This window comes from Silicimonas lutimaris (assembly GCF_047314965.1).
Classification (GTDB): Bacteria; Pseudomonadota; Alphaproteobacteria; order Rhodobacterales; family Rhodobacteraceae; genus JAVJUV01.
This window is the reverse complement of record NZ_JBLBVK010000048.1, coordinates 1-111,983: the sequence shown is the minus strand read 5'-3', so window position 1 is coordinate 111,983 and position 111,983 is coordinate 1. Positions and strand designations below refer to the sequence as shown.

The 111,983-nt window shown below is 59.2% G+C and carries 114 protein-coding genes, 3 tRNA genes and 3 pseudogenes (1 of these 120 running past the window's edge); 41 read left to right on the top strand and 79 right to left on the bottom strand.

The window, feature by feature from the left end; genetic code table 11:
* The 5 genes in view from ACKLNI_RS10755 to ACKLNI_RS10735 are tightly spaced (at most 51 nt apart) and all read left to right on the top strand, a layout consistent with a single transcriptional unit that may run on beyond the window.
* On the top strand, positions 1–636 hold the end of the coding sequence (locus ACKLNI_RS10755; RefSeq protein WP_413719065.1) for a glycosyltransferase. It extends 1,314 nt beyond the left edge of the window; only the last 636 of its 1,950 coding nucleotides appear in the window; its start codon lies off the left edge, out of view; the stop codon is at positions 634–636.
* Entirely contained in the window at positions 633–1,649 is a 1,017-nt protein-coding gene (locus ACKLNI_RS10750) for an SDR family NAD(P)-dependent oxidoreductase (protein ID WP_413719064.1), read from the top strand. The genes ACKLNI_RS10755 and ACKLNI_RS10750 overlap by 4 nt, the downstream gene beginning before the upstream one ends.
* A gap of 51 nt (positions 1,650–1,700) precedes the next feature.
* Complete coding sequence (locus ACKLNI_RS10745) at positions 1,701–2,447, top strand: ABC transporter permease (protein WP_413719063.1); 747 nt, start codon at positions 1,701–1,703, stop codon at positions 2,445–2,447.
* The gene (locus ACKLNI_RS10740; RefSeq protein ID WP_413719062.1) at positions 2,444–3,133 is read left to right on the top strand and encodes an ATP-binding cassette domain-containing protein; all 690 of its coding nucleotides are present in this window, start codon (positions 2,444–2,446) and stop codon (positions 3,131–3,133) included. The genes ACKLNI_RS10745 and ACKLNI_RS10740 overlap by 4 nt, the downstream gene beginning before the upstream one ends.
* A complete protein-coding gene (locus tag ACKLNI_RS10735; RefSeq protein ID WP_413719061.1) occupies positions 3,130–4,506 on the top strand; it encodes a KpsE/RkpR family capsule polysaccharide export protein in 1,377 nt (458 codons plus the stop codon). The genes ACKLNI_RS10740 and ACKLNI_RS10735 overlap by 4 nt, the downstream gene beginning before the upstream one ends.
* 41 nt (positions 4,507–4,547) lie before the next feature.
* Here the strand turns inward: ACKLNI_RS10735 and ACKLNI_RS10730 are convergent, their stop codons facing one another.
* From ACKLNI_RS10730 to ACKLNI_RS10715, 4 genes are all read right to left on the bottom strand, one after another.
* Positions 4,548–5,624, bottom strand: a complete 1,077-nt coding sequence (locus ACKLNI_RS10730) for a 4-oxalomesaconate tautomerase (protein ID WP_413719060.1) — start codon at positions 5,622–5,624, stop codon at positions 4,548–4,550.
* Positions 5,617–6,288, bottom strand: coding sequence for a 4-carboxy-4-hydroxy-2-oxoadipate aldolase/oxaloacetate decarboxylase (locus ACKLNI_RS10725; RefSeq protein WP_413719059.1), 672 nt, complete (start codon positions 6,286–6,288; stop codon positions 5,617–5,619). Before ACKLNI_RS10725 ends, ACKLNI_RS10730 begins: the two co-directional genes overlap by 8 nt.
* A 3-nt stretch (positions 6,289–6,291) precedes the next feature.
* On the bottom strand, positions 6,292–7,254 hold the full coding sequence (locus ACKLNI_RS10720; RefSeq protein ID WP_413719058.1) for a VOC family protein: 963 nt from the start codon (positions 7,252–7,254) through the stop codon (positions 6,292–6,294).
* 117 nt (positions 7,255–7,371) lie between these two features.
* Complete coding sequence (locus ACKLNI_RS10715; RefSeq protein WP_413719057.1) at positions 7,372–8,409, bottom strand: L-idonate 5-dehydrogenase; 1,038 nt, start codon at positions 8,407–8,409, stop codon at positions 7,372–7,374.
* Between the two features lie 85 nt (positions 8,410–8,494).
* Between ACKLNI_RS10715 and ACKLNI_RS10710 the strand changes: the two genes are divergently transcribed.
* Entirely contained in the window at positions 8,495–9,262 is a 768-nt protein-coding gene (locus tag ACKLNI_RS10710; protein WP_413719056.1) for an SDR family oxidoreductase, read from the top strand.
* A 52-nt stretch (positions 9,263–9,314) separates the two neighbouring features.
* On the opposite strand, the gene ACKLNI_RS10705 is transcribed toward ACKLNI_RS10710, so the two are convergent.
* The 5 genes from ACKLNI_RS10705 to ACKLNI_RS10685 form a co-directional block, all read right to left on the bottom strand.
* A complete protein-coding gene (locus ACKLNI_RS10705; RefSeq protein WP_413719055.1) occupies positions 9,315–9,623 on the bottom strand; it encodes a hypothetical protein in 309 nt (102 codons plus the stop codon).
* A 41-nt stretch (positions 9,624–9,664) separates the two neighbouring features.
* A complete protein-coding gene (locus ACKLNI_RS10700) occupies positions 9,665–10,051 on the bottom strand; it encodes a hypothetical protein (protein ID WP_413719054.1) in 387 nt (128 codons plus the stop codon).
* Between the two features lie 18 nt (positions 10,052–10,069).
* Positions 10,070–10,498, bottom strand: coding sequence for a GlsB/YeaQ/YmgE family stress response membrane protein (locus tag ACKLNI_RS10695; protein WP_413719053.1), 429 nt, complete (start codon positions 10,496–10,498; stop codon positions 10,070–10,072).
* 44 nt (positions 10,499–10,542) lie between these two features.
* Positions 10,543–11,865 (bottom strand): SH3 domain-containing protein, encoded by a 1,323-nt coding sequence (locus tag ACKLNI_RS10690; RefSeq protein WP_413719052.1) that lies wholly within the window; start codon positions 11,863–11,865, stop codon positions 10,543–10,545.
* 182 nt (positions 11,866–12,047) lie between these two features.
* On the bottom strand, positions 12,048–12,788 hold the full coding sequence (locus ACKLNI_RS10685) for a precorrin-2 dehydrogenase/sirohydrochlorin ferrochelatase family protein (protein ID WP_413719051.1): 741 nt from the start codon (positions 12,786–12,788) through the stop codon (positions 12,048–12,050).
* A 7-nt stretch (positions 12,789–12,795) separates the two neighbouring features.
* Between ACKLNI_RS10685 and ACKLNI_RS10680 the strand changes: the two are divergent.
* From ACKLNI_RS10680 to ACKLNI_RS10665, 4 genes and pseudogenes are all read left to right on the top strand, one after another.
* Positions 12,796–12,945, top strand: a pseudogene (locus ACKLNI_RS10680) (M28 family peptidase); the annotation flags it as partial.
* 16 nt (positions 12,946–12,961) lie between these two features.
* A complete protein-coding gene (locus ACKLNI_RS10675) occupies positions 12,962–13,507 on the top strand; it encodes a hypothetical protein (RefSeq protein WP_413719050.1) in 546 nt (181 codons plus the stop codon).
* A 159-nt stretch (positions 13,508–13,666) separates the two neighbouring features.
* Positions 13,667–14,692: an alpha/beta hydrolase gene (locus tag ACKLNI_RS10670; protein ID WP_413719049.1), complete on the top strand. Its 1,026-nt coding sequence runs from the start codon at positions 13,667–13,669 to the stop codon at positions 14,690–14,692.
* A gap of 252 nt (positions 14,693–14,944) precedes the next feature.
* Positions 14,945–15,238, top strand: coding sequence for a hypothetical protein (locus ACKLNI_RS10665; protein ID WP_413719048.1), 294 nt, complete (start codon positions 14,945–14,947; stop codon positions 15,236–15,238).
* A 265-nt stretch (positions 15,239–15,503) separates the two neighbouring features.
* Here ACKLNI_RS10665 and ACKLNI_RS10660 read toward each other — a convergent pair whose 3' ends face one another.
* The 7 genes and pseudogenes from ACKLNI_RS10660 to ACKLNI_RS10630 all read right to left on the bottom strand — a co-directional run bounded on the left by ACKLNI_RS10660 (position 15,504) and on the right by ACKLNI_RS10630 (position 21,118).
* Positions 15,504–16,922 carry a pyridoxal phosphate-dependent decarboxylase family protein gene (locus ACKLNI_RS10660; protein WP_413719047.1) on the bottom strand — a complete coding sequence of 473 codons (1,419 nt, stop codon included), beginning with the start codon at positions 16,920–16,922 and terminating at the stop codon, positions 15,504–15,506.
* A gap of 13 nt (positions 16,923–16,935) precedes the next feature.
* A complete protein-coding gene (locus ACKLNI_RS10655) occupies positions 16,936–17,307 on the bottom strand; it encodes a glutaredoxin domain-containing protein (protein WP_413719113.1) in 372 nt (123 codons plus the stop codon).
* A 75-nt stretch (positions 17,308–17,382) separates the two neighbouring features.
* A pseudogene (locus tag ACKLNI_RS10650) lies at positions 17,383–18,444 on the bottom strand (PLP-dependent cysteine synthase family protein); the annotation flags it as partial.
* A 33-nt stretch (positions 18,445–18,477) separates the two neighbouring features.
* Complete coding sequence (locus ACKLNI_RS10645) at positions 18,478–19,023, bottom strand: OsmC family protein (RefSeq protein WP_413719046.1); 546 nt, start codon at positions 19,021–19,023, stop codon at positions 18,478–18,480.
* A gap of 11 nt (positions 19,024–19,034) precedes the next feature.
* Positions 19,035–20,270, bottom strand: coding sequence for an NAD(P)-binding domain-containing protein (locus ACKLNI_RS10640; RefSeq protein WP_413719045.1), 1,236 nt, complete (start codon positions 20,268–20,270; stop codon positions 19,035–19,037).
* A gap of 28 nt (positions 20,271–20,298) precedes the next feature.
* A complete protein-coding gene (locus tag ACKLNI_RS10635; protein WP_413719044.1) occupies positions 20,299–20,865 on the bottom strand; it encodes an OsmC family protein in 567 nt (188 codons plus the stop codon).
* A gap of 97 nt (positions 20,866–20,962) precedes the next feature.
* Positions 20,963–21,118 (bottom strand): hypothetical protein, encoded by a 156-nt coding sequence (locus tag ACKLNI_RS10630; RefSeq protein WP_413719043.1) that lies wholly within the window; start codon positions 21,116–21,118, stop codon positions 20,963–20,965.
* 120 nt (positions 21,119–21,238) lie between these two features.
* Here ACKLNI_RS10630 and ACKLNI_RS10625 point away from each other — a divergent pair, with 120 nt between their 5' ends.
* Positions 21,239–22,816 (top strand): winged helix-turn-helix domain-containing protein, encoded by a 1,578-nt coding sequence (locus ACKLNI_RS10625; protein WP_413719042.1) that lies wholly within the window; start codon positions 21,239–21,241, stop codon positions 22,814–22,816.
* A gap of 481 nt (positions 22,817–23,297) precedes the next feature.
* Here ACKLNI_RS10625 and ACKLNI_RS10620 read toward each other — a convergent pair whose 3' ends face one another.
* The 12 genes from ACKLNI_RS10620 to ACKLNI_RS10565 form a co-directional block, all read right to left on the bottom strand.
* The gene (locus ACKLNI_RS10620) at positions 23,298–24,722 is read right to left on the bottom strand and encodes a gamma-aminobutyraldehyde dehydrogenase (RefSeq protein ID WP_413719041.1); all 1,425 of its coding nucleotides are present in this window, start codon (positions 24,720–24,722) and stop codon (positions 23,298–23,300) included.
* A gap of 13 nt (positions 24,723–24,735) precedes the next feature.
* Positions 24,736–25,539: an ABC transporter permease gene (locus ACKLNI_RS10615; protein WP_413719040.1), complete on the bottom strand. Its 804-nt coding sequence runs from the start codon at positions 25,537–25,539 to the stop codon at positions 24,736–24,738.
* A complete protein-coding gene (locus ACKLNI_RS10610) occupies positions 25,529–26,446 on the bottom strand; it encodes an ABC transporter permease (protein ID WP_413719039.1) in 918 nt (305 codons plus the stop codon). The genes ACKLNI_RS10615 and ACKLNI_RS10610 overlap by 11 nt, the downstream gene beginning before the upstream one ends.
* A complete protein-coding gene (locus tag ACKLNI_RS10605) occupies positions 26,439–27,428 on the bottom strand; it encodes an ABC transporter ATP-binding protein (protein WP_413719038.1) in 990 nt (329 codons plus the stop codon). The genes ACKLNI_RS10610 and ACKLNI_RS10605 overlap by 8 nt, the downstream gene beginning before the upstream one ends.
* A 52-nt stretch (positions 27,429–27,480) precedes the next feature.
* Positions 27,481–28,644 carry an ABC transporter substrate-binding protein gene (locus ACKLNI_RS10600; RefSeq protein ID WP_413719037.1) on the bottom strand — a complete coding sequence of 388 codons (1,164 nt, stop codon included), beginning with the start codon at positions 28,642–28,644 and terminating at the stop codon, positions 27,481–27,483.
* A 103-nt stretch (positions 28,645–28,747) separates the two neighbouring features.
* Entirely contained in the window at positions 28,748–29,656 is a 909-nt protein-coding gene (locus tag ACKLNI_RS10595) for a LysR family transcriptional regulator (RefSeq protein ID WP_413719036.1), read from the bottom strand.
* Positions 29,657–30,205: 549 nt separating this feature from the next.
* Positions 30,206–30,282, bottom strand: a tRNA-Met gene (locus ACKLNI_RS10590).
* A 91-nt stretch (positions 30,283–30,373) separates the two neighbouring features.
* Positions 30,374–31,060 (bottom strand): ABC transporter ATP-binding protein, encoded by a 687-nt coding sequence (locus tag ACKLNI_RS10585; protein ID WP_413719035.1) that lies wholly within the window; start codon positions 31,058–31,060, stop codon positions 30,374–30,376.
* Entirely contained in the window at positions 31,057–31,806 is a 750-nt protein-coding gene (locus ACKLNI_RS10580) for an ABC transporter ATP-binding protein (protein WP_413719034.1), read from the bottom strand. Before ACKLNI_RS10580 ends, ACKLNI_RS10585 begins: the two co-directional genes overlap by 4 nt.
* Complete coding sequence (locus ACKLNI_RS10575) at positions 31,799–32,782, bottom strand: branched-chain amino acid ABC transporter permease (protein WP_413719033.1); 984 nt, start codon at positions 32,780–32,782, stop codon at positions 31,799–31,801. The genes ACKLNI_RS10580 and ACKLNI_RS10575 overlap by 8 nt, the downstream gene beginning before the upstream one ends.
* Positions 32,779–33,699 (bottom strand): branched-chain amino acid ABC transporter permease, encoded by a 921-nt coding sequence (locus ACKLNI_RS10570; RefSeq protein WP_413719032.1) that lies wholly within the window; start codon positions 33,697–33,699, stop codon positions 32,779–32,781. Before ACKLNI_RS10570 ends, ACKLNI_RS10575 begins: the two co-directional genes overlap by 4 nt.
* Positions 33,700–33,750: 51 nt before the next feature.
* Positions 33,751–34,884 carry an ABC transporter substrate-binding protein gene (locus tag ACKLNI_RS10565; protein WP_413719031.1) on the bottom strand — a complete coding sequence of 378 codons (1,134 nt, stop codon included), beginning with the start codon at positions 34,882–34,884 and terminating at the stop codon, positions 33,751–33,753.
* Between the two features lie 162 nt (positions 34,885–35,046).
* On the opposite strand from ACKLNI_RS10565, the gene ACKLNI_RS10560 reads away from it, so the two are divergent.
* Positions 35,047–35,781 (top strand): 5-oxoprolinase subunit B family protein, encoded by a 735-nt coding sequence (locus ACKLNI_RS10560; RefSeq protein WP_413719030.1) that lies wholly within the window; start codon positions 35,047–35,049, stop codon positions 35,779–35,781.
* Positions 35,778–36,788: a 5-oxoprolinase subunit C family protein gene (locus tag ACKLNI_RS10555; protein ID WP_413719029.1), complete on the top strand. Its 1,011-nt coding sequence runs from the start codon at positions 35,778–35,780 to the stop codon at positions 36,786–36,788. Before ACKLNI_RS10560 ends, ACKLNI_RS10555 begins: the two co-directional genes overlap by 4 nt.
* A 4-nt stretch (positions 36,789–36,792) precedes the next feature.
* On the opposite strand, the gene ACKLNI_RS10550 is transcribed toward ACKLNI_RS10555, so the two are convergent.
* Positions 36,793–38,349 carry a phospholipase D family protein gene (locus ACKLNI_RS10550; protein WP_413719028.1) on the bottom strand — a complete coding sequence of 519 codons (1,557 nt, stop codon included), beginning with the start codon at positions 38,347–38,349 and terminating at the stop codon, positions 36,793–36,795.
* 163 nt (positions 38,350–38,512) lie between these two features.
* On the opposite strand from ACKLNI_RS10550, the gene ACKLNI_RS10545 reads away from it, so the two are divergent.
* Positions 38,513–39,238 carry a hypothetical protein gene (locus tag ACKLNI_RS10545; RefSeq protein ID WP_413719027.1) on the top strand — a complete coding sequence of 242 codons (726 nt, stop codon included), beginning with the start codon at positions 38,513–38,515 and terminating at the stop codon, positions 39,236–39,238.
* 231 nt (positions 39,239–39,469) lie between these two features.
* On the opposite strand, the gene ACKLNI_RS10540 is transcribed toward ACKLNI_RS10545, so the two are convergent.
* From ACKLNI_RS10540 to ACKLNI_RS10520, 5 genes are all read right to left on the bottom strand, one after another.
* Positions 39,470–40,198 (bottom strand): amino acid ABC transporter ATP-binding protein, encoded by a 729-nt coding sequence (locus ACKLNI_RS10540; RefSeq protein ID WP_413719026.1) that lies wholly within the window; start codon positions 40,196–40,198, stop codon positions 39,470–39,472.
* On the bottom strand, positions 40,198–41,010 hold the full coding sequence (locus tag ACKLNI_RS10535) for an amino acid ABC transporter permease (protein WP_413719025.1): 813 nt from the start codon (positions 41,008–41,010) through the stop codon (positions 40,198–40,200). Before ACKLNI_RS10535 ends, ACKLNI_RS10540 begins: the two co-directional genes overlap by 1 nt.
* Before the next feature lie 3 nt (positions 41,011–41,013).
* Entirely contained in the window at positions 41,014–41,832 is an 819-nt protein-coding gene (locus ACKLNI_RS10530; RefSeq protein WP_413719112.1) for an ABC transporter substrate-binding protein, read from the bottom strand.
* A 98-nt stretch (positions 41,833–41,930) separates the two neighbouring features.
* Positions 41,931–44,459: an ABC transporter permease gene (locus ACKLNI_RS10525; protein WP_413719024.1), complete on the bottom strand. Its 2,529-nt coding sequence runs from the start codon at positions 44,457–44,459 to the stop codon at positions 41,931–41,933.
* Entirely contained in the window at positions 44,456–45,157 is a 702-nt protein-coding gene (locus ACKLNI_RS10520; RefSeq protein ID WP_413719023.1) for an ABC transporter ATP-binding protein, read from the bottom strand. The genes ACKLNI_RS10525 and ACKLNI_RS10520 overlap by 4 nt, the downstream gene beginning before the upstream one ends.
* Between ACKLNI_RS10520 and ACKLNI_RS10515 the strand changes: the two genes are divergently transcribed.
* A complete protein-coding gene (locus tag ACKLNI_RS10515; protein ID WP_413719022.1) occupies positions 45,156–45,845 on the top strand; it encodes an arylesterase in 690 nt (229 codons plus the stop codon). The genes ACKLNI_RS10520 and ACKLNI_RS10515 overlap by 2 nt on opposite strands.
* 2 nt (positions 45,846–45,847) lie before the next feature.
* Here the strand turns inward: ACKLNI_RS10515 and ACKLNI_RS10510 are convergent, their stop codons facing one another.
* The gene (locus ACKLNI_RS10510) at positions 45,848–46,177 is read right to left on the bottom strand and encodes a DUF1491 family protein (protein WP_413719021.1); all 330 of its coding nucleotides are present in this window, start codon (positions 46,175–46,177) and stop codon (positions 45,848–45,850) included.
* Positions 46,174–47,082, bottom strand: coding sequence for a GTPase Era (gene era / locus ACKLNI_RS10505; protein ID WP_413719020.1), 909 nt, complete (start codon positions 47,080–47,082; stop codon positions 46,174–46,176). The genes ACKLNI_RS10510 and era overlap by 4 nt, the downstream gene beginning before the upstream one ends.
* 120 nt (positions 47,083–47,202) lie before the next feature.
* Between era and ACKLNI_RS10500 the strand changes: the two genes are divergently transcribed.
* The gene (locus ACKLNI_RS10500) at positions 47,203–48,357 is read left to right on the top strand and encodes an MFS transporter (RefSeq protein ID WP_413719019.1); all 1,155 of its coding nucleotides are present in this window, start codon (positions 47,203–47,205) and stop codon (positions 48,355–48,357) included.
* On the opposite strand, the gene rnc is transcribed toward ACKLNI_RS10500, so the two are convergent.
* From rnc to acpS, 3 genes are read right to left on the bottom strand one after another with little or no spacing between them, the layout of a single operon-like run.
* Positions 48,354–49,034: a ribonuclease III gene (gene rnc / locus ACKLNI_RS10495; protein WP_413719018.1), complete on the bottom strand. Its 681-nt coding sequence runs from the start codon at positions 49,032–49,034 to the stop codon at positions 48,354–48,356. The two genes, ACKLNI_RS10500 and rnc, sit on opposite strands and share 4 nt — an antisense overlap.
* A complete protein-coding gene (gene lepB / locus ACKLNI_RS10490) occupies positions 49,034–49,822 on the bottom strand; it encodes a signal peptidase I (protein WP_413719017.1) in 789 nt (262 codons plus the stop codon). Before lepB ends, rnc begins: the two co-directional genes overlap by 1 nt.
* Positions 49,823–49,875: 53 nt before the next feature.
* The gene (gene acpS, locus ACKLNI_RS10485) at positions 49,876–50,322 is read right to left on the bottom strand and encodes a holo-ACP synthase (protein ID WP_413719016.1); all 447 of its coding nucleotides are present in this window, start codon (positions 50,320–50,322) and stop codon (positions 49,876–49,878) included.
* Between the two features lie 110 nt (positions 50,323–50,432).
* On the opposite strand from acpS, the gene ACKLNI_RS10480 reads away from it, so the two are divergent.
* Both ACKLNI_RS10480 and pncB read left to right on the top strand, forming a co-directional pair.
* A complete protein-coding gene (locus ACKLNI_RS10480) occupies positions 50,433–50,996 on the top strand; it encodes a hypothetical protein (RefSeq protein WP_413719015.1) in 564 nt (187 codons plus the stop codon).
* Between the two features lie 79 nt (positions 50,997–51,075).
* Positions 51,076–52,368, top strand: a complete 1,293-nt coding sequence (pncB, locus tag ACKLNI_RS10475) for a nicotinate phosphoribosyltransferase (protein WP_413719014.1) — start codon at positions 51,076–51,078, stop codon at positions 52,366–52,368.
* Here pncB and ACKLNI_RS10470 read toward each other — a convergent pair.
* Positions 52,365–53,069, bottom strand: a complete 705-nt coding sequence (locus ACKLNI_RS10470; RefSeq protein ID WP_413719013.1) for an endonuclease/exonuclease/phosphatase family protein — start codon at positions 53,067–53,069, stop codon at positions 52,365–52,367. The two genes, pncB and ACKLNI_RS10470, sit on opposite strands and share 4 nt — an antisense overlap.
* A gap of 124 nt (positions 53,070–53,193) precedes the next feature.
* Here ACKLNI_RS10470 and ACKLNI_RS10465 point away from each other — a divergent pair, with 124 nt between their 5' ends.
* Positions 53,194–53,460, top strand: coding sequence for a hypothetical protein (locus tag ACKLNI_RS10465; protein WP_413719012.1), 267 nt, complete (start codon positions 53,194–53,196; stop codon positions 53,458–53,460).
* A gap of 439 nt (positions 53,461–53,899) precedes the next feature.
* The gene (locus ACKLNI_RS10460; protein ID WP_413719111.1) at positions 53,900–54,355 is read left to right on the top strand and encodes an MmcB family DNA repair protein; all 456 of its coding nucleotides are present in this window, start codon (positions 53,900–53,902) and stop codon (positions 54,353–54,355) included.
* On the opposite strand, the gene ACKLNI_RS10455 is transcribed toward ACKLNI_RS10460, so the two are convergent.
* Positions 54,333–54,551 carry a DUF6324 family protein gene (locus tag ACKLNI_RS10455; RefSeq protein WP_413719011.1) on the bottom strand — a complete coding sequence of 73 codons (219 nt, stop codon included), beginning with the start codon at positions 54,549–54,551 and terminating at the stop codon, positions 54,333–54,335. The genes ACKLNI_RS10460 and ACKLNI_RS10455 overlap by 23 nt on opposite strands.
* A 101-nt stretch (positions 54,552–54,652) precedes the next feature.
* Here ACKLNI_RS10455 and ACKLNI_RS10450 point away from each other — a divergent pair, with 101 nt between their 5' ends.
* The 3 genes from ACKLNI_RS10450 (at position 54,653) to ACKLNI_RS10440 (ending at position 56,047) form a co-directional block, all read left to right on the top strand.
* A complete protein-coding gene (locus tag ACKLNI_RS10450) occupies positions 54,653–55,153 on the top strand; it encodes a GNAT family N-acetyltransferase (protein ID WP_413719010.1) in 501 nt (166 codons plus the stop codon).
* 47 nt (positions 55,154–55,200) lie between these two features.
* Positions 55,201–55,277, top strand: a tRNA-His gene (locus ACKLNI_RS10445).
* Positions 55,278–55,306: 29 nt separating this feature from the next.
* Complete coding sequence (locus ACKLNI_RS10440; protein ID WP_413719009.1) at positions 55,307–56,047, top strand: metallophosphoesterase family protein; 741 nt, start codon at positions 55,307–55,309, stop codon at positions 56,045–56,047.
* Positions 56,048–56,108: 61 nt separating this feature from the next.
* Here ACKLNI_RS10440 and ACKLNI_RS10435 read toward each other — a convergent pair whose 3' ends face one another.
* The gene (locus ACKLNI_RS10435; RefSeq protein WP_413719008.1) at positions 56,109–56,420 is read right to left on the bottom strand and encodes a DUF6476 family protein; all 312 of its coding nucleotides are present in this window, start codon (positions 56,418–56,420) and stop codon (positions 56,109–56,111) included.
* On the opposite strand from ACKLNI_RS10435, the gene ACKLNI_RS10430 reads away from it, so the two are divergent.
* Together ACKLNI_RS10430 and rpoH are read left to right on the top strand one after the other, a co-directional pair.
* Positions 56,419–57,429 carry an RluA family pseudouridine synthase gene (locus ACKLNI_RS10430; RefSeq protein WP_413719007.1) on the top strand — a complete coding sequence of 337 codons (1,011 nt, stop codon included), beginning with the start codon at positions 56,419–56,421 and terminating at the stop codon, positions 57,427–57,429. The genes ACKLNI_RS10435 and ACKLNI_RS10430 overlap by 2 nt on opposite strands.
* Before the next feature lie 212 nt (positions 57,430–57,641).
* Positions 57,642–58,538, top strand: coding sequence for an RNA polymerase sigma factor RpoH (gene rpoH / locus ACKLNI_RS10425; protein ID WP_413719006.1), 897 nt, complete (start codon positions 57,642–57,644; stop codon positions 58,536–58,538).
* Positions 58,539–58,611: 73 nt separating this feature from the next.
* Here rpoH and ACKLNI_RS10420 read toward each other — a convergent pair whose 3' ends face one another.
* From ACKLNI_RS10420 to ACKLNI_RS10390, 7 genes are all read right to left on the bottom strand, one after another.
* Positions 58,612–59,412, bottom strand: a complete 801-nt coding sequence (locus ACKLNI_RS10420; protein WP_413719005.1) for a cytochrome c1 — start codon at positions 59,410–59,412, stop codon at positions 58,612–58,614.
* Between the two features lie 14 nt (positions 59,413–59,426).
* Entirely contained in the window at positions 59,427–60,770 is a 1,344-nt protein-coding gene (gene petB / locus ACKLNI_RS10415) for a cytochrome b (protein ID WP_413719004.1), read from the bottom strand.
* Between the two features lie 11 nt (positions 60,771–60,781).
* On the bottom strand, positions 60,782–61,342 hold the full coding sequence (petA, locus tag ACKLNI_RS10410; protein WP_413719003.1) for a ubiquinol-cytochrome c reductase iron-sulfur subunit: 561 nt from the start codon (positions 61,340–61,342) through the stop codon (positions 60,782–60,784).
* A gap of 296 nt (positions 61,343–61,638) precedes the next feature.
* Positions 61,639–62,049 carry a c-type cytochrome gene (locus ACKLNI_RS10405; protein ID WP_413719002.1) on the bottom strand — a complete coding sequence of 137 codons (411 nt, stop codon included), beginning with the start codon at positions 62,047–62,049 and terminating at the stop codon, positions 61,639–61,641.
* A 95-nt stretch (positions 62,050–62,144) separates the two neighbouring features.
* Positions 62,145–63,404, bottom strand: a complete 1,260-nt coding sequence (gene mtaB / locus ACKLNI_RS10400; protein WP_413719001.1) for a tRNA (N(6)-L-threonylcarbamoyladenosine(37)-C(2))-methylthiotransferase MtaB — start codon at positions 63,402–63,404, stop codon at positions 62,145–62,147.
* Complete coding sequence (gene dapF / locus ACKLNI_RS10395; protein WP_413719000.1) at positions 63,404–64,219, bottom strand: diaminopimelate epimerase; 816 nt, start codon at positions 64,217–64,219, stop codon at positions 63,404–63,406. Before dapF ends, mtaB begins: the two co-directional genes overlap by 1 nt.
* A gap of 39 nt (positions 64,220–64,258) precedes the next feature.
* Complete coding sequence (locus ACKLNI_RS10390) at positions 64,259–64,834, bottom strand: COG3904 family protein (RefSeq protein ID WP_413718999.1); 576 nt, start codon at positions 64,832–64,834, stop codon at positions 64,259–64,261.
* A 142-nt stretch (positions 64,835–64,976) separates the two neighbouring features.
* On the opposite strand from ACKLNI_RS10390, the gene ACKLNI_RS10385 reads away from it, so the two are divergent.
* Positions 64,977–65,052 (top strand) — tRNA-Lys (locus ACKLNI_RS10385).
* 508 nt (positions 65,053–65,560) lie between these two features.
* On the opposite strand, the gene ACKLNI_RS10380 is transcribed toward ACKLNI_RS10385, so the two are convergent.
* The 8 genes from ACKLNI_RS10380 to ACKLNI_RS10345 form a co-directional block, all read right to left on the bottom strand.
* Positions 65,561–66,250 (bottom strand): GntR family transcriptional regulator, encoded by a 690-nt coding sequence (locus tag ACKLNI_RS10380; protein ID WP_413718998.1) that lies wholly within the window; start codon positions 66,248–66,250, stop codon positions 65,561–65,563.
* Positions 66,251–66,553: 303 nt separating this feature from the next.
* The gene (aroQ, locus tag ACKLNI_RS10375; protein ID WP_413718997.1) at positions 66,554–66,997 is read right to left on the bottom strand and encodes a type II 3-dehydroquinate dehydratase; all 444 of its coding nucleotides are present in this window, start codon (positions 66,995–66,997) and stop codon (positions 66,554–66,556) included.
* Between the two features lie 100 nt (positions 66,998–67,097).
* A complete protein-coding gene (gene urtE, locus ACKLNI_RS10370; protein ID WP_413718996.1) occupies positions 67,098–67,793 on the bottom strand; it encodes an urea ABC transporter ATP-binding subunit UrtE in 696 nt (231 codons plus the stop codon).
* A gap of 2 nt (positions 67,794–67,795) precedes the next feature.
* A complete protein-coding gene (urtD, locus tag ACKLNI_RS10365; RefSeq protein ID WP_413718995.1) occupies positions 67,796–68,536 on the bottom strand; it encodes an urea ABC transporter ATP-binding protein UrtD in 741 nt (246 codons plus the stop codon).
* Positions 68,533–69,798 carry an urea ABC transporter permease subunit UrtC gene (urtC, locus tag ACKLNI_RS10360; RefSeq protein WP_413718994.1) on the bottom strand — a complete coding sequence of 422 codons (1,266 nt, stop codon included), beginning with the start codon at positions 69,796–69,798 and terminating at the stop codon, positions 68,533–68,535. Before urtC ends, urtD begins: the two co-directional genes overlap by 4 nt.
* Positions 69,799–69,801: 3 nt before the next feature.
* A complete protein-coding gene (gene urtB / locus ACKLNI_RS10355; protein WP_413718993.1) occupies positions 69,802–71,781 on the bottom strand; it encodes an urea ABC transporter permease subunit UrtB in 1,980 nt (659 codons plus the stop codon).
* Positions 71,782–71,853: 72 nt separating this feature from the next.
* Positions 71,854–73,134 carry an urea ABC transporter substrate-binding protein gene (gene urtA, locus ACKLNI_RS10350; protein WP_413718992.1) on the bottom strand — a complete coding sequence of 427 codons (1,281 nt, stop codon included), beginning with the start codon at positions 73,132–73,134 and terminating at the stop codon, positions 71,854–71,856.
* A gap of 322 nt (positions 73,135–73,456) precedes the next feature.
* Positions 73,457–73,828, bottom strand: a complete 372-nt coding sequence (locus ACKLNI_RS10345) for a hypothetical protein (protein WP_413718991.1) — start codon at positions 73,826–73,828, stop codon at positions 73,457–73,459.
* Positions 73,829–73,996: 168 nt separating this feature from the next.
* Between ACKLNI_RS10345 and ACKLNI_RS10340 the strand changes: the two genes are divergently transcribed.
* The 6 genes from ACKLNI_RS10340 to ACKLNI_RS10315 all read left to right on the top strand — a co-directional run bounded on the left by ACKLNI_RS10340 (position 73,997) and on the right by ACKLNI_RS10315 (position 80,248).
* Positions 73,997–75,445 (top strand): FAD-linked oxidase C-terminal domain-containing protein, encoded by a 1,449-nt coding sequence (locus ACKLNI_RS10340; RefSeq protein ID WP_413718990.1) that lies wholly within the window; start codon positions 73,997–73,999, stop codon positions 75,443–75,445.
* A gap of 52 nt (positions 75,446–75,497) precedes the next feature.
* Positions 75,498–76,724 carry an FAD-binding protein gene (locus tag ACKLNI_RS10335; RefSeq protein ID WP_413719110.1) on the top strand — a complete coding sequence of 409 codons (1,227 nt, stop codon included), beginning with the start codon at positions 75,498–75,500 and terminating at the stop codon, positions 76,722–76,724.
* Positions 76,724–78,022, top strand: coding sequence for a glycolate oxidase subunit GlcF (gene glcF / locus ACKLNI_RS10330; protein WP_413718989.1), 1,299 nt, complete (start codon positions 76,724–76,726; stop codon positions 78,020–78,022). Before ACKLNI_RS10335 ends, glcF begins: the two co-directional genes overlap by 1 nt.
* An 89-nt stretch (positions 78,023–78,111) precedes the next feature.
* Positions 78,112–78,957, top strand: a complete 846-nt coding sequence (locus tag ACKLNI_RS10325) for a trypsin-like serine peptidase (protein WP_413719109.1) — start codon at positions 78,112–78,114, stop codon at positions 78,955–78,957.
* Between the two features lie 32 nt (positions 78,958–78,989).
* On the top strand, positions 78,990–79,664 hold the full coding sequence (locus ACKLNI_RS10320; protein WP_413718988.1) for a trypsin-like serine peptidase: 675 nt from the start codon (positions 78,990–78,992) through the stop codon (positions 79,662–79,664).
* A 116-nt stretch (positions 79,665–79,780) separates the two neighbouring features.
* Positions 79,781–80,248, top strand: coding sequence for an Hsp20 family protein (locus ACKLNI_RS10315; RefSeq protein WP_413718987.1), 468 nt, complete (start codon positions 79,781–79,783; stop codon positions 80,246–80,248).
* Positions 80,249–80,581: 333 nt separating this feature from the next.
* Here ACKLNI_RS10315 and ACKLNI_RS10310 read toward each other — a convergent pair whose 3' ends face one another.
* The 5 genes from ACKLNI_RS10310 to ACKLNI_RS10290 all read right to left on the bottom strand — a co-directional run bounded on the left by ACKLNI_RS10310 (position 80,582) and on the right by ACKLNI_RS10290 (position 87,262).
* Positions 80,582–82,918 carry an aldehyde dehydrogenase family protein gene (locus ACKLNI_RS10310; protein WP_413718986.1) on the bottom strand — a complete coding sequence of 779 codons (2,337 nt, stop codon included), beginning with the start codon at positions 82,916–82,918 and terminating at the stop codon, positions 80,582–80,584.
* Between the two features lie 7 nt (positions 82,919–82,925).
* Positions 82,926–83,225, bottom strand: a complete 300-nt coding sequence (locus tag ACKLNI_RS10305) for a hypothetical protein (protein WP_413718985.1) — start codon at positions 83,223–83,225, stop codon at positions 82,926–82,928.
* A 4-nt stretch (positions 83,226–83,229) separates the two neighbouring features.
* Positions 83,230–84,237: a deoxyribose-phosphate aldolase gene (gene deoC, locus ACKLNI_RS10300; RefSeq protein ID WP_413718984.1), complete on the bottom strand. Its 1,008-nt coding sequence runs from the start codon at positions 84,235–84,237 to the stop codon at positions 83,230–83,232.
* An 84-nt stretch (positions 84,238–84,321) separates the two neighbouring features.
* Complete coding sequence (locus tag ACKLNI_RS10295) at positions 84,322–85,539, bottom strand: bifunctional alpha/beta hydrolase/OsmC family protein (RefSeq protein ID WP_413718983.1); 1,218 nt, start codon at positions 85,537–85,539, stop codon at positions 84,322–84,324.
* A gap of 511 nt (positions 85,540–86,050) precedes the next feature.
* A complete protein-coding gene (locus ACKLNI_RS10290; protein ID WP_413718982.1) occupies positions 86,051–87,262 on the bottom strand; it encodes an NADP-dependent isocitrate dehydrogenase in 1,212 nt (403 codons plus the stop codon).
* 171 nt (positions 87,263–87,433) lie between these two features.
* Here ACKLNI_RS10290 and ACKLNI_RS10285 point away from each other — a divergent pair, with 171 nt between their 5' ends.
* Positions 87,434–88,288, top strand: coding sequence for a hypothetical protein (locus tag ACKLNI_RS10285; protein ID WP_413718981.1), 855 nt, complete (start codon positions 87,434–87,436; stop codon positions 88,286–88,288).
* A gap of 17 nt (positions 88,289–88,305) precedes the next feature.
* On the opposite strand, the gene pncA is transcribed toward ACKLNI_RS10285, so the two are convergent.
* Entirely contained in the window at positions 88,306–88,911 is a 606-nt protein-coding gene (gene pncA, locus ACKLNI_RS10280; RefSeq protein ID WP_413718980.1) for a bifunctional nicotinamidase/pyrazinamidase, read from the bottom strand.
* Between the two features lie 75 nt (positions 88,912–88,986).
* Here pncA and trhO point away from each other — a divergent pair, with 75 nt between their 5' ends.
* Positions 88,987–89,892: an oxygen-dependent tRNA uridine(34) hydroxylase TrhO gene (gene trhO, locus ACKLNI_RS10275; RefSeq protein ID WP_413718979.1), complete on the top strand. Its 906-nt coding sequence runs from the start codon at positions 88,987–88,989 to the stop codon at positions 89,890–89,892.
* Here the strand turns inward: trhO and ACKLNI_RS10270 are convergent.
* Positions 89,883–91,181, bottom strand: a complete 1,299-nt coding sequence (locus ACKLNI_RS10270) for an MFS transporter (RefSeq protein WP_413718978.1) — start codon at positions 91,179–91,181, stop codon at positions 89,883–89,885. The genes trhO and ACKLNI_RS10270 overlap by 10 nt on opposite strands.
* Before the next feature lie 382 nt (positions 91,182–91,563).
* A complete protein-coding gene (locus ACKLNI_RS10265) occupies positions 91,564–92,133 on the bottom strand; it encodes a DUF3228 family protein (protein WP_413718977.1) in 570 nt (189 codons plus the stop codon).
* A gap of 120 nt (positions 92,134–92,253) precedes the next feature.
* On the opposite strand from ACKLNI_RS10265, the gene ACKLNI_RS10260 reads away from it, so the two are divergent.
* From ACKLNI_RS10260 to ACKLNI_RS10240, 5 genes are read left to right on the top strand one after another with little or no spacing between them, the layout of a single operon-like run.
* Positions 92,254–92,862, top strand: coding sequence for a DUF4178 domain-containing protein (locus ACKLNI_RS10260; RefSeq protein WP_413718976.1), 609 nt, complete (start codon positions 92,254–92,256; stop codon positions 92,860–92,862).
* Positions 92,829–94,142 (top strand): DUF4178 domain-containing protein, encoded by a 1,314-nt coding sequence (locus ACKLNI_RS10255; protein ID WP_413718975.1) that lies wholly within the window; start codon positions 92,829–92,831, stop codon positions 94,140–94,142. Before ACKLNI_RS10260 ends, ACKLNI_RS10255 begins: the two co-directional genes overlap by 34 nt.
* Positions 94,142–94,300, top strand: coding sequence for a hypothetical protein (locus ACKLNI_RS10250; protein ID WP_413718974.1), 159 nt, complete (start codon positions 94,142–94,144; stop codon positions 94,298–94,300). The genes ACKLNI_RS10255 and ACKLNI_RS10250 overlap by 1 nt, the downstream gene beginning before the upstream one ends.
* A gap of 10 nt (positions 94,301–94,310) precedes the next feature.
* Positions 94,311–94,529 carry a DUF350 domain-containing protein gene (locus ACKLNI_RS10245; protein WP_413718973.1) on the top strand — a complete coding sequence of 73 codons (219 nt, stop codon included), beginning with the start codon at positions 94,311–94,313 and terminating at the stop codon, positions 94,527–94,529.
* Positions 94,529–96,064 carry a polyamine aminopropyltransferase gene (locus ACKLNI_RS10240; RefSeq protein WP_413718972.1) on the top strand — a complete coding sequence of 512 codons (1,536 nt, stop codon included), beginning with the start codon at positions 94,529–94,531 and terminating at the stop codon, positions 96,062–96,064. Before ACKLNI_RS10245 ends, ACKLNI_RS10240 begins: the two co-directional genes overlap by 1 nt.
* A gap of 19 nt (positions 96,065–96,083) precedes the next feature.
* Here the strand turns inward: ACKLNI_RS10240 and ACKLNI_RS10235 are convergent, their stop codons facing one another.
* The 12 genes from ACKLNI_RS10235 to mutM form a co-directional block, all read right to left on the bottom strand.
* A complete protein-coding gene (locus ACKLNI_RS10235; protein WP_413718971.1) occupies positions 96,084–96,995 on the bottom strand; it encodes a sugar kinase in 912 nt (303 codons plus the stop codon).
* A gap of 164 nt (positions 96,996–97,159) precedes the next feature.
* Positions 97,160–99,577 carry a DNA topoisomerase (ATP-hydrolyzing) subunit B gene (gene gyrB, locus ACKLNI_RS10230; RefSeq protein WP_413718970.1) on the bottom strand — a complete coding sequence of 806 codons (2,418 nt, stop codon included), beginning with the start codon at positions 99,575–99,577 and terminating at the stop codon, positions 97,160–97,162.
* 160 nt (positions 99,578–99,737) lie between these two features.
* A complete protein-coding gene (locus tag ACKLNI_RS10225; protein ID WP_413719108.1) occupies positions 99,738–100,358 on the bottom strand; it encodes a LysE family translocator in 621 nt (206 codons plus the stop codon).
* Between the two features lie 61 nt (positions 100,359–100,419).
* Complete coding sequence (locus tag ACKLNI_RS10220; RefSeq protein WP_413718969.1) at positions 100,420–100,851, bottom strand: VOC family protein; 432 nt, start codon at positions 100,849–100,851, stop codon at positions 100,420–100,422.
* A gap of 46 nt (positions 100,852–100,897) precedes the next feature.
* Positions 100,898–101,704, bottom strand: a complete 807-nt coding sequence (locus tag ACKLNI_RS10215; protein WP_413718968.1) for a cobalamin B12-binding domain-containing protein — start codon at positions 101,702–101,704, stop codon at positions 100,898–100,900.
* 143 nt (positions 101,705–101,847) lie between these two features.
* Complete coding sequence (gene recF, locus ACKLNI_RS10210; RefSeq protein ID WP_413718967.1) at positions 101,848–102,945, bottom strand: DNA replication/repair protein RecF; 1,098 nt, start codon at positions 102,943–102,945, stop codon at positions 101,848–101,850.
* On the bottom strand, positions 102,942–104,060 hold the full coding sequence (dnaN, locus tag ACKLNI_RS10205; protein WP_413718966.1) for a DNA polymerase III subunit beta: 1,119 nt from the start codon (positions 104,058–104,060) through the stop codon (positions 102,942–102,944). Before dnaN ends, recF begins: the two co-directional genes overlap by 4 nt.
* Positions 104,061–104,176: 116 nt before the next feature.
* Positions 104,177–104,926, bottom strand: coding sequence for a sulfite exporter TauE/SafE family protein (locus ACKLNI_RS10200; protein ID WP_413718965.1), 750 nt, complete (start codon positions 104,924–104,926; stop codon positions 104,177–104,179).
* Positions 104,927–104,976: 50 nt separating this feature from the next.
* Positions 104,977–106,344 carry a chromosomal replication initiator protein DnaA gene (dnaA, locus tag ACKLNI_RS10195; RefSeq protein ID WP_413718964.1) on the bottom strand — a complete coding sequence of 456 codons (1,368 nt, stop codon included), beginning with the start codon at positions 106,342–106,344 and terminating at the stop codon, positions 104,977–104,979.
* A 626-nt stretch (positions 106,345–106,970) separates the two neighbouring features.
* Positions 106,971–107,234 carry a 30S ribosomal protein S20 gene (gene rpsT, locus ACKLNI_RS10190; protein WP_413718963.1) on the bottom strand — a complete coding sequence of 88 codons (264 nt, stop codon included), beginning with the start codon at positions 107,232–107,234 and terminating at the stop codon, positions 106,971–106,973.
* A 163-nt stretch (positions 107,235–107,397) separates the two neighbouring features.
* Positions 107,398–108,174: an enoyl-CoA hydratase gene (locus ACKLNI_RS10185; RefSeq protein WP_413718962.1), complete on the bottom strand. Its 777-nt coding sequence runs from the start codon at positions 108,172–108,174 to the stop codon at positions 107,398–107,400.
* 64 nt (positions 108,175–108,238) lie between these two features.
* Positions 108,239–109,090, bottom strand: a complete 852-nt coding sequence (mutM, locus tag ACKLNI_RS10180) for a bifunctional DNA-formamidopyrimidine glycosylase/DNA-(apurinic or apyrimidinic site) lyase (RefSeq protein ID WP_413718961.1) — start codon at positions 109,088–109,090, stop codon at positions 108,239–108,241.
* 88 nt (positions 109,091–109,178) lie between these two features.
* On the opposite strand from mutM, the gene ubiE reads away from it, so the two are divergent.
* Both ubiE and ubiB read left to right on the top strand, forming a co-directional pair.
* On the top strand, positions 109,179–109,931 hold the full coding sequence (gene ubiE / locus ACKLNI_RS10175) for a bifunctional demethylmenaquinone methyltransferase/2-methoxy-6-polyprenyl-1,4-benzoquinol methylase UbiE (protein WP_413718960.1): 753 nt from the start codon (positions 109,179–109,181) through the stop codon (positions 109,929–109,931).
* Positions 109,932–111,461 (top strand): 2-polyprenylphenol 6-hydroxylase, encoded by a 1,530-nt coding sequence (gene ubiB, locus ACKLNI_RS10170; protein WP_413718959.1) that lies wholly within the window; start codon positions 109,932–109,934, stop codon positions 111,459–111,461.
* Here ubiB and ACKLNI_RS10165 read toward each other — a convergent pair.
* A pseudogene (locus ACKLNI_RS10165) lies at positions 111,458–111,805 on the bottom strand (FlgD immunoglobulin-like domain containing protein); the annotation flags it as partial. The gene ubiB and the pseudogene ACKLNI_RS10165 sit on opposite strands and share 4 nt — an antisense overlap.
* Positions 111,806–111,847: 42 nt before the next feature.
* Complete coding sequence (locus tag ACKLNI_RS10160; protein ID WP_413716966.1) at positions 111,848–111,970, bottom strand: integrase core domain-containing protein; 123 nt, start codon at positions 111,968–111,970, stop codon at positions 111,848–111,850.
* Positions 111,971–111,983 lie beyond the last annotated feature (13 nt).

Below are 111,983 nucleotides of genomic sequence, written 5' to 3'. Positions count from 1 at the left end.
AACGCGATCCCGGACCTGACGGCCGAGGGAGACGATACGGACCGGGAATACTGGTCAGAGGTGATCGCGCGATCAGAGACCTGCACGAAGACGGTCATTGGCGTTTTCAGGATGGACGCGAACAAGCGACCGCTTCAGTGGATCGAGGCAGCCGCCCGCGCGCTGAAAAGCAAGCCCGACACGCGTTTCGTCATCCTGGGAACCGGTGTCCTCAATTCGGCCTGCGAGCGGTTGATACACGACCTTTCCCTCACGGATCGCGTCTTCCTGGCCGGTGTCCGCAGCAATGTCGGCTTCTACATGCATCGCGCCGATATCCTGATGCACCTGGCCGAAATGGAAGGTCTGCCGAACGTTCTGATCGAATCTCAGATCGCCGGCACTCCGGTTCTTGCGACCCCGGCCGGCGGGACAGACGAAGTCGTGACCAACGGTGAAACCGGTATCCTGCTTTCGACAGCGACCGAGTTGCCCGAAGCCGAACTCGACGCGCGCCTTCTCGAATTGCTTTCGGACGACGGTAAACTTGCGCGGCTTGGTGCCGCCGCAAGATCTCAGTCCCGCGAACGCTTTTCGGTCGGAACGATCCTCGACAGAACAATAAAACTTTTCAACAACTTCGAGCAGCCCATATGACCCGGAAAGTCTTTGTCACGGGAACCGCCGGTTTCATCGGCTTCCACCTCGCCCGCCACCTTCTCGACGAAGGGTTCTCGGTCGTGGGGTTCGACGGGTTGACCGATTACTATGACGTGACGCTCAAGAAGAAACGCCATGCCATCCTCGGCCAGAACCCCCGGTTTCAGGCGCATATCGGCATGCTGGAAGACTTCGGGTTCCTTTCGGAATGCGTTCAGGAGGCAACCCCGGACGTGATCGTTCATCTGGCGGCACAAGCAGGCGTCCGCTACAGCCTCGAGAACCCGCGGGCATATATCGACACCAACCTGACCGGCACCTTCAACCTGATGGAGACGGCTCGGGAAGCAGGCATCGACCATCTATTGATCGCTTCGACATCATCGGTCTATGGCGGCAACAAGCAGATGCCTTTCGACGAAACGCAGGCCACCGACCTGCCCCTGACACTCTATGCCGCGACAAAGAAAGCCAACGAGGCGATGGCGCATTCCTATGCGCATCTCTGGAACATCCCGACGACGATGTTCCGCTTCTTCACGGTCTTCGGTACATACGGCAGGCCCGATCTGGCTCTCTTCAAGTTTGTCCGTGCAGCGCTCGCCGGTGAAGCCATCGACGTCTACAACCATGGAGAAATGGCGCGCGACTTCACCTATGTGGACGATCTCGTGCATTCGATCAGGCTGCTGATCGACAAGGCTCCTCCAGGTACAAACGCGCGGGACACACAGATACCAGGTGACAGCCTCAGCCCGGTTGCGCCCTTCCGCGTGGTGAATATCGGAAACGGGCAGTCGGTCCCGCTCATGACCTTCATCCGCGAAATCGAGAAGGCTCTCGGCCAGCCCATCGAAAAGAACATGATGGAAATGCAGAAGGGCGATGTGCCGGCCACATGGGCCAACACCGACCTACTCGAAGCGCTTACCGGGTATCGCCCGAACACGCCTGTAGAAGCGGGAATCCGGAAATTCGTCGACTGGTATCGCGAGTATTATCAGGTCTGACCGATGAGCACCCAAACCCTCATATCACCACCCGGCGCATTCGACAGAATCATGATCCTGCTCGATCGCGAGCGCAAAACGCGCTTCGCGGGGGGGCTGTTCGGCTATCTTTGGGCCTACATCACGCCAAGTGTCTGGATCGCCTTCATCGTAGGCCTTTTCTGGGCACTCGACAGGACAGCCCCGATCCATGTCGGCCTGGAAATCTTCGTGGCGACCGGTGTTTTGCCGTACGTCTTCTTCCGCCAGACAGTGACCTCGATGAGCAGAACGCTCAGTGCGCAGCGCTACATGCTCTATTTCCGCACGGTAACGCAGGACGACATCCTCTGGGCGACGATGCTGCTCGAAGGGTTCAACCTGATGCTCTCCGCCGTCCTGATCTTCGGGGCCGTCACCGTAATCTTCGGAAGCGGACTTCCCTCATCCGTGCCGGGCGTCATGTTCGGCCTCGGCCTGGCGTGGATGCTGGGATGCGGGTTCGGACGGTTCGTCGCCTATGGCGGACAACTGAGCGATACATTCGCGCGCATGGTGCCGCTTATCCTGCGGCCCTTCTTCTGGCTTTCCGGCATATTCTATGTTGCAGCCGAACTCCCGGGCCGCATCCAGGATGTCCTGTGGTTCAGCCCGTTTCTTCACGTCACCGAAATCATCCGCGAAGCGTATTTCCTCGGCTTCACGTCCAACTTCGCCGACGTCTGGTACCCGTTTGTGATTGCGGCTGGGTTCTACCTGGCCTCCATTCCCCTTGAACGCTTCGCAAAACGTCACCGGATCATGCGGGGTAAACTATGATCGCGCTCGATAATGTGACAATCCTGAAACCCGGCTTCGCACGACGCGATCCCATTCTCGAGGACGCGACCGCAACCTTCCGCCTGGGGGAACGCACCGGCATTCTGGCTGCACCGGGAACGGGCAAGTCGACCATCGCGCGGATGCTTTGCGGCATCGAGCAGCCCGACTTCGGCACGGTACATGCCGGCTGCCCGGTCAGCTGGCCAATCGGTTTCGCCGGCTTCCTTCATCCAAGTCTCAGCGTCCGGGACAACCTTGCCATCTTTTCGAGGATGCTGGGCATTTCGTCTGTTGCTGTAGAGGAGTTCTGTATCGAGTTCTGCGGGATTGAAAATCTTCGCAACAAGAGAATGTCTGAACTGACGCCGACGCAGCGCGCAATGCTCGCCTATGCCTGCGCGTTGGCGAACCCGGAACCGTCGATGTGGATAGCGGATGAGGTGATCACAATCGGCGAGCCTCGGGATCGCGCAAAATGCGACGAGGTGCTTTCCGAGCGTCTTGCAAGTGGCGGCCTGATATTCCTGTCCAGAAACCTTCGCGTATTGAAGGCATATTGCGATCGCTTCTTTGTTCTCATCAACAAACGCCTGATGCCCTGCGAGGACCCGGATGTCGCGCAGGAAATGCTTGAAATGGCCGCTCAGGAACGTGGCACCGCCACGAATGAGGTGCTGACATGACAGACGCAATCTCACCTGAAGAGGCGAGGATCGCCGCCTGGCGATCGGAGCGAGGGCGCTTTGCCGGGACCGTCAAGGCGGCGCGGATCGCGCGTCAAAGCACCATGCACAGCCCGGTCGAAAGCGTGGCTGAACCTGAAGTCGTGGAACAAAAGCCAGCACCCATGTTCCTGAGAACCGCAAAGCCAACCGACACGATTGAACCGATCAAGCCAATCGAAGAACCGGTCACACAACCCGACGCTTCGCCATCGGACTACGTTGGGCTTATTCGGAGTGCATATGAACGCGTCATGCGCGTTCCTCCATTCGTCAGAATGGTCATCGCCCCGACCGTGGCTGCGGCCATCTATCTTTTTGGCTTTGCAACCCCTCTCTACGAGGCTCAGTCGGTCATCGCGATCACGAAATCCTCGGACGCCGGATCGAACGGCAGCACCGGCCTCCTGGGCGGCATGGAACGGCCGTCCAATCTGACTGAAGTCTTCCGGGCGGATGAATACATCAAAAGCCAGGCGCTGATGGACTCGCTGGAGATCGAGCTTGGCCTCGTTTCCGAATTCAGCGGCAGCGCCATTGATCCGATCCGTCGCCTGCGTACGATCCCGATCTTGTCGCAAAGCAAGCTCATGCAGTTCGACCGTTTTGTCGAATCCTCCATCGACGTCCAGAGTGGCCTTCTGAAGCTGAATGTCAGGGCGCCCGACAAGGAACAGGCGATCGCCATCTCGCAAGCGGTTCTCCGCAATGCCGAGATTCAGGTCTCGCAGCTTGGCGAGCAACTGTTCGACAATCGCGAAACGCTGGCGGCCAGAATGCGCGAAAATGCCGAGCAGCAGGTCGCAGAGGCGCAGGCAGCGCTTGTTGCGCTGCAATTGAAGTACCAGGAAGTCGATCCCCGGTTCCGGATTGAAGGCATCTACGCCCGCATCAAGGATCTCGAAAACCAGGCCCAGGAGCTTCAGAACGAGATCCAGATGGCCGAAGTCTCGGGAGTCCGGAACAAAGCCCGGACCGACAGCCTTATCGAAATGGAGTCCAACCTGCGAGCACAGATCGCCGAAGAGCGGTCCCAGCTTGTTGCCACAAGCGGCTCGTCCGGCATTCCGCTCAACAACATTCTCATCGAATACGAGTTGGCGAGCCTGAATGTCGAAATGGCGCGGGAGGCCGTGAAAACCGCGATCGAAGCACAAGCGGCAACCGTTCAGGAAGCGGCGCTCAACCGAAGCCTGTTCCAGGTCGTCGTGCCTCCGCGCACAGCAGAAACAGCAGTCTACCCAAAGATCCCCGGCGTGTTGGCCCTGGTTTTCGTCATCTGCCTTGCCATCTTCGCGGTCTTTTCAGCCGTGCGCGAGAACAGGGCAAGGTAGGGGCGGTCACGGACCTCTGATCCCGGCCCATCAGAACTCAGTCAGGAGGCCACAGGCCGGGGATAAACCCGCCCGTCAAACAGCTTCCTCGCTGTCCTCAGTGTGCCGGCGCGTCGGACACTCCCGTCGTGATCGCGTTCCAACAGCACTTCCGCCGCGCCGCCGGGATGCTCGACGGCAAGGGTCTGTCCTTCGGGAAGCACGGCAACCGACGCGGCAGGTGACCCGGAAAGCGTGCAGGCCGTCGCAACCGAGACCGCTGCAAAGATACCGATCGTGGCGTGGCAGCGGTGCGGAATGAAAGACCGCGTCGAGACCGTACCGCCAGTCTTCGGCGACGAAACAAGCGTCATCTTCGGCACCGTCTTTTCGGCCACATCGCCCAGGTTCATCATCGGACCGGCCTGAAGCCGGATCGCCTCCAGCCTTGCTTTCAGCTCGGAATCGGAATCCATGGCCTCGCGGCTTTCCATCCCTGTTCGCCCGACATCCGAAGCCCGCAGGATCACGCAGGGCATCCCGTTGTCGATCAGAGTGCAGGGGACGCCGTCGATCACGTCCACGGCATTCCCTGTCGGCAGCAGGGCGCCGGTCATGGACCCGGCAATGTTCTCGAACATCAGCGGTACGGCGGCATGGGTTCCGGGTACTCCGTCTATCCGCGCATCGCCAGCATAGCTGACCCGCGCGCCGGGAGTGGAAACCCGCGCCGTGGCAATCTCGCCGGTATTGATCATGTGGATGCGCACATGGGTCTCATCCCCGGCGGCGGACACAAGCCCGAGCTCGATGGCCGCAGGGCCAACACCGGCCAGGATATTGCCGCAGCCCTGCGCGTCTGAAACCAGCGCCCGATCGACGAAGACCTGAAGGAAAAGGTAGTCGACATCCGCATCGGGCCGCGATGACGGAGACAGGATGGCGACCTTGGACGTCAGCGGATCGGCTCCGCCTATGCCGTCGATCTGGTGAACATCAGGCGAGCCCATGATGCGCAACAACATGTCATCGATGGCCGAACGATCAGTCGGAAGATCCGATGCGAGAAAATAGGCGCCCTTGGAAGTGCCGCCCCGCATCCAGAGGCAGGGGATCCCATCGACCGAGGGATCAGACATATTTCAGGCCCTTTTCAACCAGCCGCGTTCGCATATCGTAAAGGTCCAGTCCAAGTTCCCCCGAAGCCAGCCGGGCACGCTTGTCCTCTTCCGCCGCAAGGCGTTTTTCTGCGCTTTTCAGGACTTGTGCGGCCTCGTCGCGTCTCACGACAACCACACCGTCATCATCGGCCACGATCACATCGCCCGCGTCGATCGCCTGACCCGCGCAGACGATCGGCACGTTGACCGAACCCAGCGTTTCCTTGACCGTACCTTCCGCGCTGATCGCTTTTGACCAGACCGGAAAGCCCATGGCCGTAAGGTCCCGGACATCGCGTACGCCTCCATCGATCACCAATCCCCGGCAACCGCGCGCCATGGCCGAGGTGGCAAGAAGATCGCCGAAATAACCGTTGTCGCAAGGTGAGGTTGGCGCAAGGACCAGGATGTCCCCTTCCCGAAGCTGCTCGATGGCGACATGCAGCATCCAGTTATCGCCCGGAGGCGCCGAGATGGTCACCGCCGAGCCGGCAATCTGTGCACCCCGATAGATCGGCCGCATGTAGGAGGCGAGACAGCCCCGTCGCCCCTGCGCCTCGTGAACGGTTGCGACACCCGCCTGTCCCAGTTTGGCGATCACCTCCGCATCGGCCCGAGCGATGTTCTGGACGACCTTGTGCATGGCTTACTCCTTTACCGGCGGCGTGCCGTGCGTGTGGAAGCTCTCGATGGTCTTGAGCCCCCAGGCCTGACCTTTCTTCCGTTCCGTCTCGGTCCAGACGACCGGCTCCCAGTCCGGAGCCATGATCAGCCGCGCGCCCGCGTTGGCAAGCTCCACCCGGTTCCCCGCCGGCTCCCAGACGTAAAGAAAGAACGTGCCCTGGATCGCATGCTTGTGAGGGCCGGTCTCGATATGGACACCATTCTCCAGGAAAATGTCTGCCGCGCGCAGAATGTCCTCGCGCTGGTCGGTGGCATAGGTCACGTGATGAAGCCTGCCATTGCCACGTCCGTGCTCTTCGGTGCACGCGAGATCGTAGGTCTTGTTGTTGACCGTGAACCAGCAACCTCCGATCCGCCCGTTGTCCAGCCGGATCATCTCGGTCACGCGCGAGCCAAGGCAAGTTTCCATGAATCGGCGGAACTCTGTGACATCCTCGGACAAAAGGTTCAGGTGGTCCAGCCGACGCGGACAGGCACCCTGCGCATGAAAGCGCGACGACATGTTCTTCAGCGCGGGTTCATCGCCGGTGATGTCCGGCCGGTTCGTGTCGTAATAGATCTCGAACACATGCCCGAACGGGTCTTCGAAGCGGAACGCACGACCATGAGACTGGTCTCCGTCGACCCAGCCATGCGTCTTGAACCCCGACGCCTCGATGGCGGCCACGCGCCGGTCCAGCGCTTCAGGAGACGCCGCACGATAGCCGATATGCCCGACGCCGGTACTGGACGCGCGCGTCAGTTTCAGCGTCGCGTATTCATAGTCATCCCATGCCCGCAGATACGCCGAGTTCTCATCCTGTCCCGACAGTTTGAGCCCGTAAACGCGGGTGAAGAAATCGAGCGACTCTTCGAACTTGTCGGTCAGCATCTCGACGTGGCCAAGATGAGCGATGTCGAAAGACGGGTTGGTGGGTGTGGTCATAAGCGGCCTCTCGTGGGTTCCGAGTTGTGCGACTTGTCCCACGGCCATGGCTAAGGGCGCAATTCGAATGCGGGACAGAAGATATAAGTTTTGTCTATTCCGATCGCTCCCCGAAGGTCAGGAGAACGCTATCTGCGCCTTGACCGCGCGGCTTCGGTCACCCGCTGTTTCGAATGCCTGCACCGCCTCTGACAAAGGGAAGGTCTGGGTGATGTAGGGTTTCACGTCGATCAAGCCTTTCCGCATCAGGCTGACCCCCGTGAAGAACTCTTCATGAAAGCGGAACGAACCCGAGAGCGAAAGCTCTTTCGCAGTCATCGCCTGAACCGGCAACTCCATGTCTCCGCCCAGCCCGAGTTGAACGATCTGACCACCCGGCCGCATCGCGGGGATCGCACCTCGCAGGGCATGAACGGAACCCGAGCACTCGAAGAGAACGTCAAAATGGCCCTTCTCGGCCTCGTAGGTCTTCAGCGCCTCGGGCCCGGCAGTTATGGCGATATCGGCGCCTGCAGTTTTCGCCATGCCCAGTGTGAACTCGGCAAGGTCGGTCGCAACGATCTGATCCACTCCCGCCCGGCGCGCCGCGAGGATGCAGAGAATACCGATTGGCCCGCATCCCGTCACCAACACCGACTTGCCCAAAAGCGGTCCGGCGCGTCGGATGGCATGCAGGCAGACGGCCAACGGTTCGGCCATGGCCGCCTCCCCCGGAGTCAATCCGTCGGCCAGTGCGCACTGCCATGCCTCGGCCACCAGAACCTCGCGGAAAGCGCCCTGGATATGAGGGAACGGCATGGCCGAGCCATAAAACCGCATGTTCAGGCAATGGTTGAACTGGGCCGAGCGGCAGAACCTGCACTGACCGCAGGGCCGAGACGGCGACACGGCAACCAGTTGCCCCGCGCGCAGCCCATCGACACCCTCGCCAAGCATCTCGATCACCCCCGAGACTTCGTGGCCAAGGATCATCGGCTCTTTCAGCCGGACCGTGCCGAAACCGCCATGATTGTAGTAATGCAGATCCGATCCGCATATCCCCCCGGCAGCGAGGCGGATTCGTACCTGTCCCGGGCCTGGCCGATCGACGGCGCAGTCTTCGATGCGCAAGTCCTTCGGTTCGTGGATGACTATGGCTTTCGCTGTATCGGACACGTCGGACACTCTCGGCTTGACGGGGTGGGTCAAGCAGAACACAACGAAAGACAATCTCCAAGCCAACAATGAAAGGCCGTCCGCGATGGGACTGAAACTTTTTGACCTGACCGGGAAGACCGCCCTTGTGACCGGTTCCTCTCAGGGGATCGGGATGGCATTGGCGCGCGGACTGTCCGAGGCCGGAGCCTCGCTGGTGCTGAACGGGCGGGACAGCGGCAAGCTTGCGGCGGCGGCGGCGGCGCTGCGCAAAACAGGGGCCGAGGTTCGGGAACTGGCGTTCGACGTGACCGACCACGATGCCGTCCGGCAAAGCATCGACGACTACGAGTCCGAGCAGGGCGCGATCGACATCCTCGTGAACAACGCCGGAATGCAGCACCGAACACCTCTCGAGGACTTTCCCGCCGACAAATTCGAAGCCCTTCTGCAAACGAATGTCGCCAGCGTCTTTCATGTCGGACAGGCCGTGGCGCGTCACATGATTGCGCGTGGTCGTGGCAAGATCATCAACATCGCTTCGGTTCAGACCGCGCTGGCGCGTCCAGGCATCGCGCCCTACACGGCCACCAAAGGTGCCGTGGCAAATCTGACGAAGGGTATGGCGACCGACTGGGCCAAGCACGGGCTTCAGTGCAATGCGCTGGCTCCTGGATATTTCGACACACCGCTGAACGCGGCTTTGGTGGCCGATCCCGAATTCAGCGCATGGCTGGAAAAACGCACACCCGCAGGCCGCTGGGGAAAAGTGGAAGAACTGGTCGGAACCTGCATCTTTCTTGCGTCCGACGCGTCATCCTTCGTCAACGGCACCACCATCTTCGTCGATGGTGGCATAACCGCCTCACTCTAGAAAAGGCTGCGGCCTCGCGCTGGAATAGCGCGAGGCCGGCACTCCTTCTCGATCAGTTCGCGAACTCGCTGAACACGGTGACGCTTCCATCATTTTCCAGACGGCAGCTATAGCCTGTGCCGCCAACATCGAGTGTCAGCAGAGGCCCACCTCCGGTCTGGATGCGGTCCGACACGTAAATCGCGCTTTGCGACACACCTGTCAGTCGCGCCGCCTGCGAAATGCACGGCCCCGTCATCTGCGAGAACTGGTCTGGTGTCCCGCTCAGACCACCTCCGGCGCTTCCCCCCGTGTCCTCCACACAGGCGGAAAGCGCGACAAAGGCCGAAACCCCCAGTGTAAGTTTGAGCATTTTGTGCATGTGATTTCCTCCCATTGGTTTTGAGCGAGCGGGTTCCTCATTTATCCGCCGTAGATAACCGCATCGAAAATGCGATAGCGTTCGATCGTGCCGATGTAGACATATGTTTCGTCGCCAACCCGCTGGTGGCGCAAAGGCGCGGGGACGTCTGCGCTTACTGGCACTCCTCGTACGAACTCGATCCGTCTTTCGTTGCCGGTTGGCAGCGTAACCACCACGGTGGCATCTCCGCCGCCGCGTCGAATGACGCCAAATTCGCAATCGAACATGGTTTGTCCGATCTGGTTCGTGCAGGGAATCCGCCCGGTGGCGTTATAGCCCGTGCCCGGCACCAGCGCATCTCCCGGTAGCTGCCTCGCCGTTTCCACGCATCCGGAAACGATGAGAACCGATGCTCCTGCACAAATCGCCCTAATTGCACTCTTCATCGAGGTGCCTCCCGAAATTCAATTACCGCCACGCCGGATCGCTCCCACGATCAAGATCAGAATGACCGCACCAATAATGGCGGCAAGGAACGAACCCACAACGCTTTGGAAACTGATACCAATGACCGGAAGAAGCACATTCGCCAGAATCGAGCCCCCGATCCCGATCAGAACATTGCCCCAGAACCCTGATCCTCCACCTTTGACGATCAGGCCCGCAAGCCAGCCAACGATGGCACCGACCACGATGGCGATCAACAATCCGATCACCAGTCCGACCCCGGCGCCAACGACCTCTGCCGCTTCCTGCTGGGCCTGCGCCGGCAAGGCTGAAGCAAGCAAAACGGCGGATGCTGCAAGCCTGCGCGGCAGCGATGCTTTAAATCCGCCGCAGCTTGCTTCCTTTTTTTCACGGGCAAATGTGTCCGCCTTTGTCATTGTGTCCATTAGTCGTGCTCCCCTGATTACTTTCGGTTTGAGGACTTCGGCTCTCACCGAACCCCGAAGATGACGTTGAAAGACTGAACGCGGCCGCTCCGGTTCGTGACTTCGATCCTATGGTCGCCAGTCTGCCAGAGCTGGCCGCGATACTCGCGATCGGAAGTCGCCTGGTCGAGAATCGATCCGTCCGGATTGAAAAGCCGCCAGGACAGATCGGGGCCGTTTGCGGCAAGCCGGAAATAGAGGTTCTGACTGTTTCGTGCCGAAAGCAGATAGGTCACCGTCGTTCCCGGTCCGAGTTGATCAGTGAACTCGGTGCCCGTTGCGCCGGGCGTGAAGCGGATGCGCTCCACACGGTTGGCGCTGGGCAACTGGGTTGCCTGCCCTGCTCCGCCGGTCAGGAAACGCGCATTAACCCAGCCGCGCTCGCGCATGTCGGTCATTATCTCGATCTCGCACCACGTCGCACCTCCGACTTTCTGACAACCAAGCCTCCGAACCCTGTCACCGTTTCCAAGGGCTCCGATGACGCGGTTGCCGGTACCCGGTCCGCTACGAACGTTGAGGACATCGTTGCTTGCCACGCCTGTGACCTGAACGATGTCGGACCCTGATGCCGGAGGCCTCGGCACGCTGGCCGAACCGCCTCCGCCCGGCCCCGGCAAGACCAGGAACCGTGCCGCGACCCAGCCGACCACCCCGCCGGTCGTGGCCTGAACATTGCACCACTGCTGACCGTCCGACATGGTGCAGCCCCCAACATTTCTCAGAAGAGTTCCATTCCGGAACTCACCCAGCTTCAATCCGCTGGGGCGCGGAGCATTTCGGACGTTTAGAGAACCACCGCCGGACAGACGAACGACGAAGAAGTCTTCTTCGGGAAGCACGCCGCCGCCGGACGCGGAAGAACCGCCGGACGAGCCGATGGAGACGTCGATTGAATAGCCGACCGTCTTGCCGGTGTCGCGATCGTTGCCCATGAGATAGACGCGGATCGCCCAGTTGCCGGTATAGGGCACCCGCACTTCAGCCCTGCTGTCATTGTCCATGCTACCCGTGTAAAGACCGCCGAAATCCTGTCCTGCAGGAAGAATGTTGAAATACGCAGTTCCATTGCCGTTCGTCCCTGTGACCCGCAGGGAAACATTCATGGTCTGACCGCCACGCGCGTTCAAAACGTAGTCTACATACTCGCGACCCCGGATCGTCCCATTGACGGTCGTGCTCGTCGCGCCTGGATTGAAACGGATGTCGATCCTTTGCTGTGCGAATGCTGGCGAAGAAATCCCGGTAAGCGCAAATGCGCAAGACAGAAGGGCGCAGGTGGCAAAAGCCGTAATCCGGCCTTTCTGCCGCCGGATCCTACGTTCCATTTCGGTGACGTCATGCTTGCGAAGTGCATTCTGCCCAGAAATCCCAAACGTGAACCCAAATATGGAAAAGTACCCAAGCCAAAGATTTCTTCGCACGTCGCCCACCACTGATTGTGCGCTGCAGACCAGATAACCGATCGTAGCGCCTTGCCTCCTCTACCGACGAGATGAACACATCGACCCTATGGCGGGGAGGGCGAAAAAATGCGTTCTGTTGCAATCAAAAGATGTGCGAGTTGCTTCCCGATATCCGGAGCCGGCTCCCAAACCTGCTGTGACGCGTTCTGCAAGCGTTGCACCGTACGCAATGTCATGAGATCGCCTGTGCATGGACCGGCGCCAACCAGCGAGATTTGATCTCGTCCGCGGGCGCGGGGGACATTGACGTCGACGGAAGGGCGAAGGCGTCCGACCAATGCGGCAAGCCCGCCCAGATTTTGCGGAAGCATCTGTTCAAGCCGGGCCTCGATGTCCCGGGTGAGGACCGGTGCCGTTCCCTCGCTTCCGATCGCCACGATGATCGGATCGCGATCGACGATTTCGGGGAGCGTCGCTGCAAACAAGTCCATTCGCCCTTGCATGACCTCCATTTTGGACCGTTCTTCCAAAGCACCCAGTTCCAGAAGCGGGTTTCGTGAGCCTGGCGTTTCTTCGACAAGCGCCTGTCCGGCGGACTGCCCGGAAAGAAATGATCCGGTTTGCTGTTGGAGCTGGTCGGCGAGGTATCCCGCCTGAAGCCTCATGTGATCGGATTTGGGCAGGGTCTCCTTCGCAAGGGGATGAATCCGATCGATAATGGATTTTGCACGGCCAATGTCTCCCGCTTCCAGCATGGAGCGACTGTCGCTGCGCGCAATACCCTTCACAAGCGAAACGAACTCCTCGGCGTGAGGCACAGCTTCGGCCAGCGGGACCCAAGACACGCGCGTCCTGCTTACCGCCCATTACGACCATCTCGTTACTCTCGACGGAATGCTTTTCCCGGGTGCTGACGACAACGCCTCCGGCGTCGCTGTGGTTCTCGATGTTGTAAAACGGCTTGCAGCCGATCCTCTTCCTATGCCGGTCGATGTCGTATTCTTCACGGGAGAAGAACATGGGTTGCTCGGCTCGCGGGCTTTCGTCGACGCGCCCCCACTTTCCGTTGTCCAGATACAGAGCTGTGATCAACGTCGATGCGGTTGGGCGACCGTTTGGCGATCAAGCCCAGTACGCGTCCACGATATTCGCAATCGGACAAGAGTGCTTCCCTGCGGTTCGCGAGGCGCTACGACTTGGTGCAAATGAAACGGGCCTGAGTCTCAAGGGCTTCGAAGAAGTCACCGCGCTGTCGCCGCTCGCTGCATCCTGCGAGGCGCAGCCAACGATTTCAAGCCAGGCGTCATCCTCGCCTTGCACGGAGTTCGGCCTTCCCGAAGATGCGAAAGGGGTCGAGTGCTACAAGGTTGATGTGCACCTGCGCCACGATGTGCCGGATGGCGATACGATTTCACTTGCCGTGGCCCGGATCGCGGCGGTGGAAGCAGATGGTCCGGCAGACCCGCTCTTCATGGCTCAGGGTGGCCCCGGCGGGGCGACCATCGCAACCTATGCCGCCTATCTGCTATCCAACCCCGAGGCCCGCCCGACAGCCAACCGGTAAATCTTTCTCTGGGATTAGCGCGGCACGGGATACTCCACGCCTCTCCTGGCCTGCCCCGAGTATCGCGTATCCGTACTCACGGAAGCCTCAGCAGAGGAGTCGAGCGGCAAAGCCTCGTTGGTGGCCTGTGGTGAACGGTTCAAATCGGCCGGTGTTGACTTGTCAGCCTTCAATTCGGTCGAAAATGCTCGCGATGTGGAAAGCCTGCGGCATGTGTTCGGCTATGGCGAAATCAACTTCTACGGGGTCTCCTACGGATCGGAACTGGCACAGGTCGTGATCCGCGAGGTGCCCGCTGTTCGATCGGCCATCCTCGATGCCGTGGTTCCCATTTCTTATGATCTGCTTCACGAACCGGCGCGCGCCCAGCAGATGATCGGCGAGCGATACCTTCTCGGTTGCCGGGAAGACCCGCGCTGCAACGCGGCCTTTCCGAACCTGGCCGAACGCTATCTCGCCATGATCGACCGTCTGAACGCGGAGTCGGTAAACCTGACGATCTACCCAATCGAAGGCGAGCGGCGGGAGATCCCGGTGCAACTCAATGGCGACCTGCTCGAGGACGTGCTGTTCTCGGCGCTCTACGGCAACGTCTCCTCGATCGTCCCGTTGATTGTCCATCAGGCAGACCAAGGCGACTTCGCCCTCGTCGCCTCCGTGTTGCTGCCCTCGCAGCTCGGGTCGTCGGGAACGGCAGAGGCAATGCATCTCTCGGTTGTGTGTTCCGAGCGGTCGAAATCGTCCAGTCAACCCGATCTCAGCGGTGTTCTCCCCAGGCTTGCGGAGGCAACGCGCGACGACGCTGCCATGCAGATCGCGATCTGCGAGGCATGGGGCATCGAGCAACTGCCTTTCGACCAGGTAGCGCCTGTTCGAAGCGAAAAGCCACTTCTGCTCATCTCCGGCGCATATGATCCTTTCACCCCGCCCGTTTACGGCGAAAGCCTGCTTGCGCAGTTTCCGGCAGCTCATCACGTGGTGTTTCCGAGAGGCACGCACGGCCAGGTGGTGACGAACATGTGTGCCAATGCGCTGGTTGCGAGCTTTCTGGATGAACCCACCTCGCAGGTGGAAACCTCCTGCATCCCGGCGTCCGCGCCCGAAGTCGTCACGCAGGACGACGTCGTGTTTCTTGGCGTGCTGAACCGGTCGATCGCGCAATCGGGGATCATGGGTCTGGCATAGGCGGGCATGGCACAGATCCCGGCGATTATCCTGGGCTTGTTGCTGGTGGTGGCCAGCCTCGTGTACCCGGTTGTCTGGATCATTAGACTTGCCGCAGGGTAGAGGCTTCCCGCCGGAAGCGCCGGGCATCGCCTTGCCTTGCACGCGCCGCCATGCCTAACCTTTGCCTCCGGTATTTCGATCTTGGGTTCAGTCGGCGCGCTTTCAACGGCGGTCGGCGCCTCGCTCATGAAGAACGAATACCTTGGGCTCATGGGCGCGGTTCCCAAGGAGCTTTCACCACTGCTCGCAGCTCCCTGGGCCGTCGTGGCAATTGCATTCGCAATGCTTGTGACCGCGATTCAGCTGTGGCGACATCGTCTGCGCTCAGTGCCGGGGCGTCTTGGATTCTCGGTGTTTTTCCTGGTTGCTGCGGCCGCCGCCGTGAATCTCGTTCTGCTGGTGCAACAGCAAAATCCGTTCGACCCATGGTCGGATCGAAATTCTGCTTGCCGACACGAACTGATCTTCCGGTTCGAAGGTCAATGCTGTCGGTTGACTGAATGAAAGATGTCTTGGCGGCGAGGATGGAAATCAGGAACTCAACCAATGGTGTCCGACTGCGCCGCGCAGCTGAGCGGACCTAAGTTTCCCTTAGGCAAACGGCCGCTTCGTCCGGGTAACGGCCATTGGTCAAAAAAACAATCGATGGCAGCTCCGAGCTCGAAACGGACGAGATGGAATAAGTTGCCTTCGCTGTAACGGCCGGAAGACCGGCCTTTGGTCGGACCACAGGAGCTACGACTCGTTTCTTGGAGCGGCATCCAATCACCTAGTTTCGGCTGTCCGCGTCAATCGCCCTCCAGGATGACGAAATCGCCGCAGCAAGCGCATCAATTTGCGGGCGCCCCGTGTCCATCGAAATAACAGACAACCTCAGAATAGTGCGGGATTTCCAACGCGCAGAGTGAACGAAAACGCCCTGACTTCCATTCAAAAGTCCCACAAGATTCCGTATCTTCCACGCCTCATTTTCGCGATCGTCGCATGCCACGACGATTTGGTTCAGTTCGACGTGATTCAGGACTGATAGCCCGTCAATTTGACTGATGCGTTCGGCCAGGCGGGATGCCGCTGCGCAATGACGATGGACCAGTTCGGTTATGCCACGGCGTCCGAGATGCCGTAAGACAGCCCATGCCACGAAACCCTGCGCTCGGCGGGAGAGTTCAGGCACATAGCCCGAAGGATTGCGCCCGTCATCCTCTGCCGCGTTCAAATAGCCCGCCGTCATCTGCATCGCCCGGCGATGGGCATTCCGATCCCTTACAATGGCGAAGCCGCATGCATAGGGTATTTGCAGCCATTTGTGTCCATCGACCGACCAGCTATCGGCCAGTTCAGCACCTTCCGTCAGGTATTTCCGGCTGGGCGAGACCCGCGCCCAAAGGCCGAAGGCGCCGTCGACGTGTATCCAAGCGCTATGCGTCCTAGCGATCTCTGCGATCTCTGCCAGTGGCTCGAAACCGCCTGAATTGATGTGCCCGGCCTGCGCGATGACTATTTTCGGACCATCCTCCCGGCCGATGGCATCGGCCAAGTCACGAGGCCGCATCAGACCCGCTGAGTCGGACGGCAGAACGTGGAAATTAAGATCGCCAAACCCAAGTTGGCGCAAAGCGGCATAGTTCGCCACATGTGCGTCGTCGCTCAGATAGATGCGGACGAGTGGCGCACCCTGAAGCCCGACCGCGTCGTAGTCGTGCCCGAAACGGCTTAGAACTTCGCCACGCGCGGCAGCCAGTCCCACGAATGTCGCCATAGTTGCCCCGCTGACGAAACCGACCGATGACTCTTTCGGTAGATCAAGCAGGTCCAGCAGCCAGGCTTCCACGGCTTCTTCGGCGACCGCCGCCGCGGGTGAAGACTGGTAGATCGCCGCGTTTTGCCCCCAGGCGCTGGTCAGCCAGTCGGCCGCGACGCCAACCGGGTTCGAAGCCCCCATGACCCAAGCGTAAAAGTTCGGATCGGTATTCCCGATCAGCCCTGGCTCTGCCGCGGCAATCAGTTCGTCGATCACAACAGCCCCTGGCAAGCCCATGTCGTTCATTGGCAGGCAAAACCGGTTCCTGAGCATTTGGGCGGATGCCTTGGCGGCGATAGGACGCCGTCCTGCCCGATAGTGCTGGGCGTAGCTTGCCGATTGAGCAAGGACATCGACGTTCGGCCTGCTGAGCGGTGTCTGGTCCATGGCCATCTCCGATCTACCTGGGATGCATCCAGCCGGGAAGAAAGTCGTACGGGTTCGCGGTCTTCGACGCGTCGAGGGGCAGGCCCAGCCGGGCAAGCCTTTCTCCCATGGAACCGTCCCGGAAGGCGTCGAAAGTGTCGGTCGCGCCGCCGACATGTTCAGCGCCAATGAAGATCTGCGGGATCGTGGGCACACCGGTTCTGACCGCCAGCGCTGCTCTCAGATCGCCGCCGAGGTTGTCCTTCTGCAGCGCTGCCGCGTCCAGTTCCACAGCATGATACGGCACGCCCGCCGCTGCAAAGAGTTTGCGCACCGACCAGCTGAATTCGCACCATTCGAGAACGAACACCACGACCGGGTGCTCTGAGACGATGTCATCGATCATCTTTGCCGCCTCGGGTTTGCAGGCAGGCGCCGCGGTGCTGACGGCCGGTATCGGCGCCGGTGCGGGCGTGTCGAAACGGAAGCCAGGGGTCGATCGCGAGATACGCAACTCTTCTTCGCTCATCGATTCCTCGATGCCGTCGAACAGGACGGTGGACATGTATCTCTCTCCCGTATCGGGCAGCATCGCCAGAATGCGCGCTCCCGCCGGCGCGCTTTCGGCCACCTTGAGAGCAGCCGCAAACGTCGCCCCGCCACTGATGCCGCAGAAGATGCCTTCCTTCACGGCCAGATCGCGCGCGGCGCCAAGCGCATCGTTGCCGGATACCGGCTGGAAATCGTCGATGGCACCGGCCTTGGCAGCGTCATCCGCCAGCTTGGCAATGAAATCCGGAGACCAGCCCTGCATCAGGTGCGGCCGGAACATGGGATGGCTTGCGGGGCGACCCTCGGCGTCGCGCGTTTGGGGAATTCCGCTCTGCATCATCGGCACGTTGTCGGGTTCGGCAAGCACGATGCGCGTCTTTGGGCACTCGGCGCGCAGCACGCGGCTCACACCCTTGAGCGTACCGCCCGTGCCGAATCCGGTCACCCACACGTCCGGACCTTCGCCGCAGAACGCGTCGACGATTTCGCGTGCCGTCGTGCGCGAATGCATGTCGGCGTTCGCCTCGTTCTCGAACTGCCGGGCCAGGAACCAGCCGTGTTCGCGAGCCAGTTCCTCGGCCTTTGCGAGCATCCCGGTTCCCTTCTGCGCAGCAGGTGTCAGGACGACCTTTGCACCGAGAAAGCGCATCAGGCGGCGCCGTTCGACGCTGAAGCTCTCGGCCATCGTCACCACAAGTGGATAGCCTTTCGCAGCGCACACCAGCGCCAGCCCAATGCCCGTATTGCCGGATGTGGCTTCGACCACGGTCTGACCCGGTTTCAACGCCCCCGAGGCTTCGGCAGCCTCGATGGCGGCCAGAGCGAAGCGGTCCTTGATCGAGCCACCCGGGTTGAAGGCTTCGACCTTGACGTAGAGATCGACGTGCTTCGGCGCGAGCCTGTTGATCCGGACGATCGGAGTATCGCCGATCGTGTCGAGGATCGACGGGAAGAGGTTGGGGGCAACGGGTGTGATGGTGTCGTGTCTCATGGCTCTCTCTTTCATTGAATCGGCAGAATGGGATCAGGCCGGTCGGTTCTGTACGATGGTGTGGCGGACGACCTGGGCGTCGCGGAGGGCGAGGAACCAGGGGTCCGTCGAAAGCGCGCGCTCGGTCAGGTCGTGGACGACCTCCGGACTGGCGTCGGAATCGATGATGATCCGGATCCGCGTTTCGACTGGTGCCGCCGTACGCGGGCTCAGTCCCATGAGCGCGGCATCATCGAAATCCGTTTCGACGATGACTTCGACCGAGCGGAAGATCAGCCCTTCGCGCGCCGCCAACATCTTCACCCCGATTGCCACGCAACCGACGATCCCGGCACGGGCATAAAAACCCGGACTGGGACCGGCAGCATCCCCGCCCATGCCGGGTCCCATGTCAGCTATGACCGAGAACTTGTCCTGCCTGATGTGGCAGGTCAGGCCGTCGTCTATGCGCCCCGTTGCCACGATAGTGCTCTGGGCCGCCGAAAGGTCGGCGCGCATGCGCTCGATAACGGCCGTCTGCTTCGTGCGGACGTTCTGGTCACGCGGTGTCATGGCCTGTTTTGCGACTTCAGTGATCATCTGGTTTCCTTTCAGGCCGCGGCGCGGCCGTCCTTTCGTTGAATGTGGTCAGCAAGGGCCTCGGCATCGCGGCCGACTCCGTCGAGAAGTGCCGAGTTGCGGCGGCGCATGAAGGGAAGGCCCAGAACGAAAAGCCCCGCAGCCACGTGGCCGTTGTCGTGGATCAACGTACCCTTCCGGTCGAAGACCGGCAGGTCAATCCAGCTGAAGTCGGGTCTGAACCCGGTCGCCCAGATGATCGTTCGAATCCGCCCTCGGCTCAGGTCCAGGGACAGGCGAGGCGCAGTCGAAAGAACAGTAGGCGCAAAGCGCTCAGGTGCTCCGATATCGCGCGACACATTGGTTTCCCCCCATGCGTCGAGTGTGTCGAGCAAACGATTCATCTTGAGATCGGACAGGGCGCAATGGTTCGATAAGCCGCCGGAAAACAACGCTATCCCGTCACGGACGGCGCTCAGGCGCCCTACGATCTCGACGCCGCGCGAGGCCAGCATGTTCAGGTCGCAAAACCGCTGCGCGGTCGAACCAACAAGCTGAAGCGACGGCACGCGACGTGCGCGGCCTATGTCGTCTACCTCTTCGGTTCGGGTCGCATGAATTCCGGCGCGGTCCATCCACCATTGGATGTCCTTGCCGCGATACGTGCGGGGCACACGTATATGTTCGCCCGCCGAAAGAAAGACTTCGTGGCCGGCAGCGCGGATCTCGGCCGCCAGTTGCACCCCGGTTGCCGAAGCGCCAACGACCAGCACTCCTCCGGGGACGAGCTGATCAGGGCTGCGATAATCGAGGCCCGTCAGTTGAGAGATCCCGACGGGCATCTCTGTCGCCAGGCCAGGAATGTTGGCTGCCGAACACGCGCCGGTAGCGATCACGAGCGAGGAACAGGTCCAGTCGCCGCCGCTGGTCGCGACGCGGTATCCACTTGCGTCAGCAGTCACCGCGCGAACTTCGGTACGCTCCTCGACCGGAGACTTGCTGGCAGTCGCATAGCTGTGCAGGTAGTCCCGAAGATCGTCTTTCGACATGAACCCGTCCGGGTCCGGTCCCGCGTAGGCAAAGCCGGGAAGCCGGCTTTGCCAGTTGGGTGTCAACAGTTTCAAGCTGTCCCAGCGCTCATGGCGCCAGGCGTTTGCGATCTCCCCACGTTCGAAGACGATATGTGCGATGCCACGGTCCGACAGGCAACGGCTCATCGCAAGGCCGGCCTGACCTGCGCCGATGACGATTGTATCGATGCGTTTCATGAGCTTGCCTCCTGTCGGACCGGGCGGATCAGGCCACCGTCACGTGGACGTTGGTCGGGTTGGTCAGGATGTCGAAGACCGCCGAACGCTTCTGCGACTGGGCGACCAGCGCCGCGATTTCATCTTCGGTAGCGTCGGCGTCGATCTCGAAACGGACGCGGATTGCCGAAAAGCCGTTCCGAACATCGGGGTCCATGCCCAGGATACCGCGCACGTCCATGTCTCCTTCGACCATTGCGCGCATCTGATTGAGCTGGATGCCGCGATGCTGCGCGACTGCTGCGACACCGCCCGAGAGACAGCTGGCCAGCGCCGCCAGGACGATTTCCGGCGGAGTTGGCGCGCGGTCGGCCGCTGCAAAGACTTCGGGGTGGTCGCTTTCGATGCGGTAGGTCTGTTTGCGCTCGTGATCCTGACCAAGGCCGAAATAGCCGTTGATCGCGTTGCTGCTGTGGGTGCCTTCCATCCATTCACAGGTGCTGCGGAAGGTGAATGCCGCCGCTTCAGGCATCTGTTCGAACGCGCCGCGCGCTCCGATCAGGGCTTCGGTGTTTACGCCGTTCGAAACGGTTTTGGTCATCGTGGTGGTTTGCATGGTCTTTCCTCTCATGTTTGGGTTTTCAGAAGATTGGTCTGCATTTCTGTGCCGGATTTCCCGGACGGGAGGATGGCGGGTCCTACGTCCCGCGTATTCAAGGATGCTGGCGTGCGTAGAGCGACACTGCGAGTAGCTGGCTGTTCGCCTTGTACCAGCGGCGTGAGGTGCCGTCGGAAACGAGCCCCGAGATCCCTTTGAAACCGCGCCCCCAGGTAGGCGTCGGGCTTATCTTGCGTTTCGACTTCATCATGCTGTCCTTTGTGTTTCGGCCCTGTCGGGTTGCGATGAAATGTGTCTAACCCCTGCTTTTGCTTGCGGTCTTGGGCAACCAGTGAGAACTTCTTGGGGAAAGTCTGAGTTTTTCAGGGGGATGGGTTTGCGCTTTGCGTTTGACGGCTTCGTCCTTGATCTCGAGCGTGGCGACCTGCGCCGCGGAGACGAGGCCGTACCTCTTGAACCCATGGCCTACGCCGTGCTTGGACATCTCGTGCAGAACGCCGAGCGGCTGGTAGCGAAGGACGAACTCATTGATACGGTCTGGGACGGCCGGTTCATCTCTGACGCCGCAGTCTCGACAGTCATCAAATCGCTGCGCCGGGCGCTTGGAGATGACGGAAAGCAGCAGCGCTATATCCGCACGGTTCACGGCAGGGGATTCCGCTTCGGCGCAAGCGTTGAGGTGTCCACGTCAGCCACCGTGGCCCGCCAGCCGACCACTGACGAGCCGATGCCAGGAACCGATACGCAAGTCGGCCAGCAACCCTCGATCGCCGTCCTGCCATTCACCCTGATCGGTCACTCTGAGGCCTTCTCCGCAATTGCCGATGCGATCCCGGGCGAGATGATATCCACGCTGTCTCGGCTACGTTGGCTGACGGTCGTAGCACGAGGGTCCAGCTTTCGCTTCCGGCCGCCGCTGCAAAGCCTCGATACCGTCCGAAGCGCATTGGGCGTCACCTATGTGCTGTGCGGAGAGGTCGAGTTGCTTGGGTCGTCGCTGGGTGTTTCCGTCGAATTGGTGGATTCACGCACCTCAGGAGTCGTGTGGGGCGACCGGCTGACGGGAAGGATCGACGATGTCCATGAAATGCGCGAACGCATTGTGGCCCTTGTCGTTTCGGCAATGGAAATGCACATTCCGCAGCACGAGGCGCGGCAGGCACAGCTGAGGTCACCTTCCGACCTGGACGCATGGTCGCTCTATCACATCGGTCTTCAGCACGCCTATCGATTCAACAAGGCGGACAATGCGCGGGCCAGTGACTACTTCAGGCGAGCGACAGAACTTGATCCCCACTTCGCCCGGGCCCAAGCAGCCCGGTCATTTGTGAGCTTCCAGGACGCATTCCTGCGCTATTCCGCAGACCGTACAAAGGCCATCGACGATGCGCGGCGCTACGCGGAACGCAGCGTGGAACTGGATCCCATGGACCCGTTCGCGAACTTCAATGTCGGCCGGGCAAACTGGCTGAAGGGCGATCCTGCTGCGGGACAGGCGTGGCTGGACCGCGCAGTAAGCCTGAGCCCGAGTTTCGCGCAGGGCTTCTACGCCCATGCCTGGGCAGACATCATGAGCGGTAAAAACAGTACGGCACTCGAGAATCTTGAAAAATCGATCAGTCTTAGCCCACTCGACCCATTCCGCTACGCAATGCTAAGCGCGAAAGGCATCGCGCATTTCCACAATGACAACATGGAAGAAGGAGCACTCTGGGCGGAACAGGGTGCCCGGACCCCCGGCGCGCATTATCTGATCAGCGCATTTGCAGCGGCGATAAACCAAGCCGCTGGAAATCGTGAGCGTGCCAGATACTGGACAGAGGAAACGAAGGCACGCAGAAGCGACGCATCTATCGATGCATTCTTCAACGCCTTCCCGGTCAAGAACGCCAAGAAACGCAAAGAGCTATATGATGCCCTAGTTGATTTGGGATTTCCTGAAAAATAGGCACCAGCTGAATGCACAAGTTCCTTGGAGATGCCCCGGCTGTCCCGGACCGGAAACGATGCAGCATCGTGGTGTATTCCCGCATCGCTGAAAAAGCCAAGAAACGACCAATCAATTTGCCAAAAGGACTTGCCCGAATTGTCGACTTTTCTTGATCGTGCTCAAGAGAACGACGCCCCATCGACCGCGTCCAAACACATTTTCGCAAATGCGGCGCGAAATGTGCGGTCGTTGGTGATTGACTCCCGAGTTTGCAGCTCCGCCGGTGAGTTTGATGTCAAATGTGACCTGGTCCGCGGAGCTCTCATTGGCCGGTCGCAGTTGCGCTTGAGCGGAGTTTACGTCCCCAAATTCTGCGGGCGACACGTCTTTCGTTTTCTCCGTGCCGGCCTGAGACTACGTTTGAGCGATGTTCAATCGATGAATCACAGCTGTGACCGGTTTGGCGAGCCTAAGGCGTCGGGGGGAGATATCGCTTGCTCTAATGTGCAATCATGACATGGCGGACCGCCGTGTAATCCTCGAGAGCGTACATCGACATGTCCTTCCCGTAGCCGGATTGCTTCAAACCGCCATGGGGCATCTCGTTGACCAGCATGAAATGGGTGTTGACCCAGGTGCAGCCGTACTGGAGCGCAGCCGAGGCGGCCATGGCTTTGCCGATGTCCCGGGTCCACACCGACGAGGCGAGGCCATAGGGGCTGTCATTGGCCCAGTCGATGACTGCGTCGTCGTCGGTGAAACGGGTAACCGATACGACCGGGCCGAAGACCTCTCGCTGCACGATTTCATCGGACGGCAAGGCGCCCGCGATGACGGTTGGCCGGTAGTAGAACCCGGCCCCATCCTCGACGCTTCCGCCCGTGGTGATCTCGATATGCTTCTGCTCGGAGGCCCGTTGGACGAAGCTTGCCACCCGGTCCCGCTGGCGTGGTGAAATGAGGGGCGGGATCTCGTTCCGAGCGTCGTCGGCATCGTTGTAGACGATACTCGCGGCCGCAGCAGTCAGGTCGGCGACGAACTTATCGTAAATATCGGCATGGGCGTAGACCCGGCATGCCGCAGTGCAATCCTGACCAGCGTTGTAATAGCCAAAGGCCTTGAGCCCTTCGATTGTCCGGCCGATGTCGGCATCGCCATATACGATGACCGGCGCCTTGCCGCCGAGTTCGAGGTGGGTGCGTTTCACCCCTTTCGAGGCGGCCATGAGGATCTTCTTGCCTGTCGCAACGTCCCCGGTGATCGAAATCATGTCGACGCCCGGATGGTTGACCAGCGTGTTCCCGACGGACCCACCCTGCCCGACAACCACGTTCACCACGCCCTCAGGCAGGATGTCGATGAGGATCTTTGCGAAGGCCAACGCGGTCAGAGGGGTCTGCTCAGACGGCTTGATCACGACCGTATTGCCCCCTGCCAGCGCCGGGGCCAATTTCCAGGCCATCATCATCAGCGGATAGTTCCAGGGCGCGATCGAGGCCACGACGCCGATTGGATCACGCCGGATCATGCTCGTGTGCCCTTCAAGGTACTCGCCCGCGACGGGGCCGTGCATGTTCCGCACAGCCGCCGCAAAATAGCGGAAGCAATCGGCGATCGCTGGCATCTCGTCATTGGTGGCGCATCCGATCGGCTTGCCGCAGTTGAGAGCCTCGAGGCGGGCAAGGGATGCGGCGTTCGCATCGACCGCGTCGGCGATAGCAAGAAGCTTGGCCGAGCGCTCGCCGGGCGTCGTCCTTGCCCATCCCGGAAACGCCGCTCGGGCGGCTGCAACGGCGCGGTCGATCTGATCGGGGCTTGCCTCGGGCAGCTTGAGAATGGTCTCACCGGTGCGCGGATTGAGGATCATCTCCTCGGTCTCGGTTCCCGCCTCGAAGGCGCCGCCGATCAGCATCTTGGTGTCCATCATGGTCTCCCTTTCATTTGCCCTGTCCGGCGACCGTCTCGGTCCCGCGGGTGAGGTAATAGGCGCCGAGGATCGGCAGGAACGTGACGATCACAACGACCATCGCCACCACGTTGGTCACGGGACGCTGACGTGGCCTAACCAGCTCTTCCAGCATCCAGATCGGCAGCGTCTGCTGCTGACCGGCGGTAAAGGTGGTCACGATGACCTCGTCGAACGAGAGCGCGAAGGCGAGCATCCCGCCAGCGAGGAGCGCGGTCGCGATATTCGGCAGGATCACATAGCGGAGCGTCTGGAAATAGGTTGCACCAAGATCCATGGACGCCTCTACGAGCGAGCCGGATGTGCGGCGGAAGCGAGCGACGGCGTTGTTGTAGACGACCACGATGCAGAAGGTCGCGTGGCCCAGCACGATGGTCCAGAAGCTGAACGGGATATCGGCGATGTTGAACGCCGAGCGCAGCGAAATGCCGGTGATTATTCCGGGTAGCGCGATGGGCAGGATCACGAGAAGCGAGATCGTCTCGCGCCCGAAGAACTTCGACCGCGCCACCGCCGCCGCGCAGAGTGTGCCCAGCACCATCGCGATCACGGTCGAAATCGCCGCGACCTTGAGTGAGAGCCACAGCGCCTCCCAGACGTCTGGCCGGTTCCAGGTCACGCCGAACCATTGCACGGTGAACCCCGGAGGGGGCCATTGATACGACTTGTCCTCGGTCGTGAAGGCGTAGACGAAGATCAGCAGGATCGGCAGGTGCAGGAACAACAGCCCGCCTATAGCCGCGATCTTGAGCCCGAGGGATGCCTTAGAGTGCATCGAAGGCCCCCATGCGCTTGGCCACGGTCAGGTAGACGCCCATGACGACGATGGGCACCACCGCGAAGGCGGCGGCAAGCGGGATGTTCCCCGCCGTGCCTTGGAACTGGTAGACTGCCTGGCCGATCATTCGGGCGGAGGTGCCGACGATCTGGGGGATGATGTAGTCGCCCATCGTCAGCGAAAAGGTAAAGATCGACCCTGCCACGATACCGGGCAGCGCCAGGGGCAGGATGACGTGTCGGAGGGTCTGGCCGGGTCTTGCACCCAGATCGCCCGACGCTTCCAGCATCGATGCGGGCACCCGCTCCAGCGCCGCCTGGATCGGCAGGATCATGAAGGGGAGCCAGACATAGAGGAAAACAAGGAAGGTCCCGGTCCAGCTGACCGACAGCGAATTCCCCCCGATGCCCGGAATCGCGAGGTACGCATTCAGAAGCCAGGACAGGTGCAGCGTTTCGAACAGCCAGTTCAGGATGCCTTCCTTGGCGAGGATCAGCTTCCACGAATAGACCTTGACCAGATAACTGGACCAGAGGGGCAGCATGATACCCAGATAGAACACCGCCTTCCACCGCCCCCGCGCGTATCTTGCGGCGTAGTAGGCGATGGGAAAGGCGACGATGGCCGCGGCAATCGTCACCGCAGAAGCCATGAGGATCGTACGCACCAGAATGTCGAAGTTCGAGGCACGGAACAGTTCGCCATAGGTCTTTAGAGTGAACTCGTAGTTCACCAGCCCGGAAAACTCGTCGATCGAGAAGAAGCTCTGTGCCAGAAGCGCGAAGAGCGAGCCCAGGTAAACGATCCCGAGCCACATGAGTGGCGGGATGACGAGCAGGAGGAGCAGGAGGTTGGGCCTCCGCCACAGCGCATCAGACGCACGCGTGACGAAAGCCTCAGCCATGCGCATGCTCCATGACGTGAAGCGCGTCCGCGGGCCAGCCAAGCATGACGGCATCGCCCACCGCCGGGACGGGGCGGCCCTTGGGCAGCAGCACGTTCAGACGGGCTCGGGCGGTATCGACCTCGACCCGCGTCGCCGCGCCCAGAAAGGACAGCGAGACCACCTTGCCCGAAAGCGTTCCCTCCCCCAGCGTGATCGCCTCGGGCCGCAGGCTGGCAGGCGCCGAAGTGCCCGTAAGCTCGCGAACCATCTCGGGGGGAAGCACATTCGAGGACCCGACGAAATCCGCGACGAACGGCGTTTCGGGACGGTCATAAACCTCGGAAGGGCTGCCTGTCTGCTGGATGCGACCCTCGTTGAAGACTGCGATGCGGTCGGACATCGACAACGCCTCGCCCTGGTCATGGGTGACGAAGACGAAGGTGATGCCCAGCTGGCGCTGAAGCGATTTCAACTCGCCCTGCATCGCTTCGCGCAGCTTGAGATCCAGTGCACCGAGAGGTTCATCCAGAAGCAGGACCTTGGGTTTCATAACCAACGCGCGGGCAAGAGCTACGCGTTGGCGCTGCCCCCCCGAGAGTTCGGAGGGTTTGCGCCCGCCGAAGCCCGAGAGCGCGACAAGTTCCAGCGCCTCGCCGGCCTGCCTGCGGCGCTCTGCCTTGCCCTGACCCGCGATCATAAGCCCATAGGCCACGTTGTCCTCGACCGACAGGTGCGGAAACAGTGCGTAGTCCTGGAACACCGTGTTCACGGGGCGCCGGTAAGGCGGGGTCGCGGTGGCGTCTTCTCCGAAGATCGAGATGCGTCCCGAGGTGGGCTGCTCGAAGCCAGCGATCAGCCGCAGGCAGGTCGTCTTGCCCGATCCGGAGGGGCCGAGCAGGGCGAAGAACTCGCCCTCGGCGATGTCGAGCGTCACGTTGTCGACAGCCCGCACCGTTCCGAAGTGGCGCGAAACGGATTTGAAAGAAACTGCTGCAGTCATGTTCTGCCCCGTGGCCGGCGCCGGTCGGAACCGGCGCCGGTTGGGTTTGAGATCAGCGGCCGCCGATGACGCCGATGTAGTCGGACACCCAGCGATAATAGGGCACGCATTCGCCCTGGCTTGCGCACTGGGTGACAGGCGTCTGCCAGAACCGCACCTTGTCGAAATCGTCGAGCCCGTTCTTGGTGCACCCTTCGGCCGTCTGCATGCCGCGCCCGTCGGTGCATGCCGCGAGAACCGCCGGGTTCGCGCCGAACCAGACCGACAGGTCGGACATCAGGTTCGAGGTGAGTGTGTGCTCGAACCACATGTAGGAACAGTTCGGGTTGGCGGCGTCGACATGCATCATCGTAGTGTCGGCCCATCCCGTGACGCCCTCTTCGGGGATCACGCTGGCGATCGGTGCGCCGTCGCCCTGGAGCAGGTTCACCTGGAACGGCCACGAGCCCGAGGCCGCCATGCCCTCGTTCTTGAAGTCGTCAATCTGAATGAACGCATCATGCCAATAGCGGCTGACCAGCGTGCGCTGGGTGCGCAGCAGATCAAGCGCGGCATTGTACTGATCCTGGTTCAGTTCATAGGGCGAGGTGATGCCAAGCTCGGGCTTGTGCGTCATCAGGTAGAGCGCCGCGTCAGCAATGTGGATCGGGCCGTCATAGGCCTGGACCCGGCCCTGGTTCGGCTGGCCGTCTGGGAGGTTCATCGGCTCGAAGACGACGTTCCAAGAGGTGGGCGCGCTGTCACCGAAGACCTCGGTGTTGTACATCAGAACGTTCGGTCCCCACATGTAGGGGACGCCGTAGTGGGTGCCGTTGACATAGTGCCAGGGCGCCTCTTTCAGCCGGTCGTCGATCGTGTTCCAGCTCGGCACGAGGTCGATGTTCACGGGCTGGACCCGCTTGCCCGCGATCATCCGAAGCGAGGCGTCGCCCGATGCGGTCACCAGGTCGAAACCGCCCTCGTTCATCAGGGCCACCATCTCGTCCGAGGTATTGGCGGTCTTGACGTTGACCATGCAACCGGTCGCTTCTTCGAACTTGGTCACCCAGTCGAACTCGGCCATCGTCTCGCCGCGTTCGATGTAGCCCGGCCAAGCCACGATGTTCAGCTGACCTTCACCCGGCCCGACCTGGGTCACCATCTGAGCGGCTACCGACTGCGCCGCGAGGATCGCGGCAACCGCGACAGCTCCCGTCGATTTCAACTTGTTCGTCATGGATCTTCCCCCCGTGAGGATATGTTGCGCGCAACCACATTCTTCGAGAACCAGGGCCTTGGCAAATCTAATATACAGGACGGTGATATCGGAAATTCCGATATCATCTCAGCCGTGGCGCATGAAAGCTCTGGGCGACAGAGAGGAAGGCATGGGCAGCTGTCGCAACCGTGGCGCCTCGGCGCCAGACCAGCCCGACCTGCACCACCGGAAGGCGGGCCGATACATCCCGGCTCTCGATCCTGTCGCCCTCCAGCGACCACGGCCGATAGATGAGGTCGGGCAGCAACGCGACCCCCGCTCCACTTGCACAAAGTGACCGTACAGCCTCGACCGAACGCGTCCGAAAGGCAATGCGTGGGCGGACCTGGAAGCTAGACAAAAGCCGGTCCGTTTCGGCCTGCATCTCGTCGATGTCGAGAACGATCTGCGGCTCGTCCGTCAGGTCGTCGAGCGCAATGCTCTCGTGCGAGCAGAGCGGATGACCAATGGGTAGCCACAACCTGTAGGGAGACACAGCGAGGATTTCCGAGTGCAGCGCCTGCGCGTTCCTTAGGTTCGAGACGACCATCACCGCGACATCCAGCTCACCACCGATCAGAAGATGTTCGAGGTACTCGCCAGTATCTTCGACCGCGCTCACGTCGATCCCAGGCTGGGCGCGCCGAAACCGCGAAAGGAGATCCGACAGCACATATCCGGACGTCAGTGACGTGACACCAATGTTAAGCGTTCCAGACACCGTGGCGCCTTTGTCGGCCAGGTTGATTTCGGCGTTTGAGACCTCCGTAAGAATTGCCTTTGCGTGACGCAGAAAGACATGCCCATGATAGGTCAGTTCAACCCCACGTCGGCGGCGGTCGAAGAGCCGAACTCCAAGACGCGCTTCAAGGTCCTTGACCGCTTCGGTCACGGCACTTTGCGAAATCGACAACTCGGCGGCGGCGCGGCTGATCGTGCCGTATTCGGCAATACCAACAAAGTAGCGAGCTTGCTTTAGAGTGAAAGACATTGCGCTTATCCCCAACCGCAATAGCTAAAGTTCCCCGCAGCAAACAATCAATGGCTTTCCGCATCAAAGGCTCTGTGAAGTCAAGTTGCGGCGGCTCTTTCGGCTGGACGCCGGATCGTGGTCGTTACTGCTGAAGGCGTCATTAAAAGCCGCAAGGCCTCGCGTCTCGACACGTGATGTATTGACAGCGACTTGCATGGTCCCGAGTGAGATCTTCTAGGTGCGTACTGGAACAGCTGCTATGCATCGGAACCAGCGAAATGCCGCTTCGTGCCGCAACTCAGACATAGAGGAGTCGCGCGGCGAAGGTCTGCTTTCCGCCAATTGGTTCAGTTGCCATGGCCTAGTACTGAAGCTGGTATTTAGCTTTGAACAGACGTCGAGACTGGCTGTGAGCAAAACGCACAGTTACGGACAACGGACGACCCTCACAAACGTATTTTGATAACGCACTATAGATGAGGTCCAAGGAAGGTGGACAACAAGGTAGATGCGCATAGCGTTAAACACGCTACATCATTCAGAGAATATCGACAAAAAGGAGGGTTTTGGTAGCGGAGGAGGGACTTGAACCCCCGACACGCGGATTATGATTCCGCTGCTCTAACCAACTGAGCTACTCCGCCACGAGCGAAGGGCTAGGTAGAGGCTTGAGAGGGAGGCGTCAAGACCGATTGAGCCATAGCGTCAGGAAAACGGCCTCCCGAAATTCAGCACTCAAACGCCGACGTAACGCTCGCTAGTATCCTGGTCGAGATCGGTGGTGGCGCCCGACCAGACCGATTTGCCGCGCTCCAGGATCACCGCCCGATCCGACACACCCCGCAATTCCTTCAACGACTTGTCGACAACAAGGATCGCAAGACCGGTCTCCGACTTCAGACGCGCGACCGCCGCCCAAATTTCCTGCCGAAGAAGCGGGGACAGACCCTCGGTCGCTTCGTCCAGAAGCAAGAGCCGCGGGTTTGTCATCAGCGCTCGCGCGATCGCCAGCATCTGCTGCTCGCCGCCCGAAAGAGACGCCGCACGCTGGCCCCGGCGTTCTCCCAGCCTGGGGAACAGCGCTTCGATCTTCGACTGATCCCAGTAACCGGACCGCGCCGCGGCAACGAGATTCTCGGTCACCGTCAGATCGCGGAAACACCGCCGCCCTTCCGGTACAAGACCAATTCCCAACCGAGCAACCGCATGGCTGGGCAGTCCAGAAAGGTCGCGGCCGTCAAATGTGAGACCGCCCGCACTCGGCAGCATGCGGCAGATCGCCTTGATCGTGGTGCTCTTGCCCATGCCGTTGCGGCCCATCAGGGCCACGACTTCGCCTTCCCCAACCTCCAGATCGACGCCGAACAGGGCCTGACTGGCCCCGTAGGAGGCCGTCAGGTTCCGGACGCTCAAGAGACTCATGCCTCTTCTCCAAGATAAGCGGAGCGCACGATCGGGTTTGCGCGAACCTCGGCCACCGTGCCGCTGGCGATGACACGGCCATAGTCGAGGACGCTGATCCGGTCCGCCAGCGCGAATACGGCGTCCATGTCGTGCTCCACCAGCAGGATCGGCGCTTCACAACGCAGTTCATCCAGGAAACCGGTCATCTGCCGGGACCCATCCGCGCCCAGCCCCGCCATGGGCTCGTCCATGACAAAGGCCTTGGGATGCAATGTCAGCGCAACTGCGACTTCTAGCTGTCTGCGTTGCCCGTGGCTCAGCTCCGCCGTACGCATGGCGGCGAACGGCATGAGACCGACCCTCTCGAGGGCCTCTTCTGCTCGCTCTCGCAGCGCCTGGTCTCCCAGCGCCGACCCAAGAAGTCGCCAGGCGCTACCGCCTGCGCCAACGGCGCCCAGAACCGCATTCTGAAGAACGGTGTCTTCCATCGCCAGCGCGGAAATCTGGAACGTGCGCCCCAGCCCCGCTCGTGCGCGCACACGCATGGGCTGCGCCGTCACGTCCTGCCCCAGCAGATGCACGCTCCCGGAGTCCGGCGCAAGGCCACCGCAGATTTGCGCGATCAACGTCGACTTGCCCGCTCCGTTCGGCCCGATGATGGCGTGGATCTCACCGGGCAGCAGGGCAATCGAGATGTCGTCGCTTGCGGTCAACGCACCGAAGCGCTTGGTCAGACCACGGGTTTCCAGGACAGGATCAGTCATGCGCCGCCTCCCGACGGGTCAGCATTCCGATCAGGCCTCCTCGGCCGAACAGCACGATCGCCAGAAGAAGCAACCCGAGGAAGATGTGCCAATAGTTGCTGAGCCCGCCCAGAACATGCTCCAGAGTCACGAAGACCACCGCTCCCGCGACCGGACCGAACAGTCGCGCCACGCCACCGATGATGATGAAAACGATGATCTCGCCGCTGGTCTGCCAGCTGAACATGGTCGGGCTGACAAAGCGGTTCAGATCGGCGAACAACGCCCCCGCCAGACCTGTGATCGCCCCAGAGATCACGAAAGCCGCCAATTTGATCCGCTGCCCGTCCAGTCCGACCGTCTCGACCCGGACGGGCACCTGCCGCGCCGCGTTCAGGGCCAGTCCGAAGGGCGATTTCGCCAGCCGCGCATTCAGGAACAGCACCGTGCACAGGATGACGAAGCACAGCCCGTAGAACTGGATCGGTACCAGCGTATTCAACCCCGGAAACCCGTTCCGCACATAAATCGACAGACCGTCCTCACCGCCATACGCGGGCCAGGAGATTGTGAAGAAATAGAACATCTGTCCGAAGGCCAGCGTAATCATGATGAAATAGACGCCGCTGGTTCTCAGCGACAAGGCCCCGATCACCAGCGCCGCCAATGCGGACGCGATGACCGCCACCAGCCAGATCACCGGCATCGACTTGGTGCCCTCGATCACCAAGGGCCATTCCATCAGTGGCGTGAAGCTCTGCGCGTGAAAGGCGAGAATCCCCATCGCATAGCCCCCGATGCCGAAAAACGCCGCATGCCCCAGGCTCACCAGCCCGCCCAGTCCCAGGGCGATGTTCAGACCCACGGCGGCCAGCGCGAAGATCACCGCGCGGGTGGCCAGCGTGATCGTGAACGGCTCATCGGCCAGATGCGCCCAGAGCGGCACCGCAACCAGCAACGCCAGAAGACCGGCATTCAGATATCTCTCGCGGATCATGCGCGCGCCCCGAACAGTCCCGTAGGCCGCCAGATCAGGATCGCACCCATCAGGATGTAGATCGCCATCGACGACAGCGACGCGCCGACGGATGTGGCCGAGGATGGCTCCATAAAGAGCTTGAACAGTTCCGGCAGGAAGATGCCCCCAAGCGTGTCGGTCAGCCCCACCAGCAGCGCGCCCACCAGCGCGCCCCGGATCGACCCGATGCCGCCGATAACGATGACGACGAAAGCCAGGATCAGAACCGGCTCGCCCATGCCCACCTGCACCGACTGGATCGCGCCCACCATCGCGCCCGCCAAGCCGGCCAGACCCGCGCCCAGCGCAAAGACCAGCGTGTAAAGCTTCGAGATGTCGATCCCCAGCGCAGCCGTCATCTCGCGGTCGTTCTCGCCTGCCCGGATGCGGATGCCGATCCGCGTCCGTGTGATAAGCAGGTCCAGGCCCAGCGCGATCAGCAGACCCGCAAGGATCAGGACCAGCCGGTACAGCGGGTACTGGATGCCTCCAGGCAAGGTGACGGGTCCTGACAATGCGTCCGGAATATCCAGGAACAATGGGAACGACCCGAAAATCCAGCGGGTACCTTCCGAGAAGATCAGGATCAGAGCAAAGGTCGCCAGAACCTGGTCCAGGTGATCCTTCTCGTACAGACGCCGGATCACCACCAGTTCCACGATCGCCCCCGCCAGCGCCGCCGCGACCAGCGCGCCGATCAGGGCCAGGATGAAAGAGCCCGTGGCCCCGGCCACCCAGGCCGCGGCAAAAGCGCCGACCATATAGAGCGATCCATGCGCCAGGTTGATCAACCCCATGACGCCGAAAATCAGCGTCAGGCCGGCCGCCATGAGAAACAGCATGACCCCAAGCTGCAGGCCGTTCAGAACCTGCTCGATGATCAGGATGGTGGACATGCCCGTCTCAGCGACGACCCGCTCCGTCAACCGGAGCGGGTCGGCTCGTTCTTACATCTGGCACTCGGCCGCATAAGGATCGCCGTGATCCTCAAGCACCTTGCCGATGATCTTGTTGGTATAGACATCGCCTTCCTTGATCACTTCGCGGATATACACGTCGTGGATCGGATGGTTGTTCGGCCCAAACTTGAAATCCCCCCGGACGCTGGCGAAATCCGCTTCCTTCAGCGCGGCGCGGAAAGCGTCCAGGTCCGAGATGTCGGCCTTGCCCATAGCGCTGATCAGCAGGTTTGCGGTGTCAAAACCCTGGCTGGCGTAAAGGGACGGCAGGCGCCCGTACTCCGCCTGGAAGCTTTCGACGAAGGCCTTGTTCGCGGCATTGTCCAGATCCTTGTTCCACTGCGAGGTGTTTTTCACACCCAGCGCAGCCTCGCCCACGGCTTGAAGGATTCCCTGGTCAAAGCTGAACGCCGGTCCCACGACGGGAATCTCCACGCCGCTTTCCGAGTACTGCTTCAGGAACGAGATCCCCATCCCGCCGGGCAGGAAGAAATAAACGCTGTCGGCGCCCGACGCCCGGATCTGGGCGATCTCTGCGGCATAGTCAGTCTGGCCCAGTTCCGTATAGACCTCGGCTGCGACTTCGCCCTCATACAGAGCCTTGAAGCCATTGAGCGCATCCGTGCCAGCCGGATAATTCGGCGCCAGCAGGAAGGTGTTCTTGTAGCCCGCGATATTCGCATAGGCTCCGCCGCCATTGTGCAGGCTGTCGTTCTGCCAGGCGACGTTGAAGTAATTGGGATGGCACCCCTTGCCGGCCAAGGGCGACGGCCCCGCATTCGGAGAAAGATAGATCTTGCCCTGTGCCGTCGCGCTCGGAACTACGGCCATGGCGAGGTTCGACCAGATGATTCCGGTCAGCACGTCGACCTTCTCGGACTGGATCATCTTGTCCGCGAGCTGCACGGCAATGTCGGGCTTCTGCTGGTCGTCCTCGATGACGACCTCGAGATCGTCGCGTCCCGATTGCTTGACCGCCAGCATGAAGCCATCGCGCACGTCGATGCCCAGACCGGCACCACCGCCGGACAGGGTGGTGATCATGCCGACCTTTACCTCGGCGGCCGCCATCTGTGCGGATGCAAGCATCGCGGCGCCCAGAAGAAGTGTCTTGAATTTCATAAGTGTCTCCCCGTTGCTTCCAGCCCCGAGCAGGGCCTTGTCTTTTCTTCAAACCGTTATTCTATCGCTTGAGACAAAGTTCAAGGAATGCACATTGCTGGCAAGCCCGAAATCAATGCCAATGTTTTCATCCGCCCCGGTCTGTGAGACGTTGCCTCCAAGATGACAGAGCCCTCGCCCGAAATCCTGCCGCTTGGTCTAGATGGAATCCTCGTCCGCTTCGCTGATACGCTCAGCGAAGCCGCGAATCGGGCTGCGCTCTCCTATCGCGGCGCACTTGAGCATGATCTGCCGACGGGTATCACCGAAACAGCCACGTCGCTAACATCGGTATTGGTCCGGTTCCGTCCCGGCGACATCACGCGTGCCCGGCTACAGGACGAACTTCGCGACCGTCTTTCGGCGATGGACTGGTATCACGCCCCCCTGCCCGAGGGTCGGACGCTTTGGCGTATGCCGGCCGTTTTCGGGGGTGACTACGGCCCGCAGCTTGACGAGGTGGCCGATGCCATAGGGCGCACGCCAGATCAGGCGGTTGCCGAGATTGCGGTGTCGGAGTTGCGCGTGCTCGCCCTCGGCTTCGCGCCGGGACAACCCTACCTGGGCTTCATGGACGAGCACTGGAACATTCCCCGGCAAACCGAGGTGACGCCCGAGGTGCCCCGCGGCGCCGTCGTGGTCGCCGTCCGGCAAGTGATTCCCTTTGCCAATGCCGCGCCGACCGGCTGGCGTCAGATCGGACGAACGGCGTTCCGTTGCTATGCGCGCAATGGCACCCCGCCGATTCCTCTCAAGGCCGGGGACACCGTGCGGTTCGAGCCGGTACCGGCAAAGGACTTCGCACGCCTGTCCGAAGCAGGTCCGTTGGGCGGCGCAATGGCGGAGCCGATCGAGTGACCGGCCACCTCATCATCGATCGCGCCGGCCCCGGCCTCACCGTCCAGGACCTGGGCCGACCCCATGGCATGGGACTTGGTCTGTCGCGCGGCGGCGCGGCCGATCGTCTGGGCTTCCTGACAGGGGCAGCGCTCGTGGGAAATCCACCCGACGCGGCAGCGCTTGAGATGACCGTCGGCGGCGGACGTTTCCGGGTGGACAAACCAACCCGGATCGCCTTGTCCGGCGCACGACTGCGCGCCAGCATCAACGGCAGTCCGATCGAGGACCACGCCTCTTATAGGCTGAACACCGGAGACACGCTCGACATCGGCCCTGCGGAAGATGGCGTCTACGGCTATCTGCATATTGCAGGCGGTCTTCTGACCGACGAGGAACTCGGAGGGCGCGGGCGTCACCGGATCGCGGGGCTTGGACCCGATCTCTCGCCCGGCGACCGCCTGCCCTTCGGCGCCGACCCCGAGCCGGATGCGCCTCCCCTGCGTCTTGCCCCTGGAGCCCCCGGCACCCAGCCGATCCAGGTGATCCCCGGCCCCCAGACCGGTCTTTTCCCGCAGGACGTTCTGGACCGGTTCGAAGCCACGACCTTCACCCGCAGCCCGCGCGGCAACCGGCAGGGCGTGCGCATGGATCAGGAAGGCGCGCCCTTCGCGACCGCAGCCCAGCTCGGGCAGGTCTCGGATTTCATCTCCGAGGGCGATATCCAGATGACCGGCGACGGCACGCCATTCGTTCTCCTGTGCGAATGCCAGACCATGGGCGGCTATCCCCGGATCGGAACCGTCATCCCCGCCGACCTGCCCCGCATCGCGCAGGCGTTGCCCGGTGCGCAGATCCGGTTCCGCTTCATCGCTTTCGACGAAGCGGAAAAAACATGGAAGGGCGACGACGAGATCTACCGAAGCCTCCGAAAAGCCCGGACGCCCCGCATCCGCGACCCGCGCGAGATGGCGGACCTTCTGTCCTACGAACTGATCGACCGCCCCCCGGACGACATCGTCGGCTAAGCCCTCAGAGCATCCACTCGACCGGCAGATAACTGGCAATGGTCACCAGAAGGCGCAACGGCACGGTCGTGTTCGGTTCGACATCGAAGCTGGCGACGCCGCCATCGGCGTCCTCCGCCGTCCACAGCAGACCGCCAACCTCATCCCGGCTCACCCGATATGCCAAATACCGCAAGGTCTCATCCATCCAGCCCGAGATCAGGCCAGCGATCCTCGGGCTGTCGATCAGGAAACCCATCTCCGTATTCAGCCGCCGCGACCGGGGATCGAAGTTCAGCGACCCGATGAATGCGCGGCGCCCATCCATGGCGAAGGTCTTGGCATGCAGCGCCGCCCGCGACAGCTCCATCATGCCCAGATCGTTGACCGCCCGCCGCGCGCCATGGTCGCTGCGCAGCTCGTAAACCTCCACGCCGCCATCGATCAGGGCATCGCGATAGTTGATGTAGCCGGCGTGAACCACGGCCACATCGGTCGCTTCCAGCGAGTTCGTCAGCGTCCGCACCCGAACACCCTCCGACGCAAAGCCTGCCATATGCTCGGTCGCCGTCTCTCCGGTGATGAAATAGGCCGAGACAATGTCGAACGAACTCTGCGGCGGTCCCAGTTCGGTCATCAGCTTTCGGATCATCAACTCCGAGACATCCACCAAGCCAAGACCCTTCCCGGGGTCATCGCTGAACAGAAGTGTCGGCACCCACTCCAGCGGCAACTCCCCCGACATCAGCTGCCCGATGATGGGAGATTGGCGCACCACTTCTGAATAGGCCCGCGCCTGCTCGGTCTCGCGAAGCTCCGCGTCGCGCGCCGCCAAAAGGCTTTCCGCACCGCGCTCTGCTTCGACGAGGCTGCTGATCGCATGGGATGAGCCGCTGAACCAGTACCGTTCGAAATCCTCCGAGACATCCATCGCAGCCGGCCCCACGGCCAGGACATCCAGATCCAGATAGGTGTGGCCGCTTCCGGTTTCGAAGTAGACATCGCCGATATTCCGCCCGCCCACGATAGTGGCCGCAGCATCGGCGGTCAGCGACTTGTTGTGCATACGCCGGTTCAGACGGAAGAAATCGAACGTGTAGTTGAGGATCCTGTGATCCCGCATCGTGAACGGGTTGAATACCCTCACTTCCGCTGTCGGAAGGGCATCCAGCGCGGCCAGTTCCTGGTCAAGATCGGGGGTTCCGTTGTCATCCACCAGAAGACGAACGCGGACACCGCGCATCGCGGCATCCTGCAACTCGGACAAAAGGCGTATGCCGGTCAGATCGTCCTGCCATATGTAATACTGCGCATCGATGGTCCGTGCCGCCGTTCGGATCAGCAAGACCCGGGCCGCGAAGGCATCGGTGCCACGCTCCAGAGGGAGAACACCCGATGTGCCGGGATTCGCCTCCGCCAGCGCCTCGACGATCCGCCCGATGTCCGTATCTCCCAGCGCAGGCCAGTCACCACCAGTCTCTGCATCGGGCAGATCCGGCAACGGATAGAGCAACCGCAACGACAAGATCGCAACGGCCGCAATTGCAACGACGCTCAGTGCCAACTTCAAGAACCAGCGCATGCGGGGCTTTCTCTGCTCAATGGAACCCAAATCCCTTGCTCGGGATTGTGCCTGTTCAGAGGCTAGGCCGCTCCGCGGCCCGGTGCAAACAGACGATGCCAATCAGTGATAGTTTTGCGATCCAGGAAAACCCGCCTAAGGTCAGTCGATCAGGGGGGTGATCATGACCGAGAACGAACACCATTGGATAACCTTGCACCGGGTGCGGTTTCCAAACGCCATTTCCGTTGCCGACCAAAGCTTCGAGCCACCGCCGCAAGCCGATTGCTGGCGTTTCTGTCCCAGCCACAGTGTGAACGACATAGGATTGCCCACATGGAAATCCGAGGTCTGGTGCGGTCTCGGCATTTACGATTCACGCGCCGACGCAGAAGCCGTGTTCGGCTCGCCCGGTGAACATCTGCCCTGGCTCGAAGAAACGACCGAGGCCTGGCATGCGATAGCTGTGCCGATCGCGCATCATGGCGAGGTCAACTGGCGCGGAACCCTGGAGAACGGAACGGCGCTCCGCACAGCAAAGGCTCCTGCTGGGGGCCACATGCTCGTGGTTACCACGGCCGGCTACAACTCGCGCGATCCGGACCAGATCCCCAGGATCGCGAATTTCATGCAGGGCATTCGGGAGGTGATGGATTTCTACAGCGATCACCCCGGAAATCTTTGCAACGGCGTGTTCAACGGCGGTTTCGACGGGCGGGACGGATTCACGCTGACGGTCTGGAAGGACGACCGCGAGATGATCTCCGGCGCCTACAAGCCCGGTGTGCACAAGACGCTTATGGATCAAAGTCGCGACGGATCGATGTTCGACAGGTCCTCGTTCACGCGGGCCCGGCTGATTTCAAGCGAAGGCACCTGGGACGGTGCACCAATACCCGGCGCCGCGTGACACCGAGAGGCTGCCGGCCCGGGTCGGGTCGCAGCCACCATATCTTGTGATCCCGGAAGAACTCCGGAAGGATCGCATTTCTGTTGCCATACGCTTTGCATACGTTTTGCAGACGCTTTGCCGACAGAGGTTCAGGCTTGTTTTAAAGGGTTCAAGACAGCATTCCATTGCACGACGGATGCGCGGGCCACCCGTCGGACGAACCTTGTGGTCGAAATCCATTAACCTTTGTCAGAGAACACGTTTGAGGAAGGCGCGTGTCCGGTCCCGCATCGGCGCGCCGAACAGCTGCTCGGGCGGTCCTTCCTCCAGGATCACGCCCTCGTCCAGAAAACACACCTTGTCGGCCAGTTCTCGCGCAAAGCCCATCTCGTGGGTCGCCAGAACCATGGTCATTCCCTCTTCCCGAAGCTGGCGCAGCACATCCAGAACCTCGCCTACCAGTTCGGGGTCAAGTGCACTGGTGATCTCGTCGAACAGCATGATTTCTGGCTTCATCGCCAGCGCCCGAACGATCGCCACGCGTTGCTGCTGCCCGCCCGACAACTGGTCGGGATAATGTTCCATGCGGTCCTTCAGCCCAAATCTCTCGAAGAGTTCGGTGATCCCCGCCAACAGCGCCTCACGGGTCATGTTCCGCACTCTCCGAGGCGCCAGCATCGCGTTCTCCACGGCGGTCATATGCGGGAACAGGTTGTAGCTCTGGAAGACCATCCCGATCCTTTGGCGCACCGGTTGCGGATCCAGTCCCGGTATCGAGATGTCCTGCCCATCCAGCCAGATCTCCCCATCGTCAATGGGTTCCAGGAGGTTCAGACATCTCAGAAGCGTTGACTTGCCCGAACCCGATGCTCCGATCAGGCACACCATTTCGCCCTGGTCGACACTCAGGTCGATGCCCCGGCATACCTCGTTCGGGCCGAAACTCTTGCGGATACCCCTTGCCTCCAGCTTCGCCATCAGGATCGCTCCCGAAGCTGCCGGGCCAGAAGGTAATCGGCATACCGCGTCGCCGGGATCGTGATCGCCAGGAAAATAAGAGCCGCGCCGACATAGGGTGTGAAGTTCGCGAGCAGCGACTTGTAGACCCCTGCCTGCCGGAAGATCTCTACCGGCCCGATGAACGACAGAAGTGCCACGTCCTTCTGGAGGGCGATGAACAGGTTCATGTTCGCAGGAACGACGCGACGGATCGCCTGCGGCAGGATCACGAAGCGCATGATATCTGCATTCGACAACCCCAGAGACGCTGCCGCCGATCGCTGGCTTTGATGAATCGATTCGATCCCTGTCCGGAACACCTCGGCGACATAGGCCGCATAGGTAAGGACCAGCGCAACGGTGCCCCAGATATAGGGGGAGTTCCACGGTCTGGGCAGTCCAAGCCCCGGAATTCCGAAGCCGATCAGATAAATGACAAGGATCACCGGAACACCCCGGAACACATCCGTGTAAACGATCCCGAACAACCGCAAAGGATACAGCGCCGGCGACCGAACATCTCGTGCCAGGGCGACCAGAAGGCCCAATATAAAGATCAAAGGGGCCGACCACGCGAAGATCGCAACGTCCAGCAAAAACGCTTCAAGCAAACCCGGAAATGTCTTCGCAAAGACCTCGGCATTGAAGAAACTCTTCTTCACCGCCTCCCAGCCCGGCGCCAGCGGGATCAGAACGATCAGAGCCGCAAACACACCAAAAGTAGACAAGGCGGCAATCGTATTCGACCGCCGCCTGACCTTCGCTTCGTAGATTTGCCTGCGAGTGGCCAAGTCTTACTCGATGACCGGAACACCCGTGGTCTCGGACAACCACTCGGCCTCGATCGCGGCTAGCGTGCCATCGTCCTTCATCGACGTCAGCGCGGCATCTACGCATTCTTTCAAAGGGTTGCCTTCCTCCATCAAGAGGCCGAACTGGTCCGGATTTTGGCTGCGCTCAGCAGGGAACTGACCAAGGATCACCCCGTCGTCCAAGACAACTGCACCGAGATATAACGCCGTCGGGAGATCGAAAAGAGCGGCGTCGATCTGATTGGCCTTCATGGCTTCGACCACATCGGCGTTGTCTCCGTAGAGCAGTGGATCCTTTTCGGGTTGAATGAGATCCGCCAACATCGGTACCGCCGTCGTGTTCGCATCGGCACCCCAGATTAGGCTCTTTAGAGACGAGACAGACGCCGTCGCACCACTATCGACAACGGGTTGGCGGGTCAGGACAGCCATCGCCGCCGAGTAATAGGGAACCGAGAAGTCTACGACTTCCTCACGCTCCTCGGTGATCGAGTATTGCTGAAGATTGAAGTCAAAATCTTTTGCCCCCGGTTGGATCGCCTGATCGAAAGACGATCTCACCCACACAACCTGCTCGTCTCCGAAACCCATCCGCTCGGCGACCGCATACGCAACTGCTGCCTCGAAACCTTGTTTGGATTCCGGCGCATCATCGATCACCCACGGAAAATAGGCCGGATTACCCGTCGCAATCGTCAGCTTGCCGTCCTCAAGGGTTTTTCCTGCCGCGCAGTCATTCTGGGCCATCGCGCCCGTGGCAAAAACGGAAACCAGTATCGTCGTGCTCAGAAGTTTCATGATTCATGCTCCCTGAAGATGGCCGCATGCTTGGCCGAGCGCCAGAAATTGTCCAGTGCCAGAGAAGACTGCCCGGAAAATTTCCGCCAGATGGAAGGCGGTTATTCGCGGGCTCGAAGCACTTGCGCCGGCCGCGCAGCCAATGGTGCCCATGCAAAGACAAGACCGGCCAGAAGCGTCGCGAGAACTCCCCCCACTACAATCAGCAGGGCCGAAATGGGTTCGAAGATATAATCGGTATCCATTACAAATGTCATTACGCCCCAACCAGCCAATGCCCCAGCTAAAATGGCTACGATCCCTGCCGCAGCTCCCAGAAAGGCCGAACGCAAGGTGAAGCTGGCAAGGATTGTCGTCCGGGACGCGCCAAGTGTCTTCAGGATCGCGGCCTCGTATGTCCGTGCGTAGACACTCGCGGCTGCCGCCCCGATCAGGACCACACCACCGGTAACGAGTGTGACCAGAGCTCCATAAGTGATCGCCGCAGCAATGCCTGCCAAGACTTCAGAGACCCGTTCAATGGCGTCCTTTACCCGAATTGCGGTGATGTTGGGAAATGCGTTGGAGATATCGCGCAGAATAGCCGCTTCAGCATCTTCATCCGCATAGACCGTCGAAATGAAAGTGTGCGGCGCTCCGGAAAGAGCGTCCGGGTTCATCGACATGACAAAGCCGATGCCCGCGGTCGAGAAATCGACTTCCCTGAAGTTCACGATTTCTGCAGTGATGTCGCGGCCAAGAATATTCACCGTGATCTCATCGCCCAACTGCAAGCCCAACTCTTGAGCTTCATCAGTAGCGAACGAAACCTGGGGCGATCCAGAGTATCCCTCCGGCCACCATTTGCCATGGGTAATCTTTGTTCCCCCCGGCGGTTCGTCCGAATAGGTCACGCCGCGATCGCCACGCAGGACCCAATGGTCACCCGCCACTTCTTCGGCGGGCTTGCCGTTGATGCGCGTGATGATGCCGCGCAACATTGGCGCGCTTTCGATCTTTTCGACCGCCGGATCGTTCACGAGACGCTCTTGAAAGCGGTCCATCTGACTAGGCTGGATATCGACCATGAAGAAGGACGGAGCGACTTCAGGCAGATCACGTTCGATAGCACCGCGCAGGTTCGCATCGATTTGGCCTACCGCCGCCAGCACCGTCAGGCCCAAACCCAGCGAAAGCACTACCGAGCTTGCCTCTCCTCCGGGACCGGCAACAGAGCCGAGGGCAAGCCTCAACGCACTCCGGCCCCGAACCAACCGGGCCCGTGCCGCTCGTCGGGACAACCATCGCGCCGCATCGGCGGACAAGACCAGGATTGCAAAGGCACCAAGCAGGCCTCCGGCGGCACCAAGCGTCAGCGTCCATAGGCCGGACAAGTAGGCTGCGCAGCAAATAAGTGTCGCGACCAGAAGAATGGTCACTACCATCCAGAGCGTCCGGGGAAGCCGACGCTTCGATCCTCCTCCATCGCGGAACAGGGTTGCCGGACGCACCTCTTCGACTCGCGCCAAGGGCCATAGCGTGAAGATGAGCGCTGCCAATACGCCATAAAGTGCGGCCTCGATCAGGGGCCCGAAATGCAGCCGAAAAACAGCAGGCACTGGTAGTTGGCTTTCAAGCAAAGGCGCAAAGATCAGCGGAAGAACGGCGCCAAGGGCAAGACCCGCTGTCAGTCCAATGGCAGTCAGGGTTCCGATCTGAAGAAAATAGATTTGGAAGATCGTCTTGTTGTCGGCACCCAATGTCTTGAGGGTGGCGATGACATCCGTCTTTCGTTCGAGATAGGCTCGAACGGCCGCAGAGATTCCAACGCCGCCAACCGCAAGACCTGCCAGGCCTACGAGTACCAGGAACGAAGACAGGCGATCTACAAAACGCTCGACGCCGGGAGCCCCGTTTCGACGATCTCGCCAGCGGACGCCAGTAAAAGACGTCTCCACTTCGGCTTCCAGAGAGTCCAGATCGGCATCGATGGGCAATCGCAACTTGTACTCCGTCTCGTACAACGTTCCAGGCTGGATCAACCCGCTATCGGCGAGATCAGCCGTGCGGACGATCGTGCGAGGGCCAAGGCCAAAACCGCCTCCGGCGTCGTCGGGCTCATGCTCGAGCCTGGCAGAAAGAATGAACTCCTGCGTGCCCAAGCGAAATGACTCACCAACTTCCATACCCAGTCGGTCGACGAGGAGCGGCGCCATCACAGCGCCGGGAACACCCCCAGACCCTGCAAGCGCTTCGTGAAGCGGAATATTGGGCGAAAGCCGGACAGTCCCGACAAGGGGATAGGCGTCGTCAACCCCTTTGACCTGAGTCAGTCCGCGCTCAGCTGCCTCACCGACTCCGAAGACAGCCATTGACCGAAAGTCGACGACTTCGGCGACAGACGTCGCCTTGGTGCGCATCCATTCTAGTTCTTCAGGTTCCGCAAAACGGTAGGTTAGCTCAAGTTCGGCATCCCCCCCGAGGATGACCGCACCTTCGCGCTCCAGACCTTCGCGAATGGACTCGCGCACGCTACCGACAGCAGCGATGGCCGCGACGCCCAAGATCAGGCAGGCGAGGAATATCCGAAAGCCAATCAGGCCCCCGCGCAACTCACGGCGCGCAATTTTTCGGGCGACCGAGAAGCTCATTCAGCGGCCTCGGCCTGATTACGGTCGCCATCTACGATTCGGCCGTCCTCCAATTGAATGATTCGATCGCAGCGCCCAGCCAGTTGCGGCGAATGAGTCACCAAGACAAGGGTAGCACCGTGTCGCTCTTGCAAACCGAACAGAAGCTCCATAATCGCCTGACCCGTCGAGGCGTCGAGATTCCCAGTGGGTTCGTCGGCCAGCAGGATGTCCGGGCGTGGAGCCACCGCGCGAGCAAGTGCAACACGCTGTTGTTCGCCACCAGACATCTGGGACGGATAATGATCCAGTCGCTCTGCAAGACCGACAGCCTTGAGTTCCTCTTTGGCGCGCTCAAAGGCATCGATCTTGCCCGCCAATTCCAATGGGGTCGCCACGTTCTCAAGAGCGGTCATCGTCGGAATTAGGTGGAAGGATTGAAATACTACCCCCATATGTTCCCTGCGAAAGCGGGCAAGCGCGTCTTCGCCGAGCGTCGTCAGGTCGTGTCCCAGTGCTATCACCTGACCGCTGGTTGCACGTTCCAGCCCGCCCATCAGCATAAGGAGCGAAGACTTGCCCGACCCAGATGGTCCGATCAAACCAACGGACGAACCACGCGCGACATCCATTGAAATCCCTTTGAGGATGTCGACCCGACCCGCATTCCCTTCTAGGGAAAGTGTCGCGTCCTTTAGCGAGAGGATCGTTTCGGTCATGCTATCTCCGGTCTGGCCCCGTCGTCTCCCTACGCCATATGGGGTGATCCGCATCTTCTGCAACGTCGGATTTTCAGCAATCGCGAGCGCCGGACTTGCTTCGGCCGAACCTGTTGTTATCGCCGCGCTTGGTGACAGCCTCACCCAGGGTTATGGTCTGCCTGCCAGCCAAGGTTTCGTTCCTCAGCTTGAAGAGTGGCTCCTTTCCAAAGGTCTCGATGCCAGAATCATTAACGCAGGCGTCTCAGGCGACACCACAGCCGGTGGGCTGAGCCGCATCGAGTGGACACTGACACCCGAAGTCGATGGTGTGATCGTGGCGCTTGGCGGAAATGACCTGTTGCGTGGTATAGATCCAGCTGCGAGCCGATCAAATCTTGAAGGGATTCTTGAAATAACCGGATCCCGCGATTTGCCCGTTCTTTTGGTAGGCATGGATTCCCCTTCGAATTACGGGCCAGATTTTGAGGCTGCATTCGACGCGATGTATCCAGAGCTTGCGGCCAAGTATGGCACGCTTTTCTATCCAAACTTTCTTGCCGCTCTGATCAAAGCAGATGACAGACAATCAGCATTGGAAGAGTTTATGCAAGGAGACGGCATCCATCCGAATGCAAAAGGGATAGAGCTTGTCGTAGAAGATATCGGGCCGCAGGTCGCAGAATTGGTCAGACTTGCGAACGACTGACTTCAGGTCATGCCCGGCTCATCCAGAAGATGGCGGCCATCCCGATCTTCGATCTCAATTACCCAAAGGTCTGGATCGAATCCCCGCTGTTTGACGATGCTTTCGTCGACCAAGTGCTCATCGCCTTCCGCCAAAATAATCCACTGACGTTCGCCGGTAATCAGATCGAATGACCTTTGGAAACAAGCGGCGCGTCCGTCGAGTGTATTCAGTTTTATGAGCACTGCACCGGCAGTTGGGTCGCCCTTCTGAACAATAAATGCAGGGATCGTTGCCAGACGGCATCGGGTCAGATATGCGGCAACCCAGATTTCCGTTGTCAGCCTCGTCATGAATTCCCGTCGCTGAAATCCAGGCCCATCTCAGAGTACCTTTCGGCCTCGTCCAGCCAGTTTGGCCTAACTTTCACGGTCAGAAAGAGATGAACTTTTCTTTCCAGGAACCGGGAGATTTCTTCCCGTGCAAGCTGACCAATTGTCTTGATCGTCTCACCCTTCTTGCCAAGGATGATCCCCTTGTGCCCATCTCGCGCAACATAAACCACCTGATCGATCCGGACGGAACCGTCGTCTCTCTCTTCCCAATTCTCCGTTTCCACCGTCAACTGGTATGGTAGTTCCTGATGCAGGCGAAGCGTCAGTTTCTCGCGCGTCATTTCGGCAGCGATCATCCGCAAAGGCAGGTCGGCAATCTGGTCTTCCGGGTAAAGCCAAGGCCCCTCGGGCAGCTCATGCGCCAGCCATGCCTTCAGATCATCCACCCCATACCCCTTCTCGGCAGAGATCATGAACGTTTCGACAAAAGGGAACCGACTGTTCAGATCTTCGGCCAATCCCAAGAGTACTGGACGATCGACGCGGTCGATCTTGTTGATCGCGAGTGCTACCCGGTGGCCCTTGGCAACTTCCTCCAGCCGTTCGAGAATAACCTCGACGCCTGCCGTAATCCCGCGATGTGCCTCGACGAGAAGTACGATGATGTCGGCATCGGCTGCCCCGCCCCATGCAGCGGCAACCATCGCTCTGTCCAAACGTCGCCGTGGCCGAAACAGGCCAGGAGTGTCGACAAATACGATCTGGCTTTCGCCTTCGATGGCAACTCCGCGGATACGCGCCCTTGTCGTTTGCACTTTGTGGGTGACAATAGAAACCTTCGCACCAACCATTCGGTTGAGAAGAGTCGACTTACCGGCGTTTGGTTCTCCGATCAGAGCTACGAAACCGGCACGGGTTGTCATGGGGCAAACCTTATCTGGAATGCCGGGCGGATAGCGGATTTCCGGCCCGTTGACCAGCGCAAGAGAAGCTTTTGCATCGGATCGATTTCTGGCAAGGCTGTAGTTGGGGGACTTCACAAAATGTCGATGCGCTGGCTGATCCTTTTCGTTCTGTTCTTCGCGCGAACAAATATGGCTTTTCAGTACCAATCAGTGGCCGCCCTCTCGCCGTTCATTATGGAAAGCTATTCTGCAAATCTGGCGGATATTGGCCTGCTGATCGGATTGTATTTGGGCCCAGGCGTGGTTGTCGCCATACCCGGCGGAACATTGGCTGTCCGGTTCGGCGATCGACGGGTCGTGGGTTGGAGCCTTGCTGCAATGCTGGCCGGCGGCCTAATGATGGCTTTGGGCGAAAGCTGGTCCGTCCTCATGTCAGGACGGATCTTGGCCGGGATCGGTGGCGTCGTTGTGAATATCGTCATGACCAAAATGCTGGTCGATTGGTTTGCCGGGCGCGAAATCGGAACGGCAATGGGCATATTCATCAGCTCATGGCCAATCGGAATTGCCGCCGCTCTTTTGGTCCTTCCTCTCGCCACAGCGGCGGGCGGCCTGTACGTTGGCTGGCTTGTCGTTGTCTTCTCTGTTGCTGCATCTCTCACACTCTTTCTTTTGATTTATCGACCGGCACCTGGAACCGACGATGCCGTAGTGCCGGCAGCCTACGGAAAGTTCCCGGTTGTTCCGCTTTTTCTGGCAGCCGGAGTGTGGGCACTATTCAATTCCGCCTTGGCCATGGTTTTCGGATTTGGCCCTCTGCTTCTGACAGAACGCGGAATCCAAGCAACTGCTGCAAGTTCCGTCATTAGTCTATTCACGCTGATGGTCGGGATTGGCGTTCCTCTCGGTGGCATAATGTCGGACAAGTTCGGACGCGACCCGGTGATCCTATTCAGCCAGATTGGTAGCATCTTGTTTTTGCCCTTCCTTATCATTCTTCCAGACGCGATGCTCTCGCCGACCTATGCAATCTCTGGCCTGATAATGGGACTTGCCGCGGGTCCCATCATGACGATGCCGTCACAAGTTCTGCGGCCCGAAGCCCGGGCCTTCGGGATGGGAGTTTTCTTTGCCATTTACTACGCGGTCATGATGGTGGGCCCCGCACTCGGCGGTGCAGTGTCGGATTGGACCGGCAACGCAGGTACTGCGTTTATTCTTGGTGCGGCCATGCTTTGCGCCAGCGTCGTCGCGCATTGGGCGTTCATGCGCAGCGCATCGCGAGTTTCCTAGGCGCCCAGAGCGGACAGAAGCGATCGCGCCGCCATTTGTTCGGCAGCCCGTTTGGAATTGGCTTGTGCCTGTGCTGTTTCTCCGGACTCCAGCCGTACCTCGACGGTGAAGACCGGCGCATGGTCGGGGCCTTTGCGGTCCAGTTCACGATAATTTGGCGGGTTCTGCCCACGCGCCTGTGCCCATTCCTGAAGCGACGTTTTCGGATCTCGAGCATCGGTCTTCACCGTGTCGATCCTGTTTCCCCAAAGATGAACGACGATCTCTCGGGCCACGTCGAAACCGGCATCAAGATAAACCGCCGCAATTACAGCTTCCATGGCATCCCCGAGGAGAGCCTCCTTCCTGCGACCCCCGGACATCATTTCCGAGCGGCCAAGCTTCAGAACTGAGCCAAGGTCGATCTGTCGGGCGACATCAGCACAAGTTTCTTTCCGTACAAGCGCATTGAACCTTGGAGCTAGCTGACCTTCCGTCGCGTTGGGATCAGCCCGCAGCAAGGCTTCGGCCATTGCAAGACCCAGGACACGATCTCCGAGAAATTCCAGCCGTTGATTGTCGGGACGGGATTCGGAAGAAATTGAAGCGTGCGTTACCGCCCTTACCAACAATTCGGGTTGCGAGAAACTGTGGCCCAGTCGCTTGGAAAAGGCCGATAGTTCGCCGGAGAGACGCATCACTCGATCTTCTTGAAGAACCGATCAGGCCGCCATGTCCAGACAAAGAAGAGCGAGCGTCCTGCGGAGGAAAACATGACGCGGTCAGCGCGGCCGATGAGGTTCTCGAAAGGAACGAACCCAACTCCTCCGAACTCAGGCCTTTCTCGGCTGTCGGTGGAGTTATCTCTGTTGTCTCCCACGAAAAAGTACTGGTCCTCAGGCACCGAAAAGACGCCGGTGTTATCGAAGCGTCCGTCGTTGGCGTTCAGAACGGAATGCTGAACCCCGTTGGGGAGCGTCTCCACCGATTTTTCCTTGGTACACGCGCTGCCCAATGGCGGGATACCTTCGACGCAAACAGGACGAGAGCCAACCGGACCCTGCGGTTCATAGGCTTCGACATATGTACCGTCAGCCACCTGTGGTACAGGAGAGCCATTGATAAACAACTGGCCCGAGCGCATCTGCACGGTGTCACCCGGCAGTCCAACAACCCGCTTGATAAAATCCTGACCGTTAACCGGATGCCGAAAAACGACGACATCGCCTCTCTCAGGCTCCCGGCCAAAAATCCGACCATCAATAGGACAAAGGGAAAACGGACAGGAATAGCTCGAATAACCGTAGGCCATCTTGTTTACGAACAAGAAGTCACCGATGAGCAGAGTATCCTTCATGGAACCCGAAGGAATCCAGAAAGGCTGAAAGAAAAGTGTTCGGACGACGCCGGCGATAAGTAGGGCGTATACGATGGTCTTGACCGTTTCTACGATCCCTTCCACCACTGTGCCGGATTTTTCTGTCATGTCCGCTCCGCCTCAAACGCGCCGACGCTTTCTGCGGTCAGCATTCAAACAAGTCAAGCTAACCCGCGTGTCTTGTCGGGTCTTGCCCCACCCACGGCTTTTCCAATCGGCCGGGCTTCGATCACCACGAATGCCTGCGCCCAGGGATGATCATCCGTCAGCGTCACGTGGATGATCGCCTCATATCCATCCGGGGTCATTTCTGCCAGACGTTCAGCAGCCCAACCGGTTACGTGCATGACCGGTTGTCCACTGCGCAGGTTCGATACCGCCATGTCCTTCCACGCTATCCCCATGCGAAGACCCGTTCCCAGAGCTTTCGAGCATGCCTCTTTCGCCGCCCACCGTTTCGCGTAGGTACCAGCAGTATCCCGTCTCCGCTCAGCTTTTCGCTGCTCGATCTCAGTGAAGACACGATTTCGAAAACGGTCGCCGAACCGGTCCAGCGTGCGCTGTATCCGTTCGATGTTACAAAGATCTGTGCCAATTCCCAAGATCATGCGGGATCAATGCGTGAAAGACAGAGAAAATTCCAGAGCCGGAAGCGGCCGCTAACGAAATCCTCACGGTAAAGCTCTAGGAAAGCGGGCCTTCAAAGAGGCCTTGCAGTATGCGAACGCTTGTATTTCTTTTTCTGCTTTCCAGTTGCGGCGGATTGGCTTGGAATACCACGGTCGCGGATCATCCCCAGGTTCGTTACGCCATGCTATCCAGCCTTGAACCGGGAAAAACAACCGAGGCCGGCTTCAGGGCGCGCTGGGGAAACCCAACCCAGAAAATTCGCGAAGGTGCGCAAGTTGCATACGTGTATCGCAACATGACAAATCCTGAGGGCTACCTTTTTCCGCAGTTCGGCGACAGCACGGATTACGTTGTCGTCCTCTTCCAGTATGGCATCGCGACGGCGGGCTTTTCCTCGGACACTGAAGGTTGCCGGGCGACATTTTCACCTCGCCCACCTGGTGCCCAATACTCGAACCCGTCGACAGTGAAACCGGTAAATTGCGGTATTCCTCCGGGAGCCAATTTTGGAAGAGACAAAGGGCTTGTCGCCACATTGCGAGGGTTCCCTGGAAGGACTCGCGAAGTCGGCGAGAAAAGGCAATCGCTCCAACTACCGATGGGCGTGACCGAAGACGTCTATTCCGGGCATGGCACCGGAAATTACAAATGATTTCCGGCGTTCAAGATCACAGATCTGGACAAGGATCGGATGAAACGGGCACAACACCCCGACAACGGGGGAACCTGCCATGGTCGACATTGCGACGCGAGTCTGGAATCACAAGTGGAAGATCGATCCGATTGTGCGATCCCTGATCGACACTGATTTCTACAAACTTCTCATGTGCCAGTCGATCTTCAGAAATCGTCCGGAGACACGGGTAACGTTCAACCTGATCAACCGAACAGACTCGATCCGCCTCGCGGATCTGATCGACGAAGGCGAGTTGCGCGAGCAGTTGGACCATATTCGCTCGCTATCGCTCAACCGTGGCGAGTCCACTTGGCTTCGCGGCAATCTTTTCTACGGGAAGCGCCAGATGTTCCGCTTTGACTTCATGGAGTGGTTCGAAAATTTGCGTTTGCCGGACTATCATCTTGAAAAGCGAGACGGCCAGTTTCGGTTAGAGTTCGAAGGTGCTTGGCCCGAGGTGATGCTTTGGGAAATTCCAGCCTTGGCGGTTCTGATGGAACTGCGCTCTCGCGCGGTTCTGAAGGATCTCGGAAAGTTTGAACTGCAGGTTCTCTATGCGAGAGCCATGACACGTACCTGGGAGAAAATCGAACGTCTACGCAAGATCGACGGGCTGAAGCTGGCAGACTTCGGGACAAGAAGACGTCATTCTTTCCTTTGGCAGGACTGGTGCGTTCAGGCAATGACCGAGGGCTTGGGAAATGCGTTTGTCGGAACGTCAAATTGCCTAATCGCCAAGAACCGCGATCTGGAGGCAATTGGTACCAACGCTCACGAATTGCCGATGGTATATTCAGCACTTGCTTCTTCGGACGAAGAGTTGTCCCAGGCGCCATACAGGGTCCTTGCAGACTGGCAAGAAGAACATGAAGGCAATCTCAGGATCATCCTTCCGGACACATATGGCACCGAACAGTTCCTTAAGAACGCACCTGATTGGCTAGCAGGCTGGACAGGAATCCGAATTGACTCAGGTGACCCCGTTCGCGGTGCCGAAACAGCCATCCGCTGGTGGAAGGACCGTGGCGAAGACCCAAAGCAAAAGCTAATAATTTTTTCCGATGGGCTAGACGTCGAGAAAATCGAGGACCTTCATGCCCGCTTTTCGGATCGTGTCCGGGTTAGTTTCGGTTGGGGCACAATGCTAACGAATGACTTCCGTGGCCTGGTCCCGGACGATGGTCTAGCTCCTTTCAGCCTTGTCTGCAAAGCAGCGACTGCGAATGGACGGCCTACAGTCAAGTTGTCAGACAATCCCCGCAAAGCGATGGGGCCTGACAAGGAAATCGAGCGCTACAAGCGAGTCTTCGGGGTCGGCGATCAAGATGAAATGGAGGTCTTCGTCTAAGCCGCCGATTTGCCCACACGAACGCGGCCCCAGACCGGAAGATGATCTGACGCGACTTTGGTCTCACGGGTTTCGACAACGCCGGCATCAAGCAATTCACCTTGATCATCCAATGCAATGCGATCCAGAGCAGCGACCGGGCGTGCCGCATGAAAGCTCCGACCCGGAGAATGCACTTCGAAACCGACAAGGGGTTCCAAACCACCTGCATTCGACCATTCATTGAAATCACCAAGTACAATCGTCGGCATCGGCATCAACGCATCAAGATGAGAACGGATCGCAGCGAGTTGAGCACGTCGCGACGCTCGAAGAAGCCCAAGATGCACTCCGACAACACGAAAACTTCGATCGCGTCCGGAGATATCAAAGATCAAGGCTCCGCGTGGCTCGAACCCAGGGAGATGGAGGCTGTGCCGCTGCACCACTTCAAGGTCCGACTTCAATAGAAGCGCGTTGCCATGCCAACCAATACTGGACTCATGTCCGCCGGCATCGGCGATCTTGAGATCAGTTTCGTTGTCAATCAGATCAGGTGTCAAAGCGGCAGGTCGATGACCAAGGCGCTTATCCGCTTCCTGAAGAGCGACAACATCGGCCTCAAGCCCAGCAATAATTCGCGCCACGCGATGCGGATCTCGGCGTCGATCTAGGCCGACGCACTTCCGAATATTCCAAGTTGCAATATTGAACTCTGACATATGCAATACATGGCATCTTTTTGGCATTGTTCAATCGTTCGGGATACCCATATCAAAGCAATACGGTGGACATGGAACTCCCGACCTTCTTGGATAGTGCTGTCATAGGCTTGCTCCACGACGTTTGGAAGTGATTGATATGCCAGATCTGGTTCGACTTTATATCAGACAATGCCTTTCCGGAATGGCGCTGGGAATCCTGTTTTCCATGCTTCTCGTGGCACTGAACATTGCCAACCTCGGCCACCTTGTCGGCAAAGTCGAAGGTGGCTGGTTGGCGTTTTCTTTGCTTTGCCTATTCAACGGAATAGTCTTTGCTGGAGTTCAATTCGGCATTTCGATAATCCGGATGGACAGTCGCGACGGGGAGAACTCGTCCAATATGGAGTGACGGGACCACCACGACCGTAGGGGCAGCTTAATTCCCGAGGACCTGTTTTAACAGGTGGGCGCCAGGTAAACGGACCACGATCCGGACAGAGCCAGCTCCCTCGGAAGTATTTAAGGCCACCGGAATTTGTCCCCGGCACGGGAAGGGCAGAGCCCGTCACCGACGAGAGATAGGCTCCTGTAGTCGCGACGGCAAGAGCTAGTATGTCTTTTGACTTTCGCGACCAAAAGAGACATCCATAATGGTCGGATGCCGAGCTGCAGACCCTCCTAAAGCCTGAATGCGTCGGTTTGAAAGGTCTCGCATGCGACCTACTTTTCATGCGCTCTGATTGGGTTCGACACTGACAAAGACAGCCGGATTCTTCATTCACGAATTGTTGTCGACTAACCTGGTGTTCTTGCCAAATGTTTATGCTTTGTTCACAATCCTATACATGATGAATGCGAATTCTACTCCTAGACCTGGACAGCTTCTGGCGCGAGGTGTCTGCAGGCATCTTGCCGGTTACGACTTTGTAACCGTTGAGGAACTGGTTCCTACAGCGGGTCTTCGCGTCGATGTGATGGCTTTGGGGCCTAGAGGCGAAATCTGGATTGTCGAATGCAAGTCCGGGAAGGCCGATTTTCAATCAGACCAGAAGTGGGAAGGATATTTGGAATGGTGCGATCGGTACTTTTGGGCAGTGGACGACACGTTTCCTACCGAGTTGCTGCCCAGCAGCACGGGGCTGATATTTGCTGATTCCTATGGCGCCGAAATCGCTCGTATGGCGCCAGAGTCCAAGCTTGCGGCACCGCGTCGAAAAGTGATGATCCAGAAGTTTGCTCGTCATGCTGCAATCCGCTGGCATGCAGCAAGAGACCCAGGCCTCACTTTCGCTTGGGAGATTTAGATTTTCGGCCGCTCCCCATCGAACGTGCTCGTGCGGCAGCAGCACGAATTTCTTCGGCGATTTCCTCGGCTTCTTCCGGTTCAAAGTCCATGGGAATCTCAATACCGTCGCCCTCGACATAGATTCGCACCATTCCAAGAGTAGTTGGCCCAATCTGCAGATTGGCCGTGATCTCGCTCTCTTTATCGATTCCCATCAGATTGGTTCCTTCGCGATGATCAGCGGAGTTAGCCCGGCCCAATAGGCTTTGCAAGCGCCAGCGCTTGACGAAATACCAAAGTCTGGATTGACTGTGCCATGTTCTTCGATCCTGACAACTTGGCTTTTCGGAATCTTCAACCGGGGGATGCTGGCTGGCTAATCCAGCGACATGCCGAACTTTACGCTGAATGCGAAGGCTTCGATTCGACCTTCGAGGTCTTTGTCGCTCAGATCATGATCGACTACATGACCAACCACGACCCCGAAATCGAACGTTTCTGGATTGTCGAGTCGGGCGATCACAGGTTGGGATCGATCTGCTGTGCGAAATCGGATGAACCAGGAGTCGCAAAACTTCGGCTATTTCTGATTGAGCCAGCTGCCCGCGGATACGGGCTAGGCCGGCAGTTGATTGAGGATTGTTTGGTCTTCGCGACCGAATGCGGATACAGCACAATGCGTCTTTGGACTTTCGAATCACTTGTCGTTGCCTGCGCACTTTATGCGAAGCACGGTTTCGAATGTGTGTCTTCCAAACGAGCCAATTTCTTCGGTGCAGATCGTGTAGAGCAGGTGTGGGAGAGACCACTAGGCTGATCTGCCCTCTTGCATTCGCTGGTGACCGACGCTAGCTACACCCGCGTGCCGCCTTAGCTCAGTTGGTTAGAGCGCTGGATTGTGGATCCAGAGGTCCCCTGTTCAAGCCAGGGAGGCGGTACCATCAAGTCCAAATTCTGTTATACCCGCCAAATGAAGCTGGCCATAATTAGCGATATCCACGGTAATATCTCTGCTTTGAATGCAGTCCTGTCTGATATCGACAGACTGGGCATAGATAGAGTCGTGAATCTAGGCGACAGCTTGTCTGGGCCGTTCGATGCCGCTTCCACCGCCGATCGGCTGATCGAACTAGATTTCCTCACGGTGCGCGGGAACCATGACCGGATGCTCTTCGAGCGCCCTCGAAGTGAGATGGGATTATGGGAATCGTGGATTGTCGACGAACTTGCGCCCGAGCATTTGGCATGGGTCCAGTCCTTGCCGGCAGTGGCAAGACTGGGCGATATTTTTTTGTGCCACGCCACCCCTGACAGCGACGAAGAAAATTGGCTGGATCATCGTGGTCCGGACAATCGATTGATAGCCAGAGACCTTCCAGAAGTCGAATTGCGAGCCGCGGGTTTGGTGTATCCGGTCATGCTGTGCGGCCATACGCACACACCCAGAGTTGTGCGCCTCCCTGACGGGCGCCTCATCGTAAACCCCGGTTCGGTGGGTTGCCCCGCGTATCTCGACACTCGGGGAACAACACCGTTCGTACATCAAACGGGATCACCCGACGCACGGTACGCTATTCTGGAGCGGAATTACGACACTTGGAACGTGTCTCTATGTGCGGTTTCCTATGACACCTCGGCCATGGCTCAGCTGGCACTTGAGCGAGGGGCGGAAAGCTGGGCGCAAGCCGTAAAGACCGGTTGGTTTGCCTGAAGCCAAAAAAGTACTGCGTGTCCCCTGCTCTCTTTGCACTCGCACCGCTGAAGGCGCCCAATCAATCAGGAATACTTTCGATCTTGATGCGCTGACGCAGATTCCCTGTGATTCGGCTGTAGATCAAGATTTCCTCTTCCTCGGTAACTACAGCGAACCAGCCCTCACCGCGCGTGAAGGCCGTTGCCTTGGCTCCGCCCGGAAGAACGATCTCGTCCGGCAACTCGACGCGGTTCATTTCGGTGAAACGCATGACAAATAGCGAGACGATGGTTAGAAATCCGAGGATCATGGTCACCGTAAGTGCGGTTACCAGCCACTTCAGATACCTAAGGGTCTTTTCGCCACCGGCCGGAGCCGTTTCGTCATCCATGTCACGCATCATCCGAATAGAGATCGGCGCAGCACCGCCTTCCCGCCTTGATAAGGCTCTGGCGCGCGATGTGCCAGAGGAGGCACACCTGAGCCGGTCGCGACTTGGAAAACTATTGCTGGAGGGTGCAGTCGTATTTGACGGCAAAGTCGTAACTGACGGCAAAGCACGGGTTCAAGCGGGAGAAATCTACGAGGTCAGCATCGAGGATGCGGCTGAGGTAGAAACAGCGGCCGAGAACATTCATTTGAAGATCGTTTATGAAGATGACGATCTGGTCGTAGTCGACAAACCCGCGGGGATGGTCGTGCATCCAGCCCCGGGCTCTCCCAGCGGAACTCTAGTAAACGCCCTTTTGCATCACTTTGGCGGAGATTTGTCCGGCATTGGAGGAGAAAAGCGTCCTGGAATAGTGCATCGGATCGACAAGGATACCAGTGGCCTCCTTGTAGTTGCCAAATCAGATGCGGCGCATCATGGTCTGGCAGCTCAATTTGCTGACCATTCAATTGAACGAAAGTATCAGGCGGTTTGCTACGGCGTCCCTGATATGGGCGATCCACGCCTAAAGGGTGTACCGGGCGTCAGTTTTGAGCTGGGAGCGATCATCAAAATCTCCACGATGCTGGCAAGGCACAAAACCGATCGCCAACGGCAAGCCGTTTTGTTTCAAGGAGGCCGCCACGCTGTAACGCGCCTAAAGGTGGTCGAACCGTTCGGAACCCATGCAGCATTGCTTGAATGCTGGCTCGAAACCGGCCGCACGCATCAGATCCGCGTCCACGCAGCACATATCGGGCACTCCTTAATCGGGGATCCGGTCTATGGGGGACGTCGGGTAGCCCCAAAGGACGCAAAGGGCCGCGATGCCGTGAAGTCATTCCGGAGGCAAGCCCTTCACGCCGCTTCACTAGGCTTCCTTCACCCCGTTACAGGACAAAATCTGTACTTTGAAAGTCCACTGCCCGACGATATGGCCAACCTGGTTTCGGCGCTTCGAGGCGATTGATCTTTTTCGCACAAGAGCTGCGCGTTGTGCAATCCGATGTGCACGTTTACGTGAGCGAACAGGCTCGTTGCTGGAAGGATGAGCATGCTACGTTCATAAATCGTATATCTAAGTCGACTAGCGAAAATCACCTAGGCCCCTTGAACTAAACCGAGTCGTTCACCACATATGTTAAGCGTCACAACATTGGCGCGGACAGGGATACGAGAGAAATGGCGAATTATGCAAATCTTCCCGCCCCTTCGCCCGAAGGCGGCCTGAACCGGTACCTGCAGGAAATCCGGAAGTTCCCGATGTTGGAACCGGAAGAGGAGTACATGCTGGCAAAGCGTTGGGTCGAAGATCAGGATACCGAGGCAGCCCACAAAATGGTTACCTCCCACCTTAGATTGGCTGCAAAGATCGCTATGGGATATCGTGGCTATGGCCTGCCTCAGGCCGAGGTTATTTCCGAAGCAAACGTTGGTCTGATGCAGGCCGTTAAGCGCTTTGACCCAGAAAAAGGCTTCCGCCTGGCAACGTATGCCATGTGGTGGATCCGCGCATCGATCCAAGAGTACATCCTGAGATCTTGGAGCTTGGTTAAACTCGGCACAACCAGTGCTCAAAAGAAGCTTTTCTTCAATCTCCGGAAAGCCAAGGCGCGGATTGGCGCGCTTGAGGAAGGTGATTTGCGACCGGAGCATGTGGAGAAAATCGCGAGCGATCTGAATGTTTCGGAAGACGAGGTCATTTCGATGAACCGGCGTATGTCGGGTGGAGACGCCTCGTTGAACGCAACAATCTCTAGCGACGGTGAAGGCGCCGCGCAGTGGCAAGACTGGTTGGAAGACGAAGATGCCGATCAGGCAGGTGACTACGAGGAGCGCGATGAGTTGGAAATGCGCCGGGAACTAATGGCCGAGGCAATGTCGGTACTCAATGAACGCGAGCAGGATATACTGACGCAACGCCGGCTTATGGATAACCCGGTGACACTTGAGGATCTGTCAAGCCAGTATGACGTCAGTCGAGAGCGCATCCGTCAAATCGAGGTGCGGGCGTTTGAGAAGCTGCAGAGAAAGATGCAGGAACTCGCTCGTCAAAAAGGAATGCTCGAATCAGTTTGATCAAGAGCATGTCGGGTTTTAGCCAAGCAAAAAAAACGCGCCCAAGAGGGCGCGTTTTTTTTGTTTTTTCCAATCACTCAGCAGGAGTTCCTGCCTTGTACTTGATCGGCTTCCAAAGACGCTTGTTCGTCAGGTAGAGGAGGACCGACAGTACGATCAAGAAGAGAACAGAGACAAAGCCTGCCTCTTTCCTGGCATTGAGCTTGGGTTCGGCAGTCCACATCAAAAATGCAGCCACGTCTTGCGCCTGCTGCTCAACGGTCGCTGGCGTGCCATCCTCGTAGACAACATCATCACCATAGAGCGGCTGCGACATCGCAATGTAACCGCCAGGGAATATTTCGTTCTCATACAGAACGGCTCCGGCCTCTTCCTTTTCTTCACCTGTATAGGAGATGAGAAGGGAGGCGATGTATTCGGGACCACCCATGCCTTTCAGCAACTGGTTGATACCAAGGCCGTAGGGTCCATGGAAACCAGCACGCGCCTTAGCCATCAGGCTAAGGTCCGGAGCGTTCTCAAGTGAGGACCTGGGGAAGTGATCGGTCGGCGTGGCGGTACGGAAATCCTCCAGCTCGCTGTCGTACACTTCCCAGAACTGAGCGTAGGCACGAACCTGATCCTCTGGCAGGTGAGGTCCGCCCTCATCGCCAAGCGTCCGAATGGGAACGTACTGCAGACCATGACACGCCGAGCAAATCTCGGTGTAGACCTGAAGCCCTCGCTGAAGTTGCATCTGGTCATAGCTGCCGAACGGCCCCTCAAACGAGAAGTCGAAGTCAGTCACATGACCGCCCGCCTCACCGGCCGCCATAGCAGGACCAGATAGTATGCCAAGTGCAGCGATTGCGGAAAGCGTGATCTTACGGATCATTTCTGATGTTCCTTTCATTCCGCAGGTGTCGGGCTCGCCGAAGCCGAAGCGACGGCCTTGGCCTTGTGAGCATCGAAGTCAGCCTCAATGGTTTCAGGCTGTGGCAGTGGTTTCTCGATCACGCCAAGCAACGGCAGTATCACGAGGAAATACACGAACCAGTATGTCGAAGCGATCAACGAGAAGGTAGCGTAGGGTTCTTCAGCAGGCATGGCGCCAAGCCACATCAGCACGAAGAAATCGATGACCAGAAGCCAGAACCACCATTTGAACATTGGGCGATACCGACCGGAACGCACGGAAGACGTATCGAGCCACGGTGCAAGAGCCATGACCGCGATTGCGCCGAACATTGCGACAACGCCGAAGAACTTCGCGTCCACGATGCCCCCGGTCAACCAGTTGGCGATAATCACAACCCAGACGTCGCCCGTGAAAGCGCGTAGGATTGCGTAGAACGGCAGGAAGTACCATTCCGGGACGATATGTGCAGGCGTGGCGAGCGGGTTGGCTTCGATGTAGTTGTCAGGATGGCCGAGATAGTTGGGCATGAACCCAACAATCGCAAAGAAGACAGCCAGAATGACAGCCAGCGCAAAGATGTCCTTGATCACATAGTACGGCCAGAAAGGAACCGTATCCTTCTTCGCTTCTTCCTTTGAAGCGCGGCGCACCTCAACCCCGGTCGGGTTGTTGTTCCCGGTGGTGTGGAAGGCCCAAATGTGCACGGCCACGAGGCCTGCAATCACGAAGGGAAGTAGGTAATGGAGCGAGAAGAAGCGGTTCAACGTGGCATTATCCACAGCGGGCCCGCCCAGAAGCCAAGTCTGAATCGGTTCGCCAATGAACGGAATGGCGCCAAAAAGGCCCGTGATCACGGTTGCGCCCCAGAAGGACATTTGACCCCAAGGAAGGACGTAGCCCATGAAGGCGGTGCCCATCATCAGAACAAAGATCAGAATTCCGATGATCCAAGTCACCTCACGCGGTTCCTTGTAGGACCCGTAGTAGAGACCGCGGAATATGTGAGCATAAACAGCGATGAAGAACAGCGACGCGCCATTCATGTGAATATAACGGATCATATGTCCGCCATTCACATTGCGCATGATGTGCTCGATCGACGCAAACGCCAAATCGACATGCGGCGTGTAGTGCATAACAAGCACAATTCCAGTGACAATCTGCAGAACGAGGCAGAAGGTCAGAACGATACCCCAGATCCACATCCAGTTCAGGTTCTTGGGCGTGGGGATCATCAGGGTGTCGTACAGGAGCCCAACGATGGGCAAGCGGCGGTGAAGCCACTTCTCGCCCGAAGTTACCGGCTCGTAATGATCGTGAGGAATTCCGGCCATCTTTGTCTCCCTTATCCGAGGACGATGGTGTTTTCGTCGTCAAACCGCGCGGTCGGTACCGGCAGGTTCTCGGGCGCAGGGCCACGACGGATGCGTCCGGCCGTATCGTAATGCGAACCATGGCAGGGGCAGAACCAACCACCGAAATCGCCCGCGTCACCCAAAGGAACACAGCCAAGGTGCGTGCAAACGCCCATCATGACCAACCACTCTTCCTGTTCGTCCAGCGCACGGTTCTCATCAGAAGCATCCGCACCCTCGTCGATGTTCGCGTTCCGCGCAAATGGATCCGGAAGGGAGTCGACGTCAACGTCCCTTGCCTCGCTGATTTCCTCTTCGGTCCGGCGGCGAATGAAGACCGGCTTTCCCAGCCACTTCACCGTCAACTGCGTTCCTGGCTCAAGCCCGGAGATATCAACACGAATCGAGGACAAAGCCTGGACGTCGGCCGATGGGTTCATCTGATTGATCAAAGGCCATACAGCCGCCCCAGCGGCGACTGTCCCTGCGCCGGCGGTGGCATAATACAGGAAATCCCGCCGTGTGCCTTCGTGGTCTTCTGCGTGCGACACGAGTTTCTCCATTCATTCGGGGCGATTGCCCAATGCAGAACGCCGGACAGAGTCCGGCTGGCTGGAGCGGTAGATAACGCCGTCTTTCGGGACCGTCCAGCGGACAATCCGGCGCAGGGACGAGATAGATCGTCGCGGCTTGTACAAATGTTGGATTTCATCAGATAAGATCGAGAAGGCAAAACCCGCTCAAATGAGCTTTGCAACGTTCCAGTGGTCACGATCTTTTGCGTTTTGGGGTCGCAAGGACCTTTCGCAAGGTCGGCTGACGCAGGCAGCCCCACGCCAGCCATATATTATTTCTGGATAGATTCCAGATACATGGCCAGTGACAGAACACGGCCGCGCGTTTCAAGGACTGCGCCGTAGCTTCCCATCTGATCTTCAACCTCAGCTGTGAAGATATCGCCATAGGTTGGCATTGACCCCCCATGGGCACGTAGTCCAGTCCGACCGTCGATGACATGGACGACGCGAAGCATGGGGAACACGCCTGGCTCCGCTTGGTTATTTGCAGCCAGATGCGTCAGATCGGATGGCTTTTCCAGCATCAGTTCGGTAAGCGGCCCTTGGCCTGCACCGTCGCTACCGTGACAGGTTGCGCAGTACTGATTGAAGAGCTGCGCACCCACACTAGCTTCCTGCGCCTGCGTTGCGCCTGACACCAGGCACAGCCCAATAGAAACTGAAGCGAGTAGTGTCTTCATGGTTTTTCTCTCTCCCTTGGATCAATAGGAGAACGGTAACCGCAGATGAACATTCAGGTATTGATATGCATCAAGCTGAAGACTTGCTTTCGTCGCTATCGGTTGACCGACCCCAGCAGGTGGCCAGTACTAAATCCCTCGATGCTTGTCGCAACGATCGTGCCTTCCGGCTGATCGGATGAAAAGTGAACTTCGGCGAAAGTTTCTGTTCGTCCCATTCTGGGGTTTTCCACAAGAACCTGTGAAACCTTGCCGACTTGTTCCGAAAGAAAACGCATCGCAGCTGCTTCACCCGCCTCTCGAAGCCGAGTTGCACGCTCCTTGATGGTCGTGACGTCAGTCTGAGGCATCCGCGCTGCCGGGGTGCCTGTCCGAGGCGAATACGGAAATACATGCAGCCATGTCAATTTGCACTCATCGACGAGGCGAAGTGATTTCTCGAACATATCCTCTGTCTCGGTCGGAAATCCCGCGATGATGTCCGCCCCAAAAGTCATATCCGGACGAAGTACCCTGGCTTCCTCGCAGAATTTGATGGCATCTTCGCGCAAGTGACGACGCTTCATCCGTTTCAGAATCAGATTGTCGCCCGCCTGAAGGGACAGGTGCAGATGCGGCATAAGCCGCGGTTCGGTGGCGATGGCCTCCATCAGCGCGGCGTCAACTTCAATCGAATCAATCGAAGAGATTCGCAAACGAGGCAAATCAGGCACGAGCTTGAGAATGCGCCGCACAAGGTCTCCCAAGCGAGGTTGTCCTGGTAAATCTGCTCCCCACGAAGTCAGGTCAACCCCAGTCAAAACCACTTCGTTAAATCCTCGGGCAACCAGCCTCTTGATCTGTTCAACCACGACTCCAGCGGGTACCGAGCGCGAATTGCCCCGGCCATATGGAATAATGCAAAATGTGCACCGATGGTCGCATCCATTTTGCACCTGAACATAGGCTCTATGTCGGCCAAAACCGTCGATAAGGTGCTCGGCGGTTTCTGTGACACTCATGATGTCATCGACAAGCACCGATTCCGTCTGGCCGATTGCAATATTAGCCCAAGTTGCAGGCGTCATCTTTTCGGCATTGCCCAAGACGATATCGACTTCCTGCATTCGAGAAAAGCGCTCGGGTTCAGTCTGTGCAGCGCAACCGGTCACGATCACCTTCGCGGAAGGATTCTCGCGCCGAAGCCTGCGGATTTCCTTCTGGCTTTTCCTCACGGCTTCAGCGGTTACGGCACAGGTATTGACTATGACGGCGTCTCCAAGTCCGGCCGAATCCGCCATCTCCCGCATTGCCTCGGACTCATACGCATTGAGCCTGCATCCGAGTGTCGCAAACTTCGGCGTCTTACGGTCCATTACCCGATCCAGACCCCGTCAAACACGTGTGCGGTCGGCCCAGTCATCCAGACACCATCGTCGCGCCACTCGATTGCGATTATTCCACCATCAAGTTCGATGGTAACATTCGGCCCAGTTAATCCACGGCGACAGGCGGCCACCGCAACCGCGCAAGAAGACGAGCCGGATGCCAGCGTTATTCCGGCTCCACGCTCCCACACACGCATCCGAAGGCAGTCCGGACCAGTAGGATGAGCGAATTGAACATTGGTGCGCTCCGGAAACAACGGATGGTGTTCCATTTGCGCGCCACGAACAGCGAGATCTATCGACTCAGCATCCTCCACAAAGAACGTGCAATGCGGATTGCCCATGCCTGTAGCGACCGGATCTCCCTCGATCGGCAAGTGTAAAGTGTCCACCTCATAGGAAAGCGGGATATCCTGCCAGCCCAGAATAGGTGCTCCCATATTGACGCGCGTCAGACCGTTACCCGCGTCCTCACAAGAAAGCAGTCCGCGCTGGGTCTTAAGAACCACGCTGTCACGTCCGCTCTCGTTCATTAGGTGGCGCGCGATACAGCGCGTGGCGTTGCCGCAAGCAGCCGAAGCGGATCCGTCGGCATTAAAAAATATCACCTCGGCGTCCGATTCGTCGGAAGCGCGAATGACCGCGAGTTGATCGAAGCCAACACCTCTATGTCTGTCAGCAATAGATTTTGCCAGCGCAGGTGTCACATCCGGCCCGCCGGACCGGCGGTCGAAAACGACAAAGTCGTTTCCCAACCCATGCATTTTCATGAAGGGTAGGCGGCTATTGGTGTCATCAATCATTCGCGGGCATATAAACCCACGTCGTCGATGATGGAAGGTCTAGCCTTCGGCCGCGATGATGTTGGTGGCAAGCCGCAGTTCTTGTGCTCTCTTGGCCGAAACGATCCACAGTTTGTCGTTGGGGACGCGGTACGCCATTTCGTTCACCTTCGCGAACCCAAGTTCACCCCAATACTTTCGGTCAATTTCGTACGCAAAGTCCCGATCGGTAGCGGAATGCAGACCGAGCTCGGCAAGATCAGTCATTTCTCGAATCTTGCCCGCAATGAATATATCGACGCATGCCGAAATGCAGTTAACGAGAACGATGGTATTGATGCCTCGCTCCTTGATCGCACGCCCTATTTGGTGAGATGCCAGAAGATCGCCTCCCGGGCTTTGGGCAATGACCAGTCCTTCGACTTCCGCCTGTTCGACAAGGGATAGAAAAGCATACGAAGTTTGTGCCGTGATCTCTCCATCCAGGACTAGAAACTGATCTCCGCTGTCCGTGGTTTCAACGAATAGGTTGCCACCGATCGGTTCGGCTTTCTCGGAAACCAGCAATCCACCCGAAGGCGCGCAGGCCAACAGGATCGCAATTGCTGTCGAGAAAACAAAAAGGCGGCCAAACATGACGTTCCTTCGGGGCAATGGGCGGGTCACAGTCGCCCCTCGTCGCTCACCCTGTCAAGGCGAGCCCGGGCGTTGTCGAGCAGATGGTGCCGAAAATGCCCTTGACGCCTAACCACCATGCCATTACGTCGGGCCTCCGAGTGGGCCGTTAGCTCAGTTGGTAGAGCAACTGACTTTTAATCAGTGGGTCGCAGGTTCGAATCCTGCACGGCTCACCACTCAGATAGAAGAACGGGCTCTGTAGTCCTGAGCCAGGGATTCAATTGAATACCCCGCCGACGGGTACCGACAATACCGGAATCGTACATTTTCGATATCTTGAGGAGATCGGCGGGGCGCGGCCACGAGCGACGTATTTCTTGAGAAGTCGAATGCAGGCTCACGGTGTTGGGCGAGAGAGATTGCTCGCTAAGGCAAAAAAGGCCGACTTCCAATCCGTTTTTAGTACTAGTGAACCGTCAGGCAGTCACTTTTCGTCAGTCCTACACAATCCGAACCTTGGCGACATCAGTTCCAACGACAATTTTGCCTTCGCCCCCCCCTTTCGCCCACTGGTTACCGAGGTATTCTCAAAGGACGATCCCAACCTCGACGAGGATAGCGTATTCGGTGTGCGGGAAGGCCTTGTAGTGGCTTATCAGTACATGCCCGCCGGCAGTTTTCCAGCCAGTGGCTTTGAACTCTCGGGAAAGGTGGACGATGCCTAGCTGAAGGTCAGTTTCGACCTTACGCTTGCGCCTGCTCAGGACTCCTGATCGAACCGGATTCCCCGTCGCTTATCAGACCTTCCAGGAAAGTCCCCGTAAGGATATAGTGGGCAAGAAGGCGCTCGCTGGCAGTATCGGCGTCGCGCGCGATAACCGAATCGAGTATCCCTTTATGTTCCTCGGAAACATCGCGTTTCTGGTATGCCAAGGCGCTTCCGGCAAGGAACCTGTATCGGATGTTCAGGTCGTATAGTTGCGAACAGAACTTCAGTAGGATCGGCGAGTTCGCATTCGCCAAAATCGCCATGTGGAACGCCTTGTGAAGGACTTCAAAGTTGTCGCTTTGCTCCTGTTGGGCACGCTGCATACGATGATGAGCTAGCACAATGTCTTCTTCCCACTGCTCATCTGCGTTCGCGATACTTTCTCGCAAGGCAAGGTCGTCAAGGGTACAGCGCAACGTCAGGATCTCGCGAAAGTTGTCACGACTGATGTCGGCGGTCCGAAATCCGCGTTGATCGATGCGCTCGACAAGATTGTCGGAGGTTAATAGGCTCAAAGCTTCGCGGATCGGAGATGCGCCGGTATCAAGTCGCTGCCGCAGGCTCTCAATTTTCAGCTTCTCGTTCGGCTTGAGTTCACCGGTTACGATTAACTGTCGCAGTCTGGTGTAGGCCTGTTGTGTAGCAGAGCCTTCGCTGTTCGGCATTTTCCCACCGCTTGGTTGTTACCTTGACACCGAAAATGGCATTTACTTGTATCACAGGCAAGAAAGTCGACAATTCATCGAATCGCCGCTGAAACGCTGCGTTCTAGGCGCATATCATTTCTCATAGGACCGCTTTCAGTTTGCCCCATTGAGACTGGGACACGTAATCAGTCTGCCAGAACCGAAAGCGCAAAAAAGGCACGTTTGCAGAAAGCTTGAAAGGATCGCCACTCATGACGCCTCGGCTCTCCGCGCCCAAGGATTGTTTTCGTCCAAGCCGTCGTTAACTTGGGAATTTGCTTTTCAAGCTTTCGCTAGCAAGGATACGACTCGGCGCGTGGCGAGAGCATAGCCTTCGATGCCGCAGCCCGCGATCACAGCATCAGCGCGAGCCGACACATAAGAATGATGGCGGAAAGCCTCACGCTTATGAATGTTGGATAGATGAACTTCCACGACCGGCCCATCAAATGTGAAAAGAGCATCCAGGATTGCGATCGAAGTATGTGTATACGCCGCGGGGTTTATGATGATCGCCGCAGCCTTTTGGCGCGCCTCGTGAATCCAGTCGACGATCTGACCCTCATGGTTCGATTGGCGAAGGTCTACATTCAGGCCAGAAGACTCAGCAACCTCCCGGCAACGAGAAGCCGCGTCTTCAAGCGTATCCGTGCCGTATATCTCAGGCTGGCGTTTGCCCAAGAGGTTTAGGTTGGGTCCATTCAGAATATAGATTGTCCTGGTCACTTGGCATGTCCACGCAATTTAAACTTCAGCATCATGTATCGCAGCAAAAGCACGAATTCACGAGAAAGATAAAGGAGCAGACAGAAACTTTGCCACGATGTCAGACTGAAACAGCCTGCATGATCCTGTCACGCGTCAAATCATGCCGGCCACCGGACAACCGGACTTCCCCACGCTCCAGCACGTAGAATTTGTCACCCAGCCCATAAGCAAAATCAAAATATTGCTCGACAAGAATAATCGCCATCTCCCCCTTCTCGCGAAGGTATTCGATGACCCGGCCAATCTGTTGAATTATATTGGGTTGAATGCCCTCTGTAGGTTCGTCCAGCAGTAACAACCTTGGCTTTGCAATCAATGCGCGCGCGATTGCAAGCTGCTGCTGCTGTCCACCGGAAAGATCGCCTCCTCGACGGGCAAGAAATTCCTTAAGTATCGGGAACAAATCAAATATCTCATCGGGAATTCGACGGTCAGAACTTGGAAGGCAGGCAAAACCTGTCTCAAGGTTTTCCTGAACTGTCAGCAACGGAAAAATGTCGCGGCCCTGTGGAACATACCCCACGCCTTTCTTTGCCAACGCGTGCGCGGGGAGTCTTCCAACCTCCTCACCATCCAACAAGTACTCGCCCTTAGACCGAGTGTGGGTGCCGGATAGTGCCTTCAAAAGGCTCGTCTTCCCAACACCGTTCGTTCCCATGACACATGTCACTGCACCCTTGTCTGCATCAATGTCGACACCATTCAAGATCTGGCTCGAACCGTAGTGAAGTGTCAGTCCGCGTGCATGCAGCATGTCTAGCGCCCCAAATAGACTTCGATCACCTTTTTGTCCGAGGTAACGTGGTCAATCGAACCCTCGGCAAGAACTGAGCCCTCATGCAGGACAGTGACCCTGCAATCGAGGCGACGGACGAACTCCATGTCGTGCTCGACAACGACAACCGCCCGGGTACGGGCTGCTTCCTTCAGCAAGTCCGTCGTGTGCTGACGCTCGGCGGGCGTCATTCCTGCCGCCGGTTCATCTACCAAGAGAAGCCTCGGGTCTTGTGCAAGCAGCATACCTATCTCCAGCCACTGTTTCTGACCATGGCTCAACTCACCTGCCCGGCGGTCCAGGTGCTTGTCGAGACCCACTTCTTCAGAAAGTTCTAGCGCGCGACTTTTGTCTTCACCGCTTGGGCGATAAAATAGGACAGCAAAGGGTCCTCGGTCTTTTTTCAGTGCGACCATCAAGTTGTCAAAAACGGTCTGGTCTTCGAATACCGTCGGTCTCTGGAACTTGCGGCCGACGCCAATTTGCGCAATGCGGCTTTCACTCATGCGCAAAAGCGGAGAAGACTCTTCACCAAAGAGCACCCTGCCCTCATCAGGTTTTGTCTTGCCTGTGACAATGTCCATGAACGTGGTCTTGCCGGCCCCATTCGGACCAATAACAGCACGCAACTCGGCATGTCCGATCGAGAATGATAGGTTATTTATCGCCTTGAAGCCGTCGAAAGAGACTGAAACACCAGATACCTCAAGAAGCGCGCTCATTGATTGGCTTCCTTTTCACGAAGCGATCCCACGTCCGGCCCAAGATCCGCACCATGACGCTCGGGATTGCGTTTGGCAGTGATCATGTCGAACAGTCCACCAATCCCCTTGGGGGCAAACAGCGTGACAGCGACAAAGGACAATCCAAGCAACACCGTCCACCAGTCCACCCACTGGAATGTATAGCTTCCCATCTGAATATCGGGTGCCCGCCCGCCGGTGAAATATGTCGATATCAAGCTGACAAATGCTGCGCCGATCACGGCACCGTACAATCTGCCGCGTCCCCCGATCGCAACCCAAACTGCCAGATAGATCGATGCGATCGGCGCCATTTCGGCCGGGTTGATAATTCCCGCTTGCGGATAGTAAAGCGCGCCAGCAATTCCTGCGATAATGGCAGTCAAAGTAAAGATGAACAACTTGAAGGTCTCAACGGGATAGCCGAGAAATCGCACCCGAGCCTCGTCATCGCGAATACCGCGAAGCACATTTCCAAACTTCCCCGAGACCACCCACGAAGCCAGCAAATACCCCAGAGCCAAAGCGAGCGCGGAGGCCCAAAAGAACCATAACGAGACGGTCGCTTGGGGCACACCATCAAGGCCGGGAAGGTTTTGAAGCCCGGACAAGCCATTGTTTCCGCGAAGACCACTGTCGTTCTGAAACAGGTAAAGCGAAAGAGCCAGAGTCATGGCTTGTGTCAGGATCGAGAGATATACGCCTGTAACTCGACTTCTAAAGGCAAGCCATCCAAAAACCAGCGCCAAGATGCCGGGAACCAGTACGATTGCCGCCAGTTGCAACGGGAGCGAATGAGCAAAGGCCCAAACCGGAGGAAACTCCGATGCACCGACCACGCCGAAGATCTGGGTTGCAACTGCGTCGTTTATCTCGGTTTCAGTTGGCGGCAGGGGCAGACCCGCCAGGCTTCCTTCCACGATCAGTCGGGTACGGGCATACATGAGCCACATGCCGATCGCGTACCCGCCGAGCCCGAAAAATGCCATGTGTCCCAGGCTGAGGATGCCGCAATATCCCCAAACAAGGTCCATGGCGAGCGCGACAAGGCACAGGCAAAGGGTCTTGCCAAGCGTCTTGACCATCGAGGTCGAGACGAAGCCGGTCCCCATGGATTCCGAAAGAAGCGTCACGCAAATGGTAAAGAGTGCAAGACAGACGAGAAAAATCAGAACGGATGGATGACGCATCACGAATGGCGTTCTACGCGACTGACCTGAGGCGAAAGATAGATCTGCCATCAATCAGACCTCCGCCGCGCGGCCTTTTAGGGCTATGATGCCCTTGGGCCTGAACTGGATGAACAGGATGATGAACAGGATCATATACGTCTGTGCGGCCAATGTGTTCGACGGATTCAGCCACTCGATCCCCTTTTGAAGGAAACCGACCATTGTGGCGCCGAGAAGAGTACCCCAGATGTTCCCCACGCCGCCGACAACGACCGTCATGAAACTTTGGACGATATAGTCCTGACCCATTTCGGACGTGACCTTGGCATAGAGGCCAATAGTTACTCCCGCCACACCCGCGATGCCCGACCCAAGGCCGAATGTCAGCATGTTGATGCGGTCCGGATTGATGCCCATCGAAGCCGCCATGCGGGGATTTTGTACCACCGCCCGCGTCTCCAACCCGATGCGGGTGCGGTTCATCAGGAAAAGGTAAAACGCCAGAAACAGAAGAGCGAGGAAGAAGATTGCGATCCGAATATAGCTGATGGACACAACATCGTTGATGACTAACGCCCCATCCAACCACGCTGGAGAGGTCAGAGGGCGAGCCTGCGTACCGAAGATGTTCTTGGCGATCTGCTGCAATGCGATCGAGATCCCGAAGGTGGCAAGAAGCGTCTCGAGAGGCCGATGATAAAGCCAACGGATAACCAATCGCTCCATTGCCACACCAGCCGCGAAGGTCACCATGAAGGCCAGCGGCAAGGCAACGAGAATCGAAACAGTATAGTCGGGGATGATCTGCTGAACCACGTAACCTGTGTAGGCACCCATCATGATGAACTCGCCATGAGCCATGTTGATCACGCCCATCACGCCGAAGGTGATGGCAAGGCCGATAGCCGCAAGAAAATAGATCGACGCCAGCGACAATCCGTCCAGAGCGAGGTCCGCCGCTTGGTTCAAACCGACTTTGGTATCGATTGCGCCAAGGGTGCTCAAGGCTGCCTCGACGACGGGAGGCGAAGCTGCAACATAGCGCTCGACGAAGGTGAAACCTGCCATGCGGTCTTCAAGTTCACTTTCGGTCGCGGCCGCGCGGACCGCTCCTGTCCGTGCCAGCTCGGCATAAGCCATATCACGAGTGGCTTCAGAATTCAGATCGGCGACCCGGATACCCGCGACGCTGCCATCCACAATGTTCTGGATCAGCGCGTTTCGCCGATCCTCGCGACTGATGCGTGGTGGCACGAGGTTGGCACCGACCAGCAGATCGTATGCTGCGGGAACGGGAAGCGCGTCGCTTCCGGCCTTTAGGATCCGGGCTATCTCCGGGGAATCTTCAGGGATCCCGCCCTCCACAACGTCGATCCGGGTTGCAACCAATGGGTTCAAAGCTGCGCGCACATCGACGCCCAGATCGCCTCGAAAGCCTTCGATGGCCGCGATCCGCTCTTCGTCGATCTCGCCGAAACGGATTGTGAGAAGCTGTTCCAGCCTCTCCTTTCGAGATCGTATCGAAGGGTCGGATTCGTTTTCTATCGACGACCTCAAGGCCGCGAGGTGCGATGGTTCGGCATCTCTCTCAATGGCCGTCAACGCGGTCATTCTGTTTGTTGGGTCCGCATCGCTGAGTTGAAACTGGACAAGTGCCGCACCAATCAGGCCGCGAATTCCGCTATTTGGCTTCAATTGCGCGAAGTCTTTGTCGGGAGAATCGCCAATCTCGGCACCGTCGGCGAAATCGAAAATCTTGATTGTATCCCGGTCCACTTCTTCGGCGTACACGAACAGGCCCGTGTCCTCGTTTCTCCACATCTCCTTGGCTTGCCATTTCTCGAGAACGATTTGGGCAGCCGGAAGACCACTTGTTGCCAAAGCCTGGATTGCAGGGCCGATTGTCGTACGTGACGACTTGGCAATAGCCTCGCCGTGATCCTGGAGAAGCTTTTGGATCGGAGCTTCGGCATCTTGGGCCGCGCCAGGGTTGGCCAGCAACAAGAGCAATACCGACGCGATACCGACGAAAAACCGACGAAATGCCGACATGCGAGTCCGACCGTTTCTAGATGTGTTGGCGGCAAGGGGGCGGGTCAGCCCGCCCCCAGAAGGGAATACGGATCAGTAGTTTGACTTGATCTGTACGCAGGTCTTGGTCTCGGTGTTGTACATGCCGCAGCCAAGATCTTTCCAATCCGAGATGAGAACGGCGGATTCAGGCAGATAGTCGGTCCATGCATCGCCCGGGACTTCCTCGGTCTGACTGATGATGTCGAACTGCCCGTCCGCCTGGATTTCGCCAATCAGAACAGGCTTGGACAGATGGTGATTCGGCAGCATCACCGCCGTTCCGCCCGTCAGGTTCGGAAACTCCTGCCCATACATCGCGGTCCGCACAGCATCCACATCCGTGGTCCCGGCAGCGGTTGCGGCGTTGACCCACATATTGAAGCCGATGTAGTGTGCCTCCATCGGATCGTTGGTCACGCGGTTCTCACCCATGCGCTCTTTCCACGCCGCCACCCAAGCTGCGTTGGCTTCGGTGTCGGCAGACTGGAAGTAGTTCCAAGCCGCGAGGTGACCTACAAGGTTCGACGTGTCGAGACCGGAAAGTTCTTCTTCTCCAACCGAGAAGGCAACGACCGGAATGTCGTCGGCCGAGACACCAGCAGCAGCCAGTTCTTTGTAGAAGCCAACGTTGGCGTCGCCGTTGATCGTCGAGATCACGCCGACTTTCTTGCCGTCAGCGCCCAGAGCAACGACGTCTGCCACGATCTTGGACCAGTCGGAGTGACCGAAAGGCGTGTAGTTCACAAAGATGTCCGCTTCGGCAATGCCTTTGGATTCAAGATACGATTCCAGAATGTTGTTCGTTGTCCGAGGGTAGACGTAGTCGGTTCCCAGAAGCGCGAATTTCTCGACACCAAGCTCTTCGAGGAAGTAGTCCGTCGCGGGGATCGCTTGTTGGTTTGGTGCCGCACCCGTGTAGAAAACGTTCTTCGAGCTTTCTTCCCCTTCATACTGAACCGGGTAGAACAGCAGACCATTCAGTTCTTCAATCACGGGCAGTACCGACTTTCGGGATACCGAGGTCCAGTTGCCAAAAATGACATCTACTTCGTGCACGGTAAGAAGTTCGCGCGCTTTCTCGGCGAACAATGGCCAGTCGGAAGCAGGGTCAACGACCACGGCCTCGATTTCGCAACCCAAAACCCCACCTTTGGCATTCTGCTGATCGATCAGCATTTCCATGGTGTCCTTAAGAGTCGTTTCCGAAATTGCCATGGTACCCGATAGAGAATGAAGAACACCGACCTTTACCGGGCAGTCCTGCGCAAGAGCTGCCGTCCCTGCAAAACATGTTGAGGCGACAAGAGCGCCAATAAGTTTGTTGGAAGTCATCTAGAGTTTCCCCGTCTAGGGCAGCTTGCATCGGCTCGCTCTCTACCGTTGAAGACCGGAAAAGCGACGCTAGAATACAAACCGCAGCACATATGTTGCCGTCGTGTGGGGAGGAGTAACTGCCAGGTTTAGATTCCCCGCACGGCGTATTTTCACGCCACTTCCGGCGCTCGATCACGCTACTTCCGAACTCGACCGAATCCACACCCCGTGCTTCAGATTTGCACGGATTGCGGGCAAATGATTACTATGCGTGCAAGATTTGTTGCGACCGCTCAATTATTGTGCGGACAGGCGTTCGGCGCCTAGACCACCATCAGATTCAGTCTGAATTCAAAGGAACGCCAAACCGGGCGCTTCCCCACCCGTGCAGATTGGTTCTGGCCTCCACAAAGACCTCTTCAACATGATCCGGGATTTCTATGCCGGTCAAAGTCCGGGTGAAAGGTTGTTCGTTTACATGAGGGTGCAGTAACTCCCGAACACCCAGCAGCGTTCCATCTTCAAGCGTTACGCGCCAACCGTCGGCATAATCGTCCCAACCGGTATCTCCGTGGGAAAGCGTTACTGAAAAAGTCCATGCGGAACCAAACTGCCTAGCTTCTACCGCCTCTACCACCGCCGGGTCTGCTCGAACTTCCTCCAGAAGTGTAAGGGAGACCACCGAAACCAGAGCCAAGGAGACATTTTTCATTGATCCAATTCCATTCCAAAGTCTGTTTGAGCCATCGAAATTGAATTTGCGTTCGCTGCACAGTGAGTACACACAATTGTTACGGACCGCTGTCCGCGGCGGTCGAGAGTCCACAGTTGCGTTTTGGCTTTATTGGTTATATAAACTTACCAATTTTGAGGTGTACCCATGGAAATGCCAACCCCCGACCCGACGCTCATTGCCAAAAAGCCGAGGATCGTTGAGCGATTGAAGTCGGTACTGCCTGCAGAGGCTGTCATATCCGACGAGTCGGAAACCAAAGCCTACGAGTGTGACGCGCTAACTGCGTACAGGTGCCCACCACTTTGTGCGGTACTCCCTTCTTCAACCGATGAAGTCTCTGCTATTCTTCGTATCTGCCACGAAGAAGGAATACCGGTGGTTCCGAGAGGCTCGGGTACGTCCCTGGCGGGCGGTGCGCTGCCCACAGCGGACAGTATCATCCTGGGCGTCGCACGCCTGAACAATGTGCTTGAAACGGACTATGACAACCGGTTCATCAGAGTCCAGACGGGCCGCACAAATCTAAGCGTGACTGGCGCGGTTGAGACAGAGGGCTTCTTTTACGCACCAGACCCATCATCCCAACTCGCCTGCGCGATCGCTGGAAACATAGCAATGAATTCGGGGGGCGCACACTGCCTTAAGTACGGAGTTACGACGAACAACCTTCTTGGCGTGACGATGGTTCTCATGGATGGCACTGTCGTCGAGATTGGCGGAGCTCATATGGATGCCGGCGGCTACGATTGGCTCGGTGTCGTCTGCGGTTCCGAAGGCCAGTTGGGAGTCGTCACTGAGGCGACCCTGCGAATTCTGCCCAAGCCGGAAGGAGCCCGACCCGTCCTGATTGGATATAATTCCAACGAGGTAGCGGGTACTTGTGTATCCGACATAATCAAGGCCGGCGTGCTGCCAGTGGCGATAGAGTTTATGGACCGACCGTGCATCCGTGCTTGCGAAGCATTCGCTAAGGCCGGCTATCCTGACTGCGAAGCGCTGTTGATCGTTGAAGTTGAAGGAAGCCCGGAGGAAATCGATTACCAGCTTGGCCTCATCAAACAGATTGCCCGTAAGCATGATCCGGTTGAACTTCGCGAAGCGGGGGACGCCGATGAGGCTGCCCGGATCTGGTTGGGCCGGAAGTCGGCCTTTGGCGCGATGGGACAGATCAACGACTACATGTGCTTGGACGGCACGATTCCCGTCACCTCGTTGCCGCACGTTCTCAAGCGGATTGGCGAGATGTCCAAGGAGTTCGGTCTGGATGTAGCGAACGTCTTCCACGCGGGCGACGGCAACATGCACCCCTTGATTTTGTTCGACGCCAATAAACCCGGCGACTTAGAGACCTGCGAAGCATTCGGTGCCGAGATCCTCAAACTCTGCGTTGAGGTTGGCGGTTGCCTGACAGGCGAGCATGGCGTGGGAATCGAGAAGCGCGACCTTATGCATTCGCAGTTCGCTTCCGCCGATCTGGAGTCACAGATGCGTGTGAAGGATGTCTTCGACCCTGATTGGCTTCTGAACCCGGCAAAGGTCTTTCCGTTGGATGCAAGCCGAACTCGACGCGAGAACCCGGCTAAGGCCGCCTGAAAGAAATCCGGCCACCCGAACCGGATTCGGGAAGCAAAAAGGACAAGCCGTGCTGACACCGAAAACCGAAGACGAGCTTGCCGAGGTGATAGCCGGCACGACCTCGCCGTTGCACATAAGCGGCGGCGGCACACGACCAGTAGGGCGCGTGGTCAATGGAGACCCTTTGTCTACTTCGAAGATATCAGGGATCTCAATTTACGAACCAGGCGCGCTGACACTGGTAGCCCGAGCCGGGACTCCTTTGGCTGAAATTGAGACGGCGCTTGAAAAGGAAGGTCAGATGCTGGCCTTCGAACCCATGGATCACCGCACCCTTTTGGGCACGAAAGGAACTCCTACAGTCGGTGGGGTCGTTGCCGGCAATGTCTCCGGCCCTCGCAGGATACAATCCGGAGCCTGCCGCGACTTTCTTTTGGGCGTCCGGTTTGTGGATGGTGCGGGCAGCATCATCAAGAACGGCGGCCGCGTCATGAAAAACGTGACCGGTTACGACCTGACAAAACTCTTGGCGGGTAGTCGCGGCACCTTGGGAGTCATGACCGAGGTCAGCCTGAAAGTCCTACCGAAACCGGATACGGCTGCCGTCCTGTTGTTGAGAGGCCTAAGTGACGAACTGGCAGTTTCGGCGATGTCCGCTGCGCTCGGCTCGCCCTATGACGTGTCGGGCGCTGCACATTCGCCACAAGGACTAGACGGCGGGCCGGTCACCATGGTGCGGGTTGAAGGATTCGAAACTTCCGTTGAGTACAGGGCTGCGCAACTAAAGGAACTCTTGGCTCAATTCGGGCCAGCCGAAATCGAACGACGCAACGGAAACGATGGAGGCCAAGGTTACGAAGCTGGCTGGCGCTGGATAAAGGACGTCGAAGCTTTTCGAGACAAAAGCTCCGTCTGCAGGATCTCGTTGAAGCCAGGGGCCTCGCCAAAAATAGTGCAGGCCCTAAGGGAAAAGCTTGCATTTGATTGCTTGTATGACTGGGGCGGTGGCCTTCTCTGGATCGCTGCGGATCATAACCAACTTGAGCAAATAGCTGCAGAGCACTCTGGTTTTGACGATCTCGGCAAAGGCGACCGGGGCGCTGCCATTTTGCATTCCAGGATTCAGGATCGCGTCGGCCAAGCCGGTGGCCACGCCACCCTAGTCAAGGCGTCGGACGCGGTACGGAACACTGTCTCTGTATTTCAACCCGAAGCCGAGCCCCTCGCTCGACTGGCGCAAGGGCTTAGAAGACAGTTCGATCCAAAACAAATTCTAAATCCGGGATTGATGGACTGATGCAAACAACCTTTACCGAACAGCAGTTGAAAGATCCCGGAATTCAACGTGCGAACGAAATTCTCCGATCGTGCGTCCATTGTGGTTTCTGCACGGCAACCTGTCCGACATATCAAGTCCTTGGCGACGAACTCGATAGCCCGCGAGGCCGGATCTATCTGATCAAGGACATGTTGGAGAACGACCGGCCAGCCGATGAAAAAACGGTCAAACATATAGATCGCTGCCTCTCATGCCTTGCCTGCATGACAACTTGCCCTTCGGGTGTGCATTACATGCACCTCGTCGATCATGCCCGCGCCCACATCGAGAAGACCTACAAGCGGCCGATAATGGATCGCCTGTTGCGATGGGCTCTTGCGCAAATACTACCGTATCCAACACGCTTCCGACTCGCCTTGCTAGGCGCAAAGATTGGTCGTCCTTTCGCATTTCTTATGCCCGACGCGCGACTTAAAGCGATGCTGGCAATGGCCCCAAGACAGATTCCGGCCGTAAGCAGAAATGACGACCCTCAGACGTTCCCTGCCTACACCCGGAAGAAAATGCGCGTCGCCCTGATGACAGGCTGTGCCCAGCGCGCGCTCAATACGGACATCAATGATGCAACCATACGCCTACTGCGCAGGCTCGGGGCCGAGGTGGTGATCGCCGATGGAATGGGATGTTGCGGAGCCTTGACCCACCACATGGGAAAGGAAAGCCAAAGCCATGCCTCAGCCGCACAGAACATCCAAGCATGGATGGCCGAGGTGAGGGACGGTGGCCTCGATGCGATCGTAATCAACACAAGCGGATGCGGCACGACTGTCAAGGATTACGGCCACATGTTCCGCAATGACTCCAAAATGGCTCCCGATGCCGCGCGCATCAGCGAACTTGCAATGGATGTGAGCGAAGTTCTGACCAAACTGAAACTCCCGAAAGGAGAAGCCAAAGGTCTGCGGGTGGCGTATCACGCAGCATGTTCTCTTCAGCATGGCCAGCAGATCAAGACAGCCCCCAAGGACCTTTTGAAAACGGTCGGCTTCGAAGTGGTGGAGCCAACGGATCCGCATCTTTGCTGCGGCTCTGCCGGCACATACAATCTGATGCAGCCCGAAATCTCGGCAAAACTGAAGGACCGCAAGGTCCGTACTCTTGAAGCGAAGCACCCCGATGTCATTGCAGCAGGGAATATCGGTTGCATGATGCAGATCGGGTCAGGCACGGATGTCCCAATAGTACATACTGTCGAGTTGCTGGATTGGGCCACGGGCGGCCCCAAACCACCAGCACTGAAAGATGTTATGGAGTAGCGCCAGTTTGCAACTCTGAGTCGAATTCCCCGGACATATTCTTGCCAAATCCCTTCGATAGCTTGTTATCACCGGTAAAGGGGAAGAATATGCGAAGACTTTTCGCTTCTTTCGGAGCAGTACTTCTTCTGACACAAGGTCTGGCCGCCCAAGATCGGGAGGAGGCTACAGGACTTCGTGAGCTCATGACTGCTTACGAGGCAAGCGGCTGGGAAGCCGTTGGGCTTATCAGTATTGGCGCAGGCGGCATGTGCACTGGCGCATTGATCGAGACGAATGTCGTCTTGACCGCAGCGCATTGCCTTTTCGATGCAAGGGACGGTAGCCGGATAGATCCGGAAAAGGTCAAGTTCCATGCAGGCTGGAGGAACGGGCGCTCCACTGCATCCCGCAATGTTCGCCGGGCGATAGTCCATCCGGACTACGTCTTTACCGGACCGAATGGCGATCTGCATGTGGCCAATGATATTGCGCTGTTGGAGCTGGAGAGCGAGATCCGACTGTCGAACATAACCCCATACGCAACTGGCAATAGACCTCGCAAAGGTCAGAACGTTGGTGTCGTCTCCTACGCGCACGACCGGGCTTCATCACCTTCCCTCCAGAGGGTTTGTTATGTCCTGGCCCGCCAAAGAGGTGCGCTCGTTCTATCATGCGAAGTTGATTTTGGCTCCTCGGGCGCACCCATCTTTGTGGAAGTCGATGGTGCCCCAACCATTGTTTCGGTGGTCTCGGCCAAGGCCGAGGTGCAGGGTCGACCCGTTTCCCTAGGAACGAACCTTGAAAAGCCTCTCTCGGAGCTGAAGACCATTCTCCGAACCGGCGGCGGGATGACTGCACAACAAAGCATCGAAGCGAAGACCATTCGCAGCGATCAGACACGCGTTCGTTCGGTGGGCAGTGGAGGTGGTGGCGCAAAATTTTTGCGGCCTTGAAACCAGTTGAAAACACCTCAAGAATCGCTTGGATGAAAGCGCTCAGCTCTTGTGCCGGAGCCCTACTGATATGGGCTACTTTTCCCGCGAACGCAGGAGAAGCCGTTGACGCCGCCGGCCGCATCGAATTTTCGATGACTGGCGGAACTTGTTCGGCGGTGTTGATCGCTCCAGACATCGTTGTGACCGCTGCGCACTGCACTCCGGATTCCAAAGATCTTTCCGGAGTGGCCTTCAGAAGTGGTTCCGGTGATGGTCCAGTGCCTGCAAACCGAGCGGTCAGACATCCTCTCTATGATCGAGAAAGCCCCCGGGTTGAATGGCAATTCCGGTTCGACGTGGGAGCCATCGAGCTAAGGCCATCCGGCGCCTTAGACCGGATCCCTCCGATGCCAATCGGTCACGAAGCGCAACCGGGGGAAACTCTCTTTGTGGTGAGTTGGCTGGAATCCTACGGACCTAAGCCGCGGCAGAAGGCCTGCACGGTCCTCAAGGTGGGCCTGCAAGGTCTGGTGACACTCGGATGCGACGTCGAAAGTGGTGAAAGTGGCGCGCCGGTTTTGCGAAAAACCAGTGAAGGGCTTGAGTTGGTCGCAATTATCTCAAGCCGCGCTCAACTCCTCGGTCAACCAGTGGCACAGGCCTCCGACGTGCGCCTTCGGCTTCCGCCCCTTCTCGACCTGTTCGACCGAGAACGCGGCACTTGAAGCCACAAAACCCTCTTCCTATCTGAATTTTGCCGGATGCCGATAATGGATCCGGCGACAACCTGCCCTGCCCAAACGGGAGGGCGCGATGTTATCGCTCATTGAGGATGACCAGAATGCGTAACTTTGACCTTGCACCGCTTTACCGGGCCACCGTTGGTTTTGATCAGATCGCCGACCTGATGGATCGGGTTTTGACGGATACCGCCACAACGCCGTCCTATCCGCCTTACAATATTGAAAAGACCGCCGAAGATGCCTGGCGCATCTCGATTGCCGTCGCTGGGTTCTCGGAAGATGACCTCAGCGTTGAGGTTCGGGAAAACGCTCTTTTTGTCTCGGCCCGCAAGGCTGCCGAAGACGAGAACAAAACCTATCTTCACCGCGGCATCGCCAACAGAGCATTCGAGCGTCGCTTTGCCTTGGCCGACCATGTGCACGTAACTGGTGCCAGCCATGTCAACGGCATGTTGCATATCGATCTAGTACGCGAAGTGCCCGAAGCGCTGAAACCGCGACGGATAGCAATCGCAGCAGGTGACACGTTGGAAGGTAAGGCAGTCGAAACCAATTCGGTAAATTGATTACCTTGCCGTTCTGAAACCCGCTACGCGCCCGGTCAAACTGGGCGCGTTTTAACTTTTTAGCTCACGCAGCGTGACCCCGCTTGAAGGATTCGCCAACAGAACGGATTTTGCTCTTTGCACAAAGCGCCACGAGACGACGTTTAATCGCTGATCTCGGGCAATTCGGGTCGAGCACCCCCGTACTGTCCCTGGCCGTCACCTACACTTAAGACGCCCAATCCCGGACTGCTGATATCCTGTCTGGGCCATTTGCGTCCGGTATCACCTTCCGGTTCCTTGACAGTTCACATCGTGAGATCGGACGCAATTCAAGCCTCGAGCAACGACAGGTTACTCGCCGTAGGGCACCCAGACAGTCTTGATCTCGGTCGCTGCCGAAAGAAACTCTTCGGCTCCGGCGGCAAACCAGTCGCGTGTCTTCCCATAATTCACCCAGGTACGCTTCAAATTTCCTGCCGCTTCGCGTTCGACGACGCCAGAAAGGTCACTTCCAGAAAAACTCCAGACCGCGTCCAGATCCATGTGCCCAGCCATGTGCGGGGCGAGCTCAGAGTGAGAGCCTGTCAAGATGTTCACGACCCCTGCCGGTACGTCAGACGTCTCAAGAACTTGGTAGAAGTCGGTGGCGGCCAGAGGAAAGGGCTCGGAGGCAACGAGAGTAATCCTGTTTCCCATCGCCAGCGCTGGCCCGATAAGAGAAATCAGACCCAAAAGAGGCAATTCGTCAGGCGCAAAAGTACCGATCTTGCCAACAGGTTCGTTCGTTGCCAATGCAATACCACGGATCGGGACGCCTATTACTCGACCATCGTACTTGTCTGCCCAGGCAGCCCACGTGAACAGCCGATCGATAGAAGTCTCGACCTCGAACGCACCACTTCGTTTTCCAGTTAAATCATTGATCCGCGCAGTGAACTCTCCGGCACGTGCTGAAAGGTTCTCACCAAGATAGTAAAGGATCTGTGCTCGAAGATGCCCGGTCGTACGCGACCAGCCCCGCGCCGCGTTCATGGCCTCGACTGCGTTTCTGAGGTCCTTGCGGTTGGCTAGCCCGGCATGGCCCAAAAGCTTCCCCTTGCTGGACCAAACGGCTCGGGAATACCCACTGTCGGGACGCGCCTGTTTTCCCCCGATGAAAAGCTTTGCTGTTCTGTCAACGCCTTCAACAGTTTTTTCGTCCGGGGCTACTACAGCAGGTGTTGGGTTCAGACTCTTCAACTTTGCTGTCGCTCGGGTATAGGCCATCAACCCTTCCCAGCCACCCTCACGACCAAAACCCGACTCTCGCACACCACCAAATCCAGCGGCTGCGTCGAACAGATTCGTGGAATTAACCCAGACAACGCCCGCAGCCAGCTTGGGCGCTACATCAAGCGCAAGATTGACGTTCTCGCTCCATATCGTTGCAGCAAGGCCATATCGGGAATTGTTTGCAAGTTCGACGGCCTCCTCAGGTGTACGGAACGTCGTGCTGACCAAAACGGGACCGAAGATCTCTTCCTGCATCAACGTGTCAGATGTCGCCAGACCGGAAATCAGGGTGGGAGGATAGTAACAACCAATCTCGGGAACCGGTGTCGATGCGTGATAGACTTCTCCACGCGTGCCCGCGACCATTGACTTGATCGACTCAAGCTGAACAGGATCTACTACCGCACCAACATCGATACATTTGTCGAGCGGGTCGCCAATCCGAAGCTTGTCCATGCGAGCCTTGAGGCGTCCATGAAAATCCTCCGCAATGCCTTCCTGGACAAGAAGCCGGGAGCCAGCGCAACAAACCTGCCCCTGATTGAACCAGATCGCATCGACCAGACCCTCGATAGCGCTGTCTATGTCGGCATCATCAAAGACAATATAGGGGGACTTGCCGCCCAGCTCCAACGTCAGGGACTTGCCTGAACCAGCTGTCCCAATACGGATCTTGCGACCCACATTGGTTGAGCCGGTGAAGGCAATCTTGTCGATATCCGGGTGGCTCACGATCATCTCGCCCACGTGGCCGTCACCTGTGACAATGTTCAGAACGCCTTTGGGAAGACCCGCCTCGCGCGCGAGATCCGCAAAAAGGAGAGCGGTCAACGAAGTATACTCAGCGGGCTTAAGAACCACGCTGTTGCCCATGGCCAGAGCAGGAGCGACTTTCCACGCCAACATAAGAAGCGGGAAGTTCCACGGTATGATCTGACCACAGACACCCAGCGCTTCACGACCCCGCAATTGCTCGTCCATCAGTTGGGCCATGCCGGCATGGTAGTAGAAATGTCGAGCCACGAGGGGAATATCGATGTCGCGGCTTTCACGGATTGGTTTGCCGTTGTCGAGAGATTCCAGAACCGCGAAAAGGCGGGATTGCTTTTGTATAATTCTGGCGATCGCGTAGAGGACGCGAGCACGCCCCTTGGCGTCACGCGCCCAGGCCTTCTGCGCCTTGCGCGCAGCAGCGATCGCAGCCTCGACATCCTTGGAAGACGCCTGGCTGACCTTGGCCAGCGTCTGACCCGTTGCCGGGTTTTTGGAGGCAAAGGTACGCGCCGGTCTTGTCCAGGTCCCGTTGATGTAGTGACCAAACCGACCACCGTGACGTTCGAGCCATTTCAACGCTTCGGAGGCGTCCTCCGGCGCAGGGCCGTATTCCATAGTCTCGAAGATATCCTGGACCGTCATGTCTGCCTCATACTTTGAGCGCTCCGGTCTTCCAGGCGCGTTCCAAGCCCTCGATGTTTTCAGCTTTCCACTCCAGATCGCCGTCAATTGGGTAATATGCCCAGATATCGGGCGATCCTCGACGGTAGACAAATTCAATCCCATCGGCGCCAGCACGCCCGATATACAGCTTTTCGCCATCCTTGGATTCGCGCACTTCCTCGCTGCTGTATATGAAGGCGACCTTGGCAAGCCGATCGTGCCGACCTTCGGAATAGAAGCGGAAATAGTCGGTGGCCTCGGGCCAAGTATCTGGTGCGACGGTCATTACTTTATCCCAATGCATGTCTGTAGACCGCCGAGTAGCGGGCCGTGACGTGGTGTTCCAACTGCCGCTCAATATCCCCCAAAAGTGAAGATGCTCCGAATCTGAACAGATCGGGACGCAACCAACGATCGCCCAGTTCGTCCTTGATCAGTGTAAGATATGTAATTGCGTCTTTCGCCTTGGAAATCCCGCCTGCAGGCTTGTACCCGATCCGGTAACCGGTTGCCTCGTGATAGGCACGGATCGCGCGGACCATGACCAAACTGACGGGAAGGGTGGCGTTCACGCTTTCCTTGCCAGTGGAGGTTTTGATGAAGTCGGCACCGCCCATCATGCAAACCCAACTGGCACGCGCCACATTCCGGAGAGACCCAAGTTCGCCCGTGGCGAGAATTGCTTTGACATGCGCGTCACCGCACGCGGCCCGAAACAATTTCATTTCATCATAGAGCGCCTGCCAGTTGCCCGTAAGCACGTGACGACGCGAAATCACAATATCTATCTCACTGGCGCCGGATTTCACGCTTTCCTCGATCTCGGCAATTCGCAATCGCAGAGGAGAAAGACCAGCCGGAAACCCGGTTGACACTGCAGCCACGGGAACCCCTGTACCAGCAAGCGCATCGACTGCCGTCTCGACCATGTCATGATAAACGCAAACTGCGCCCGTGGTGATTGGAGGCATGCCAAGCGCGTTGAGAATGTCTTGGCGCACCGGATTGGTCGCCTTTGCGCAGAGCCGCCGGACCCGACCCCGGGTGTCGTCGCCCGAAAGCGTTGTTAGGTCGATCAGAGTAATTGCTCGAAGAAGCCAAGCAGCCTGATATTCTTTCTTGACCGAGCGGCGCCCGGGCAAAGTAGCTGTCCTGCGCTCGATAGCTGACGTATTGGCCTGAATCGATGCGATTCGATCGAGATCAAGATCAGTCCCGGGATTGCGCGGTTCGTGAACTTGCGGCAATTGCGCCTCGCCCGAGGCAGATCGGGACACGACACTGGTCTTGGTTGACATTCGCTGAGCCCCTATTTGACACACAAATGGTGACATGGAGCAATCCAATTATCAAGATTGACCGATTGGTCAAAAACGAATCCTTCAGTGCTCCATCAAAACAGTTTCGACCCTTGCTCCGTGCTCAAATGTGCGATGGACCGGGCACTTATCGGCGATTTCCATCAGGCGCTGTTGCTGCTCATGCGACAATTCACCGACAAGCCGGATCGCACGCCGAAACGTGTCGATTCTGACCGCGCCTGCGCCTTTGGCGTCCTGTGCATGTACCTTGTCGTGGCTGACTTCGACCGAGACATGATCCAGCGGCCATCCCTTTCGGCGTGCGTACATTCGGATTGTCATCGAGGTGCAGGCGCCGAGACCTGCCGCAAGGAAGCCGTAAGGCGACATGCCCCTGTTAGTCCCACCATAGGAGGCTGGCTCATCCGCGAGTGTGTGGTGGAAAGGACCCGAGTTCACGTCCTGAAGGAACCCATTCGGATCCGCCTCTGAGACCCGCACTATGCCCTCAGGTGCGCCGGGAGGTTGCGCAGGGGCGCGCAGGCCAAGATATCGTCCCGACCAAGCAGCAATAACCTCGGCGGCGTACTCGGCGTCCGAGGCGCTCGACACAAGATGGTCGGCGTCGTCGAGCGTCACGAAACTCTTGGGATGCTTCGCCGCAGAAAAGATGCGTGTTGCGTTTTCGATACCGACCGTTGCGTCGCGGGGGGCATGCAGGATCAGAAGCGCCTTGCCAAGCTTCGAGATCACTCGCTCCAGCGAAGTGCCTTCCACATCCTCGACGAAGTCGCGCCCGATCGTAAAGGACCGACCTGCCAGATCGACAGGGGCACTTCCATGCTCCCTGATTTTCTCCAACGAGTCACTGAAGTTGTGAGTGACATGGCCGGGATCAAAAGGCGCGCCAATCGTCACCAAGGCCTTCGCTTCGGGAATCTCGATCGCAGCCTTCAGAATGGCCGCCCCTCCGAGACTGTGCCCAATAAGAAGTGCCGGAGGCATTTCTCTTGATTGCAGGGCATTTGCGGCGCGGACAAGGTCCTCCACATTCGAACTGAAGGTCGTATTCCCGAACTCTCCATCCGAGTGCCCAAGTCCCGTAAAATCAAACCGTAGGACGGCAATGCCCATCGCAGCCAAGCGCGAGGCGATTCGGCGGGCCGCTGCGATATCCTTTCCGCAGGTAAAACAATGGGCAAATAGGGCCGTTGCCAAATGTGGCCCATCGGGCATGTCAAGCCGTGCAGCCAGCATATCTCCAGAATGACCCTGGAAAGTGAATCGTTCGGTGCCCATCGCCAACTCCTCTCAGTTGGCTTTCAACATCGTTGTATTGCCGACAGCGGACAACTGGCTTGTCAATAGTCTAACGGAAAGGTGAGAGGTCGCGATTAGGCTGAAGACCCAGTTCGTGGAACAGTCTCGCCAACCAGCCTGCCATATCCATAGAAACGGTCCGTTGTCCCGCTTTCATCCTGACTTACCGACCACGCGTCGTGCAAACGCACATTTACTGGGGCAAAGTGCGCGTGTACGCCGAAACGAGCAACATCAACATGGGAACTCCATTTATCTCCCCTAAAGGAGTGCAGATTCAATCCTCTGAGGAAACCTGAATCAAGACCTACGGGGACCACTGGATCAAGGGCGGTCTCAAGGAGATAGGCAGTTACCTGACACGTGCAGTCATCCAAACGCCACTGGATGCCTATCTTTCTTGACCTTTGCTCGGTCTGTACTGCTTGGCAAGATAGGGACGTGACCCAGTGTGTAACTCTCTGGGTCCTCCCCGGCACCATGAACAGAGTCAGTTTAGGGCCTTGGCCAGATTTTCATCGATCTTGTCAAGGAACCCCGTCGTCGTCAGCCAGCCTTGATCGGGACCCACGAGCAGGGCCAGATCCTTCGTCATGTGACCAGACTCGACCGTTTCGACAACAACCTTTTCCAGAGTTTCGGCAAATGAACGCAACGCCTCGTTTTCGTCGAGTTTGGCGCGATGCCGAAGGCCGCCCGTCCAAGCGAAAATCGAGGCTATGGAGTTGGTCGAAGTCTTATGGCCTTCCTGATGCTGACGATAATGGCGAGTCACAGTGCCGTGGGCGGCCTCCGATTCGACAATCTTGCCGTCAGGCGTCATGAGAATGGACGTCATCAGACCCAGGGAACCGAAACCCTGTGCTACCGTGTCGGACTGCACGTCGCCATCATAGTTCTTGCAGGCCCAGACATACCCCCCCGACCATTTCAGCGACGAGGCGACCATGTCATCGATCAGCCTGTGCTCATACCAGATCTTCTTGTCCGCGAACGCGTCCTTGAACTCGGTATCGTAGACCTCCTGAAAGATGTCCTTGAACCGGCCATCATAGGCTTTGAGGATTGTGTTCTTGGTGGATAAATAAAGTGGCCAGCCGAGGTTCAAGGCATAGTTGAACGATGCGCGCGCGAAGTCATAGATCGATTTGTCCAAGTTATACATACCCATGACAACGCCGGCTTCGGGCGCATCGAAGACCTCGCGCTCGATAACTTCACCATCGGTACCTTCGAACTTCAGCGTCAGCTTGCCTGCGCCGGGAAAATGGAAATCGGTGGCGCGGTACTGGTCTCCGTAGGCGTGTCGTCCAACAACGATGGGCTTGGTCCAACCGGGAACAAGGCGTGGCACGTTCCTACAGATTATTGGCTGACGGAAGATCACTCCGCCGAGGATGTTGCGAATTGTGCCATTCGGCGATCGCCACATCTTTTTCAGTCTAAATTCCTCGACCCGGGCCTCGTCCGGGGTGATCGTGGCGCATTTGACGGCAACGCCAACCTCTTTGGTCTTCTCGGCTGCGTCTATTGTGATCTGGTCATCTGTGCGGTCGCGTTCCTCCATACCCAAGTCGTAATAGACAAGATCGACATCCAGATAAGGCAGGATCAGTTTCTGCTTGATGATGTCCCACATGATGCGGGTCATCTCGTCTCCGTCCATCTCGACGATGGGATTGGCTACCTTGATCTTGGACATACGTCGCCTCCTGATCCAACCGGCAGAGGCGGCATATCCCAAGCCGGTTAAGAAATAAAGATGGTATGCGATGGTATACAGAAAATTTCGGCGCTTTATGGCCCCCAGTTGGCCCACATCAAGACACAATCGCAGACGATTGTTTCGCGCGAATAGCTACGGGGTTTCATTATGGCTCTGACCTACGACTTTGATATGTTTTCCATTATCCCGACGGATGCACAGGCTCGGTATGGCGATTTGATTGCAGAGCTTGGCGTGCCCGAGACACTGGGAACACAACGTGCATTGTTTCGCGACGCATCGGCAGTTGAAATTCTGAAAGGCGCGTCCGAAGCGGTGAAGAAGTGCCTGATGGACAGCGGCTTCGGACTGAGCGTGTATGACAGCGGCGCCGGATGTGGTCGCTATCCCGCTTCCGACGCACCGGCACGCGCAAAAGTAATCGAACGCCTGATGGAAAACCTTGAGAAGCTTCCGTCCGATGCGGATTGGAATGGGTTCGACATCGAAGCATTCGCAATCGCCGCGTTGACCGCCAAACCACGAGAAATGCCGGCCAGCCCTGTTCCTCTCTTGTATCCCGCACAGGTCGATCAACAACGCGAGACGTCGCATCCTCAGTCAAAAGGAAATGGCGGGGCAATGGATGTTTTTTTTAGCGCTCCCGCCTCGACCCAAGCCAAGACCACGGGAGGAGCCCCAGCCGACATCGACACCTTTTTCAGCAAACCCGCAACGGCGGCAGCGACACAACCACTGCCAAGCGGACCCGACATGGATGCCTTCTTTTCCGCTCCCCCGAAACTGGGCAATGCAGCACAGACCCCACGTGCAATGACCGCAGAAGACATCCGCATGACCATCGACTCAGCGCCGCCTAGAAAGGTCGGAATAGGCGCAGCAAAGATGGGAATGATGGCTCTGGGCCTATTCGTGGTCGTCACGCTTCTAGGAAATGGGAACGGCGCAGCGAAACTGGTCGAGGTCGCAACTGGCGGAAAAATGGTCACTGTGCAGCGATAAATCCCCGAGAAACTGGATCATGCCAGAGTAACCCCGGCTTTGGTCATGCCTTCTTTCGCCGCTGTTAGCGATCCGTCAAGATCAATGGCGCGGCACAGGCTTTGGATGACACGGACCTTGAAGCCCAATCTGGCCGCATCGACTGCGGAGAAGTTGACACAGTAGTCGGTAGCGAGTCCGACCAGAGTGACAGTGTCGACACCGCGAGTCCGGAGATATCCCTCAAGACCTGTCGGGGTTGTCTGATCATTCTCGAAGAAGGCTGAATAGCTGTCAATTTCGCGCCTGAAGCCCTTGCGAATGATCAGGTCGGCCGGACGCATGTCGAGTTTTGGGTGAAACCTGGCACCATCCTCTCCAATAACACAGTGATCAGGCCAGAGGACCTGAGTGCCGTAAGGCATCTCGGTCGTCGTGAAGGCTTCCTTTCCGTCGTGCTGGGACGCGAAGCTAAGGTGATCGACCGGGTGCCAGTCCTGGGTGAAGACCCTGACGGGAAATTCGGGCACGAGCGCATTGATCGGCGCGACGATCTCGTCACCACCAGCAACCGCCAATGCGCCACCAGGGCAGAAATCGTTCTGAACGTCGATGACGAGAATGGCTTCATTTGACGCACGCATGACTGATCTCCTAGGGTTCGGCAGGCCTACCCTACGCCTTGCCGACGAAGGATCAACGGCGTATCTGGCAGGGCCATGTACACAGTCGCCGCTCTCTACAAATTCACACCATTCGACAACCCTGCTGAACTAAAGGAGCCGTTGGCGCGGCTTGCCTGTACTCAAGGCGTGAAGGGAACGCTTCTGCTGGCACGGGAGGGAATCAATGGCACGATCGCCGGAACGCGGGAGGGAATAGACGCCGTACTGGCACATATCCGCAGACTTCCCGGATGCTCTGATCTCGATTGGAAAGAAAGTACTGCCACCGAAATGCCGTTCGCGCGACTAAAGGTCAGGTTGAAAAAGGAAATCGTCACCATGGGGCAACCCGACGTGAACCCGACTGCTGCGGTTGGCGCGTACGTGAATCCCAAGGACTGGAACGATCTGATCAGCGACCCGAACGTAGCGGTAATCGACACTCGAAACGACTATGAAATCGAGATTGGAACGTTCGAGGGCGCGATCGATCCTGAAACCAAAGCATTTGGAGAGTTTCCCGATTGGTGGAGACGCAATCACAACCGCTTCGCCGGGAAAAAGATAGCGATGTTCTGCACCGGGGGCATCCGTTGTGAGAAATCCACAAATTACCTTATCGGACAGGGCGTTGATGAGGTCTATCACCTGAAGGGTGGAATCCTGAAGTACCTGGAAGAGGTTCCGGAGGATCAGAGCCTCTGGAGAGGCGAGTGTTTTGTCTTCGATCAACGTGTGTCGGTTGGCCACGGCCTTGTCGAAGGAGACTACGATCTTTGCTACGCCTGCCGACGACCATTGAGCGCGGAAGGGAAAAAGCACCCTGCCTATGAAAAGGGTGTATCCTGCGCACGGTGCGTCGACGAGTACAGCGATGCGGACCGAACGCGATTCCGCGAACGTCAGCGCCAGATCGATTTGGCAAAAGCGCGGGGGAAAACTCACTTAGGTCAGGACTGATCCCGTCCAACTCCGGCCTCTCCGGAACTGGTTTCCGGCACCTCCATTGCTTCATCGACTTCGGATTCGCTAGCAGACATTGCAATGGTCTGCGGCGTCGTCGTCCGCCCGATAGGACCCGCCTTGAATTCGGATTTTTCACTATCAGCGACCGGCGCGCGCCTTACGATCCGGTAGATTGCCTGGAGGATGATCAGGACGTGAGCCGACGCGGTCGTCAGGAAGAGACCCCGATGACCAACAACGGACATGGCCCAGCCAGCGACAAGTGGTCCAATGATCGAGCCAACCCCAAAGACTAGTAGCAGGCCTCCACTGATCCGGATGAAATTGCCGTCGGCATGATCGTTCGCATGGGCGATGATGATCGGATACATGGCGAAGATGGCGCCTCCGAAAACCCCTGCGAGCGCGAGGTTTGCCCAGCGGTTCTCCGGTGTCGCCAAGACGAAAACGACATCGGCGATCAGGGCGACCAGAGCAACTCCGACCAAGACCTTTCTCCGATCCAGCCGGTCGGAAAGGATGCCAACCGGGATCTGGCTGATAGCGCCGATCAGGATGGGAATTGACGCGAACAGCGCAATTGAACTGATCTCGAGACCAATTCGCGCACCGTATACGGCAGCGAGCGTTCCGAAGGACGCGTTCGAGATGCCCACCATGAAGACAGCAAAGACCGCGACAGGCGAATTGCGCCAAAGCGCGCGGATGTCGAGCTTGACGGAAACCAGCGGTTGTGGCGTTGCCGACGAGCTGGCCGCGGTAGGGATCAGCGCCAGAGAATAGAACATCGCGCCCAGAACGAAAAAGAAATAACCGCTTGAATCTCCCACAGTTAACGTCAATTGGCCCGCGGTCGAAGCGAACAGGTTGACCATGGTGTAGATTCCGAAGATGCGGCCCCGGCTTCTGGCGTCGGCGCGCTCAGACAGCCAGCTCTCAACGATCATCGCAGCACCTGCGAAGCAAAAGCCCTGAAGCGCGCGCAACGGGATCCAGGCATGCGGCGAAAGGATCAGGAGTTGAGCTAGGATGACAATGCCCGCCAGGGAACACATCACGCTAAACGCCCTTATATGTCCCACCCGCTGAACAAGGCGGGCGGTGTAGAGGCAGCCGGAGACGTAGCCGATGGCCCAGCCGGTGCCGAGGAGGCCGAGGGAGAGGTCGGTGAAGCCCTCGGCGGAGCCGCGGACAGGGAGGATCAGCCCGTTGATGCCCCCTGCGAAGAGGAGGAAGAACGAGCCGAGGAGCAGCGCCGAGATGGGCAGGATTTGCCGGACCATGATCCTTTTCCGTCAATACTTCCACAGGGATAGCCCATCACGGCCGGAAGGTCACCCCGGGGAGGGAGCCTGCGTACGGTGGCAACGCACGGAGTGGGCGTTGCCGGAGTGACCTGGAAAGGTTAACGGCCTTGTTTCACTGGGGATACGGGGTTGGACCCCGGTCGGCAAACCGTCTGCAAAGCGTCGGAAAAACGTATGGCACGGGTATGGGCAATTCTGACGGGCCCACCAGATGTGGTGCGGGGATTAACTATCGTGAACAGCCCGCTACGTCAGAGTCCTGCAGGGTTGGGGGCTCTGCCCCCGCTGCCCATTCCGGGCAGCTCCCCCGGGATATTTTGGGGCCGATGGAAGCATTGGGCGCTTTCGCGATTTCCCGTCACCGCACCGCCGCGTGATTGTCCCAGAATGCGACAGCCCTGTCATAGGCCGCCACGTCGAGAGGGACACCGGAGCCGCCTTCGGCGCGGCCGAGGGCATTTCGCATCTGGGTGATCGGGGGCATGGGCGGTTCGACGGGGTCAAGCGTGCCGATGATCGAGACGATGCCCCAGTCGCAGTCGGGGACGGATTGCTCTTCCGCGTAGTCGCGAGCCTCGGCCAGAAGCTGTGCGTGGCTGTACAGGATCACGTCGAGCCAGTTCGCGCGGGGCGCCTCCAGACCTTCGAACCAGCGCTCCAGCACTGCGCGTTCGCCGTCCCGCCGGGCGACATAGCCTGAGCGGAGCAGATGTCGGTTGTCCTCGGTGATGCGTGCGAAGCCGCAGCGTGTGTCGGTGGCGTTTTCAAGGAAGAGATGCTTGCAGAATGGCGCGTAGCCGTCGACCAGGGGCCCGCCTTTCGCATTGGCAGCCGCCACCAGGTCGGCAGGCGTGATGCCGTTGATCCGGGTGCCGGCTTTCTCGGGGTCCCAGTTCTTGAGGGCGAAGTCTGTCATGGCGATCTGCATCGGCGGGCTCCTTTCACCGGAGACCTTTTCACGGGCTGCGCCCGGGTGCCAGACGGTTGCTCTTTCAGTGCCGCTGTTTCATGGTCTGGCAGGGCATTTGAGCTGGCAGCGCTATTGACCATGGCAGGCGAATTTCATTGCGAGAATTGTGGGGCCGAACTGCCCCGGAGATTTCAGCATTCGCGCATGATTGTCTGCCCGTCCTGCGGCAGTACGTCGGTATTGAAGGACGCGGCGTTCCAGCTGGCCGGATCCGGTGGCATGATGCAGGAGGCCCCGACGCTGGTCGTGTTGGGCCAGACCTTGCGGGTTGGCGGGTTGCACCTGACGCCGGCGGGCCATGCCCGCTTCAGCTATGGGCGCGGCTGGTGGGACGAATACTGGTGCCCCGAGAGCGCCGGCGAGACCGGATACTGGCTGAGTGTCGACGAAGGCGATTACGCCGTGGAGCGCCCGCTGCCCGCGGAGGACTGGCCGCGCGCGCGGAACCTGCGGCTGGGGCAGTCGCTGACCGTAGCCGGCGTCGAGTTCACCGTGACCGAGGCCGAGAATGCCACATGCCTGGCGATCCGGGGCGAGTTTCCCGAGGAGCTGACGGTGGGCGAGACCCATCTCTATTTCGATCTGAGCGGGCCGGGCGGCGAGATGGCCACATACGAGGTCTGGGACGGCGGACGCGGCTGGACGCGCGGGTCGTGGATCGACCCGTGGGATGTGCGGGCGGCATGACCGGCGCGGCGGCTCATAGTTTCAACTGCACCCAATGCGGTGCCGGGCAGGACCTGTTGGGTGGCGGGCGCGTCCGGGTGCATGTCTGTTCCTATTGCGGCTCTGAGCTGGACGTTCAGGAGGACTTCCGGGTCATCGCCCGGTTCCGCGATATGCAGCGGCCCGACACGCCCTTCGATCTTGGGATGGAGGGCGTGCTGTGGGGCGTTCCATTCACCGTGATCGGGACCATCGGGTGGCTGGAAGAGCATGCCGGGCGAGTCTGGACCTGGACGGATCACCAGGTCTTCTCGCCCACGCATGGCTATGGCTGGCTGACGGTGGAGGACGGGCACATCACCTATGCCCGGAAGACACGCGACATGCCGCGGCCCGCGGGCCTGAGCAACGCCCTGATCGAATCCGCGGAGCACCGGCCCACGGTCGAGATGGGAGGACGGACCTATCGCTATTATGGCTCGGGCACCGCGCGGCCGACCTTCATCGAGGGCGCGTTCAACTATGTGCCGTCGATGGAGGACCGTATCCGCTATGTCAGCCTGGTCTGCGGGCACAGGATGCTGGACATCGTGGAGCAGGATGGTGAGCGGGAATACGAACTGATCGAATTGCCGAACCGGGCAGAGGTGGTTGACTCTTTCGGGCTGGATGCGGCGCGGCTGCCGCCGCCATTGGGCGTGCATGTTCTGGACGAGATCGAGCGCTCGCCCCTGCAACTGTTCATGCGGAACGTGGCGCTGGGGGCCGGCGCGGTTTCCATCCTTCTGGCGATGGCGTTCTGGTCGATGGGCGAACAAGTTGTGCGGACCGATCGCATGCCTACGACGCGGCCGATCGAGGTGCCGTTCGAGATCACGCGGGGCGACCGGCTGACCAACATCGAAATCTGGGCAGATGCCTCGAACAGCTGGGCCTGGTTCGAGGCGGAACTGCTGGATGACGATGGGGAAACGGTTGCCGCCTTCGAGCGGGGGGTCGAGTATTACTTCGGACGCGAAGACAACGAGAACTGGTCGGAGGGATCGCAGCGCGTCGATACGAAGGTGAAGCTGGCAGCCGGGCGGTACACTCTGGAACTGACGCCCGCGGGCGGCGAGGTGGACTGGACGAACGGTCGGCTGGCGCGCGAGATGCAGGTGACGATCAGCGAGGGGCACACGAACCCGATGTGGCTGATCGCAGCCGGAGTTCTTCTGGCCGGATTGGGCGGCGCGTTCCTGGGTCAGCGGGCGCTGCACAACAAGCGACGCTGGGCCGGCAGCGACTGGAGTGACGACTGATGGTGGTGCGGGTCGTCTTCGTGATCCTTGTGGTCGCAATCGTGGGCACGGCGGCGACGCTGAGCGTGAATGGCGTCTGGGGCGAAAACAGCAACGTGGTTTCGACGCGGGTCGGGTCGCCGGGCGGCGGCTATGGGCTTGGCGGCGGTGTCAAATGAGGAGAGAGAGATGTTTGAAGCGATAGTGCTGGCGGAGGTCGTCGCGACGATCTTCTACACGCTTCTGGGGCTGGTGCTGCTGGGCATCTGCTGGAAGCTGATCGAATGGATCACGCCGTTTTCGCTGCGGCAGGAAATCGAGGAGGATCAGAACCTGGCGATCGCGGTGCTGATCGGGTGCCTGTTCATCGCGGTTTCGATCCTGATCGCGGCCGTGATCCTGAGCTGATGACCGGGGCCCGCGACGCACAGGCGATCTGGCTTCTGGCCGCGACATTCGTCGTCGCGGTCGCGGGGCTGGTTTACGAGCTGATCGCGGGAGCTGTGTCGAGTTACCTGCTGGGGGACTCGGTGACGCAGTTCAGCCTGGTGATCGGGGTGTTCATGACCTCGATGGGGCTGGGGGCGTGGGCGTCGCGCTTCGTGAGCGTGCCGGAGCGGGGGTTCACGCTGAGCCAGGTGTTGCTGGGGATCGTGGGCGGGTTCTCGGCGCCGGTGCTGTTCCTGGCCTATGGGTACCTGGATGGGTTGCACGCGATCCTGTTCTCGCTGGTTATCGCCATCGGGGCGCTTTCGGGACTGGAGATCCCGCTCATCACGCGGATCCTGACTGAGCGGGAGGCAATGACGCATACGTTATCGAGCGTGCTGACGGCGGATTACGCGGGAGCGCTGGTGGCGGCGGTGCTGTTTCCGCTGGTGATCGTGCCGCAGTTGGGGCTGATGGCGGCGAGCCTGACGTTCGGTCTGTTGAACCTGCTGGTTGCGGGGATCTCGGTCTGGCTTTTTCGGGAGCGGATCGGATGGGCGTTGCGCGGGGCCTGGGTGTTCGGGCTGGTGGCCTGTGCGGCGGGGCTGATCTGGTCGGACCGGATCGTGTCGCTGGCTGACCGCGCCTTCTTCGAGGACGACGTGATCCTGGCCGAGGAGACGCCCTATCAGCGGATCGTCGTGACCCATTGGCGCGACCGCTACCGCCTTTTCCTGAACGGCTCGATCCAGTTCGATACGCTGGACGAGCATCGCTATCACGAGAGCCTTGTGCACCCCGCAATGGCGCGCGCGCCGCGCCGGGCGGATGTGCTGATCCTGGGTGGCGGCGACGGGATGGCTGTGCGTGAGGTGCTGCGCTGGGCAGATGTTGAGCGGGTGACGCTGGTGGACCTCGACCCGCGCGTGACGGAACTGTTCCGGGACCGGCCGGGACTGGCTGCGCTGAACGATCGGTCCTTGAGCGATCCGAAGGTGACGATCCTGAACCAGGATGCATGGCTGTTCGCGCGAGAAAGCGCGGAGGTGTTCGACGTCATCATCCTGGATCTGCCTGATCCGAGGGATTTCGCGGTCTCGAAGCTGTACTCGCGCGAGTTCTATGCACCGCTGATGGAGAGGCTATCGCCACGCGGGGTGATGGTGACGCAGGCCGGGTCGCCTGTTTTCGCGCGCGAGGCATTCTGGTCGGTCGTGCGCACATGGGCCGGCACGCGCAATCCGGCGCGGCCGGGAGAGGCGCTGACGTTTGTGCCCTATCACACGTATGTTCCCAGCTTCGGCGACTGGGGTTTCACGATGGTCACGCAAGAGGCGGGTTTCCGGGAGCCCGTGAGTTTGCCGGAAGACCTGAAATACCTGAGCGAAGAGGCATTCACGGCCATGACGGTGTTTCCCGAGGACTCGGGTCCTCTGGATGTTCAACCCAACACGATCCTGTCGCATCCGCTGGTCAGGTACTATGAGGATGGCTGGGCGGCCTGGATGAATTGAAGGCTGATCCGGAGAGTGTTCAGTCGTCGACGATGGCTGCTCGTCCCGGGATCGGCTCCACCGCGCCCAGTCCGCTGACGGTGCCGGCAGCGACTTTTGCGGCACGGGTGGCGGCGAGGCGGAGGTCGCCGGTTTCCAACCAGTAGGCGAGGAGGGAGCCGGCAAAGCTGTCCCCTGCCCCGGCGCTGTCGACCGGCGTGGCCGGGGCCGCCGGAACGTCGAAGCGACTGTCGGGTGTCGCAACGCGCGCGCCGGCCGCGCCGCGTTTGAGGGCCACGATCCTTGCACCGTTTCCGAGGTAGTGGTCTGCGATCGCATCGGGATCGGTGAGGCTGTGCAGCACCGCCGCCTCGTCGTCGCTGGGGAAGACGAGATCGGCTGGAACGCTTGAGAGAACCTTGCGGGCGAGGTCGTCGGACCAGAGGCGCGGGCGATGGTTGAGGTCGAGCGAAACGAGAGTGTCGTTCGCTTTCGCGATTTCGCAAGCTCGAAGCGCGGCTGCCCGCATCGTCTCGGAGATCGCCAGCGTGATGCCGGAGAGGTGGAGAACCCTAGCGGCGGCGATGGCGTCTTCGGGAAGATCAGCGGAGCTATAGAGGCTGGCCGCAGACCCGCGCCTGGCATAGGTGAAGCGCCGACCAGCCGGGTCCGGGTCGATGAAACAAACGCCGGTCGGATCGCCGGGTTTCGTCAAGACGTGGCCATGATCGACGCCTTCTCGGGTCCAAAGAGCGCGCATCGCCTCGCCGAACATGTCGTCGCCAACCGCGGTCAGATAACCGGTTTTCGCGCCCTGCCGGGCGGCGGCGATGATCGCCGTCGAAGTGTCGCCACCAAAGCCCTGCACGTAAGCGGGACGCCCGTCGATGGGATCGGGCAATCGGACCATCTCGATCAGGGGTTCTCCGATACCGAGGATATCAGCGGCCATTCCAAACCCCGCCCTCACGGTTCTTTGGCGCGGCCTTTGCGATGGGAGCCGCACGGGTTGCGGATTGCTGGCCCTGGATGCGGCTCAGGATCAAACCGCGGTGGCGTCCGGGTGTCAGCGCCTTGAAGCCTCTGACCAAGTCAGGGTCGGCGCTCTCGGCCTCGTCAGAAATCGAGGTTCTCCACGCTGAGCGCGTTCTGCTGGATGAACTCTCGGCGAGGTTCGACGACGTCGCCCATCAGCTTGGTGAAGAGGTCGTCGGCTTCGGCCAGATCCGCGACCTTGACCTGCAGGAGCGTGCGCGCCTCGGGGTCGAGCGTCGTTTCCCAGAGCTGGTCGGGGTTCATCTCGCCCAGACCCTTGTACCGCTGGAGGCTTAGGCCCTTTTCACCCTCGTCAAGGATCGTCGCCAGAAGTCCGAGGGGGCCGTAGACAGGCACCTCGCGGTCCCGGCGGACGAGTTTTGCCGGCTGGGAGTAGACTTCGTTCAGAGCGTCCGTATAGCCGCCGAGCCGCCGGGCTTCGCCCGAGCGGAGAACCGGTCCGTCGAGCGTGCGCACTTCCTCGACCCCGCGCAGAACGCGCGTCAGGCGAATGCCGTGGTCCTGCGTGATCCGGCCGTGCCATCCGCGTTCGTACTCCAACGCGACAAGATCGAGGCGTCGGGCGACAGCGTCGGCGGTGCCCTGAAGATCGGCGTCGACCTGACCCGGGCGGAAGGCGCCGGCGATGGCGGCCTGTTCGAGGATGGTTTGCGGGTAGTGCGTCGGGAAGGCCTGGAGGACGCGGCGCACCTGGCGGGCTTCCTCGACCACGCGGCCGAGATCCTGCCCGACGATCTCTTCGCCCGAGCCAAGGCGCAGCACCGCGCCTTCGACACCCATCTGGATCAGGTAGTCGTCCAGCGCGACCTGGTCCTTGAGATAGACCTCGGACTTGCCGCGCGCGACTTTGTAGAGCGGCGGCTGGGCAATGTAGAGATATCCACCCTCGATGATCTGAGGCATCTGACGGAAGAAGAACGTCAGCAGAAGCGTGCGGATATGCGCCCCATCGACGTCGGCATCGGTCATGATGACGATCTTGTGGTAGCGCAGTTTCGAGATGTCGAACTCGTCACGCCCGATGCCGGTGCCAAGCGCGGTGATCAGCGTACCAATCTCCTGGCTGGAGAGCATCCGGTCGAAGCGGGCGCGTTCGACATTGAGGATCTTGCCGCGCAGAGGGAGCACGGCCTGGTTGGCGCGGGCCCTGCCCTGTTTGGCTGAGCCACCTGCGCTGTCGCCCTCGACGAGGAACAGTTCGCGGAATTCGGGGCGCTTTTCCTGGCAATCGGCCAGTTTGCCGGGCAGCGAGGCGACGTCGAGCGCGGATTTTTTCCGCGTCATCTCGCGGGCCTTCCGCGCCGCTTCGCGCGCAAGGGCGGCCTCGACGATTTTGGTGACGATCATCTTGGCAGGGCCGGGATTCTCTTCGAACCATTCAGCCAGTTTTTCGTTCATCAGACCCTCGACCGCCGGGCGCACCTCGGAGGAGACGAGCTTGTCCTTGGTCTGGGACGAGAACTTGGGGTCGGGCACCTTGACGGAGAGAACGCAGGTCAGGCCTTCGCGGGCGTCGTCGCCGGTGAAGTTGATCTTTTCCTTTTTCGCGATGCCGGACGACCCCGCGTAGAGGTTGATCGTACGCGTCAGCGCGCCCCGGAAACCAGCGAGATGCGTGCCGCCGTCGCGCTGGGGGATGTTGTTGGTGAAGGGCAGAACCGTCTCGTGGTAGCTGTCGTTCCACCACATGGCCACCTCGACGGTGATACCTTCACGCTCGCCCTCGATGAAGATCGGCTCGTCGATCATGGGCTGCTTGTGGCGATCGAGATAACGGACGAATTCACGGACGCCGCCCTCGAAGAAGAACTCGGTCTCGAGGGCTTCGGCCGGGCGCTCGTCGCGCAGGAGGATCCGGACGCCGGAGTTCAGGAACGCCAGTTCGCGAAGGCGGTTCTCGAGCGTCTTGAAGCTGTACTCGAGGTTCGAGAACGTGTCGGTCGAGGCGAGAAAGCGCACCTCGGTGCCTTTCCGGCCGTTGGCGTCGCCCACGACCCGCAGATGCTCTGTCGTCTCGCCGCGCTCGAAGCGGGCGAAATGCTCTTTGCCCCCACGCCAGATGCGCAGTTCAAGCCATTCGGACAGCGCGTTCACAACCGAGACGCCCACGCCGTGCAGACCGCCCGAGACCTTGTAGGAGTTCTGGTCGAACTTACCACCTGCGTGCAGCTGGGTCATGATGACCTCGGCCGCCGAAACGCCTTCCTCGGCGTGCAGATCGACCGGAATGCCACGTCCGTTGTCGCTGACCGAAACACTGGAATCGGCGTGAATCGTGACCGTTACGGCGTCGGCATGGCCAGCCAAAGCCTCGTCGATGCCGTTGTCGACGACTTCGTAGACCATGTGGTGCAGGCCAGACCCATCGTCGGTGTCGCCGATATACATACCGGGACGCTTGCGGACCGCCTCTAAGCCTTTGAGAACCTTAATGGAATCCGCGCCATATTCTTCCGGCGCCGCTGCGGCCTCTGCCATGCCGTTCTTCCTTGTTGTGACAGGGGAAAATATAGGCGTTTTCAAGGGGTTTGTCACGCCCGACACACAATATTTGGTGGTTTTTTGCGGTTCGCCTCCCGCGGGCGGCGAACCGTGTTTCGGCACCCGAACGGAAAGCGCGACCGCCGGAGCCGATTTCTCAGGTGAAGGGAATCACGAGACCGACGGCGATCAGAAGGATACCTGCCGTTACATTGGTCCGCCGAAGCGCCTCTGGAGAGGTCAGAAGCTGCCGTGCCTGCCCGACGAACCTGGCCAGCACAAGGTTGCCCAGAAGCGGCACAATCATCGAGAGAAAGCAGATTGCTGCAATGTCCGGCCAGGTCAGCAAGCTCAGATCGAAGAAGCCCGGCAGGACGCCCATGTAGAACAGGATCGCCTTCGGATTACCGAGGATGACGACGACCCCCGCCATGAAGCCCGCCCACATGCCCGGGCGCGTCAGGCGGCTGTCGGTGGCGATCGTGGCGTCGCGGTTCCGGATGATCAGCCAGCCCATGCCAAGGAACATCAGGCAGGCGATCCAGCGGAGCGCGATCATGAAGCCATCGAAAACCGACACGATCCAGGTAACGCCCAGGACAGCGACCAGGGGCCAGATTACATCACCGACGACAACGCCAAGCGCGAGTGGCCAGGCGGCGTGGAAACCGCCGGACATGGCGCGGGCGATCAGCGCGACCCAGACCGGGCCGGGTGTGAGAAAGAGGATGAAGAGAGCGCCTGCATAGAGAGCGGCGTCGGTCAGCGTGATGGTCATCTGCGTCTGTGCGCCCCCGGCACGGCGATCCGCCTGTAGGATTTCCGCAAGCGGCAGGTTTTCATGCCTCGTCAGGTATCGTGATACGCCCGGCATTGTCGATGGGCCAAAAAGGATTGTGCGCGATTTCCCAGACGTGGCCATCCGGATCGGCCCAGTAACCCGAATAACCACCCCAGGGCGCTTCCTCGGGTCTTTTCAGCGCCGTTGCGCCGGCCTGCATCGCCGCTTGCCATGCGGCATCCACCGCCTGCCGGTCCGGAAAGTTCTGGGCGAGTGTCATCGCGCCGGTGCCCAGAACGGAATCAGGTCGGCCCTGGTCCCGGGCGAGATCGTCGAGACCGAAAAGGCCAAGCCCCATGCCATCCATCTTGTAGAACACGACACCCGGGGGCGAGTCGACAGGCCGCCAGCCGAGCGCCGCGTAGAATTCCCGGGCCCGGTTCAGGTCTGCGGTTCCGAGGGTAATCAGGCTGACGCGCTGGGGTGTCATCGTGGCTCCTTTTCGGCGCTTCGCCTTGCGGCGGATGACGGCCCTCCTAGTCCAGATCGAGACCTTCGGCAAAGTAAAGCGCCTGATCGATCGACTCAACGATGCAGTCGACCAAGCCTTCGCCTACGTAGTCGTACCATTCCGATGCCGCAGTCCCCCCGACCATAATGGACGGAGGATCGGTGCAGTCCTTCAGCCGGGTGGCAAGCGCAAGAATGTCCGTAAGGCGGTCATGGTTGCCCGCCGTCAGGCCGACGAGACGGCTGCCGCAGGCCCGCACCTCCCGGACGATCTCGTCGGGGTCGCAGGCCAGCAGAAGCTCGACCTCCATGCCTTTCTGGCGAAACGCCTCGGTCGCAAGGATCAGGCCGAGCGTGTGCCCCTGTTTCGGAAGGCTGGCGAACACGATCCTGTTGCCGGAAGTCACCGCAGGGTGGCCGAAGGCGCGTCGCGTCATGGAGTTGATCCGCAGGAGTGTCGACGTTCCCACCGTCACGTCGATGAGGGACAGCCTGTCGGCGCTCCACGAGGCGCCGATGTGGCGGGCGGCTTCGGCGAAGAGCGCCTCGGCGATCTGCTGATAGCTTCGGCCATCGGTGCGCTGCTTCTGGATCAGCTCCATGCCCTTCGTCGCGTCACCCGCGAGGATCGCATCGACGAAGGCGCGCAGTGCCTGGGGCGTGGCCGAAGCGCCCGGCTGCGTATCCCAATCCCGGCCTGCAAGCCGACGAAGCGCCTCCCGTGCCAATCCTGCCACGGGTTCCTGCGCCTTGTCCCAGTTGTGACCCAGCTGTCGCACGTCACCGACCGCGTCGTCGGATTGCGCGTTGTTCAGCGATGGTTTCTTCCGCACGATGACCCTCTTCGAGATCAATATAACCAGCAGAAAAAAAAGTATGTTCGTGTTCGTTCATTCATGTGCTCCGGACACATGACAACCCAGACACCCCTCGCCCCGGAGACAGACTGAAGGTTAACCTGAGTCTCGTGATCGAGTCAAAGACGCGTCCGTTCCGCGATGCTGGTTCCGTCTGTTTCACGGACGGTCAGGTGCTGCGCGCGGTCTCCGAGAGTTTCGAACAGTTCCGGCCCGGTGCCCGTCATCCAGGCCTGTGCGCCAAGAGCGCAGATTTCGTCGTAGAGCGCGGCGCGCCTGTCGGCGTCGAGATGGGCGGCGACCTCGTCGAGAAGGATCAAGGGCGGCGTGCCGGTGTCTTCGGCCAACGCGCGGGCGTTGGTGAGAACGAGGCTGATCAGAAGCGCCTTCTGCTCGCCGGTGGAGCATTGGGCGGCGGGCACGCCCTTTGCGGTGTAGGTTGCGAAGAGATCCGCCCGGTGCGGGCCGATGAGCGTTCGACCGGCGCGAAGATCCGTCTGCCGATTGTCCGCAAGCGCGGCGGCCAGCTTGTCCGAGGAGTCGGGCAGATCGCCGTCGGGATGGGTCAGGGCCAATTCGGCCGTCGGGAAGGCGGTCTCTGCGCCATCCTGCGCGACGGCGAGGCGCGAGAGCGCAGCGTGACGGTTCCGGGTGACGGATTCGCCCGCCTCGGCCATCTGGCGTTCGAGAGCGGTGTACCAATGGGCGTCGCGGACCATGTCCTTCAGGAGACGGTTCCTTTCGCGCATGGCCTTCTCATAGGTCAGCACGACCTCGGCATGGTCGGGGATGAAGCTGAGGGTGATACGGTCCAGAAACCGGCGGCGATTGTCAGCGCCTTCGATCCAGAGCCGGTCCATGGAGGGAACCAGCCAGACGATCCGGGCGATGCGCGAGAGCGCGACCTGCGGGCAGGTCTTGCCGTCGATCCTGACCACCCGCGGCTCGCCGGGCATGGCGGAGGTTTCGACCTCGTGCCCGCCCGAGAGGACGGCGGTGATCTTCCAGCCCAGCGCCTCGGGTCGGCGGATCAGCTCCTCGGCAGTCGCGCGGCGGAGACCACGGCCGGGCGACAGGAGCGAGACCGCTTCGAGGATGTTCGTCTTGCCTGCGCCGTTCGGGCCCGAGATCGCTACAGGGCGCGCATCGAGGCTGAGCGCGGTTCTCCGGTGGGACCGGAAATGCGAGAGGGTGAGTTCAGCGACGTGGGTTGTCACACACGCATCGGCATGACCACGTAGACCGCGGTCTCGTCATTGCCTTCGCGCATCAGCGTGGGATCGCCCGACGAGTTGAACAGGAACACGGCGTTCTCGCGGTCGACCTGGCTGGCGATTTCCAGAAGGTACTTGGCGTTGAAGCCGATCTCAAGGTGATCGTCCTGGTAAGCGACGCCCAGTTCCTCTTCCGCCGCGCCCGAGTCCGGGGCGTTGACGGAGAGCACCAGCCGATCCTCGTCCAGCGAAAGCTTGACGGCGCGCGACCGCTCGGAACTGACGGTCGCCACGCGGTCCACCGCCTGCGCGAAGTCGGAAGCGTCGACCTCAAGCCGGCGGGTGTTGCCCGTCGGAATGACGCGCGAATAATCCGGGAACGTGCCGTCGATGACCTTGGAGGTCAGCGTGATGCCGGGAGTCGCGAAACGGACCTTGGTTTCCGAGACGCTGACGGCGATCTGGGCCTCGTCGTCTTCCAGCAGCTTCCGCAATTCGCCCACGGTCTTGCGGGGCACGATCACGCCGGGCATGTTCTCTGCCCCATTGGGCAGCGGCGCGTCGATCCGCGCAAGCCGGTGACCGTCGGTGGCCACGCAGCGCAGCACCTGCGATCCGCTCGCGTCGGCGACGTGCATGTAGACGCCGTTCAGGTAGTAGCGGGTCTCCTCGGTCGAGATCGCGAACTTCGACTTGTCGAACAGGCGGCGCAGCACCGGGGCGGGCGCGGCGAAATTCGCCTCGTACTCGGACGAGGCCATGACGGGGAAGTCCTCGCGCGGCAGCGTCGCCAGCGAGAAGTTCGAGCGGCCTGCATCCACCGACATGCGCCCGGATGCGCCATCATCGGTGATGGTCACCAGAGCGCCGTCAGGCAATTTGCGCACGATTTCGTGGAAGGTCACGGCGCTGACCGTTGTGGCGCCGGCACGTTCGACCTTGGCCGGGGCCTGATCGACGACTTCGATATCAAGATCGGTTGCCCGGAAACTGACCTGGTCGCCATCGGCTTCGATCAGGACGTTGGCGAGGATCGGAATTGTGTTCCTGCGTTCGACCACGGACTGCGCCTGTGCGACCGCTTTCAGAAGCGCTGCGCGCTCGATCGAGAATTTCATGGCCCTCGCTCCGTAAAGTCCCGGGACGGCAAAACTATCTATTTTCGGCCCGGACGCAAATGGTTTCGGGGACTTTGATTCGAAGGGCCGACCGGGTCAAGGGCTGCGCTGCAGCATCAGGCCGCGAAAATGAGTGTGGACGCCTTCCAGAAGAGCACAATCGAGAGAATGAACAGCAGAACCTCGATCACGCGCACATATGTCTGGTCGGCGAGGCGCTTCACGATCTGGCGTCCCAGCGCGGTGCCCAGAATCCCGACGGCGGTCAGAACGGACACCAGTGGCCAGGGAATGTTCTCGAAGAGGCCCAGCGCGGAGTAGCCGGGCAGCTTGGCGAGGTTCGTCACGGCAAAAGAGATGGCCATGGTCCCGGCGAAGGTGAGCCGGGGAAGCTTTTGCGGGAGGAGAAAAGCCTGTGCCGGAGGAGCGCCGGAATGCGTGATGAAGGTAGTGACGCCCATCAGGGCGCCCCAGAGGACGCCCGGCACCACCGCCGCCGGCTTTGGAGGCGCGAGGCCGGCTTTTCCGATCCAACTTCGGAGACAGTACCAAAGCCCGACGGAGCCGGTGATGGTAAGCAAAAGAGCCTCGGGCGTGTAGGGGATTATGAAGGTCGCGATGACGATCCCGGCAAAGGCCGAGGGAACGAGAATTGCTATGTTCCGGCCCGAGTAGTCACGCCGATAGAGCCAGACAGCGAACCAGTCGGTCACGATCAGGATCGGCAAGAGAAGCGCCGCCGCTTCCAGCGGGTTCATGAACACCGCGAGAAACGGAACGGCGAGCGTGCCAACCGTCGACAAGCCACCCTTGGCCAGGCCGATCATAAGCGCCGCGATCAGCAGCCAGACGAGATGATCGGTCATTTACCGGCTCTGGAAGGGATGGATCGGATTTCGAACGGTCGGGCCTTGCGTCACGCCTCTAGGGAACGCCGGAGAAGTTCCAGATCGTCGGCGATCTGGCTGTCCTTCTGCATCAGTTCCTCGATCTTCCTGACGCCATGCATGACTGTCGTGTGATCCCTGCCGCCGAACCGGCGACCGATCTCGGGGAGAGACCGCGAGGTCAGTTGCTTGGCGAGATACATGGCGACCTGTCGGGGCCGCGCGAAGGTACGCACGCGCTTCGGTCCGATCATGTCGCTGAGGCGGATATTATAGTGGTCGGACACCTTGCGCTGGATTTCCTCGACCGTGATCTTGCGATCCGAGGCGCGGAGGATGTCCGCGAGGCAGTCCTGCGTCAGTTCCATCGTGACTTCGCGACCGACGAGCGCGCCGAAGGCGAAGAGGCGCATTAGCGCACCCTCAAGCACGCGAACGTTGGAGGAGATGCGATGCGCGAGGAATTCGAGCACGCCGTCCGCGATCTCGAGGTTCGGGAACTGCGCCGAATACTGGTCGACCTTCTGCTGCAGAATGCCGAGGCGGAGTTCGTAGTTCGTCGGGTGCAGATCGACGACGAGACCCGATTGCAGGCGGCTGACGATACGCTCCTCGATGCCGCTGATCTCGGTTGGCGCACGGTCGGCCGAGATGATGACCTGCTTGTTCTGATCCACCAGCGCGTTGAAGGTATGGAAGAACTCTTCCTGCGTGGCGTCCTTGCCGGCGATGAACTGGACATCGTCCACCATCAGCACGTCGACCGAGCGGAAAAGCTGCTTGAAGGCGATCATGTCCTTGTCGCGGAGCGCCTGCACGAAACGGTACATGAACTGCTCGGCCGACAGGTAGACGACCTTCAGGTCGGGCGAGCGTTTCTTCAGCTCCCAGGCGATGGCGTGCATCAGGTGCGTCTTACCAAGACCGACGCCGCCATAGAGGAAGAGCGGGTTGAATGTCACGACATCGCCTTCGGCGACGCGGCGCGCGGCAGCATGGGCCAACTCGTTCGGCTTGCCGACGACGAAGCTGTCGAAGGTAAAACGGCTGTCGAGCGGCGCGCCCGGCATGGCCTCCACATCGTTCGCCGCAACAGCGGCCGGTTCGGAAACGGTGGTCGGCGACGCCTTTTTGGCAGGCCTGGATTTTGCGACGCCGTTCGGAACAGAGAAACGAACGCGGTGCACGCCCTGCCCCGCATCGGTCAGTTCGCGAAGGATGTGGTCACCGAAATTGCGGGAAACCCAGTCTCCCATGAATTTCGTCGGAACAAGGAACGTCGCAACGCCCCCGTCGAGATCGGCGAATTCAAGCGGCTCGATCCAGTTGACGTAATTGTTCCTGCCCACTGTCTTGATGAGGTTCTCGCGTATTTCGCCCCAAGTTTCATTCGTCATTATCGTTTGACCCGATCCGTAATCTTGTTCTTGTAGCCGCCAGCCTGAGCCAGCCCCGGATCGTCCAGTTTTCTGGATTTCACCGGTGTCCCTACGATCTACCTGCCATCGGATCATCCGAGACGCGCCGAAGCGCGGTCCGGTACGAAACGCCACGAAATCGACAGCAAGACGGAGGCCATTGCCCGGCCGTTTGTCCAACTGTCGCACACGCGACGACGCATTACTCTCGGACATGGCCGGAAAGCAGTTGCACCGCCACGTGCGGTGCATCCCATGTTCCCAGCCAGGGAGTGTCGACACTACCCAATCGACACGAACCCCGAAGTCAAAGAGACGAGCTGTTGATTTCCCACTCAAACATTTCCGCTGCGCCGGATGTACTCTCCAAACCAACAGCGGAAGCCCGCCTCGACAACCATGTCCCCCCAAGGACGAAGTGAATCGCATCGTCAAGCTAGCCTTCGTGAGGCGTCGCGATCAACAGACCTTTGCGCTTGACTCTGCAATTGCCCGGGCGAATCCGGCGGCCGTGGCGAAATTGCTAAATTGACTCAATGGTAAAACGAGAATCAAAAAAAAACGCGCCCGGCCGGGCGCGTCTTTCCTGCGGTATACAAGAGGCCTCAGCCGATGGCTTTGACGCGGGCAGCAAGGCGCGACATTTTGCGCGATGCGGTGTTCTTGTGATAAACGCCCTTGGTCACGCCGCGCATCAGTTCGGGCTGAGCAGACTTGAGAGCGGCGGCGGCGGCGTCCTTGTTACCGGAAGCGATCGCGTCCTCTACCTTGCGGAGAAACGTCCGGATGCGCGAACGGCGGGCCTTGTTGACTTCAAGGCGGCGCGCGTTCTGGCGTGCGCGCTTTTTGGATTGTGGCGTATTGGCCATGTGTCGTGTTCCCTCTTGCGGGTTAGTTGATCCTGTTTGCGCAACGCCACCCGCACCGGGAATGAACCGGTTCGATTCAAGCCAAAGCGGGCCACACGCGCATGTAAGCGCGGCGCATACGCCATTCGGCCCGGTTTGAAAAGCCCTGAATCGAGTCGCAGGGTCACTTGTCGCGGAACTGCGCCTCGCGCTTCTCCAGGAAAGCCGACATGCCTTCTGCCTGGTCCTCGGTCGCGAAGAGCGAGTGGAACAGGCGGCGTTCGAACAGAAGACCCTCGCGCAGAGTGGTCTCCTGGCTGCGGTTCACGGCCTCCTTGACGGCCATCACGGTCAGCATGGATTTCTCGGCGATCTTGTTCGCGGCCGCCATGGCCTCTTCCATCAGTTTCTTGGCGGGAACGACGCGACTGACGAGACCGGCGCGTTCGGCTTCCTCGGCATCCATGAATCGGCCGGTCAGGTGCATTTCCATGGATTTGGCCTTGCCGACTGCGCGGGTCAGGCGCTGGGTTCCCCCGATTCCCGCAACGACGCCGAGGTTGATCTCGGGCTGGCCGAACTTGGCCGTGTCGGCAGCGATGATGAAGTCGCAGATCATCGCCAGTTCGCACCCGCCACCCAGCGCGTAGCCGGAAACAGCCGCGATGATCGGCTTGCGGCAGTTCTGGATGACCTCGATCTCGGCGGCGAACATGTCGGAGGCAAAGACCTCGACGAAGCTCTTTTCAGCCATCTCCGAGATATCCGCGCCCGCGGCGAACGCTTTTTCGGACCCGGTCAGAACGATACAGCGCACCTTGTCGTTCCCGGACGCCTCCTGAACCGCATCAGCCAGTTCGGTCAGAAGTTCGGCGTTCAGCGCGTTCAGCGCATCAGGCCGGTTGAGGCGGATCGTCGTGATGTGGTCTTCGGTCTCGACGATGATCGTCTTGTAGGCCATGTCGCAGATGCCCCCATTGTTGGACTGGAGGCTAGGCTTAGCACCGGTGGCACCGGGATCAAGGCTATCTTTGACAGCGCGGACAGTAGAAACTGGAGCGCCCGGACTGGACGATGCGCGCAATCGTGCCGCCGCAACCAGGTGTCTGGCACGGCTGGCCCTCGCGGTCATAGGTGCGGAACGTGTGCTGGAAGTAGCCCAGTTCGCCGTCTGCCTGCCGATAGTCGCGCAACGACGAGCCTCCGGCCTCGATAGCCTCGGAGAGCACTTCGCGGATGATCGGCACAAGCGTTCGGACACGCGCCTCGCCAATGCGGCCCGCTTTGCGGACAGGCGAGATTCCGGCCCGGTAGAGCGCCTCGCAGACGTAGATGTTGCCAAGACCCGCGACGATGCGCTGATCCAGGAGCGCGGCCTTGATCGGCGTGTTGCGACCTTTTAGGCGCTGGACGAGGTAATCCTCGTGAAAGGTATTGCCGAGTGGCTCAGGCCCGAGGTCGCAGAGGAGCCAGTGGGTCTCGACGGAGTGGGTCGGCGCAAGGTCCATCGCACCGAAGCGGCGGGCGTCGTTGAAGGTGACGCGCGCGCCGTTTGCCATGTGGAACACGACGTGGTCGTGCTTTTCCGGCGCCGGGTGGTGGTGGTGAAACTGGCCCAGCGGATCGCCCGAAATCAGGGTGCGGCCCGACATGCCAAGGTGAATGATCAGCGTCTCGCCGGTCGAGAGATCAGCGAGGATATATTTCGAGCGGCGGCGGAGCGCATCGACCCTCGCGCCGCTGAGGCGGTCGGCCATGCGTTCGGGGAAAGGCCATCGCAGATCGGGGCGATTCACATCGGCCTTGGCGATAACCACGCCTTCCATGGCGGGCTGGAGACCACGGCGGACGGTTTCGACTTCAGGGAGTTCGGGCATCAGTGGCAATTTCCCACAGGGGGATCGGATTGTAACGGCGCATCAGCACCCTATAAGAGAGGTCATTCGACAAGGATCACAAGTGCTCATGCCGGACAAGAGTAACAAGACCACCCATTTCGGAGCGCGCGAGGTGCGCGAGGACGAGAAAGCCGGCCTGGTGCATGGCGTCTTCACCAACGTCGCCTCGAAATACGACGTGATGAACGACGTGATGTCGGTGGGAATCCATCGCCTCTGGAAAGACGCGATGATGGACTGGCTTGCGCCGCGCGACGGTCAGCGCCTGCTGGACGTGGCGGGCGGCACGGGCGACATCGCTTTCCGGTTCCTGAAGCGCGCGCCGGGGGCCAGCGCGGTGGTGCTGGATATGACCGAGTCGATGCTTATCGAAGGACGGAAGCGCGCCGAGGCGGAAGCCTTGGCGGACAAGCTGAACTGGATCACGGGCGATGCCATGGCACTGCCCTTCGAGGATAACAGCTTCGACGTCTATACCATCAGCTTCGGTATCCGGAACGTGACCCGCATTCCCGATGCGCTGTCGGAAGCTTACCGGGTGCTGCGCCCGGGCGGGCGGCTGATGGTGCTGGAATTCTCTCAACTGCCGAACGAGGGGCTGCAGAAGCTTTACGACCTCTATTCGTTCAACGTGATTCCGCGGATGGGACAGGCGATTGCCGGGGACCGGGACAGCTATCAGTACCTGGTTGAGTCAATCCGCCGCTTTCCGGATCAGGAGACCTTCGCCGCCATGATCCGGGACGCTGGATTCGGGCAGGTCAAGTACCGCAACCTGTCAATGGGCATCGCGGCTCTGCACTCGGGGTGGAAGCTCTAGGTGCGCGGTCCCCACAACATCCTGCGGCTGATCCGCACCGGCGCGACTTTCGAGCGGACAGGTGCGATGAATGTCGTGCTGGAGGCGTTCAACGCGCCTCCGTCTCTCAGGGTCGCGGCGCGCATCCTTGGCTGGCCGTTCAAGTGGCTGGGCTACAAGGGCGATCCGAACCTGCCGCCCGCCACCCGCGCGCTGACGGCGCTGGGTCCGGCCTATATCAAGTTCGGGCAGATCCTGTCGACGCGGCCGGACGTGGTGGGCGACGACCTGGCTTTGCAGTTGCGGGTGCTTCAGGACAAGCTGCCTCCGTTCCCCACCGCAGTCGCCAAGGCGATGGTGGCGCGCGAGTTGGACACGCCGGTCGACGAACTGTTCAGCGATTTCTCCGAGCCAGTGGCCGCGGCCTCGATCGCGCAGGTGCACAAGGCGCACCTGGCCACGACGGGCGAGCCGGTGGCAGTCAAGGTGCTGCGGCCGAAGATCGAGCAGGCGTTCCAGCGGGACATCGACGCCTTCTACTTCGCCGCAAAGCTGATCGAAACGCTGGCCCCTTCGGCCCGGCGGCTGCGCCCGATGGACGTGATCGAGCACTTCGAAGGCGTGGTGATGGGCGAGCTGGATCTTCGCCTTGAGACGGCCTCGGCCGCCGAATTCGCGGCCAATACCGCGGGCGACGAAGGGTTTCGGGTGCCGGAGGTCAAGTGGTTTCTGTCTTCGCGCCGAGTGATGACGCTTGAGTGGGTCGAGGGCATTCCCGCCGGCAACATCACCGAGATCGAGGCCGCCGGGCACGATCGGGAAAAGCTGGGCGAGATGGTGCTGAAGACCTTCCTGAACCACGCGCTGCGCGACGGGTATTTCCACGCGGACATGCATCAGGGGAACCTGAAGATCGCGCCGGACGGAGCGCTGGTGGCGCTGGACTTCGGGATCATGGGCCGGATCGACGAGTACACGCGGCGGGTCTATGCCGAGATCCTGATCGGGTTCATCCGCAAGGACTACCGCCGGGTTGCCGAGGTGCATTTCGAGGCGGGCTATGTGCCCCCGGACCGCGACGTAGACGAGTTCGCGCGCGCCCTGCGCGCCGTGGGCGAACCGATCTTCGGTATGGATGCCAGCCGGATTTCGATGGGCCGGCTGCTGAGCTACCTGTTCGAGGTGACGGAGCGGTTCGGGATGGAGACGCGCACGGAACTGATCCTGTTGCAGCGCACGATGGTGGTGGTGGAGGGCGTGTCGCGTTCCCTGAACCCGCATATCAACATCTGGAGTGCCGCCCGGCCTATCGTGGAGCGCTATATCGCGGAAAACATCGGACCGAAGGCTCTTGTTCGCGACCTTGTGAAGACTGCGCGCGTGCTGAGCCGGTTCGGCCCCCGGCTTCCCGAGCTGGCAGAGGCCGCGCTGACACGCGAGGCGCAGCGTGCCGAGGCGCGGCCCGAACCGGCGCCGGCGCGAAAGGGCCTGTACCTGGCTGCTGGCGCAGCGCTGGCTGCCGCGGGTTTCGTTCTGGGCCGGCTGATCTAGGAAGCGTTATCGGGACGCCGAAGCGCGGCGACATTTGCGGCGAGAACACCCGTACCGTCGCGCAGCACGATCTCGATGCCGGCGGCTCCCTGCCTTGCCTCCTCGACCATTGCATAGTGCTCGACCGTGGTGATCGAGGTGATTTCACCCGCGTTCAGGCTTTCCAGCTGGAAGGTGTAGGTTCCCGACGGCAGCGGGGCGCCGTCACTTCCGACACCGACCCAGTCCATCGTTCCGGCGCCCAGAGGCACAGGTTCGCGCGAGACCACGCGATCGAACTGGTCGCGGACCACGAGGGTCGCCGCGTCGGATGCCGCATCAGGCGCGGGCGCAAGCGTGATCGGCGTGCCATCGAACGTGGCGGGCGCGGCGACCCGCGCCTCTGTCTAGCCCCCTGTGTATGGGCCACTGATCAGGGGTTTCTCTAATAGGGTTTCAGGAACGGGCGGGCGCATGTTGAGTGCCTGATGCGGCCGGGTGTGATTGTACTGCCTGAGCCAGTGATTGATGACGATCTGAGCT

Bases quoted from the DNA above. Each gene is read 5' to 3' on its own strand.
- ACKLNI_RS10750 (WP_413719064.1), top strand. From the start codon at position 633: ATGACCCGGAAAGTCTTTGTCACGGGAACCGCCGGTTTCATCGGCTTC.
- ACKLNI_RS10745 (WP_413719063.1), top strand. From the start codon at position 1,701: ATGATCCTGCTCGATCGCGAGCGCAAAACGCGCTTCGCGGGGGGGCTG.
- ACKLNI_RS10740 (WP_413719062.1), top strand. From the start codon at position 2,444: ATGATCGCGCTCGATAATGTGACAATCCTGAAACCCGGCTTCGCACGA.
- ACKLNI_RS10735 (WP_413719061.1), top strand. From the start codon at position 3,130: ATGACAGACGCAATCTCACCTGAAGAGGCGAGGATCGCCGCCTGGCGA.
- ACKLNI_RS10730 (WP_413719060.1), bottom strand. From the start codon at position 5,624: ATGTCTGATCCCTCGGTCGATGGGATCCCCTGCCTCTGGATGCGGGGC.
- ACKLNI_RS10725 (WP_413719059.1), bottom strand. From the start codon at position 6,288: ATGCACAAGGTCGTCCAGAACATCGCTCGGGCCGATGCGGAGGTGATC.
- ACKLNI_RS10720 (WP_413719058.1), bottom strand. From the start codon at position 7,254: ATGACCACACCCACCAACCCGTCTTTCGACATCGCTCATCTTGGCCAC.
- ACKLNI_RS10710 (WP_413719056.1), top strand. From the start codon at position 8,495: ATGGGACTGAAACTTTTTGACCTGACCGGGAAGACCGCCCTTGTGACC.
- ACKLNI_RS10705 (WP_413719055.1), bottom strand. From the start codon at position 9,623: ATGCACAAAATGCTCAAACTTACACTGGGGGTTTCGGCCTTTGTCGCG.
- ACKLNI_RS10700 (WP_413719054.1), bottom strand. From the start codon at position 10,051: ATGAAGAGTGCAATTAGGGCGATTTGTGCAGGAGCATCGGTTCTCATC.
- ACKLNI_RS10695 (WP_413719053.1), bottom strand. From the start codon at position 10,498: ATGGACACAATGACAAAGGCGGACACATTTGCCCGTGAAAAAAAGGAA.
- ACKLNI_RS10690 (WP_413719052.1), bottom strand. From the start codon at position 11,865: ATGGAACGTAGGATCCGGCGGCAGAAAGGCCGGATTACGGCTTTTGCC.
- ACKLNI_RS10675 (WP_413719050.1), top strand. From the start codon at position 12,962: ATGGGTTGCTCGGCTCGCGGGCTTTCGTCGACGCGCCCCCACTTTCCG.
- ACKLNI_RS10665 (WP_413719048.1), top strand. From the start codon at position 14,945: ATGGGCGCGGTTCCCAAGGAGCTTTCACCACTGCTCGCAGCTCCCTGG.
- ACKLNI_RS10660 (WP_413719047.1), bottom strand. From the start codon at position 16,922: ATGGACCAGACACCGCTCAGCAGGCCGAACGTCGATGTCCTTGCTCAA.
- ACKLNI_RS10655 (WP_413719113.1), bottom strand. From the start codon at position 17,307: ATGATCGATGACATCGTCTCAGAGCACCCGGTCGTGGTGTTCGTTCTC.
- ACKLNI_RS10645 (WP_413719046.1), bottom strand. From the start codon at position 19,023: ATGATCACTGAAGTCGCAAAACAGGCCATGACACCGCGTGACCAGAAC.
- ACKLNI_RS10640 (WP_413719045.1), bottom strand. From the start codon at position 20,270: ATGAAACGCATCGATACAATCGTCATCGGCGCAGGTCAGGCCGGCCTT.
- ACKLNI_RS10635 (WP_413719044.1), bottom strand. From the start codon at position 20,865: ATGCAAACCACCACGATGACCAAAACCGTTTCGAACGGCGTAAACACC.
- ACKLNI_RS10630 (WP_413719043.1), bottom strand. From the start codon at position 21,118: ATGATGAAGTCGAAACGCAAGATAAGCCCGACGCCTACCTGGGGGCGC.
- ACKLNI_RS10625 (WP_413719042.1), top strand. From the start codon at position 21,239: ATGGGTTTGCGCTTTGCGTTTGACGGCTTCGTCCTTGATCTCGAGCGT.
- ACKLNI_RS10620 (WP_413719041.1), bottom strand. From the start codon at position 24,722: ATGGACACCAAGATGCTGATCGGCGGCGCCTTCGAGGCGGGAACCGAG.
- ACKLNI_RS10615 (WP_413719040.1), bottom strand. From the start codon at position 25,539: ATGCACTCTAAGGCATCCCTCGGGCTCAAGATCGCGGCTATAGGCGGG.
- ACKLNI_RS10610 (WP_413719039.1), bottom strand. From the start codon at position 26,446: ATGGCTGAGGCTTTCGTCACGCGTGCGTCTGATGCGCTGTGGCGGAGG.
- ACKLNI_RS10605 (WP_413719038.1), bottom strand. From the start codon at position 27,428: ATGACTGCAGCAGTTTCTTTCAAATCCGTTTCGCGCCACTTCGGAACG.
- ACKLNI_RS10600 (WP_413719037.1), bottom strand. From the start codon at position 28,644: ATGACGAACAAGTTGAAATCGACGGGAGCTGTCGCGGTTGCCGCGATC.
- ACKLNI_RS10595 (WP_413719036.1), bottom strand. From the start codon at position 29,656: ATGTCTTTCACTCTAAAGCAAGCTCGCTACTTTGTTGGTATTGCCGAA.
- ACKLNI_RS10585 (WP_413719035.1), bottom strand. From the start codon at position 31,060: ATGAGTCTCTTGAGCGTCCGGAACCTGACGGCCTCCTACGGGGCCAGT.
- ACKLNI_RS10580 (WP_413719034.1), bottom strand. From the start codon at position 31,806: ATGACTGATCCTGTCCTGGAAACCCGTGGTCTGACCAAGCGCTTCGGT.
- ACKLNI_RS10575 (WP_413719033.1), bottom strand. From the start codon at position 32,782: ATGATCCGCGAGAGATATCTGAATGCCGGTCTTCTGGCGTTGCTGGTT.
- ACKLNI_RS10570 (WP_413719032.1), bottom strand. From the start codon at position 33,699: ATGTCCACCATCCTGATCATCGAGCAGGTTCTGAACGGCCTGCAGCTT.
- ACKLNI_RS10565 (WP_413719031.1), bottom strand. From the start codon at position 34,884: ATGAAATTCAAGACACTTCTTCTGGGCGCCGCGATGCTTGCATCCGCA.
- ACKLNI_RS10560 (WP_413719030.1), top strand. From the start codon at position 35,047: ATGACAGAGCCCTCGCCCGAAATCCTGCCGCTTGGTCTAGATGGAATC.
- ACKLNI_RS10550 (WP_413719028.1), bottom strand. From the start codon at position 38,349: ATGCGCTGGTTCTTGAAGTTGGCACTGAGCGTCGTTGCAATTGCGGCC.
- ACKLNI_RS10545 (WP_413719027.1), top strand. From the start codon at position 38,513: ATGACCGAGAACGAACACCATTGGATAACCTTGCACCGGGTGCGGTTT.
- ACKLNI_RS10540 (WP_413719026.1), bottom strand. From the start codon at position 40,198: ATGGCGAAGCTGGAGGCAAGGGGTATCCGCAAGAGTTTCGGCCCGAAC.
- ACKLNI_RS10525 (WP_413719024.1), bottom strand. From the start codon at position 44,459: ATGAGCTTCTCGGTCGCCCGAAAAATTGCGCGCCGTGAGTTGCGCGGG.
- ACKLNI_RS10515 (WP_413719022.1), top strand. From the start codon at position 45,156: ATGCTATCTCCGGTCTGGCCCCGTCGTCTCCCTACGCCATATGGGGTG.
- ACKLNI_RS10520 (WP_413719023.1), bottom strand. From the start codon at position 45,157: ATGACCGAAACGATCCTCTCGCTAAAGGACGCGACACTTTCCCTAGAA.
- ACKLNI_RS10510 (WP_413719021.1), bottom strand. From the start codon at position 46,177: ATGACGAGGCTGACAACGGAAATCTGGGTTGCCGCATATCTGACCCGA.
- era (WP_413719020.1), bottom strand. From the start codon at position 47,082: ATGACAACCCGTGCCGGTTTCGTAGCTCTGATCGGAGAACCAAACGCC.
- ACKLNI_RS10500 (WP_413719019.1), top strand. From the start codon at position 47,203: ATGTCGATGCGCTGGCTGATCCTTTTCGTTCTGTTCTTCGCGCGAACA.
- rnc (WP_413719018.1), bottom strand. From the start codon at position 49,034: ATGCGTCTCTCCGGCGAACTATCGGCCTTTTCCAAGCGACTGGGCCAC.
- lepB (WP_413719017.1), bottom strand. From the start codon at position 49,822: ATGACAGAAAAATCCGGCACAGTGGTGGAAGGGATCGTAGAAACGGTC.
- acpS (WP_413719016.1), bottom strand. From the start codon at position 50,322: ATGATCTTGGGAATTGGCACAGATCTTTGTAACATCGAACGGATACAG.
- ACKLNI_RS10480 (WP_413719015.1), top strand. From the start codon at position 50,433: ATGCGAACGCTTGTATTTCTTTTTCTGCTTTCCAGTTGCGGCGGATTG.
- pncB (WP_413719014.1), top strand. From the start codon at position 51,076: ATGGTCGACATTGCGACGCGAGTCTGGAATCACAAGTGGAAGATCGAT.
- ACKLNI_RS10470 (WP_413719013.1), bottom strand. From the start codon at position 53,069: ATGTCAGAGTTCAATATTGCAACTTGGAATATTCGGAAGTGCGTCGGC.
- ACKLNI_RS10460 (WP_413719111.1), top strand. From the start codon at position 53,900: ATGAATGCGAATTCTACTCCTAGACCTGGACAGCTTCTGGCGCGAGGT.
- ACKLNI_RS10455 (WP_413719011.1), bottom strand. From the start codon at position 54,551: ATGGGAATCGATAAAGAGAGCGAGATCACGGCCAATCTGCAGATTGGG.
- ACKLNI_RS10450 (WP_413719010.1), top strand. From the start codon at position 54,653: ATGTTCTTCGATCCTGACAACTTGGCTTTTCGGAATCTTCAACCGGGG.
- ACKLNI_RS10440 (WP_413719009.1), top strand. From the start codon at position 55,307: ATGAAGCTGGCCATAATTAGCGATATCCACGGTAATATCTCTGCTTTG.
- ACKLNI_RS10430 (WP_413719007.1), top strand. From the start codon at position 56,419: ATGTCACGCATCATCCGAATAGAGATCGGCGCAGCACCGCCTTCCCGC.
- ACKLNI_RS10435 (WP_413719008.1), bottom strand. From the start codon at position 56,420: ATGGATGACGAAACGGCTCCGGCCGGTGGCGAAAAGACCCTTAGGTAT.
- rpoH (WP_413719006.1), top strand. From the start codon at position 57,642: ATGGCGAATTATGCAAATCTTCCCGCCCCTTCGCCCGAAGGCGGCCTG.
- ACKLNI_RS10420 (WP_413719005.1), bottom strand. From the start codon at position 59,412: ATGATCCGTAAGATCACGCTTTCCGCAATCGCTGCACTTGGCATACTA.
- petB (WP_413719004.1), bottom strand. From the start codon at position 60,770: ATGGCCGGAATTCCTCACGATCATTACGAGCCGGTAACTTCGGGCGAG.
- ACKLNI_RS10405 (WP_413719002.1), bottom strand. From the start codon at position 62,049: ATGAAGACACTACTCGCTTCAGTTTCTATTGGGCTGTGCCTGGTGTCA.
- mtaB (WP_413719001.1), bottom strand. From the start codon at position 63,404: ATGGACCGTAAGACGCCGAAGTTTGCGACACTCGGATGCAGGCTCAAT.
- dapF (WP_413719000.1), bottom strand. From the start codon at position 64,219: ATGATTGATGACACCAATAGCCGCCTACCCTTCATGAAAATGCATGGG.
- ACKLNI_RS10390 (WP_413718999.1), bottom strand. From the start codon at position 64,834: ATGTTTGGCCGCCTTTTTGTTTTCTCGACAGCAATTGCGATCCTGTTG.
- ACKLNI_RS10380 (WP_413718998.1), bottom strand. From the start codon at position 66,250: ATGCCGAACAGCGAAGGCTCTGCTACACAACAGGCCTACACCAGACTG.
- urtE (WP_413718996.1), bottom strand. From the start codon at position 67,793: ATGCTGCATGCACGCGGACTGACACTTCACTACGGTTCGAGCCAGATC.
- urtD (WP_413718995.1), bottom strand. From the start codon at position 68,536: ATGAGCGCGCTTCTTGAGGTATCTGGTGTTTCAGTCTCTTTCGACGGC.
- urtC (WP_413718994.1), bottom strand. From the start codon at position 69,798: ATGGCAGATCTATCTTTCGCCTCAGGTCAGTCGCGTAGAACGCCATTC.
- urtB (WP_413718993.1), bottom strand. From the start codon at position 71,781: ATGTCGGCATTTCGTCGGTTTTTCGTCGGTATCGCGTCGGTATTGCTC.
- urtA (WP_413718992.1), bottom strand. From the start codon at position 73,134: ATGACTTCCAACAAACTTATTGGCGCTCTTGTCGCCTCAACATGTTTT.
- ACKLNI_RS10345 (WP_413718991.1), bottom strand. From the start codon at position 73,828: ATGAAAAATGTCTCCTTGGCTCTGGTTTCGGTGGTCTCCCTTACACTT.
- ACKLNI_RS10340 (WP_413718990.1), top strand. From the start codon at position 73,997: ATGGAAATGCCAACCCCCGACCCGACGCTCATTGCCAAAAAGCCGAGG.
- glcF (WP_413718989.1), top strand. From the start codon at position 76,724: ATGCAAACAACCTTTACCGAACAGCAGTTGAAAGATCCCGGAATTCAA.
- ACKLNI_RS10325 (WP_413719109.1), top strand. From the start codon at position 78,112: ATGCGAAGACTTTTCGCTTCTTTCGGAGCAGTACTTCTTCTGACACAA.
- ACKLNI_RS10320 (WP_413718988.1), top strand. From the start codon at position 78,990: ATGAAAGCGCTCAGCTCTTGTGCCGGAGCCCTACTGATATGGGCTACT.
- ACKLNI_RS10315 (WP_413718987.1), top strand. From the start codon at position 79,781: ATGCGTAACTTTGACCTTGCACCGCTTTACCGGGCCACCGTTGGTTTT.
- ACKLNI_RS10310 (WP_413718986.1), bottom strand. From the start codon at position 82,918: ATGACGGTCCAGGATATCTTCGAGACTATGGAATACGGCCCTGCGCCG.
- ACKLNI_RS10305 (WP_413718985.1), bottom strand. From the start codon at position 83,225: ATGACCGTCGCACCAGATACTTGGCCCGAGGCCACCGACTATTTCCGC.
- deoC (WP_413718984.1), bottom strand. From the start codon at position 84,237: ATGTCAACCAAGACCAGTGTCGTGTCCCGATCTGCCTCGGGCGAGGCG.
- ACKLNI_RS10295 (WP_413718983.1), bottom strand. From the start codon at position 85,539: ATGGGCACCGAACGATTCACTTTCCAGGGTCATTCTGGAGATATGCTG.
- ACKLNI_RS10290 (WP_413718982.1), bottom strand. From the start codon at position 87,262: ATGTCCAAGATCAAGGTAGCCAATCCCATCGTCGAGATGGACGGAGAC.
- ACKLNI_RS10285 (WP_413718981.1), top strand. From the start codon at position 87,434: ATGGCTCTGACCTACGACTTTGATATGTTTTCCATTATCCCGACGGAT.
- pncA (WP_413718980.1), bottom strand. From the start codon at position 88,911: ATGCGTGCGTCAAATGAAGCCATTCTCGTCATCGACGTTCAGAACGAT.
- trhO (WP_413718979.1), top strand. From the start codon at position 88,987: ATGTACACAGTCGCCGCTCTCTACAAATTCACACCATTCGACAACCCT.
- ACKLNI_RS10270 (WP_413718978.1), bottom strand. From the start codon at position 91,181: ATGGTCCGGCAAATCCTGCCCATCTCGGCGCTGCTCCTCGGCTCGTTC.
- ACKLNI_RS10265 (WP_413718977.1), bottom strand. From the start codon at position 92,133: ATGCAGATCGCCATGACAGACTTCGCCCTCAAGAACTGGGACCCCGAG.
- ACKLNI_RS10260 (WP_413718976.1), top strand. From the start codon at position 92,254: ATGGCAGGCGAATTTCATTGCGAGAATTGTGGGGCCGAACTGCCCCGG.
- ACKLNI_RS10250 (WP_413718974.1), top strand. From the start codon at position 94,142: ATGGTGGTGCGGGTCGTCTTCGTGATCCTTGTGGTCGCAATCGTGGGC.
- ACKLNI_RS10245 (WP_413718973.1), top strand. From the start codon at position 94,311: ATGTTTGAAGCGATAGTGCTGGCGGAGGTCGTCGCGACGATCTTCTAC.
- ACKLNI_RS10240 (WP_413718972.1), top strand. From the start codon at position 94,529: ATGACCGGGGCCCGCGACGCACAGGCGATCTGGCTTCTGGCCGCGACA.
- ACKLNI_RS10235 (WP_413718971.1), bottom strand. From the start codon at position 96,995: ATGGCCGCTGATATCCTCGGTATCGGAGAACCCCTGATCGAGATGGTC.
- gyrB (WP_413718970.1), bottom strand. From the start codon at position 99,577: ATGGCAGAGGCCGCAGCGGCGCCGGAAGAATATGGCGCGGATTCCATT.
- ACKLNI_RS10225 (WP_413719108.1), bottom strand. From the start codon at position 100,358: ATGACCATCACGCTGACCGACGCCGCTCTCTATGCAGGCGCTCTCTTC.
- ACKLNI_RS10220 (WP_413718969.1), bottom strand. From the start codon at position 100,851: ATGACACCCCAGCGCGTCAGCCTGATTACCCTCGGAACCGCAGACCTG.
- dnaN (WP_413718966.1), bottom strand. From the start codon at position 104,060: ATGAAATTCTCGATCGAGCGCGCAGCGCTTCTGAAAGCGGTCGCACAG.
- ACKLNI_RS10200 (WP_413718965.1), bottom strand. From the start codon at position 104,926: ATGACCGATCATCTCGTCTGGCTGCTGATCGCGGCGCTTATGATCGGC.
- dnaA (WP_413718964.1), bottom strand. From the start codon at position 106,344: ATGACGAATGAAACTTGGGGCGAAATACGCGAGAACCTCATCAAGACA.
- rpsT (WP_413718963.1), bottom strand. From the start codon at position 107,234: ATGGCCAATACGCCACAATCCAAAAAGCGCGCACGCCAGAACGCGCGC.
- ACKLNI_RS10185 (WP_413718962.1), bottom strand. From the start codon at position 108,174: ATGGCCTACAAGACGATCATCGTCGAGACCGAAGACCACATCACGACG.
- mutM (WP_413718961.1), bottom strand. From the start codon at position 109,090: ATGCCCGAACTCCCTGAAGTCGAAACCGTCCGCCGTGGTCTCCAGCCC.
- ubiE (WP_413718960.1), top strand. From the start codon at position 109,179: ATGCCGGACAAGAGTAACAAGACCACCCATTTCGGAGCGCGCGAGGTG.